This is a genomic window from Halalkalibacter flavus, from assembly GCF_036663575.1.
Classification (GTDB): domain Bacteria; phylum Bacillota; class Bacilli; order Bacillales; family Bacillaceae_D; genus Halalkalibacter; species Halalkalibacter flavus.
The window spans coordinates 1-115,343 of sequence record NZ_JAWRVK010000009.1 but is presented as its reverse complement, the minus strand read 5'-3'; the positions used below and the strand labels follow the sequence as shown (position 1 = coordinate 115,343).

Sequence of the window (115,343 nt, the reverse complement as noted above, 5' to 3'; positions counted from 1 at the left end):
TAGTCGTGAAAACTATTGATCGACATACGCTCACCGCTAGAAAGCCCGTGCCCTGGTAAATCATAAACAATAACTTCATATTGATTCTCAACTAGCTTACGTATAGCCCTATTTAATGATGCGGCATGGTCTAGATACCCATGAATCAATAAGACTGTCTTATTTGAATAATTAGGCTTGAATTGTTGAACAAATAGGTCGTAACCTACAAATGTTATGTATCCGTAAAGATGGTTGCAATCTTCCATTTGCAGGTCATAGTAACTTTTATATTGTTCTATTTGATTAGACTCCACTCCAAATGGCAGGCGTTCCGATCGAATCATTTCAAGCGTTCGCTTAATCATTTTTCTCTCACTAACTCAGTTACACTTTCTACTTGCGCTGTCCATGGAAACATATCAACTGGTTGAATCGATTTGACTTTATATCCTTTTTTACATAAACGGTCAACATCCTTTGCTAATGTTGAAGGATTACAGGATACATAAACCATCCGTTTCGGCTTTACTTCTATAATCGTTTGAAGCAGCTTATCATCACATCCAGTTCTTGGGGGGTCAACGACGACCACATCAGGCTTCCATCCCTCCTTCTGCCAACGAGGAAGCAACGTTTCAGCCTTTCCTACTTCATAGCTTACATGATGGAATCGATGATTTTTTGCATTAACTCTAGCATCTTCAATGGCAGCCTCGATTACATCCATTCCTCTCACCTCAGCAGCATCACTTGCCAGCCATAATCCAATTGTCCCCACACCACAATAAGCGTCAACGACTCTTTCCTTTCCTGTTAAAGAAGCAGCGCGTTTGACTTCATTATAAAGTTTAACTGTTTGAGTGGGATTCAGTTGGAAAAAGGCACGTGCCGACAACGTAAAGGACAAATCCCCCAATTTCTCTTCAATAACTTCCTCTCCAGCTAAATGAACGGTTTTCTCGCCAAAAATAATGGACGTTTTCTGACCGTTTATATTTTGAATAATAGAAGTCACTTCTGGTAGACGCTTTTGGATTTCAGACACAATGGCCTCTTTCCGAGGTAATTCTTCTTCCTTTGTAACTAGAACAACCTGTACTTGACCGGTTTCAAATCCGACCCTAGTAACAATTGTTCGAATCACGCCTTTATGCTTCCGCTCATTATAAATCGATACATTAAAGTCTGCTAAAATTTGTTTTACAACGTCAGTCACTTTATTTGTCGCTTTATGTTGAACCTTACATTGAGTCAGATCGATTAATTTATGGGAATTCATTGCATATAGCCCTGCAATTACTTCTTCACCACGTTTTGCCACTTGCAGCTGACTCTTGTTACGATAATCCCATGGATCCTCCATCCCAATCGTTTCGTGGATTGCTATTTTATTCATATTCAGCTTCGTATGTCGCTCAAAAGCTTGTCTGACAATATCTCGTTTTTCACGGAGTGTAGCACTATAATTCATATGTTGTAATTGACATCCACCACATTGTTCGTATACTGGACAAAGTGGTTCAATCCGTTCTTTTGAACGCTTACGAATTTTGACCACTTTCGCTTCAGCAAACCTCGGATTTACTTTTGTCACTTCTGCAACAACCTCTTCATTAGGAAGGGCTCCGGGGACAAACACAACTTGCTTTTTAAAATACCCTACCCCTTCCCCATTGATGCCAAGCCGTTTAATCGTTAGTGGAAATTGTTGGCCTTTTTTCATGTCAATTGACTTATGTATCGTTTTTTGGTTCATTTCACTCACTCCGTTCTATCATAGCGTCCCCTATTATAGCATGTTCGAACATTTCTTCCTAAACTTACTAGACCGAAAATAAGTGTACATCTGCTAAAATAGACACAGAGATTTGAAAAGAGGAGAGATCATTTTGTCTATACCTACAGATGTAGCATCATTACAAATTATGGCCCACGTCTATAAACGTGAAAGTTTACAGTCTATTTTTAATAAGACCGTAGAAAGCCTTGTAGAACAAGTTCTTTACATTGACTGGGTCGGAATTTATATGTACGAGAACTTGGATCACAAATTGGTTGCAGCCTCTTCTTTTGAAGATGATATTAAATGGGAATGTAACGGAGAATTAAAGTTCCCTATTACAAATTCAATGGAAGAAGAAATTGGAATGATGGTTGTTCGAAGTCGTCAACCAATTGCATTTGATGTAACCGATGTAAGTACACTTGAAACAATAGCATCAGCAATTGGTCAGCAAAGTTTTGCTAATTAATTATTTAGATCAGTCCCTCATAGCATTATGAGAGACTGATCTATTTTTTTGTTTTTAGAATCCTTACCGTTACGTTCCGGGGGCATTGAAAAAGGTGAAAATCGACCTTTTTCAGCGCCCTCTTACGTTCCACTTCAAGCGACCTATATTAAAACAAACTTAGCTTAGAAATGGCCAATCCTCTGTCTGCTTCTGAAACATCAAATCGTCCAGACTCTTAAATTCATAACCTTGCTTTTTCGCCTCATCTATCACACGAGGTAATGCTTCTGCATTATCACTCGAAACAGAGTGAATTAACATAATTGCTCCTGGATGAATTCTTTTCATAATTTGATTATATGCATAATCCCCACCCTTTTGCTTATCTACTTCCCAATCTTTATATGCCATGGACCAAAAGACATTTGTATAGCCTAGCTTTTCTGAAAGGACTAATGAACGTTCACTAAATTGGCCCCTTGGCGGGCGTAGATAATGCATTTCTTTTACACCTGTAAGCTCAGTAAAGCGTTCTTTTACTTTGTTTAACTCATTCATTAATCGACCGTCTCCAACCTCTGGTAAGCTTGGGTGGTGCCATGAGTGGTTACCGACAATATGTCCTTCATCAACCATTCTTTGAATAAGGTCAGGAGCATCATTTAAATAATGCCCTGTTACAAAAAAGGCAGCGGGTACTTCTTTTTCTTTTAAAACGTCAAGAACTTTCTCGGTATATCCATTTTCATAGCCATTATCAAAGGTCAAATAGAGCTCCTTTTTTGACGTATCGCCAATAAAAAAGCCATTCGTTTTTTCTAATAGCTCAAGATATAAAGGCTCAGTTGTAACCGGCTTATTGTCCTTCTGAGGCTTATAGTTCCAATTATGAACTGTATTGCTATAAGCAGCAGCGAATGTAGCGCCGCAGCCAAAGAGTACTGCAAAAATGAGCATAGTTAAAACTGTAGTTTTCTTAAGCATTAAGTATCAGACTCCCTCATTTTTTTGTTAGTTTATCACCGAAGGAAGCCTTTATGTATGATTACAGGTAGAAACAAAAGAAGCGGCCTTCTCCTTTTCTTTTATTATTTAAAGACAGGCTCTTTAAACTGTGCAAGCTTTTCAAGCGAGGATTTGTCAACATCCGCATGTAAACTATTTCCATGAGAATCCATTGTAACAATCGCCGCAAAGCCCTCTACCTCCAAATGCCACATTGCCTCTGGAATACCAAATTCCAAGAGGTCTACTCCTTTTACTTTCTTAATACAGTCTGCGTAGTATTGAGCAGCTCCACCAATTGCATTAAGATATACACCACCATGCTCTCCAAGGGCTTTAAGAGTTTTTGGCCCCATGCCGCCTTTCCCAATCACAGCACGGATTCCAAATTTCTTCATGATATCTCCTTGATATGGCTCTTCACGAATACTTGTCGTAGGACCCGCAGCTTTTACATGCCACTCTCCTTGATCATCTTTCATCATAACAGGACCACAGTGGTAAATGACTTGACCATTTAAATCAATCGGTGCATCATGATCCATTAAGTGATGGTGAATCGCATCACGTCCTGTATGCATCATGCCGTTAATAATAACAACATCTCCCACTTTTAATTCACGGATTTGCTCCTCAGTTATTGGCGCTTCAAGAACGACCTCTCTTACTTCACCTGCACTCTCTTCAGCAGCCGCCACTTCTTGTTCTACCTTATTCAGATCAACCTTTTCGCCATCTTTATAGAGCCACTTTTTAATATCTCCCGTCTCTTGATCTAAAATGACACCTAAACGACGATAAGCCCAACAGTTGTAAGCAACAGAAACGAAGAAACTAGCTGGCAAACGATTCATTGCACCGATTTTACAGCCAAGTAACGTAGCTTCTCCACCAAATCCCATCGTTCCAATCCCAAGTTTATTAGCATTTTCTAACACATAGTCTTCAAGCTTTTGAAGTTCTTCATTCTCATTTACATCATCAACCGTACGGAATAGCTGTTCTTTTGCTAATGAATAACTTGTTGTACGATCTCCTCCAATACCAACACCGATAAAGCCGGCGCTACAGCCTTGTCCTTGTGCTTGATAAACAGAGTGCATAATACATTTACGAATTCCATCTAAATCACGACCAGCACGTCCTAAACCTTCCAATTCAGCTGGCAAGCTGTACTGAATATTTTTATTCTCACAACCTCCACCTTTTAAAATTAAACGTACATCAATAACATCCTTTTCCCACTGTTCAAAATGAATGACAGGAGTCCCTTCTCCAAGGTTATTACCGGAGTTCTTCCCCGTAAGTGAATCAACAGAGTTCGGACGAAGTTTTGTGTCTTTTGTTGCTCTTTCTACTGCAGCATAAATAGCTTTTTTCATTTCAATTTGGTTCACACCAACTGGAACCTTTACTTCAAAGGTCGGCATTCCTGTATCTTGACAAATTGGAGATACATTTTCGTCTGCCATTCCAATATTTTCAGTAATTGTCGATAGTGATAATGCAGCGCGCGTTCCAGCATTCTCTTTTGCTTTTGCCTTTGCAATAGCTCGGCGCACATCATTTGGTAGATTTGTAGATGTTTCAACGATAAGCTGGTACATACTTTCTTCAAATTTCTTCATATCATCCATCTCCCTTTTGGTACAAGCATAAATAATCCCAATACTATTATAATGCTAGTCCAAAAATTCCGAAAGTCCTAAGTGGAAGCGCGTTCAAATATAGATAAAAATTCGTTCTCCTTTTTTGACAGTCAGTAAAAAAGGAGGTGTCTCAAAAGGTCTGTTTTTGACCCTTTTGAGACACCTCTCTAAAGTAACTCCTTTTTCATCTGTCGATCAACTAAAGATTCTAAGTGTGTTGTTTTATTCGTATAATGGATAAGTGGTTTGCTGTTTCTTTTCGACCACTCAATACGGGTAATACCTGTATTATCAATTTGAAATGGTCGGTGAAAAGTATGCCACTTCTCACCTATCAAAAGATACATGAGGAAAATACTAATGAATCCACCATGTGACACGATTCCAACATGGTCCTCTTGATGGGCAAGTAACATTTGTTTTACAATGTGCTGACAACGTCCAGTTAACTCTTGAACAGTTTCAGTTCCTTGAACTCCAGAAGTAAGAATGGATTTCTCTTTAGTTTGTGGAAAACTTGCGTAAATCTCCGAGCGGGTTAAACCTTGAAATGGCCCAAGATACACTTCTCTTACTTTTTCCCACTTGTGAATCGTCCGATTTTTAATTGCACCAATCGCTTTAGCTGTATGATAGGCCCGTGTTAAATCACTACTATAAAGATAATCGAGTTGAATATCTTTGAAATAATTTGCTACGAGACTAACTTGTTGCTGACCAAGATCAGATAGTGGATAATCCTCGCACCCTTGAATCTTGCCACTTACATTGCCTTCTGATTCACCATGTCTGATCAGATATAAATTCATAAATTTAAAACCCCTTATTCTGACCAATCATGACGGAATTGCTGACACTTTGTTTCAATATCGTCAAGCATAGCAAGCAAACGGTCAATATCTTCTACACCGGCCTCTTCAGGGTCTATTGTATCTAGAACCGTCATCACCATATCAAGTCTATTTTGTAAATAAGTCATTTGTTCTTTTTTATCATGTATAGGTCCACCCAATTACGTTCGCTCCTTTTTCATGAAACAGTCTATTTTTAATGTGTAAAGTGTAACAGATTCTTTCCTTCTATACAATGAAGCACCAAACATCAAAAGTTGCCCTTTTGAAACACTTACTTTTACGTTATGATAAATGAAGTAATTCGATAAAGGAGTACGATCTTTGTGATTGATATTTATCCAAAAATAACCCCTTCTCATGATCCATGGGAAGCTTATGAAGATATAGGAGAATTTGGTAAACTGGCACTTACAAATATTGAATTTACAACAACGACTTTATGTAATATGCGCTGTGAGCACTGTGCCGTTGGATACACTTTGACTTCTAAAGACCCTGATCCACTACCTATTAATTTATTAATAAAACGGTTAGATGAGATCCCTACTTTACGAGCATTTAGTATTACAGGTGGAGAACCGATGCTCTCGAAGCAGTCTGTTGAACAGTACGTCGTTCCCCTGTTGAAATATGCTCATGAACGGGGTGTCAGAACACAAATCAATTCAAATTTAACTCTTGATTTAAAACGATATGAACAAATCATCCCTTATTTAGATGTTCTCCATATTTCACACAATTATGGTAGCGTCGAGGATTTTGCAGAAATTGGGTTTGCTGTAATGGACCGAAAACCTAGTTTTGATCAACGAGCAAAGCTGTTTAACCGAATGATTGAAAATGCAAAAGCGCTAACAAGTCAAGGCGTGATTGTCTCTGCTGAAACGATGCTGAATAAGCGAACCCTTCCTCATCTCGAAAAGATCCATGAGCAAATTGTCGAAATGGGCTGCCAGCGTCATGAAGTACACCCTATGTACCCAAGTGACTTTGCTAGCCATTTGGAAGTTGCTTCCCTTGAAGAAATTCGTTCAGGTATTCACCGTCTGTTAGATGTACGTAATCAAGCTGTTTGGATGCTATTTGGTACACTTCCATTTTATCCTTGTAGTGAGGAAACAGACGATTTGCTCTTACAAAAACGACTTTATTCAGCTAAGAATGTAACTGTTCGTAATGATCCGGACGGCCGTTCAAGGCTAAACGTGAATATCTTTGATGGCAATATCATTGTGACTGACTTTGGTGATACTCCTCCGCTAGGAAATATTAAAACGACTACATTACAAGAGGCTTATTCAACTTGGATGGGTTCTGACCTTGCAAAATCACTCAACTGCCACTGCCCATCAGTTAAATGTCTCGGCCCAAATGTTTTGGTTAAAGATGCCTATTACCAAGGCATTGACTTTACGAACAGAAAATCAAACCTTTAATTAAGAAAGAGAGGTAGTCTCCTAAGGAACTGTCCCCATCAAAGAGGTACAATATATGTACACTCATTGTATAGACTACCTACTGTGAGTCTGGGGGGCTTACCTAGTTGAGACAACCTCTCTTTTTTCCCTTTTCCTTGTATTATTTAGGTTGGTTTGCCGCTACAAACGTAAAGGAAAGATGATCCTGAACAGGAATCCAAGCTCCAATTCCTTGCTGAGTAACATTTTTCACTTCTAATTTTCTCTTCCCACCCTTAAATGTTAAATAAACTTCACCATATGTTACTTTCCCTTTTTCGTTAGCTGCAGGGACATAACTATGCAAATACCCTACTTGTTTTGGTGCAACATTATACGTGTTATTCTTTCTCGTCCCTTGACCGATTACCGTTTCAAAAGATAAAGGTAAATTCGTGTGTTCTGTCGCTTTAATCATCATCATTTTTTTTACTGCTTCGCTATTGGGAATCTTCGCCGTTAATCCACCATTAACTTTTTTTTGTTGTTCTTGCAAATAAGTTATTTTTTGTGGGGAACGACCGCCACGATTATCAGCATAATTCGTATTTACTTTTTGATATTCCCAGTTGACTTCCGTACCGTCAGATTCATAAGCAAGCGGCCATTCTCCTAGGTAAATTGAGGCACGGAACCCTAAAGCTAATTTCGAATCATTAATCGTTGATTCATTTAATATCCGAATTAAATCTGGATTTTCGATCGTTACTCCTGCAGAATCCAATAATTCCTTAGCAAGTTCACTTGGCTGCAAATAAGGTAAGTCTTGTGTTGGATTCGTGTAAGTGTTTTCTTTTGAAATTTTAAGAACAGAGTCAGGAATTTTAAACCCTTTTTCTTCTTCTTTCTTCCCTTCACCTTCTGCAAAAACATTTGTTGATGCAGCCAATAAAAAGATCGCAAGAAACGTTATGATTACTCGTTTCATTTTTATACCTCCTCATTTCAATTAGGGACATTGTTTTTTATAGTGTGATCTTTAAGAAATAATATTATCCATTGCTGCCGAAAGCTTTATTTTGATAATGTAAATGCTACTCAAACAGACTTTTTTAAAGGCTGTTTGAGTATACTTTGTTGTTTTTTAATCCGTCTGTGAGGTCTTGGCTTTTCCTCTATTTCCCGCAGGAGTCAAGTGCCTTCCGCTACATTCCACTTTCGTTCTCATCGATTATCAAAAGCAACCTCTTGGTGAAAAGAGCCTTTTTTAAAAAACTCTAAATTCCTGAATCAAGAAAAAGCCTTGGCTCAGTATATAATTACAGGACCTAACCTTGACAACAAAGTTCAAGGTTAGGTCCTGTTATTATCAACCGACTTCCCACTTAAGTCTCTTTTCAAAGCGGGGATAAAACCATTGAATTAATGGACCAATCGAGAAAGTTACAATAAGTGTTCCAATTCCAATTGGTCCTCCTACTAAGAAAGCACCTACTAAAGCAGTTACTTCTGCTATCGTTTTTGCAACCATAATTTTCACACCTAGTACATCCCTTAATGCAAACATAAATCCATCAATTGGAATGAGAGCAAACTTAGCCTGCATATAAATGGATGCTCCGCAAGCAAGAATAACGACTCCCACTAATAATGTCAGCAATTGTATTATAAAATTATCAATTAATGTGTGCGGAAATACAATTAGAAGCCAAAAATCAATGAAATAACCTATTATAAAAATCGTAATAAGTGAAACTAAAATAGGTTGTGACCTCGTTAACACTGAATTAACAACAATAAGTATGATGCCTACAAAAATTACCCAGTTTCCAACTGAAAATGGAGTCTTATGTGCAAGCCCGACGTTTAATGCATCCCACGCACCTGCCCCAAGGCCTGCTAATATTGTTAATGTGACACCAAACGAAACAATCATTAATCCAACTAAATAACTGAAGGATCTAATAAATAATGACTTCATTTCCTTACTCCTCTATTCTACTTTCATCTATGAATCTTCTTTTTTATGTTTATTTTCCGTATTTTCTCCAATATTCTCACTTATCTTTCGCCAATTTCCGAGGAAATAGTAACCAACAGCGATTACACTGCTAATGATAAAGCTAACTCCCATCCCTATGGCAATCCCGCTTTCACCTAACCAAGCCGAAAAGACTGCTGTTAAAGGATAGCGTAAAATCCAAAAAGAAATGATATTTAAAATTAACACAGGAAACATCGCACCAGCTGCTCTTGCTATGCCATTTAATACAAAGTTAACGCCTAAAAAAGGATAAAAAAACGCGACGGTTTTTACATACATCGTTCCAAACTGCACGGTTTCTTCATCTTGAACAAACATGCGGATAAAATATTCTGCTCCCAAAAAAATAATTGTACTTATAATTACTGAAACAAAAACGATTAGAAACAAAGCTTGTTTTGCTATTTCATTTACTCGATCCCATAGTTTCGCACCTATGTTTTGGCCAGCCATACTATTTACGGCTGAACCTAGCGTTAATGCAGGAAGCATAATTAAGCTATCTAACCTCTGTGCAGCTCCAAATCCAGCTACTACTTCCTCACCAAAACTAGTGACTACCGTCATAATAGCCAAAATCCCCCCTGATATGGCCATCATTGATAATCCTGCTGGCAGGCCCATCTTAAATAAAACTAGAAAATATCTCTTTTCGGGCAGAGTAGGAATTTGAAATGGAACATTGGCTCTATTAATCGAGTACCATAACCCATAAACAAATGCAGTACCTTGCGAAATAATCGTTGCATAAGCTGCCCCTTTAATTCCCCACTGAAATACATGGATAAAAAGTGGATCTAGTATCGCATTAAGGATCACTGCAATAATAATAAAGCGTATCGGTGTACGGCTGTCACCTAATGCTCTTAGAACTGTACCGATAAAATTATAACCAAATAAAAATAAGATCCCGATAAAGTTAATTTGTAAATACGACTGCGCCAATGGTGTAATTTCATCAGGTGTTCCCATGACTTGAAGAATTGTCCCTGAAAATAGAAACCCTAACATTCCAAGGAAAATAGCTAACGTCCCCAATACAAATACGAATGCATTTAAAGAATCCTTCAGCCCTTCCTCATCATTCGCTCCTCGTCTTTGACTAATAACTGTCAACGTTGCACTATTAATACCAATAATAAAAGAAAGTGTAGTGAAAACAACTGTTGCGGAGATAGTAATGGCTCCTAATGCACTAGGTCCTAATAAATTCCCTACCCATAAAGAATCAATAAACTGATAGGATGTCTGAAGTAAATTAGTTAGAAAGATTGGCCAAGAAAAAAGAATCATCTTCTTCATAATCTTTCCCTTTGTAAAATCCATCTGCTTTGATTGTGACATGCTTATCCCCTTCTTTATCGAAAAACCAAGAAAGAAAAACACCACTTATTGTATTAAGCATACTGAAAAAAGATGATGGCATTTTTCAGTATGCTTCTTGTAATAGCGGTGTCCTAATAAAAATGTGAGTGATAATTGCTAGTACATTGTTAAATACCCATCTTTTTTGAAAAGCAATTGTATCTTAATTCAAATAAGTTTTCCCTAAAGATGTTATTTTATATTAAAACTAATGGCTTTTTATTTAATTATATACATTCAAATGTCTCAGTAATGCGGATTGAATCTTTTACAGATTGATATATAGGACAATTCTTTCTAGTTAGTTCAAAGATCTTTTCTAACTTCTCTTTCGTAGTATCAACCTCATAAAGCTTAAAATGTAAATGGATGTCTGTTACCTCATTTGCTCCAGCTTCATTTCTTTTTACATCAGCGTTAATACGAATATCGTTATAAGAGATCCGCTTCTTTTCTAATATCTTTCTAAGTACTCCCCCACTGCATACGGCTACAGAGGATACAAGAAGTTGGTATGGCCTAAAACCAAATTCTGAATTTCCAGACACCTCTAACTGACCATATTCAAGATCTGTCACAAAGCTATTTTCCTTCATTTTAAAGTCCATTTAAACAATGCCTCCTTTTCTACACGCTTCTTATTGTAACAGGCTCTTATCATACCGTCATGTTCTATTGAAAAATAACATATGGTCTTCTGCATATAAAGAAGCTAAAATGGATGATGGTACTAAAAAAGGCGTTTTAACCTTTTTAGATCCCTCGAAAAAGTTGAGGTTTTTTGAATGAATCGTTTTCGATTTTGGATATTAGTTAGCATTGTTGCTATTAGTGGCTTTAGTCAAGGAATGCTCCTCCCACTTATTTCTGTTATTTTTGAACAGGATGGTGTATCAGCAACCTTAAACGGACTAAATGCTACCGCTCTTTATATTGGAATACTGATTGTTTCTCCATTTATGGAACCGCCGCTTAGAAAATTTGGTTATAAACCAATCATTATGGCTGGAGGATTACTTGTCATCGCCTCACTAGCTCTCTTTCCTTTATGGAAGTCATTTTGGTTTTGGTTTATCTTAAGACTCTGTATTGGGATAGGAGACAACGCACTTCACTTTGGTACTCAAACATGGATTACATCGGCATCTCCTAAAGAAAAAAGAGGCCGAAACATTAGTATTTATGGCCTTTTCTTTGGAAGTGGCTTTGCTGTCGGCCCACTAATGACTCCATTAATTTTCATTAATGAGGCTTTGCCATTTATCATTCCTGCATGTCTTTGCTTGGTAGCATGGTTATTTTTATTTGCTTTACACAATGATTTCCCTGAAAGGGCAATAGAACTTACCTCTTTTAAAGATACAACAAGCCGCTTTAAGAAAACATTAACGTATTCATGGGTTGCTTTGTTACCCGCATTAGGTTATGGCTTTTTGGAAGCATCGTTAAATGGAAGTTTTCCTGTCTACGGTTTACGTGTTGGACTTGATGTGACACATGTTTCTATTCTATTAGTATCGTTTGCAATAGGAGGAATTGTCTTTCAACTACCTCTTGGGGTATTAAGCGATAAATATGGAAGAAAAAAAATACTAACTTTCATTCTAGCATCCGGTAGTTTTATTTTTTTCATTGCTAGCTTCGTTGAGCAATCCATATTCGGCCTTACAATATGTCTATTTATAGCAGGTATGTTAGTTGGCTCTACCTTTTCTCTCGGTATCAGCTATATGACTGACTTAACACCAAAATCTCTATTGCCAACTGGGAATATTCTGTGCGGGGTTGCCTTCAGCTTTGGAAGTCTCTTGGGCCCTTATGTTGGGGGTATATTTATTCAATCTTTCAGTGGCATTAGCTTCTTTTTCATCATTAGCGCCATGTTATTTATAGTCTTTTTGTTCGTTTTATTACACAAGCAGAAAGTGATAAATTAACGTAAACGGTCAAAGGGGCTATCCCAAAAGTCTTTTATCTTTTGAGATAACCCCTCCTATGTAGTTTATCTTTTTAGACTTTTTAAGTCGTCTGCAGCTTCTCTCGTTGCCTTTACAATTTCTTCGGAGCTTTCTTTTAAATGCGAGGCGGTTTCTCCAATTATTTTAACATCTCTTGAAATGTCTCTTACTACAGACGATACCTCATTAGCAGTTGCTCTAACTTGGTCTACGATCTGTTCACGGTTGTCTCTAACAAATTGAACGGCGTTCCCCGTTTCTTCCTTAAGCTTTCGTAGTTCAACCAACATTTTTGTTCGCCATTCTTTTTTGGCTAAAACAATCGAAATCAAAATCACACCAAAGATCCAAATCAATTTTAAAGAATTGGTTTTTTTCTGCTCCATTTTGCTCCTCCTCATATCTGTCTTATCGTTATTTTACCAAGAAAGATAGGGAAAAGGAAAGATTAGGAATACTTTTTTGTGAATGGCTAATCATTCATTTTTAAAGAAAATTAAATCCCCTTCTTCTTTCACACTAACTTGTTCTAGTTCTAGTAGTAAATCAAGATGCCCAAATGTTTCTGAGAATGTTAAATCTGGTTGCTTTAGATGCTTTTCCTTGAATAATTCAAAGCTAATCTCACTAGCCATCACTTTTTTCGTCGAAATAATCTCTTTTATTATATGAGCCCTTCTCATATGCCCCGCAAGTCTTTGATCGACTAAAGACTTCACATCTTTTATCACTTCTCCATGTCCTGGTAAAAGAAGATTTAAATCTAGTCCCCTTACTAACTTTAATGTGTCTCGATATTGCAGTAACGTTTTTGGTCTTTCTTCCCCGTTCATAGGCGCTTCTAGTAAAGCATTTGACGAAATAGAAGCTAATAGCACATCTGCCCCTATCGCTAGACGATCCTGTTCACGTACAATCATGATATGATTTTGAGCATGACCTGGCACTTCCTTTACTTTCCACCCTGGTAATCCTGGTACCGCATCCCCGTGTTTAACAATAACGTCCAGTTCTGCGGGTTCAATGAAGTTCATATATGATTGACTAGACTTTTCAATTTTTGTGAGTAATTCATTTGGCAGACCATTCTTTACATAGAGATCTTTAAGATATTTTCTACACTTTCTAAAAAAAACTTGATCCTTCTTTAACCAAGGCTGCAAGAAATTATGGCCAATTAGCGTTGAATGTTTAAATAAACTCGCCAATCCAATATGATCTGGGTGATGATGAGTTAAAATAACCTGATCTATATCATCTATTTTATAACCTAGAATATGAAGCTGTTGCATTAACCCCCTTTTTCCTTCTTTTGTAAGAGGCCCTGTATCTACTAGAGTTAGAGACTTTCCACAAATTAAATATACATGTACAGGGCCGACTTGAAACGGGGTTGGAAGCGTTATTTGATGAATCGTTTCTGCACAAACAGTCAATGTATTAACCTCCTTGCTTTTACCATATAATTCCAGTTAGTCACTTCAAAAAAAAAGAGTACGCCTATATTCTATAACAATATAATAGACATTCTCTTATTAATTACTAATTATATGCTTGTGTTAAGAAATCATCTGTTTCTAACTTTTCAAAGCCTTCGTGGCTAGATTTTTTAAGTTCATTTAATTCGTTTGCTAAGCGATCCAACTTCTTCTGCATTTCTTCAATCATTTTTTTCTCTGAAACTGTCATATGACTTCCCTCTCCCTTTTTTGTAGTTAAGTGATTGAGCAGTCGCTCACTTTTCATCTATTAATCAACTGCAACTCTTTTTTAATGTTAAAAATATTCTAACAATATTATTTGCAGTTGTAAATAGCTTTTTTAAATCTTTCAAACTTTTTAATAAACACTAAGTTATACACAGAGTTATCAACAAAACTGTGAATAACTTTATGTACTTTGTGCACAACTTCTTTTTTTCTGTGTATAAACATTTTAGCGAATTTCTGTTTACTTTCTATTTTATTCGACAAACTCTAACAATATTCTTTTAGTCGAAAAATTGTAACAATTCTATCTTTATTTTTGTATATACTTGTTGATATACTTGTAGTAGCAACAAAATAAATTATAGGTGGGGTTATCATGCGAAGACAATCCACATCATTTGAAGAACTTGTATTAGAAAATAAGAAACAATTATTAAATGACCCCGAGGCTTTGGCAGAAATTGAAGATCGGATTGATGAAAGGTCTTCGAATAATCAGGAAAAAGATACAAAATAAAAAGAGCGAGATTACCATATAGGTATCTCGCTCTTCTTTTATGTAATTATATATTGATGTATTGGAAAATTTAACGAATAGAACCAATATAATAACGCACAGTAATAGCATGGAAAAGAAGTATACATATAAAAACGTGTGAAAGGAAGTAAATGATGGATAATGTTATGCTTGCGCGAATGATATTTGGTACTTCTATTGCCTTTCATATTATTTTCGCGACATTAGGTGTAGGAATTACATTAATGATTTTAGTTGCCGAAATTATGAGGATTATCCGGAAAGATGAAGATTATGGAACACTCGCAAAACGCTGGACTAAAGGTGTAGCGATTTTGTTAGGTGTCGCCATACCATCTGGTACAATTGTAGCGGTCATGTTAAGCCTTCTTTGGCCGGGCTTTATGGAAATTGTGGGACAAGTCATTGCACTTCCTTTTCAAGTTGAGATTTTTGCCTTTTTCTTAGAAGCTCTCTTTCTTTCTATATATATATACGCAGCAGATCGCCTTTCACCAACTATGAGAATTGTGAGTGTGTTTTTTGTTGCCCTCGGAGCGACTGCATCGGCTGTCTTAATTACAAATGCACATGCATGGATGAATACTCCTAGAGGGTTCGATTTAGTAAATGGCCAAGTCACTAACGTTAACCCACTCGCAGCTGTAAACAACCCTAGCTTTTATGTTACTTCTTTACATGTCGTCGGAAGTGCATATATGACTGGTGCATTTGTACTTGCTTCTGTTGCAGCCTACAAACTATTTCGTGGTGGCCTCACAGAACGTGAAGTAACTTATCATCGTAAAGGATTAACACTTTCCCTTGCCATTGGTCTTATTATGTCTGTTTATACGATGAACAACGGACACGATACAGCGATTATGCTTCATGAACACATACCTGTAAAACTTGCTGCAGCAGAAGGCTTATTTGAAACGCAAGCAAACGCCCCACTGGCGATCATGGGAACACCCGATCCAGAAGCCGGTCGAGTAATTGGTGGGATTGAAATTCCTGGCATGCTTAGCTGGCTTGCTACAGGATCTACTGATGGAGTCGTAAGAGGATTGTATGACTATCCACAGGATGAGTGGCCTCCTTTATTTGTCCATACATTGTTTAACGTAATGGTTGGAATTGGATCTGCTCTCTTTGGCTTAGCTGTGATCTTTTGGGTGTTGTGGTTTTTTAGAAGAAAAACGAAAAAGCCATACCCTAAATGGCTGCTTGCTGGCTTGGTTGCATCTGGCCCGCTTGCGATGATTGGTATAGAAACAGGGTGGATTTTTAGTTGTACAGGGAGACAACCTTGGACAATTTATGGCATACAAAGAACTTCGGAGGCAGCTACGAATTCTGGTAACTTAGGAATGTTATTCTTTCTTTTTGTTTCTCTTTACCTTGTGCTCCTTGTTTTAACTGGACTAGTTATGCACTACTTCTTTAACCGAAACCCTGTTTCAAAAGAATTACAAACAATGTCTTAATTAAAGAGGGGATTTATTATGCAGGATGTTTATATTGCGATCATCATTTTATGGGCATTCCTTTTCATTTATGCCATTGCTGGTTCAATCGATTTTGGAGCTGGCTTTTGGGCAATGTTTTATAGGAAAAGAACAGACACAAAAGCCGCTTCCATTGCTAATCGATATCTATCACCCTCTTGGGAAGTGACAAATGTATTCCTTGTATTACTAGTTGTCGCCTTAGTAAGCTTTTTCCCTGGTGCTGCTGCTACATTAGGAACATTAATGATTGTCCCTTTTTGTTTGGTACTATTTCTACTCACGATCCGCAGTGCCTTTATGGTTTACTCTTATTCGGTTCAGAAATATACAAATATGCTTGTGATTATATCTGGGGTTACTGGATTACTCATACCAGCCTTACTCATTAGTATTTTGCCAGCTGCAATAGGAGGATTTATCGAGGTGGTAGGCGACAGACAGTACGTGCTTATCGATCAGTTATTTACAAGTCCTACATTCTACACTCACCTTGGATTTGGGCTAAGTACAGAGCTGTTTTTATCAGCTTTGCTATTAAGTGACTATGCAAAAGAAGCAGGTTCAGAAGAAACGTATCACGTCTATAGACGTAATGCGATTATTCTTGGACCGATCACTCTTTCTTTTGCTGTCGGTGCCATTTTAACACTCATCCCTGAAGCTTTTTGGATGTTTGAAAATATGGCGAATGAATGGCTATTGTTTACATTATCTCTATTGGCATTTTCTATTGGATATAGCGCTCTTTGGTGGCCTACAAAAAAGTTTAAGATAGGTAGACCAAGGTTAGCTGTGCTTCTGATTGCCCTACAGTTTGGTCTGGCAAGCTTTGCTTATGGCTCAGCTCATATGCCCTATTTCTTATATCCTGACGTTACCATTTATGATGCCTTCACAAATGAAGTTATGTTTCGCTTACTCTTAATTGGCTATGGTGTTGGAATGGCCATATTAGTTCCTGTATTCATTTGGTTCTGGCGTCTATTTATGAAGGATAAGAGATATTTAAAGCAGGATACAACACATTAAAAGAGGCTGTGTCAAAGGTCCGTTCTTTGACCTTTGACACAGCCTCGAAGCAATGAGCTAAGCCGTCGCAATCTTTTGAAGCCTGTTATGAGAGGGCTTCATAGGTGCAAACTTGCTTTGCGCCGGCAGCCTACTTTAGGATGCTCATCTTTTTCATAACAGGCGCGCGACGAGCTTGCTATTGCAATCCCTTCATAGGTCCATTTTTTGACACAGCCATTTTATTACTTATCCCTCGTTAACTCCATAAATTCATCCACATCGACTAAAATTAAATCAATAGCCTCTTGCCAAAACTCTTTACTCGTTAGGTCGACACCTAAATGCTTCTTCGCTAAATCTTCAACGGTCATACTAGCCGTATCCTGAAGCAAGGCAATATAGTCATCTTCGAAAGATCTCCCCGCTTCACGAGCTTTTTTATAAATGCCCAAGCTAAATAAAAAGCCAAACGTGTAAGGGAAATTATAAAATGGCACCCCAGTAATATGGAAGTGAAGCTTTGATGCCCAGAACGTTGGAGAATACGTAGCTAATTGATTCCCATACGCCTCTTTCTGCGCCTCTTCCATTAATGAATTCAACTCTACAACCGATAATAACTTTTCCTTACGCGCTTCGTAGAATCTTGTTTCAAATAAAAATCTAGCATGAATATTCATAAAGAAAGCAAGCGAACGTGAGACCTTATTTTCGAGTAATGATAACTTCACATCTTCCGCCTGTGCCTCTTTCACTAACGCATCAGCAATAATCGTTTCGGCAAATGTTGATGCTGTTTCTGCAACATTCATCGCATATCGTTGCGCAAGAGGATCCATGTCCTTTAAGCAATGACTGTGGTAAGCATGACCTAACTCATGTGCAAGCGTTGCTACATTTGCAATTGTTCCATCGTACGTCATGAAAATACGTGATTGTTTTGATAGTGGAAATGATGTACAAAAACCACCTGGACGTTTTCCCGCACGATCCTCTGCTTCGATCCAGCCATCGCGAAGGGCACCTTCTGTAAATGAAGCAAGCTTTGGACTAAATGGTTTGAAGTGTCTAATAATTAAATCACATGCTTCTTCATATGAAATCGTCGTATCTCCTTCTACTGAAAGAGGGGCATGAACATCATGCAGAGCTAATTTGTTAACTCCTAGCAACTGTGCCTTTCGTTCCATAAATCTATAAAATTTCGGTTTGTTTTCGGTAATTGATGACCACATCGCATCAAGCGTTTCTTCTTTCATACGGTTTATAGCAAGTGGCTCTTTCAACACGTTGTCCCAGCCGCGTGCTTCGTATAAATTTAAACGGAAACCAGCTAAATGGTTTAACGTTGATGCAAATAAATCAGCTTCTTTTTGCCATGCTTTCTCTGAAGCTTCTGCAGCGCATTCACGTATTGAGCGATCGGAACTATTAAGACGATTTTGTAGTTGTCCTGCTGAAAGCAACTTCTCTTGTCCATCCTCTTCAAAAGGAATTTGCATTCTTCCAACCGCAGCATTATACACATTCCCCCAAGCATGGTATCCGTCAATGGCAAGCTGTGCAGCAAGCTTTTCTTCATTCGGGGATAACTTTTCTTTCACTTGCATGCGGCGTTCTTCAAGATTAAACGTAACCCCTGATAGTGAAGGTCGTGAAATGAAATCATTCCATTGTTCTACAGAAAGTCCTCCTAAAAAGTCTTCAATCATTCCCCAAATGTTTTGTAACTTCGTTGCTTGTTCGGTCATTTTTCCTAGCCAAAGTGTCGCTTCCTTATCTTTGACATCTTGAGCTGTTAAACAGCTAACAAATGCACTTGCTTGCCTTGTTCTTTGCATTTGCAACTGAATACTATGTATAGCATTTTCAAGTTGATCTAGTGTTACCTCATCACCTATTGATTCAGCTAAATCCGCTAGCAAATAATCCGTTTCTCTTACAAACTGTATAAACTCTTCAGACTTGCTCCCACCTTTAAAAATTGAATCCAAATCCCATACCTCTGGATATCTCATCTATCCATCCCCTTTCGATATTTCGAATTCCGTAATAATATCTTATCAGAAAATTAATAAAATTGCATGTTTTATTGTTTCACTATAATGTTTTTTCAACCAGTTGTTTTGAACTATAATAGAAGTAAGATCAATTGATGAAGGTGTTGAAGATATGAAATTAGACACGACTGATAAACGAATTTTAGAACTTTTAACAATAAATGGACGTATGTCTTATGTAGACATCGCTAAAGAACTTGGACTATCTCGGGTAGCCATCCGCGAACGAATAAATCAATTAATCGAGGATGAAGTGATAGAAAAGTTTAGTGTTGTAATTAATTCTGATAAAGTCGGAAAGAAAGTCTCTGCCTTTTTTGAAGTCGACTGTGAACCTACATCGCTTGTTTCTGTCGCAGAAACTTTAGCAGAAAATCCAAAAGTAGCTAGCTGTTACCAGATGACAGGCCCAAGCACATTACATATGCACGTTCTCGTAGAAGATTTTGATCAACTCGAGCACTTTATCAATGAAGAACTCTATGCACTTAAGGGCATTTCGAGAGTGGAGAGTCATATTTTGTTAAGACGATTTAAAAGTCGGAGTGGCATGAAACTATAGTTTTTATTACGTCAAGGTGGGCACTTGGACCACCTTGAATTTTCAAAATAAGAAGCTCGCTCACCAAACTGCTATATGTCCGTCAGTTCTTGATTCTGTACCACCAATTAACACCCCGCTTTTTGGGTCTCGCCAAATAATTTGCCCTCTCCCAAACGGACCTCCTTCTAATTCCACTTTAATGTCATGCCCTCTTCTTGAAAGCTCTTCAGCTATATGCGGAGCTAAATGGCGCTCAATGTGAATCTTTTTTCCTTCAGACCACATCCAACGCGGGGCATCTAGTGCTGCTTGTGGATTTAAACCAAAGTCAATCGTATTTACTACTACTTGAAGGTGACCCTGAGGCTGCATAAAGCCGCCCATAACACCAAACGGACCGACGGCTTGACCTTCTTTCGTTAAAAATCCTGGAATAATTGTATGGTATGTCTTTTTCCCAGGCTTAAGTGCATTATCATGTTTTGGATCAAGCGAGAAGTTGTGCCCTCGATTTTGCATAGCAATTCCCGTTCCAGGAATTACAATTCCAGATCCAAACCCCATATAGTTACTTTGAATAAACGAAACCATATTACCTTCTCCATCAGCAGCTGCTAAGTAAACTGTACCACCCATTGGAGGCTTACCTGGCTCAGGCGTAATCGCTTCTTCACCAATTAACTTACGACGTTCTTTAGCATATTCATCTGATAGCAACTGCTTACAATCTACACTCATAGAAGCAGGATCTGTTATATATTTCATTCCATCAACAAAGGCTAATTTCATCGCTTCAATTTGTTTATGATATGTATCGGTAGAATCCATATGAGTAAAATCATATCCTTTGATAATATTTAATGCTTCAAGTGCAATCAGACCTTGTCCATTAGGAGGAATTTCCCATACATCATACCCACGATAATTCACATTGATCGGTGTAACCCATTCAGGCCTATATGCTTTTAAGTCCTCTTTTCGTAAATAACCACCGTGCTTTTGAAAGAACTTGTCAATCTTATCTGCCAATTCCCCTTCATAAAATGCTTTAGCATTTGTTTCTGCAATTAGGCGTAATGTATACGCATGTCCCGGTGAGGACCACATCTCTCCTACCTTTGGTACTTTTCCTCCAGGAGAAAATGTCTCAAACCAAGGAGCAAATTCATCGCCTTTAAAAAGACGAGAATACGCGTTATACGCACGTTCCCAATACTTAGCTAATGTTGGTGTAAGTGGAAAGCCCTCTTCAGCATATATAATCGCTGGTTCTAGCACTTCTTTGAGAGGTAACTTCCCGAACTTTTCTGAAAGTTTAGCCCAAGCTCCTGGTGTACCAGGTACAGTTACAGGGATCATTCCGAACTTCGGCAACTCAGATTCGTAGCCCGCTTCCTTCACTGCTTCAATGGTTAAATTTTCAGGTGCTTGCCCACTCCCATTTAATCCATGAAGCTTCCCATCTACCCAAACTAAAGCAAAGCAGTCTGAACCGATTCCATTTGAGGTCGGTTCAACTACGGTTAAACACGCTGCTGTAGCAATAGCTGCATCAATTGCATTTCCGCCTTTTTTCAAAATATCCAAACCGGCTTCTGCAGCTAGTGGTTGAGATGTAGCAACCATCCCTTTTCTTCCATATACGACATTTCGTTTTGACGGGTGTGGATATGTATGTGCATCCAAATTCATATGTTTTTCCTCCTCTATTTAATTATTTCGTTTAACTAAACAATATATATAAAGTATAAATGATACGTGCAACCTTCGTCTATGAGCATCTTTAGATCTCTTGTTTATACTATTTCCTTTTTTGTTAGAAGTAAGTGAAACGACAATTCAAAACAATACGTATTATTAATAAGATAACTTAAGGAGGGAATCTAATGGAGAAAAGAGGTTGTATTAAGTGTGGTCATACAGAAGCGAAAACGAAAGAAATTGCTACAACAGGAACAGGACTTTCGAAAATGTTTGATATTCAACATAATAAGTTTCGGGTAGTGTATTGTACAAATTGTGGGTACTCAGAATTTTATAACAGTCAGACATCAACAGCATCCAATGTGATTGACTTTTTCTTTGGAGGGTAAAAAAGGAGCTTATTAACGGCAATGGCTCCATACAAGGCAAGCCTGAAGCCACTGAAAAAGGTAAAAATCGACCTTTTTCAGTGGCTCTTATTGAAGTGGCAATGGCTCCGCACGTTGCACGCTTGGTATGAGAAAACCACTCATACCAAGCTTTTTTTAAAAGATTGCATCGGCCCCTTACAATGCTTCGAGGGCTATTTTTTATTTTAAATGCTCTATATATGGTGTTAAGTCAATGTTCAAGAAGGTGATGAAAAAGGAAAAACCACCCTTTTTCAGCGCCTTCCTTATTTCGCTTCTTGACCTAAGACGCGGTTGACGCGCTTACGTAACATATCCATTCCACTTCCTCCAGCTTGGAAATGTCTAAGCTTGCCTTCAGCATCAAATACATAATATGCAGGTACGTATTTGTTTTCAAAAGCATTGGTTAGCTTATGTTCACTGTCAACAAATGTTGGTTGAATGATATCATGTCCTTGCGCCATAGCTTCTATTACAGACATATCCAAATCCTTTTCAGAACGAGGCATATGTACTGCGATTACATTAAGCTCATCCTCATATTCATCACGAAATTCGTTAATTTCTGGCATAGCTTCTTTACACAAACCACAACTTACAGACCAGAAATGAATCAGTGTTGCTTTCCCGCTCTCAAGCAATTCGTCTTTTGTCACCTCACCATTTAACCATGCTGTAGCACCTGTTAATTCTGGCATTTCTTCACGTAGTTTCATAAATTCCACTCCAATTCATCTGTATTTTATAATCCAAATCTATTAATTATCACTTAATTTTTGTGCGAACATGTTGCGATGACTTCACTCGCCGTGCGCCTTTTAGAAGAAACCCACTTCTTTAAGGCTTAAAACATTACGGCGGCTCCGCTCAATGCTCTAAGTTTTACATAATGGGGCAATCACTCTCCCCTAATTAGTGCGAACATGTTGCGATGGCTTCACTCGCCGTGCGCCTTTTAGAAGAAACCCACTTCTAAAGGGCTTAAAACATTACGGCGGCTCCGCTCATCGCTTAGATCGTATACATAAAGGTAAAAACACACCTTTATGTATACGATCTATAGAGTTTTTTGTCCTGGCTTCCAGTTAGCCGGGCAAAGACCACCCGTTTGCAACGCTTGTAGAACTCTTAATGTCTCATCTACATCGCGACCAATGTTGTTATGGTTAACAACGGAGTACATCAATTCACCTTCTGGACTAATGATAAATAAACCGCGAAGAGCTACTCCTTCTTCTTCAACTAATACACCATACTCACGAGATACAACATGATTTGTATCAGCGGCTAATGGATAAGCTAACTCTCCAAGACCATTCTCATCTCTTGCCGTATTAATCCACGCCTTATGTGTATGAATTGTGTCTGTTGAGACTCCAATAACTTCTGCATCTAAATCCTCAAACTCATCAAAACGATCACTTAAGGAAGTAATTTCAGTCGGACATACAAATGTGAAATCCATTGGGTAAAAGAAAAGTACTGTCCATTTATCATTTTTCATATTTTCTTCTAAACTTACTTTTGAAAATTCTTTATTAGGCATTACTGCATCCATTTCAAACCGAGGTGCTTGTTTAGCCACCATTCTTTTGTCTGTCATCTACAACAACTCCTTTTTATAATAATTATTAACTAATTATGTTTATCATTTTATCCAACCTTTCTTACTATGTCAATAATAAACGATAATTATTTTAAAGAAAGAATAATCATTAACAATGTGAATACAAAGAAAACCCCATAGAACAAGCAGTTCTATAAGGTTTAATTATGTTGATTTCTATTATATTCATCTCTCAATTTAACTTTCCTTATTGAAAATAAATTTAAACAAACGTTTATTTAACGTAATAATCTCCTTAGTAACTTCATTGTTCTTTTATCTTGTTTATACCTGATTGGCAAGTCAAATCGGGTCGATTGCTTCAAGACGCTTTTCTTATTTGTAAAAGCAGAGAAGCTTTCATAACCGTGGTATGCCCCCATTCCACTTTCTCCTTTTCCTCCAAAAGGTAAGTGCGGGGTAGCAAGGTGCATAATCGTATCATTTACACATCCGCCACCATATGAGAGCTGATGAATGAACTTATGCTGCACTCCTTGCTCTTCTGTAAAAATGTAGAGAGCTAATGGTTCGGGCTTATCACGAACGATCGCCATGGCTTCACTATCGTCTTCATATGAAAAAATAGGTAAGATCGGTCCAAAAATCTCCTCCTGCATGACAGGGGTATTCCATTTTACATTGGTTAGCAGCGTTGGTGAAATAGTTAAACGTTCCTCTTCACTGAATCCACCTGCAACTATATCTCCGTCATCCAAAAAGGTAAGCAATCGTTTAAAGTGACGTTCACTTACGATCCTTGGATATGTCCCCTCTTCGTACTTAGTTATATAAACATTCTCAATTTCATTTGTTAAATGAGAGAGAAACTCTTCTTGAATTTCTTTGTGTACAAGCGCATAGTCTGGAGCGACACATGTTTGACCCGCGTTAATAAATTTCCCCCAAGCAATTCGTTTTGCCGCTAATTTCAATTTGGCACTCTTATCAATAATAACTGGACTTTTCCCGCCTAGTTCTAGGGTTACAGGTATTAGGTTTCTTGAAGCTGCTTCCATTACCTTTTTCCCTACACCAACACTCCCTGTAAAAAATATGTAGTCAAATCGCTTTGAAAGTAATGATTGACTGACACTAGCATCGCCTTCTACAACCACAATATATTTCTCCGAAAAATGAGCTTTAACTAATTGTGAAATTAGTCTTGATGTATAAGGTGTTAACTCAGAAGGCTTGATAACCGAACAATTTCCTCCTGCAATAGCACCAATCAAAGGTGCAAACGCTAACTGCAATGGGTAATTCCAAGGTGCGATAATGAGCGCTACTCCATGAGGCTCATGATAAACATATCCCTTAGAACCAACGTGCGAAATAGCAGTCTTTACCCTTTTCGGCTTTGCCCACTTACGAAGGTGTCTCTGCACATAAGCAATTTCTTGATAAAGTGGTCCAAGCTCTGTTAAGAAAGCCTCTTCTTTTGTTTTATTTAAGTCCTTGTTCAAGGCATGAAGAAAATCCTCTTCGTACCGTTGGATCGCTTGCTTTAATATGTTTAATTGTTTCAGACGAAATGATAAATCCCTTGTCTCACCTTTATAAAAATACTCTCGTTGGTTTAACAATAATTGATCGTCCACAGACAAATTCTCCTAAATTAATCTAATATAAAGCTCACTAAAAGTGGGATTAAAAACAGCTCCATTAAACCCCACTTATTTGCGTCCATAATCAGCTTTTATTTCTCCCCATGTTTCCGTATGCCATTTTTTAATTTTGTTAGGATAACTATTGGTTTGCAGCCATCTTTCAGCACGGTCCATTAATGACCAAATATAGTCCGTCTTTTCATTCCGCTCTAATGTTGACTTAGCCTTCTTTTGCTTTACCCATTTAATGGCTGTCATTGAATCGGAATAAATAGTTTTCGAACTTCCTTGTTCTTTTAGGTAAGCTAGTCCGTGGACAATTGCTAAAAATTCTCCCATATTATTCGTGCCAATATGGATTTCATCATGAGCAAATAAGATTTCCCCCGTTTTCGTATCAACACCTTTGTATTCTACAATACCAGGATTGCCTCGACAGCCTACATCAACAGAAATGCTGTCCCATTCAACTTCCTCATTAATCCCCTTATCTACTTTAGCATTTGAACTGCTTTGGCTTCTTGGCCTCAATTCCCCGGATAGAGCAGCTTCTGCTTCTCCTTTAGTTGGAAACGATTTAAACCTTGCCCCTGTAAATCCTTTTACTTGGGCTTCACATTCAGCCCACGTTGTAAAGATTCCTGTTTTTCTTCCTTTCCAAACGACATAAAACTTCTTTTTTGCCAATGTGACACCTACTCTTTGAATAGAATTTTGATCTAAAGAAATAGTAACAGTGAAACCAATTTTAGACAATGACAAGGAGGCTGTGCAAATGGATAAGCGAAACAGACAAAAGGGAAAGGCGTTAACAAATAATCAGACCCCTAAAGAAAACTTATTGAATGAAGATGTTGCAAGTGAAATGATTGATAATGGGACAAACCGTGCAAACAACAAAAAGAAATAAAATTCTTTTTTTATGAATAATTTCATTAAAATTATCCAATAATGGTGCTAAAAAAGAGGTGTGACCTAGCGTGAATGTGACGATTAACCGCAAACGTTCAGTTAACGAGCCTGGGGACCTTATCAGTACAAAAAAAAATAAGCTATACGCCATTATTGAAGACCGTGGTGAAAAATACCCATTCCATCTCCTATGCCTTGAAACGTTTATGATTATAGAAAGCTATGACTCGCTTCCGACTAATCAAGAGATCGAAGAGGATATTGGAGATAAACTTGACGGGATTTATCAGCACACGGACTCACACATTACATTAAATTAAGAAGGGTTATCCCAAAATGGTCACTTCAGACCGAGGATAACCCTTCTTTTTTAGCATTACTTCAAATTAGCATTAGCTAATGTAACAAACTCATATCCTTGTTCACGCAGGTCCATAACAGCCAATTGGACTCCCTTTGCAGTCCCACTTTCAGGTTGGTTCATATGAAGAAGCACAATCGATCCATTTGTAGCCTTCATCATCGCCTCGTGGACCTCACGAGCAGAGAATGTCGCTCCAGCATCACCTAAAATATCAAAATTAACAACTTGCAACCCTAAATCATTTACAATTTCAACGGCTACTTCGTCATAAAATGCAGTACCCGAACGAAACAAAGTTGGAGCTTGTCCTGTTAAAAGACGGATCGTTTCTTGGTTTCCTAATACTTCTTCTCTTACTTCCTTTGGGCTCTCAGTCCCCTTAATTCCCCAGGCTGAATTACCAGTTACTGAAAGAGGCACATGTGACGTTCCATGATTCTCAATTTGAAATAACGGATCATGAGCTAGCTCTAAAAACAATTCCTCATGCTCTACTATCCAACGCTCATTAATAAATAAAGTAGCAGGGATTTTTTCTTCCCTTAAAAAATCAATCAATGATGCATCATACCCATTCCCATAAGGGCCTCCACATGCATCAAACGTCAAAGCAATTACTTTCTCATCTGTATCTATACGAGTTTTCACACCTTCAACATTTTCTCCCCAGTGCAGCGGTTCACGCTCTTCGTATAGGCTCAAGTCTATCTCTGGCATACTCTCCTCTATCGCTAACTCCTTTTCAACTTCTTTTTCCTCTATAATGCTTTTTTCTTTTTCTATTTTTTCACTCGATTCTTCTTTTGGACTCTGAATACCACACGCCTTTAAGCCTATAACAGCTAAAAGCAGTAAAACTTGAAACCACTTCATCACATACTTCCTTTCAAAAAAAAATCCCCTAAGTATTAGCTCTTAGGGGGAAGATTATTATTCATTTTTCGTTGACTCTTTTTCCGGCTTCTCAGATTCTTCATACCAATCATCGAGAACTTTTGCATCTAGTACTCTGCCTTCAATAAAAGAAGATTGTTTATCTAAGAAAAGACTCTTCCATTCCACGTTCATATCTTCGGCAATTTTAACTACCGTTAGTAATTCCTGCCAAGCAACATAACGTTTGTACCAAAAAAACTGCGGTTGCTCCGTCATGTATGGATACAGATCATCAAATTCGGTATGCTTACAATCGACAGTACGTTCAAACTGTGTTTTAGCCTGTATAACTCGTTCTTCAAAATACGCATGAATTTCTTTCTCTTCCACCTGATATCCCTCCCGGTCTACTTTCTATCTAAATGACAGTCATAACATAAAACAACAGCAACAGGTATATTAATTCTAACCTATGCACTTTCCCAAAAATAAAGAATAGAATTTCATAATTATATTTTAATCATACCACGAGTGACGTTTTTACTAAACGAAAAATAGTTAGAAAATTATTGAAACAACAAAAAATATTTTTAATCCCAGTCTACATTTGTTGTTTGTAGTTCTTCTTGAAGCAGTAACGGTAAGTAGTTAACGTCAGCCGCATCATCAGGATAAGAAAATCCTATCTCCTTATCTTCTACCACTTCAAGAATTTCTTGAATAACCTCATCCATTCCTTCAACATAAAATCGATGCAAAAATTCATAACTTATTGGTTCTTTCGGTAAAAGTTCGTTTGCACAAACATCTGCATCTACATAATTGACATATGTTCGACAAGGAATAGGGCGCACTTCATACGCCATACATTTATTCGTTTCCCGATTCAAGAATATACAAGGCAGATGGAACTCTTTATATTTCCTCTTGAAATTTTGATCCTTTTCAAAATCAAGTTTCTTCATATCAGACAGAGTAGCTTCGTGTTGGTGCAAATATTCTTCTACTTGATTTTTTATCACCTGTTTCCTGTCTTTTGGCAACTGATTTATATAAAATAGCATTAACTTCACTTCTAAACGAGTAACTATAATCGGAAAATAACAACAATGAGCACATCCAACCCGACATAAAGAACTCAATTCCATTTCTTTCTCAACTTGCTCTATTTCCGTATTAACTTGAGATAATAATTTTTCAAACGATTCATTTAATACTGTTTGAACATGTTTCCCTTCGCTGTTATCCAATATTTCATCTACAACATTCAAGAAAGGTTCGTCATAATCGTAATTTCTTTGGTTAATCTGCCCAACTATATTCTTCATATCTTCATATGTTAATTGACGCTTCACGGTTAAACAGCTCCTTACGTTAATCACATTTAATACTAGTCCATACTTAGAGAAAAATCGATCGTTTTATGTGAAAAACCTAAAAAAGAAAAATTCATAATGTTAGGGATCATTTCCATTGACGTTCTTTTTTTTTCTCGGTATGATTGATGTGGAAAAGAGTACACAGTTCGACAAAATTCTTGTTTTGATGAAAGGAGGAAAATTAATGTTAACCGTCAAGAAAGTCCTAAATAACAATGTTTTAGTTGCAGAACACCCTAACTATGCAGAAGTTATTCTTATTGGAAAAGGGCTCGGCTTCGGAAAAAAGACAGGTGACCATGTTGCTGATGCACAAGCAGAAAAATTCTTTGTTTTAAAAGAAGAAAAAGAACAAGAGCAATATAAGCAACTGCTTGATTATGTTGATGAAAACTTCATTGGACTAATGAATGATATTATTGAAATTGTCGAAGAAAGGTTTTCTGTTAACTTACATGAACACATTCACATTGCATTAACGGACCACCTTTTTTACGCAATCAAAAGGGTTAAACAAGGCTTAGATGTAAAGAACCCTTTTCTCCCGGAAACCGAACTAGCTTACCCAAAAGAATTCTCCGTAGCCACTGAACTGGTGGATTATTTGAGCAATCAATTAGACCTTGATATCCCTCCTGGAGAAATAGGATTCGTTGCCTTGCATATTCATAGTGCACTAACAAGACGTTCTCTAAAAGAAGTAAATCGTCACACTCAATTAATAAGTGAATTAGTCTCCGTAACTGAAGAAGCGTTAAAATTAAAAATCGATCGCAAAGATGTAAATTACTTAAGACTTGTCAGGCATCTTCACCATGCGATTGAGCGGATAAATAAAGGACAATATTTTGATAATCAAGATTCATTAAAAAATGTGTTGCAAGCTGAATATCCTCTGTGCTACAATTTGTCATGGAAATTGATGAAAATAATGCAACAGACTTTGAAGAAAACGATTCCAGAAGCAGAAGCTGTTTATTTAACATTACACCTTCAAAGACTTTCTAAGCAATAATAATTAATAAATGCTATCATATTTCTTTTTACGTGTTACTGGTTATGCAGGCATGAGTGGAAGGGAAGCGATTACACGAGTATCTAAACGATACGCGTGTAATCCCTTTGCCACTCATGTCTTTTTTGTTGCATAAATTTCAAAATACTATTTCAAACTAACTAAACAAGGAGGAATCATTATGTTTAAAAATTCATTTGGCGTTTTACAACGTGTCGGTAAAGCTCTCATGTTACCAGTTGCTTTATTACCAGCAGCAGGTATTTTGCTTGCTTTTGGTAATGCTCTGCAAAATCCAGATTTAATAGCACGAATTCCTGCTCTTGAAACGGGCTGGGTAGTCATGCTTGCTAGTGTAATGGAAAATGCAGGTGACATTGTTTTTGCTAACCTCGCTCTTTTGTTTGCAGTTGGGGTTGCCATCGGGCTCTCGAATGGAGATGGTGTAGCCGGTCTAGCTGCTTTAATCGGTTACTTAATCATTAACGTTACGATGAGTGTAATTGGAGGTTATGGTGAGTGGTCACCAGAAATGATTGCTGATGATCCTGGTATTTCTAATGTTTTAGGGATTCCAACGCTACAAACTGGGGTGTTTGGTGGGATCATAGCTGGTTTGCTTGCCGCCTATACGTATAAAAAATATTTCAATATTGAACTACCATCTTATTTAGGTTTCTTTGCTGGAAAACGTTTTGTACCTATCGCAACAGCGTTCTTTGGTTTGTTGGTCGGTATTGCTCTATACTTTGTATGGCCGACTATTCAAGTGGGATTAAATAATTTATCTTACCTAATGGTAGAAACGAATCAAACGGTATCAGCCTTTATTTTCGGGGTTATCGAACGTGCGTTAATTCCATTTGGTTTGCACCACATCTTTTACTCTCCATTCTGGTTTGAGTTTGGACAGTACACGAACGCAGCTGGAGATATTGTACGAGGTGACCAACGTATTTTCTTCGCACAACTTCGTGATGGTGCGGAATTAACAGCTGGTACATTTATGACTGGTAAGTTCCCATTTATGATGTTTGGGCTACCTGCTGCTGCATTAGCTATTTATCATTGTGCTCGCCCAGAACAAAAGAAACTTGTTGCAGGTATTATGGGCTCTGCTGCTTTAACTTCATTTTTAACTGGTATCACAGAGCCAATTGAATTCAGTTTCTTATTTGTTGCTCCAGTTTTATTCGCGATACATGCCGTATTTGCCGGTTTTTCTTTCATGATTATGCAAATGCTCGATGTTAAAATCGGTATGACTTTCTCAGGTGGGGTTATTGACTTCTTACTCTTTGGAGTTCTTCCGAATCGAACTGATTGGTGGCTTGTTATTCCAGTCGGTCTAGTATTCGCTGTGATTTACTACTTCGGCTTCCGCTTTGCGATTAAGAAGTTTAATTTAATGACTCCGGGTCGTGAAGAAATGGATGAAGATGATTCACCTTCAACTGGAAGAAATACGTCTGAACTACCATATAATGTGCTAAAAGCTTTAGGTGGGAAAGAAAACTTAACAAATTTAGATGCTTGTATTACTCGCCTTCGCGTTAGCGTAAACGATGTTGACAAAGTCGAAAAAGACACGTTGAAGAAGCTAGGTGCTTCGGGTGTTATGACGATGGGGAACAACATTCAAGCAATCTTTGGTCCACGCTCTGACCAAATTAAATCACAAATGCAAGATATTATTAGCGGTCGCACACCTGCTCCAGTTGAAGAAACAGCACCAGCAACTGAAGCTGTAGCTGGTGACGTATCATTTGTATCACCATTAGCAGGTAAAGTACTACCAATTACAGAAGTTCCGGACCAAGTTTTCTCTGGTAAAATGATGGGTGACGGGTTTGCAATTGAACCAACAGAAGGTGTTGTTAAATCACCAGTAAATGGGAAAATCGTCAACCTCTTCCCTACAAAGCATGCTATCGGTATTTTGTCTGATGAAGGAAAAGAGATTTTAATCCATGTTGGTCTTGATACAGTGAATCTTAAAGGTGAGGGTTTCGAAGCGCTAATTAAGCAAGATGATACTATCGAGCAAGGACAAGAACTCCTTCGCTTTGATCTTGATTTCATTAAAGAAAATGCAACATCTACAATTACACCTATTGTCTTCACAAACTTAGCTGAAGGTGAATATGTGGAAATCAATAAAAAAGAACAAGTATCCTTGAACGAAAAAGATGTTGTTTCCATTAAGCAAAAGTAAATTGGAATGTCATACAAGTTCGATGCATAGGATGAAATAAACAACAAAAACGAGGAAGCCACAAGCTTGCTCGTTTTTGTTTTGACTTTTTTGAAAGGATGGATGTATATGTATATCGGAAGTAAAGGTTGGTATGTGAAGAAATTAAAAGAAAAGGGAATACGCTATATAGAAGGTAGGAAATTGAACGATACAAGGCACATGTATTAGCAACCCTTTTACATGAATCACAGTCTAAGTAACAGTTACATTACGTGTCTGACAAACAAAATGATATCCTCTTTTATCTATATAAAAATCATCTAGGTCAGACACCCCCTCTTTCTTTAGGTCTAGGAATAAAGACTCATTAAACAAATAAGTGGAAATCGTTTCCTGATTTTTGCGTTAAATCCCTCACTACTTCCGTAAACTCTCACATTATTACATAGAAGATGAGCGATTCGACACTATTCTCGATTCCTCATACCTGATAAAATCAAGACTTACTAGAAAAGATCTGATAAAAGTTGGTGAAATGATGTTTTCAAATATTGAAATAGGAATTGACTTAGGTACTGCTAACATCCTTGTATACAGCAAAGATAAAGGCATTATCTTAAATGAACCATCAGTCGTTGCCCTTAACCTTGATACAAATGAAGTTCTAGCTGTTGGAACAGAAGCAAAAAATATGGTAGGTAAAACACCTGCAAATATTGTCGCCATTAGACCGTTGAAGGATGGTGTTATTGCCGATTTTGATATGACAGCAAGCATGCTAAAAGCAATCATGAAGAAAACGAGCAAAGAGCTAGGAGGACTTACTCTTCGTAAACCGAATGTAGTCGTTTGTGCGCCATCTGGATCGACTTCGGTTGAACGTCGTGCCATCCTAGATGCAGTTCGAAGCTTTGGAGCAAAAAATGTCCATCTTATTGAGGAGCCACTAGCTGCCGCAATCGGTTCTGGCCTTCCAGTTGATGAGCCTATTGCAAACGTTGCTGTTGATATTGGAGGAGGAACGACAGAAGTAGCTATTATTTCATTTGGTGGTGTTGTTACATGTCACTCAGCACGAATTGGCGGAGATAAATTTGATGAAGCGATTATCCAGCATGTACGTAAGAAATATAATATCTTAATTGGTGAGCGAACAGCTGAGCAAATTAAGATGGAAATTGGCTATGCTCCTATTGCTCATGAAGAAATGACAATGGAAGTACGCGGACGCGATCTCGTACACGGTTTACCTAAAACAGTCACTTTAAACTCTACGGAAATTCAGCAAGCCCTTAATGAGTTGCTCCTACAATTGCTTGAATCGGTAAAAGCAACTCTCGAGGATTGTCCTCCTGAATTGAGTGGAGATATAGTTGATCAAGGGGTTATGCTCACAGGTGGCGGTGCCCTATTAAATGGTTTACAAGAATGGCTCGCTACTGAGATTTCTGTTCCCGTTCATGTAGCCCCGAATCCACTTGAATCGGTAGCAATTGGGACAGGCCGTTCGCTAAAATTTATTGATAAACTACAAAAGATTTCAGTGTAACCAAAGAGGGCACTGAAGCATCAGCAATGTAGATTTTTCTCTAAAGAGAGAGGAGCAGGGCACTTTAATCCCTTCTCCTCTTATTTTTCATGTTTACGGGAATTATTCCACTACTTTGATTCCCATTCCTTCTTGTTTTTCATACTCAATCAAGCGTTATTTCGCGTCACGTATAGCTTAGGAACTCTGCTCGAAAATACAGGTACATCTTTGCGAATACGACTAACTTCGTCCAGTTTCAAACTAATACTTATTGTCTCTTCACTCGTTGACGAAGCTTTGTGAACAATATCCCCCCAAGGATTAATAACCATTGAACTTCCTGCGAATTCAACCTCATCATATGTACCCACTCGATTACAACTTACAACAAACAACTGATTTTCAATCGCTCTTGCTTGTTGGAGAACTTCCCAATGATTAGCTCTTGCCATAGGCCACTCCGCAACGACAAATACCACTTCCGCCCCTTGTAGCGCTAGTGAACGGACGAGCTCAGGAAAACGTAAGTCATAACAAATAATAATCCCCATCTTACGTCCGTCTAGCTCAAATACTTGTACTGAACTTCTCCCTCCTTTTAAGTAAAGATGTTCATCTAACATCGGAACAAGATGGATCTTATCATATGTATAAATAATTTCGCCGTTTCGATTGAGTATATACGACCTATTGTAAATACCGCCATCCTCCTCCACCGCAATAGAGCCAGCAACAATATTTACATTTAACTTCCTAGCTAGTTCCTCTAGGAATAACTCTGTTACATCCTTATCTGGTTTAATTGTCACTTCCAATGTAGGTAGCGTATAAGCTGTCGTCCACATTTCAGGTAGGACAAGGATATCAGGCTGTTGTTCCTTACAAATCTGCTCTGCCCACATTTTTATCTTTTCCCGGTTTTTAGCAGGATTGCCAGGGACAATATCCATTTGATATGAAGCTATTTTCATATTACTTCTCCTCCCATTACGTTGTATGTATCTTTCCATTATATCATTGGTTAAAAGAGAAACCGAAATAAGAATGGTTATTCCTTATCGAGGTTTTCATTCTAAAGGCTGTTTTCGTAACGATTGATGCTGTGAAGAAACGTTTTTCTCGTAGTGAAATACAGTGGAAGTCACTCGACTCCTGCGGGATGAAGAGGGAGGCCACTGAAAAAGGTACGGTTTTGACCTTTTTCAGTGACCTTTAAGCAATGAGCGGAACCGTTGCTTCCTCGAATCCGCTAAAAAGGACTTTTTCAGTGCCCTCATGAAGAGGTAGGGGCAGTACACACCCGCAAGGAGGCTCGACACCTCCTTGCGGGTGCGAGTGGCTGGAGCGCAATGTAACGAACATGAGGAGAACACGTATCCCCAAAAACAACAATGTATGCGAAAACATCCTTCTAAAAAAACAACAAAACCTTACCAATGGTTTTGTTGTTTATCTATTTAATTTCTCATAATAATATATATTAAATATATTATATAAAATATCGTTAAAGCCATCCCCTCGTATTTTTTCACTTTATAGTGTGTACGAGAGAAGATAAACAAGATAATCGTTAGCACAAGTAGCACAAAAATATCAAAAAATAATTTATCATTCACCGGTAAAGGAGAGATTATAGATGCAACCCCAAGGACAAATAACACATTAAAGATGGAGCTTCCAACAATATTCCCTAAGGCTATCTCACTTTGTTGTTTCATTGCAGCAGTGATTGATGTAATTAGCTCAGGTAAAGAAGATCCTATAGCAACTATTGTTAGTCCTACTAACGTCTCACTCATCCCAAAGCGTAAAGCAATATCCGTACTACTTTCTACAACCAAATATCCGCCTAATACAATAGCCGCCAACCCTCCAATAGTAATAAGAATGCTCTTACCCCATCCTCCAGTTTGGTCAATGTTTTTGCCTTCACCAATTTCATCTTCACGGCTATTCCTAGCAGCTTCAATTACATAATACAAAAATATAGCAAAAAATAACAAGAAGATAATTCCATCACTTCGAGTAATAAAATTTTCATTTGTAAATTGGAGAGTCCTATCACTCATAACTACGAGTAATGCAACCGTAGCTAGAAAGGCAAATGGAATTTCTTTTTTTATTGTTGGCCTTTCGACAGCTAAAGGGAAAATAGCTGCCGTCACCCCAACAACTAAAGACATATTTAATAAATTACTACCAACAATGTTACCGATTGTGACATCCGCATTCCCTTCTAAAGCAGCAATGATACTAACTGTTGCTTCAGGGGCCCCTGTACCAAAAGCTACAATTGTTAACCCTACAATAAGAGGTGGAACACGAAACAATGCAGCAATATTAGACGAACCATCAATAAAGTAATCCGCCCCTTTAATTAATAACCCAAAACCTATTAAGAGTAAAAGATATACCATCTTATTATCACCCGTCCATTTTGTAATCTTTTTTACTTTACACAAATTGAAGGGATTTTAACCTTTTTCCGCCAACAAAAAAAAAACGACTCACATGGAGTGCACTGAAACTCTCAGCTTTTCAGTGTACTCGTCACATAGAGTCATTTTTACCTAATCCTATTATGCTGCATCTGAAACTTTTCTCTGGCGTTTTGCCAAGAAGAACTGAGGATACTTTTTTGAAAGTAAAATTAATACAACAAGCGTCAGCAACATCTCAGGTATTAAATAAGAGATATTATAATAAAAAGAATATAGGCTAGCATTCATTCCATCTGGAGCATATTCTCCAAACCATACTACACCTGATGTAAAGTGACTAAAAAAGCGTAGTGTCGTAGCAAATAAAAGCCCTGTAACAATATGCGTCGTGCTAGGAACCAAGTCTTTTTTCAACATAAAAATGCTCGCGAATCCCACTACAAGATACGCTAATGGATAATCTAGAATTAACTGTACCGGGTGTACAACATATCCCCCAAGCAGCAGATTTAATAATCCGACTAATAACCCTGTTACTACACCCATTTTCCAACCTCGTCGAAAGGCAATAATAAAAATAGGAACCATAATCAGCGAAATCGAACCACCCATTGCCCAAAGAGCCCCAAACTTTACATTACTTAAGACAATCGCTAAACCTGTCATCACTGCCACTTCAATCATTGTTAATAAACGATCTCGAAACATGAAAAAACCTCCTTTTGTTTTTATCCACAAGAGGAGGAAAAGTGTCAAAATAAAATGAGCACAAATAAGCACAAATTATTAACAGCCACTTCCCTACGCTAGTTTAAACTAGATCAGGTTCTAAGAGTTGAGGGTTACCCTCTCTCAGTCACTTGACACCCCTAGTGGATATTGCTTGAAACTGTCCATTATATTATATCATATTCTACTAAAAGGTTGGATTTCTTCTTATATTTCCCAACTTTTCAAACGCAGCTGCAACTTCAATTAACTTATTTTCTGTAAATGCTTTTCCTGTGAACGTAATCCCAACCGGTTCTCCTTCTTCTGTATAACCTGCCGGAACTGTAATAGATGGATAACCTGCCTTAGCTGGAATCACTGCTCCAAGATTATTTGGAAAAACAATGATGTCAAGATCATCCTTGAGCAGCGCCGCGTCAATACCAATTTCAGTGGAATGATATTGATCAAATAAAAGCGCATCTAAATAGTCAACCTCAGTTAATGTTCCGCTAGTCCTATCTGATTTTGTAAGCAAAGACTGGCCGTATTTCAGCCTCCTCTCTGCATCTTCTTGGTTAAAACGAATGACGTCAGTAAGATTATGTACTGGTAGTTGCGAGCTAACTTCTTGTAAATAAGCATTTAAGTTAGCCTTAAATTCATGCACCAACACGTCTATCGTCCAATTCTCTTGTGCTGATGGGATAACGATTTCATCAACCACTTCTGCTCCCCCACTTTTCAACGTTCCTATAGCTTGATTAAGGATCGCTTTTTTTTCGTCACTCAATTGATTAAAAAAGGGATCTCTCGCCACACCAATCCTTTTTCCTATAAGTGTAGGCGAACGAAGAGCATTTAATAAAGAGTCGGCAGAAAGTGAGCTCCTTTTTGTTACAACATCCTTCTCATCTTCTCCCATCATCGCTACTAAAACATAAACAGCATCCTTTGACGAGCCATTGGACCTGCTGTATCTTGAGTATGAGAAATAGGAATTATCCCATGTCTACTAATAAGGCCCACCGTTGGTTTAATGCCAACAAGACTATTTTGACTCGATGGACTTAAGATGGATCCTGATGTCTCCGTACCAATTGCAACAGTTGCCAGATTTGCTGCAATAGCAGCACCAGAACCTGAGCTTGAACCACCAATATCAAACTTTCCGGGCCCATACGGGTTTAACACTTGCCCTCCTCGTGAGCTATAACCACTTGGCATATTTTCAGTTGACATAAAATATGCCCATTCCGACATGTTCGTTTTCCCTAAAATAATAGCTCCTGCTTCACGGAGCTTTTTCACTAAGAATGCATCTTCATTTGCATAGTGCTCCGCTAGTGCCAATGAACCAGCACTCGTATGAAGCTTGTCTTTTGAATCTATATTATCTTTTAACAACACAGGAATTCCATGAAGTGGTCCTCTCGTCTTTCCATTTGCACGTTCTAGATCTAATACGTCTGCTATATGAAGAGCATCTGGATTCACTTCAATAACTGAATTTAAAGTAGGACCGGAACAATCAATGCGAGAAATTCGATTTAAATAAAATGAAAACTAGTTCTTTTGCCGAAACCTCTTTACTCTCCATTTTTTTTTGTATTTCTTCAATGGTTGCATCTAATAACCAACTCTTTTCAATCTCTTTTAGTTTTGGGTTGATCATCTCAAGACCTACTTTCATTGACATGATATTATTCCATTATACTGAGTGTTTTGTGAGTAAACTAGTAAGAAGCATGAGGAGTACAAAGAAAAACAGGCAGTCTCAAAGGTCATTTTGACCATTTGAGACTGCCTATTATCTTCCTGTTTATACGGTCTTCTTCTTCCAAACTCCTAAAACTAATGCTGTCACAATAGCACCAACAACAATAGCGAATAAATACATAAACCAACCACCAGACACAAGCCCGATAACAAAAATCCCACCATGTGGAGCTGGCAAGCCAATTCCAAATAATGCTGTAAGCCCACCTGCTACTGCTGCCCCAGCCACACAAGCCGGAATAACTCGACCCGGATCAGCTGCAGCAAAAGGAATGGCACCTTCCGTAATAAAGGACGCACCTAAAATATAATTTGTCTTACCTGCTTCTTGCTCTTGCTTCGTAAACTTACGTTTAAAGAATGTTGTTGCTAATGCAATTCCAAGTGGTGGAACCATACCACCAGCCATTACAGCCGCATGAGGACCAAAGTTGCCCGCATCAATCATCGCGATACCAAAAGTAAAGGCAGCTTTGTTAATTGGACCACCCATATCGATTGCCATCATACCGCCAAGAATGATTCCTAGGAGTACCATATTTGTAGTACCCATACCACCTAACCAGCCTTCAAGTCCGCGGTTAATCGCACTTAGTGGTGTAACAAGAAGTAACATGATCATACCCGTTAAGAAAATATTGAATACAGGATAGAACAAAATCGTCGTAATCCCGCTCAGTTGTTGTGGTAAACCAGCTAATAGCTTCTTTACAAGAAGGGCAATGTAACCACCTAAGAAACCTGCAATTAATCCACCTAAGAAACCTGCATCTCCATTTACAGCAATTAAACCACCAACCATACCAGCAGCAAAACCTGGACGATCAGCAATACTCATCGCAATAAAGGCAGCAAGAACCGGAATCATTAGTGCAAAGGCTGTGCCTCCACCAATGTCCATTAACATTTGGGCAAACTCATTATTTAAGTCAATATCAATTAAGAAGGAAAGCGCGATTAAAATACCTCCACCGACAACAAATGGGAGCATATTCGAAACACCATTCATAAGGTGTTTATAAAATCCACCGCCAGATTTTCCTTTTTCTTGATTTCCATCATTTCCACCAGAACCGCCAGACCCTGTATAAACTGGAACATTCCCAGATTTAGCTTGATCAACAAGTTCTTTTGTACGACGGATTCCATCTGTTACTGGCACTTCAATAACCTTTTTACCAGCGAAGCGATCCATTTCCACTTTTGTACTCGCTGCAACGATAATTGCTTGAGCATTTTCAATTTCCTCTGGCGTTAGTTGATCTTTCACTCCACCAGAACCATTTGTTTCAACTTTAATAGTTAATCCTTGTTTTTTCGCTTCATCTTTTAGAGCATCCGCCGCCATAAAAGTATGAGCAATTCCTGTTGGACAACCTGTAACAGCTAACAGATCATACCCATCTTTTGCTGGCGTTTTTTCTTCTTCTTCTTTCTCCAATTGCTCTTGTTCTTTTTTATCAATAGCAGCGACAACGTCAGCCTCTGTGTTTGCTTCTAATAAAGCCGTACGGAAAGCCTCATCCATTAAAAACGTAGACAACCGTGATAATGTTGCTAAATGCTCTTCATTTGCTCCAGCTGAAGCAGCAATCATAAAGAATAAGTGAGTAGGCTGGCCATCAAGCGCTTCATAATCTAATCCGCTATCTGAGCGACCAAAAGCAATCGACGGAGTTTTAACAGCTTCACTTTTTGCATGAGGGATTGCGATTCCATCGCCAAGACCCGTTGTACTTTGCTCCTCCCTTGCAAGTATTGCTTTTTTATACTCAGATGCACTATTTAATCTGCCAGCGTCATCTAGCTTTTTGACTAATTCATCTATCGCTGATGCTTTGTCGCTAGCTTTCATATTGAGAACGATTGTATCTCTTTTTAATAAATCTGAAATTCTCATCCTATTCATCCCTTTCTATTCTAATTCTTTGATATTAATTTCCATCATTAATGCCTCTACTTTTTCCCTTTCTGCAAATCCTTTAGAAAAAGCGGTCGCACTCCCTGTTGCAACTGCAAATTTAAATGAATCTTCTAGTGACATATTTTCTGTTTTAGCCGCTAAGAAACCAGCAACAACGGAATCCCCCGCTCCAACAGAGTTCTTCACTTCCCCTTTAGGAGTATTAGCGAAAAGGATTTGATCCTTTGTTCCTAACACTGCTCCATCGCCTGCAAACGAAACCAAAACATATTCGATTCCTTTTCCAAGAAGTTCTCGGACATAAGGAATGGCTTCTTGTGGTTCATGTAGTGTTACCGAAAACAACTCTCCTAGCTCATGGTGATTCGGTTTAATAAACGTTGGCTGAGCTTCAAGTACTTTTGTCATGGCTTCACCGCTTGAATCAATAAAAACCTCAGCGTTTCTCTCAATTGCACTTCTACATAACACTTCGTAAATTTCACTAGGAATCATCGCCGGTACACTTCCTGCTAGAACGAGCGCATCGCCTTCATTTAAAACCGACAATTGTGTTTGCAATTGCTCAAGATGTTCACTAGTAATTTCAGGTGATACACCGTTAATTTCTGATTCCTGTTCACTTTTGATCTTTATGTTAATCCTTGTATCACCAGTAACTTGAATAAAGTTTGTCTGTATGTCTTCCTTTTCAACGACATCTTTTATATATGCACCTGTAAATCCACCTATAAATCCAAGTGCTTCACTTTGATGTCCAAGTCTTTTTAATACTCTTGAAACATTAATCCCTTTTCCCCCCGGGGCTTTATAGTCATAATTAGAACGGTTCACTGCACCAAGATTAACTTGTTCAAGTTCAACAAAATAATCAAGAGCAGGATTTAAAGTAACGGTATAAATCATAGGCTAACCACCTTTAACGTTGTCATTTTTCGTAAGTTTCGTAAATATTCTTCATCGACTTTTGTACTAGTAACTACTATCGCCTCTTCAACGTTACTAAATTTACTAAATGAAATTTCACCAAATTTTGAATGATCTGCCAGAATAAAACTTTGACGTGATCGTTTTATTGCACTCTCTTTAATGAACGCTTCTTCAGGGTCAGGCGTTGTATAACCATCTGGAATGGCTACTCCGTTTACCCCAATAAAAGCTTTATCAAATCTAAATGACTCCAAGGTTCGAATTGCACTTCTACCAATAAAGGCCCTTGTCCCTGACTTCACATAACCACCAACAACATGTGTTTCTATGTTTAGATCAATTAACAATGGTATATTTGACAATCCATTAGTAACAACGACAACTTCCTTTCCTTCTAAAAAAGGAATCATTTCAACTGTACTTGTACCAGCATCAAGGAAGATGCAGTCTCCTTCGTCGACTAAAGAAGCAGCCTTTTCGGCAATCTTTTTCTTCTCTTGACTGTTTTTGATCGTTTTCTCTGCAACTGTCGGTTCTTCTAATTTCTTTTGAAGAAGTGTCGCCCCGCCGTGAATACGCTTTAATTTATTTGCTTTTTCAAGGTCGGTTAAATCCCTTCTAATTGTTGATTCTGATGCATTCGTCTCATCAACTAATTCTTGCATTTTTACTGTAACTCTTTCTTTTAATAAAGAAAGGATTATTTCATGTCGTTCAATTGTGAGCAAAACCCATCACCTCACCTTACCTACAAACATAGTATACACCCAAAAGCGATCACATTCAATCACTTTCGATCATTATTACACAAAAAAAGAAAGCGCTAACCATTTTTTAGGTTACCACTTTTGTTATTTTTTATTGAAGTTGAAATGAATTTGTCAGAATGAAAATGGACTTCTTCCAAAGAGACGACTGAAAAAGGTACAGTTTCCACCTTTTTCAGTCGTCTTCTTATCCTTTTTTTAGGTTATCTTCAATTTCTTCAACTAACAAAGATAACTCTGTCCACCGCTCAATTGTTTCTTCCAACTCTTTTTCTAACGATTCTTTTTCCTTCATTTTTTCTGAAATAGCTCCATAATCACTACCTGCTTCAGTAATTGCATTTTCTATATTTTCAAGGTTCTCTTCAATTCCTGTAATTTTGTCTTCAATTTGATTCCATTCTTGCTGATCTTTATAAGATAACTTTTTTCTTGGTTCCTTTTTAGAGTTATCTAGATTACGACTCTTTTCTTTTTCACTAGGCCTTACTTCTTCTAATTTGCTCTGCTTATCTGCTAAGTAATCAGTGTAATGACCTTGAAACCGTGAAACAACACCATTCCCTTCAAATACGAGTAAGTGATCTACAACACGATCGAGAAAATAGCGGTCGTGAGAAACAGTGATGACAACACCTGGAAATTGATCTAAATAATCTTCAAGTACCGAGAGTGTTTCCGTATCTAAATCATTTGTTGGTTCATCCAAAAACAATACATTTGGTTCCTTCATTAAAACTCTTAATAAATAAAGACGTCTTCGCTCCCCACCAGACAAACGGCGGATATACGTATATTGCATGGACCTTGGAAATAGGAAACGTTCTAACATTTGTTCTGCCGTAATACTTGATCCATCAACAGTATAGACGACCTCTGCCACTTCTTTAATATAATCTACGACACGTAAAGATCCATCGATTTCTTCATCCTCTTGTGTGTAATAGCCTATTTTAACCGTTTCACCAGTAGTAATTGTTCCTTTATCTGGGAGAATGCGACCAGCTATCATATTCAATAATGTTGTTTTTCCACTTCCATTCGGACCTACAATCCCTAGCCGCTCTCCTTTAACAATTAAATAATTAAGAGAATCGATCAGCACTCTTTGATCGTATGTTTTTGAGACATCTTCAAGCTCAATAACTTGCTTTCCTAGTCTATGTGAACCAATGGCAAAATCAAATTCACCTCGTCCGGAGAAGCCTTCCTCCTCTTGCAACAGTTCCACTCGTTGAATTCGAGCTTTTTGCTTTGTTGTTCTAGCCTTTGCACCACGCTTTAGCCATGCTAGCTCTCGCCTTAATATATTTGCTCTCTTTTGATCCCTTTGCGCTTCCTGTTGCTCTCTTTCAGCTTTCTTCTCTAGAAATGTTTCGTAATTTCCAACATATTTAAATAAGCGCCCTTGGTCAAGTTCATACATATGATTTGTCACTCGATTTAAAAAATAGCGATCATGTGTAATAAGTATAATTGAACCTTTGTAAGTCGACAGAAATGTTTCTAACCACTCAATCGTTTCATGATCAAGGTGGTTGGTTGGTTCATCTAAAAGTAACAAGTCAGCTGGTTGAATAAGAGCCTTCGCAATCGCAACACGTTTTTTTTGTCCACCTGATAGCTGATCGACCTTTGCTTGATAATCGTTAATGCCAAGCTTAGAAAGGACTGTTTTCGCGATTGTATTTGCCTCCCAAGCATCAAGTTCATCCATTGTTTGCTGCCATTTCATAAATTTCTGCTGATAATGTTGACTTTCTGGATTTTTCTCAAATAACAACAAGCTTTGTTCGTATGCACGCATTGTTGACATAATTTTTGAATCTCCAAAATAAATCTGTTCCATAACCGTAAGATCACCCTGTAACTCGGGCTGTTGCGGCAAATATTCAATTTGAAAATCATTCGCATGAATTTGTTCACCTTTATCCGCCGATTCAACGCCAGCGATGATCTTTAAAAGAGTTGATTTTCCCGTTCCATTTACACCAATTAATCCAATTCGTTCTTTATCTCCAATTGTAAATGAAAGATGATCAAATAGCGTTTTATCACCGTATGTTTTTGTTAACCCCTCAACCTGTAACATGCTCATTATTTCCCGTCCTTTATCCCTATACTTATGAACTCTATTTTAACGCAACTTCCCCCAATTTTGCATCTTCTTGTAACAGACTCAAAAAAAGGTGGTGCCTCAGAAGGCCGAAACAGAGGCAGGGGTGTCTCAAAAGGTCAAAAACAGACCTTTTGAGACACCACCTAATACTTTTTGTCTTGATAAAAATAGTTCGGCTTAACCACTTCATCGTGATAATCTTTATGAAAAATATGCGTTGCAGCTGGAGATACAGGCGGGATAAGCCACGACCATGTTCCAGTTACCTTTCTATGTTTATCCGCTTCTCTATCTTCAAACTGCTTAAATTGTTTTGCAGCTGTGTGATGGTCAACAATACTGACTCCTGCTTGCTTAAACGAGTATAGAACAGCTTCATTAAGTTCAATAAGTGCACGGTCTTTCCATAACGTTGAGTCTCGAGTTGTTTCGAGCCCCATCAGTTCAGCAACTCCCGGCAAAACATTATAACGCTTTTGATCAGCTAAATCTCTTGCCCCGATCTCTGTTCCCATATACCATCCATTAAAAGGAGCTGCTTCATATATAATTCCTCCAACTTCAAGCTTCATATCCGAAATAAAAGGGACAGCGTACCACTGTAATTGAAGATCTGTAAAGTTTTCAATCGTGGGATGTTGGATTGGCACATTAAGGATACATTCGTTTGGAATGGAAAAGATTTTAGGTTGTTTATTTCCAACCTGAATAACTAATGGCAAAATATCATATGGCGTTTGATCCCCTTCCCACCCTAGCGACTCACAATATTTTGTGAAATTTATAGAGTCTGGGTCTCCAGTTATGCCATCCTTCGTCTCATATCCAGCATAACGAATTAATTGGTGATTCCAAATACGAACATGCCCTGGCTTAAATACTGTTATAGTCGGAATCACTTTTCCCTGATTAGTCCCGTATTGAAGGTGAAAAAAAAGTGCATTGGCTATTTCCTCTGCAGTTTCAAGATTCCGCTCATCTAGTACATGCATGGATTCCCAGAACAAACGGCCAATACAACGATTGCTGTTTCTCCATGCCATTCTCGCCCCATGAGCTAGCTCTTCATAAGTGTGGGTATATGTTCCGAATTCATCAATCTCCTTAAAGATAGATGCCATTCTTTCATTGTATTCGCGTTCATCTTTACTTAACTCTTGATAACACGTCTTGATAAATATTTTTGCTTCTTCTTGTAACATACCGACCACCTCATTTAGCGTCCGCTCTTCTTATTGTAGGCGAGAATTTCATTTTTACACAATTTACCTTACTGCAAAGAGAGCTAATTATCCGAGAAACAATTGATTATAACATGAACATTTCAAAAAAAGACATGCCATTGTTACAACGACATGTCTGCTTTATAAGTCTAATAATTTCCGGATATCTTCTTCAATTTTTTCCGGGACAACCGCTGGACCATAACGTTCAACCACAGCACCATTTTTATCCACTAGGAATTTAGTGAAATTCCACTTAATTTCCGAGTTCCATAAACCCTTTTTTTCGGTTTTTAAAAATTTATAGAGCGGATGAGCTGTATTGCCTTTGACATTAATTTTCGCAAATAAAGGGAACGTGACTCCAAAGTTTAACTCGCAAGCTTCTTCCATTTGTTCATCACTAACAGGTTCTTGATTTAAGAACTGATTTGATGGGAATCCTAACACAGCTAACCCTTGATTTTTGTACTTTTGATGTAACTTTTCTAGTCCTCGAAATTGAGGAGCAAGTCCACATTTTGTAGCTGTATTAACAATTAACAAAATCTCTCCCTTATAAGATCCGAGACTTACCTCTTCTCCATTAGACTTCAATACCGAAAAGTCATGAACACTCATCAAACCCCTCCTCACTTACGATCATTATACCGTAAATGAAAATAACAAACGAAGACTCTGCTCTTATTATCGTGTTCTTCTGGCAAAATCAACAAATCGAAATTTATCCGGGCGGTGCCGTGATTCCGTATATTGAAACATCGTTGCATCATCAAGGTAAACATGACTCTTAACCACAACAATCGTATCATACTCTTTCAAATCAAGAAGTTCCTTGTCTTCTTCTGTAGGCCTTTCAACCGTTATCTCTTTTTTAGCAAAACTTATCGTTAGACCGAGCACCTGTTCAATATATGCATATAATGATCTTGCGCATATATCTACTGTCAGACCTGGAACAAGGGATGTAAGGAGATAATCATTATCTAAAATAATTCGTTCTCTATCAATTTCCCGAACACGTTTCACACTCCAGACGTTAGTCGCTTCCTTCATCTGAAATTGCTCTTGCATATCCGGAGTCATCAATTGTTCTTCTAAGCCTACAACATCCGTTTTAGCGCGTTTGCCCATTTTATCAGCAAGTTCTCGAAAACTCACAAGCCCTGAGATCGGAAAGTTAATTTTCGTTACATCTAAAACAACTGAGCCCTTCCCTTGCATCTTCTGAATATACCCATGTTCAGACAACAACTTTAATGCCTTTCGAATTGTTTCTCGTGAGGCTTTGAAACTTTCAGCTAACTCATTTTCCGACGGAAGAAGTTCGTTTGCTTTTAAATCTCCATTTTCGATATGTCCTACTAACTCATCATAGATCATTTGAAATTTACTTTTAGTCATCTATACCACCTGTGTATAGTGTATCATGTTTACTTTGTGTAATAAACGAGTGACTCATAAGGTTTTAGTTGTAGTCTAGGTTTTAGTTGTTGCTTTTCTTCATAATTTGAAAGAAGAAGCTCACAGCTTGAAATCGAGTCAACCCACTCTTCAGGTACTTCAAACGTACCTTCCTTCCCGTAAAAGTTATTAACAACTAAAACTTTTTCATTTTCATATACACGCTCATAAACGAATAGTTGAGGATCTTCCTCTAATAATAATCGGTAGTTACCAACTGTTAAGATATCAAAGTCTTTACGTAATTGAATCAGTTTTTTGTAATGATAGAAGATCGATGATTCATCTGCTACAGCACGTTCGGCGTTAATTTCTTTATAATTTTCCGCTACTGGAATCCACGGCGTTCCCGTCGTGAACCCTGCATTTTCTTCATCATTCCATTGTACAGGTGTTCTAGAATTGTCACGGGACTTGCGTTTAATAATCTCCATGATTTCTTCTTCGTTTAACCCTTTTTCTTTCATAATGCGGTAATAGTTTAATGTTTCAACATCACGGTAATCCTCTATTGACTCAAAACCAGGGTCTGTCATACCAAACTCTTCACCTTGATAAATATATGGCGTACCTTGCATAAGATGGATCGTTGTAGCTAACATTTTCGCTGATTCATTGTGATACGTTGTGTCATTTCCATAACGTGTCACCACTCTTGGCTGATCATGATTGCACCAAAATAGTGCATTCCAGCCTCCACCCTTGTTCATTTCAACTTGCCATTTCGTTAAGATTTGTTTTAAAGCAAGAAAATCAAAATCTGCTATCGCCCATTTTTCACCGTTCGGATAATCTACTTTTAGATGGTGAAAATTAAAGGTCATGCTTAATTCTTTGCGCGCAGGATTTGAGTACTTTATACAATGTTCAATAGATGTCGATGACATTTCTCCAACTGTCATACTATCGTACTTTGATAGCACTTCTTTGTTCATTTCTTGGAGATACTCATGAACTCTTGGACCATCTGTATAAAATTTACGTCCATCCCCTGGGGCTACACTTCCATCATCATTTGGGAATGTTTGATCTTTAGATATTAAATTAATAACATCAAGACGGAAGCCATCGATTCCTTTTTCAAACCAAAAATGCATCATGTCATATACGTGCTTACGTAATGTTTCATTTTCCCAATTAAGATCTGCTTGCGTAACATCAAATAGGTGCAAGTAATATTGGCCTGTCTTCTCATCATACTCCCAAGCATTCCCGCCAAATTTCGATTGCCAATTCGAAGGCTCTGCACCTTCTACGGGGTCCTTCCATATATAAAAATCACGATATGGATTGTCTTTTGACTTCTGTGACTCCTTAAACCAGTTATGTTCGGTAGATGTATGGTTAACAACAAGATCCATGATTAACTTCATTCCACGTTGGTGTGTTTCCTTTAGAAGTCGATCAAAATCGTCCATATTTCCATATTCCTCATGGATAGAATAATAATCAGCTATATCATATCCGTTATCCTTCTGAGGAGAGGCATAGACAGGTGTAAGCCATAATACATCTACCCCTAGATTTCTTAAATAATCTAGCTTTTCAATAATTCCTTGTAAATCACCAACACCATTCCCGGTCGTATCGTTAAAACTTTTCGGATAAATTTGATATACAACTGACTTTCTCCACCATTCGTTCATACTAGTTCACCTTCCTAATTCCTGTAATAAACTCTTGCTTCATACGGTTGTAAAGTTATACGATTGCTTGGTTGTTTAGCAGCTTTAATAATACTTGAAAGATCACCTATTCCATCTCCATTGCTATCCATAAAACTTCTCGGGTAAATTTGATAAACTACACTTTCCTTCCACCAAGGTCTTTCCACTTAGAAAACCACCTTCCCTACTTGTATATACAAGAAAAGTCTAATTGTTATTCTAAGAAAAAACAAGGGAGCGATCAATATAAGTTGCACGCTGCCTCCCTTATACTGATCGTTCCCCTTTTTCACTTAATCACGTAAACAAACGTTTAATTAATTTCTTTCTTTCGTGTCTTTGCAAAAATAAATGTTAGAACCAATGGTACGACTACAGCAATAACCATACCAATTGCAAATGCAAGCCACTGTCCCGCTTGAATCGAGAAGATACCTGGCAAGCCACCAACCCCTATGGAAGGCGCTAAAACAGAGTTAAACGTAATCCACATGGCTGCAATTGCCGAACCGATAATAGCGCAAATAAATGGGAAACGGTATCGTAAGTTCACACCAAACATTGCTGGCTCTGTAATTCCTAGGTAAGCTGAGATTGAAGATGTTAATGAAAGACCTTTTACCTTTTCATCTTTTAATACAAAGTACATAGCAAGTGCCGCTGATCCTTGTGCAATGTTAGAAAGAGCTACAATAGGCCACAAGAACGTTGCACCAATACTCCCAATCAACTGAAGATCAACTGCTAAGAATGTATGGTGCATACCAGTAATAACAAGTGGAGCATAAATCCCACCGTACAAAAGACCACCTAATACTGCGAAATTATCAAAAATCCCTACAAATAATGCGGTTATTCCATTTCCAATTGCAAATGTAACAGGACCAATTGCAATAAATGCGATAAACCCCGTGACTAGTAAAGCAACCGGAGCTACTACTAGCAGTTGAAAACCGTCTGGAATTCGCTTTCTAAGTGCAATTTCTATTTTAGCTAGAACGAATGCTGCCACCAGAATTGGTAGAACTTGACCTTGATAACCGACTTTAGCTACATCTAATCCAAATAAGTTCCAGTATGGGATTTCACCAGCTTCTTGTGCCGCCCCATACCCCCAAGCATTAAGGAGGTCAGGATGCACAAGCATTAAACCTAATACAATACCGAGTAATTCATTACCACCAAATCGTTTCACCGCCGACCAACCAATTAAACCTGGTAAAAACACAAAAGCAGTATTAGCAATTAAGTGAATAATGTCAGCAACATCAGCCCACTGCGGAAACATAGCAACAACGGATTGTTCTGCAAATATCCCTTCAGCAGTTAAAATATTATTAATACCCATTAACAAACCGGCAGTAACAATAGCAGGTAAGATTGGAATAAAAATATCAGCAAGCGTTTTCACTGCACGTTGCAATGGATTTAAGTTCTTCTCCGCAGCCTTCTTCGTTTCTTCTTTTGAAGCCTCAGTAATTTCTGCAAGAGATACAAGCTCTTTATAAACTTTATCAACTGTCCCTTGCCCAATTACCACTTGGAATTGACCACTCGTAGAAAATGACCCTCTTACTACATCAATGTTCTCTAAAGCTTTTTTATCTACCTTTTCTTCATCTACTAAAGCAAGGCGTAAACGTGTAACACAATGGGTTGCCGACGCTATATTATCCTTACCACCTAGAGCAGCGAGTATTTGTTTCGCTGATTCTCTAAACTCACTCATCTTTTATTTCCCCTTCCCTCGAAAGCGTTTTCTCGGATTCTACATGTCCAAACTGACCGACCTTGTATATACAAGCCCTGATCACGTTTTCATTCTAACTTGTATATACATATTAGTCAATTGTTTCATTTATATTTTTGTAAGATTTCCTTATGAGAATGATTTATTCGTGATAAAACAAGGAGAAGCGACGCCCACTCCTTGTGGACATCGCCCCTTCATTTCATATTTTTTTTAAGAATATATTTACCTCAATCTTTTTGCATATTGTTAAGTAATGCAAGAAGGTGAGTAAAATTGCTCCCATATTCATTCCTAAAATAATTCCATCCATTTGAAAGCTTGGAGTAGAGCCTAAAACATACATCATGACAAAAGAAAATACCGTCGAGTAGAGCGCATGAACAAAAGCATCCTTCACTAGTCCAAGACCGATTAAATAGGCTTGCATAGGAATAACAAAGAAATGAAATAAAAAATATGGAACTAATAATTGTAAATAACGGATTGCTGGTGAATTCTCAAAAAAGAGACTAGTTAACGGTTCAGCAAAAAAGTAGAAAACAGCCACAGCAGGTATCCCATATATTGCCGTTAGTAACATTACCTTCCTTAATAGCGATCTCAGCCTTGCCGTATCTCCTCTTGAGTACGCCTCAGATACAGTTGGTATTAAAACAATCAACAACGAATGAGCAATAAAAGCCGGAAAAAAGCCAATCGTAAAAGCTACCCCCGCCATCTTCCCATACTGTACCATTGCAAGTGAATCAACCATTCCCGCTCTTACTAATGTTTCTTTAATAAAAAAAGGTTTCACTGCAAAAGTGGCCGCATGGAAAATACGTAGTCCAGTTGTCGGTATTGACACTTCCAGCAAACTTTTCCGTACTTTACTGCCTGAGAGGTTCGCCCTCGGTTCTCGTTTTAATACTCTCATTTGGATTAGAAAGGCAATAAATAAAAAGCTAAGTACAAGAAACTCACTGGCAATTAACGTACATAACGCTACTAATAAAGCTACTTCCGATTCAAATGAGGTGAACATAAATAGGATCATTAATAAAATGAGTTGTCCCGCACGCCTAAGAAAGTTGGCAAATGCGATCTTCCCCATCTTTTGTGCTCCCATGAAGTATCCTCTTGCTACAGAGGAAAACGCAATGATCGGAATCAGGCAGAGAAACAACCAAGGAACAAGCGGATGATACCTTTCAAACACAGGAATAATCGGTAGGATCCATAACGCCAGTAATGAAAACACAACCGTACACACTGTTGCAAATTTTAACGCATGCATCAACATGCTACGATGAAAAATAACATTTTGCTCCGCAACAAACTTAGAAATAGAAATTGGCAGTTCAAGACTTGCTATAACTACAATAAACAGCACCGTTGGCAAGATTGACATGTATAATCCTAGGCCTTCCTCTCCTAATTCCCTTGCCAACACCATATTAATCAAAAACTCTATACATTCACCTAGAAAAGCAGCAACAATTAACAATAACGCACTTTTGAAAAAGATATTCATTGTTTCTCTCCCCCACATCCTGTCCATAAATTTATATGAGACAAGTCACTAAAATATGGTTGAGAAAAGCAAGATTCATCGGAATAAAATAAAAAAACCAAGCTTGTAAATTAAGCCCGGCTAGAAAGTACTAATTATTTTTCATAACAAATTGAATCTCAAACTAATCATTTTTTATCGATAACGCTGCGACTTCTAAGGACGACTTCGTACTTTGATTCATCGGCATTACGATTGTCACTTTCGTTCCAACATTAACACAGCTTTCGTATCTTAGCGTCCCCCCCATCTCTTCAATAATTCTAAATGAAACCATTGTCCCAAGCCCTGTCCCCTTTTCTTTCGTTGAATAAAAGAGAGTACCAATTTTAGCCAGTTGCTCTTGACTCATTCCTTTTCCGTTATCTGCAATAGTAATTCTTACAACGGTTTGGTCCTCTTCGACCTTTACAGTAACTTGCCCTTTTTCAGGCGTTGCTTCAATTGCATTTTTAATTAAATTAATTAATACTTGTTTAAATTGGTTTTTATCACTGCTAATTAAAGTGTTCTTTGTGCCATCAATATTCAACTCTACGTTCTCTTTAAGAGAATAAGGGGTTAAAAAACTAATAATTTCATGTAAAATCTGATTCACTTCAATCACTTGAATAGTTTTAAATTGTGGTTTTGCAAAATTTAAATAATCGCTAATAATTTGCTCTGCTCGATTCATTTCATGCAATGCAATATTAAAGTATTCTTTTTTCTTTCCTTTTTCATCTTTTTGCATTAATTGGAGAAAACCTTTCACTACCGTCAGGGGATTACGAACTTCGTGTGCGATTGAAGCAGCCAACTCACTAATAGCATTTAATTTTACAGCTCTTTGCATCTCTTCTTGTATCCGCTTTCTTTCCATTAGTTGTTCCAATAATAAGGTTGCAAACCCCACTGAAATAACGAGTGCACCAATAAAGACAAGTATGTAATAAATAAAGTGACCTAATTGTCTATTCAAATCTCCACTTAACTCTAAATAAATACCCAAAAGCGTTAATTGAGTAAGCGCAGGCCAAAAAATTAACATAATAGAAAATCTGACTCTTTCCCACTTGTGCACAATTTGTTGATAGCGATTGGCGAATAAATGAAACATAAGAGAAGAAACAATAATGACGCCAAGGCCAATAAAAAGATGCTCTCCACCAACAATTGTCCTTGTTAAGAGTGTCACTCCACAAATAGCCCAACCTGCTTTTGGCCCCCCATATAAAAAAGCAAGCATTAATAAAACATAACGTAAGTCCCAATGTAATCCTTGTTCTTTAAACGAGAAAACGATACACAAAATAGCTGCTACCCCTAATAAAACAACTAAGACGAATTTTGACTGTTTATCTTTTCTGTTATTTAAAAAAAGAGTAACAACCAAGATTGGCATCAAAACGATCAAGAGGTGTAACAGGAGTTTTTCTGCAATCATGTAAAGGCTCCCACCTTTTTGTCAACCCACAGTGGATTCAATAATGTTACATCAATATTCGACATTCTCTCTGTTAATCCTTCAAAAAATTAGAAATTTTGTCAGTACATAATCTGACATTCTCTTAATTTTAAAAAGAAGTCTTACAAACATCCGATAAAAATAAACAATAAAAAAAGCCCTACTGTAATAATTCTAGCAGGGCTCCCTCCAATTAACTTTAAATATATCTATGCTCCATTTACAAATTAAGCTTTACTGACTCTACAATTGTCTTAACAAGTAGCTTAACTTCTTCTTCGTTAATGATGAGAGGCGGAGCAATTGTTAGTACATTATTATATCCGGCAACTGTAGCACCATTTTTCCCAATAATAACACCATTCTCTTTACAACTAGCAATGACTTTATTTACAAGTTGAACATCAATTGGTTCTTTAGTCTCTTTATCATTTACTAACTCAATTCCAATAAGCAATCCTTTGCCTCGAACGTCACCTACATTCGGGTGTGGTAATAACTCTTTTTTTAGTTCTTCTAACATTTCTGCACCAACGGCTTTTGCTCTTGTATACAACCCTTCTTTTTCCATAATTCCCAAATTCTTTAACGCTAGTGCACATGCTGCAGGATTCCCTCCAAATGTGTTGACATGTCTAAAATAGTCATAATCTTCGGATCCTTTAAACGCATCGTAGACTTCTTTTTTAACAGCCGTAACGGATAATGGTAAATATGCACTTGTTATCCCTTTTGCCATTGTAATAATATCTGGTTTTACACCATAGTTCATAAACCCAAATGGCTCCCCTGTACGCCCAAAGCCGCAGATGACTTCATCGACAATTAATAAGGCCCCTTTTTCCTGGCACACTTCCTGTACGGACGTCAGGTAATCTTCAGGTGGGAGAAGGATACCTCCTCCAGTAATAATTGGTTCCATAATAACAGCAGCAACTGTTTCTGCTAGCTCCCAAACCATCATTCGCTCAATTGCTTTTACTTCTTCTCGTTCTCTCCCTGTCTTAGTCAAATCAACTGGAGATCGATACGTATCAGGAGGCGCAACGTGAAGAAAGCCTGTAGTCATCGGTTCATATTTATACTTCCTTTGCGCTTGGCCAGTAGCAGCCATTGCCCCCATCGTGTTTCCATGATAGGAACGATACCTAGAAATGATTTTATAACGGTTAGAGTCGCCTTTTTGCTGGTGATATTGCCGGGCAATTTTAAAGGCAACTTCATTCGCCTCTGACCCGCTATTGGAATAAAAGATAACATACTCTCCACCAAGCAATTCATTTAACTTCTCTGCCAACTGAATAGCAGGGCCATGACTATGTGTTAGCGGGAAATAAGAAAGTTGCTTCATTTGTTCATAGGCCGCCTCTGCTAACTCTTCTCTTCCATAACCAACATTTACACACCATAGTCCAGACATCGCATCCAAGAAGCGTTTCCCTTCTTCATCTGTTACCCATACTCCTTTTGCCTCTTTTGCAATTAGTGTATTAGTGGGGTTATATGGCTTCATGGCATGCCAAACATACGCTTCATCCTTCTGCTGATACTTAGTTAACTCTGATTTTGACATAATACCTCCTCCTAACCTCTTCTACATTTTTATTTAGTCGTCCGAGATTTTAGACACAAATTTTGATATGTTAAATGCTTATGGCTTTACTGATTCATAATGAAAAGGGTTATCCATAAAGGTCAAAAAACGAACTTTATGGATAACCCCATCAAACATTAGACTAACATTAATCTATTTTGCTGTAGCGACTTTTGACAAGCCTCAAGAACTTTCATATTAGCGATTGTTTGTTCAATGCTATAGAATGGTTTACTCCCTGACCAAACACACTCTGAGAAATGTTCAATTTGAAGAGCATATTGATCACCTTTTACCCATTCTTCACGTGTTTCACCGTTCTGATCTGTAATCAATATTTGACCATTCCCTTCTTGTTTATCAGGTCTAAAAGCCGCCGGTACGTCTATTTTCCCCTTCGTACCAATCACTGTATATTGATTTTCATCAGGTTGCTGAAAACTGCAAGAAAAACTAGCTGTAATCCCTTCTTCAAAAGTTAATAAACCTGCTGTTGTAAGATCAACACCCACGTTAGCTGGAATATCGCCAGAAGCAAACACTTGCTTCGGCTCTTTATCTAGAATGAACCGACTGGCATGTATACAATAGCAACCAACATCGTAAAGACTCCCTCCACCTAATTCTGGGTTTAAACGTATATTCTGTGCTTCACTTTCTAAATTCATAGAATAAGAAAATGCTGACCGCATAAGATTAACGTCACCAATAACCCCACTCTCAATCAACTCCTTTACACGCTGGTGTTGAGGGTGGAATTGATACATGAACGCTTCCATGAATAAAACATTGTTCCTCTTACAAGCTTCAACCATATACTTAACCTCTTCAACTGTTATCGCTGCCGGCTTTTCACAAAGTATATGCTTCCCTTTCTCAGCCGCTTTCGTAACCCACGTTACATGAAGGTTGTTTGGCAAAGGGATATAAACAGCCTCAATTTCTTCATCGTCTAATAACTCATCATAGCTTCCATACTTCTTAGGAATGTCAAACAACGCCCCGAATTCCTCTGCCTTTTTTATATCACTGCTAGAAGCAACTGCAATGACTTTTGCATTATTCGCTCTTTCTATAGCTGGGATAATGGCTTTCTTCGCAATTCCTGCAGTGCCTAAAATACCCCATTTTACAGTTTGACTCATTTGTTTATCCACCTTTTCACTAATATCTTATCTTTATATTCATTCAAGATAACAAGAAAAAAACCCTTCTTTATCTCAGAAACAACAGAGGACATTGAAAAAGGTTGATCTTTACCTTTTTCAATGTCCTCTAAGCAATTAAAAACTTAAAAAGATCGCTCCATATCCTAAGCCACCAACGATGACAAAAGCAGGGTGAACTTTCCACTTCTCTAGTAATAAGAAGCTAGCAATTATTAAGAAGAGGGTATGCCATATTCCTGCTCCAACGTAAGAGCTTTCTAAGAAACGATATGTCAAAACTCCTAATAAAATGGCTATTGTCGGACGCACCAGCGCTGTCATATTTTTAACTTTTGGAGAGTCTTTAAATTTATACAAAAGCCCTAAAAGAGCAATCATTAAAATTAGTGAAGGCGCAACCGTTGCAAAGACCCCAACAACAGCTCCAAACACACCGCCAACCTCATACCCAATATAGCCAGCCATTTTTGTAGCGATTGGCCCTGGCAACGCATTACCTAATGCCAGTACTTCACTAAATTCCTCAACGGTCATCCATTGATATTTCGCAACTACTTCATATTCAACTAACGGAATGGATGCTGGGCCACCACCATAACCGAGTATTCCCGGAATAAAAAAAGCTAGAAACAGTTCCCAATATATCATTTAATTCGTCCCTTTCTGCCTTTCTATTTCTTCATTTTTCTGCTTATTAGGCTTTAACAATGCATAAGCGAGTAAAAGGGCAATAACGATTCCTGGATGAATATGTACTAATTCGATTAATAAAAAACTAACCAAAAGAAGAGTAACGCTAATTTTCCAACCGAGACCCTGATTTGACTTTTTAAAGAAGTCCCAAGTGAGAACCGCCATCATTACTACAACAATTGGGATCACACCCCTAGTCATTCCAACAACCCATGGTTGATCTTTAAATGTGGTCAACGTCGTTAATAATACGATCATCATTAAAATGGATGGCACGATTGATGAAAGCACTGCATTAATCATTCCTAATACTCCAGCAACGTGATAACCAATATACCCAGCCATTTTCGTGTTAATTGGACCTGGTAACGTATTCCCTAAAGCTAAAACATCACTAAATTCATCATCGTTCATCCACTTAAACGTTGTGACCACTTCTTTATGTACAAGCGGAATCGCAGATGGACCACCACCAAATCCTAAAATACCTGATCTAAAAAATGCAATAAAAAGATTTATATGAGTTTTCAAATGACTCCCACCTTAAACAAAAAATGTTCTATCCTATTCCCGAGATTGACTTTAATAACCAAGAGCCAAACCGTCTCCCCTTGGGTCTGCTCCACCTCGTTTTACGTTATGATCATCTATAAGGATAGCTCCTGCATGCCCCATAACATCAGTAAATTCCTCCACTACTTCTATATCATGCCCAACACCTTCAAGAGCTTGAATGATTTCATTTGGGACTCTCGATTCGACTTTTAAATTATTCGAACTAGCTCCCCATGTTCGACCATATAACCATCTCGGCGCTTCAATCGCTGCTTGAACATCAAATTGATAATCAACAATTCTTGTGACCAATGCAGCTTGTGTTTGTGGCTGTCCCTCGCCTCCCATCGTTCCATAAACAAGATAAGAAGAGTTCTCTTTAAGAAGCATGGCTGGATTTAACGTATGGAATGTTCTTTTGTTAGGCTCTAATGAGTTCACATTGTTTTCATCTAAAGAGAAGAAGCTTCCTCTATTTTGCAGAAGTATACCTGTTTGTTTTGGAATAATTCCAGAACCAAAATCATGATAGATACTTTGAATAAATGAAACAGCATTTCCCTCTTTGTCGACCACTCCAAACCAAACTGTGTCTCCTTTTGGGTCTAACTTTTTTTCCATCTCCTTGGAGAAGTTGCTATTAATTTGGTGAGCAAGCTCCATCCCATGTGATTTTGATAACAAATCATCTAGAGGAATATCAACAAAATCAGGATCTGTCAACCATTGATCTCGATCTTTGAATGCTAGTTTCGTAGCTTCAATTAACAAATGATAATATTCTTTAGAACCTTCTTCAATTGTGGAGAAGTCAAAGTTATTTAATATATTCAAAATCGATAATGATGCCATCCCTTGTGTATTTGGAGGCAAATTATACGCCGTATATCCTTTATAATCGACACTAATCGGATCGACCCAATTGGAACGGTGATTTTTAAAATCATTAACGGTTAACAAACCACCATTAGCTTGGAGGTCCTCAACAATCTTCCTTGCAATCTCTCCCTCGTAAAACACTTTGCTCCCTTCAGAAGCAATCAATTCAAGTGTATTGGCCAAGTCTGGTTGTTTCATCACTTCCCCTCTTTTATATAAAGAACCATCAGGCTTGAGGAATGTCCTCTTAAACTCATTAAATCGATGTAAGTATCTAAACTCACTATCTTCTTCGTTAATGTTTACATTCGTCCAGTGCTCTTGACTAGGAGTGACTGCAAATCCATTTTGTGCATAAGAAATCGCCGCTTGTAGTAAGTCTTCCCAGGAATATGTACAACTGAAGTGATCTTTAGCATAACGATAGGCTTCATCCCATCCAGCAACAGCACCTGGCACTGTATTTGCGGACAAATAACCACGAGAAGGTATTTTATTATATCCTTTTTCTTTATAACAAGAGATTGAAGCATTTTCTCCTGAACGACCACTGCTATTAAGAGCTTCTACTTTGTTTGTTTTCGCATTGTAAATCAACCAAAAATTATCACCGCCAATGCTATTCATATGTGGATAAACGACGGAAATAGTTGATGCAGCTGCAATGGCTGCTTCAATTGCGTTTCCTCCATTTTGCAGGACGTTCATTCCCGCTTGGGATGCTAAGTAGTGAGGGGTTGTAATCATTCCATTTGGCCCCATTGTCGTTGCTCGATAAGCTTGATCATTCTTGCTCATAATTTACCACCCTTCCTCTCCATTACCATTATAATATCTTTTGTAAATTATTTTAAGAACTTTTTCAAACAAAAAGAAATTATTTTTTAACTTTTTAAAACAAAAAGGTTATTTTACTCAATTTTCAATTCCGTTAGTTATCAAAAAAGGGGTTGTTCCACTGGAACAACCCTTTTATTTTGAATCGTTTTCTTTGACTTCAGTTACGAGGACCTCTCCCTTTATGAGCGACTATACATATCATAATAATATCCCCTTTCAGAGAGTAATTGGTCATGTGATCCCTGTTCAAAGAGTTTTCCTTCTTTTAAAACAATAATCTGATTCGCTTCTTTAATCGTATTCAACCGGTGAGCAATCACAAAACTCGTTCGACCTTTCATTAACCTTCGAAGTGCTTCTTGTATTTTAATTTCAGTAATGGTATCTATGCTACTAGTCGCTTCATCTAAAATTAACATCGATGGATTGGCAAGCATGACTCTCGCAATCGATAAAAGCTGTTTTTGTCCTTGACTAATTCCACTGCCATCTTGATCTAATACCGTTTCGTATCCGTTTGATAAGGACGTAATAAATGAATGAGCATTTGCCTGCTTCGCTGCTTCTTCTACTTCCTCATCACTTGCATCAAGTCTACCATAACGAACGTTTTCTCTAATTGACCCTTGAAACAAGTGCGTATCTTGAAGAACAAAGCCAAGATGCTTCCGTAAACTCCCAAATTTCACTTCAGTAATATCATACCCATCGACTGTAATCGCTCCACTTACTGGTTCATAAAATTTGGAAAGTAAATTAATGATTGTCGTTTTACCCGCTCCCGTAGGACCGACTACGGCAACGGTTTCACCCTCATTCACCTTAAAGCTGACATTAGAAATGGTGTTTTGATCGTCCTCATATGAAAAAGATACATTCTCAAACGAGACATTTCCTTTTATTTCAGACAATTCACGGGCATTGACTTTGTCTCTTTCTTCTTCCTCATCAATGACTTCAAACACTCTTTCTGCACCTGCTACGGCAGATAATAATGTATTAAACTGATTAGCAAGATCATTTAGTGGACGCGTGAATTGCCTGGAATACTCAGCGAAAATCACAATGACCCCAATTGTAATTAAATTATTAAATGCTAGGATCCCGCCTATTCCGGCAATAAAAGCAAAGCTCATATTATTTAAAACATTCATTAACTTTGGAATAAAGCCGGAATACGTTTGAGCCCAAAACCCCGCTCCCCTCAAGCGTTCACTTTTCCCTTTGAAAGCATCTACTACATATTCTTCCTTAGAAAAAGCTTTAACAATTCTCTGACCAGAGATGGTTTCTTCAATATATCCATTAACTTCTCCTAAGTGCTTTTGCTGCTCTTTGAAAAATAGACTTGTTCTTCGCGTTATCCACTTCATCCCAAATACCATTAGAGGAACAACAACCAATGTAATGACTGTTAAAATAGGACTTAACCAAACCATCACAACAATAATCCCTACAAAGGTCAAAATACTTGAGAAGATTTGGATGACAGAACTATTTAACGTTGTACTGACATTTTCCATATCATTTGTCAGCCTACTCATGAGTTCACCATGTTGGCGTTTATCTAAATAGGAAATTGGCAGCTTTTGAAGACGAGTAAATAATTTCAACCTCATTGCATAAATCGTCTTTTGAGCTACTCCTATCATCCAAAAATTTTGTAGCCATATACTAATTGAATAGAAAACATAAATAAAAAATAAGAAGATTAATAGTTGGTACAACCCATTCACATCATGACTTACTAAAAAGTCATCAATAGCCATCCCAACGAGGAAAGGTCCTAATAAACTTAATGCTGAACTGAGAACAATCATTAATATGACAAGAACGATGTATTTTTTATGAACAGCAAGATAATTCCAAATTCGTTTAATTGTACTTTTCCAATTTTTCGGTTTTGTTTTTACTATTGTTTCTTCCGTTTTTCTATCAGAATCGGGTAAGGGAATCCTATTATACCGGAAAGGTCTCGTCAGTTGATTAGACATTTAGCTCCTCCTCTCTCATCTGAGATTGAAGTATTCCCCTATAAAGCTCTGATTCTTTCTGTAATTGTTCATGATCTCCTTCGGCTATCAATTGACCTTCTTGTAGTAAAATAATATTATCAGCCTTCATGGCAGAGCTTATTTTTTGTGTAATCATTAACGTAGTGCATGAGTAGTTTTTCAAAGCTTCTAGAAAACTAGCCTCCGTTTTCACATCTAAGGCACTCGTACAATCATCTAATAGTAATATTTTAGGCCTACGCACTAGCGCTCTAGCAATAGACAACCTCTGCTTCTGACCACCAGATAAATTCACACCTTTTTGTCCTATTTTCGTCTCATATTGGTATGGTAGTTTTTCAATCACATTATGAATTTGAGCGTGTTTACAAGCTTCGACTATTTCTTCTAATGTTGCCTCTTCGTTCCCCCATTGAATGTTCTCCCGTACCGTACCCGAAAATAAAAATACGTCTTGAGGAACATAGCCAATTTGACGGCGCAACTGTTCAGGATTGATATTCTTTATATCCAACTCATCTATAAAAATTCTACCTTCACTTGCTTCATACAACTTCGGAATGAGTTGAAATAACGTTGTTTTTCCAGAACCCGTTGCCCCTAAAATTGCTAACATTTCACCTGCATTTGCTTGAAAAGAGAGATCGTGTAATACCTTCCCTCGTGTAGTAGGATACGAAAAACCAACATGTTCAAATTCTATTGAACCATTTATTCGTTTCTCAGAATACTCACCTGCGTTTCCTCGCTGTTCTTCTCCATGTTCTAACACTTTAGTAATCCGCTCAGCTGATGCACGCGCTCTCGAAAAGACAATAATAATCATTGAAAATACGGTTAAAGCTGAAGTGATACGAGTTGCATAGTTTACAATCGCAACAACTTCCCCTACTTGAGCTCCTCCTGAATTAACCTCAAATGTTCCAAACCATAGAATGGCCATAATGCCAACATTCATAAGAAACAACAATACTGGCATCGCAATTTCCATTAGCCTGAGTGCCGACATTGTTTTTTCCATCAATGCTTCATTGCTCTTTTTGAACCGATTATTCTCATGATTATGACGGACAAACACCTTTACTAGCCTCATTGCAGTGAGGTTTTCCCGCAGGACATGGTTCACAGCATCTAATTTCGCTTGGACGAGCTTGAAAAGGGCCTCTCCTTTTTTCATCATCCAAATTAAAAACATCACAATAACCGGAATTGCCACAGCTAGAATAAGAGCTAGCTTAACATTAATGAAAAATGCCATAATGGTACCACCAATGATTAACAAAGGAGCTCGCATCATGATCCGTAAACTCATGAATATCGTATTTTGAATTTGTGTTACATCATTCGTCAGTCTTGTTATTAATGATGATGTCTCAAACCTTTGCAACTGAGAAAAGGTAAACTTTTGAATCTTACTATAAAGCCCTGAACGCAAATCAAACCCTGTACTTTGACTTACATGAGCCGCATAAAAGGAGTTAATAACTCCCGCTACAAAAGCAAGAAAAGACAAAGCCACCATAATGCTGCCCCAGCGTATTATTACAGCAAAGTCCTCTTGTAATATTCCATCGTCGATTATTTTAGCTAACAATAATGGGTGAAGCAGCTCCACAAAAAGTTCAATTAGCATTAAGAACAACGCTATGCTAATCGGAAGTTTATACGGTCTTAAAAAACCAAATACGTTGGACACACAAACATCCCCCATGTATCTATTAATTTTCGCAATTCGAAATAATATAGTTAATTATAGCTTATTTTGTACTATTCAACTAATATTTAGTTAGAATTATTAGACGATTCAAAATAACATATTGCACAAATAAATCGATAGCCAAAAAAATGCTAATTTTGGGTCGCCTTTATGTGACTACAGGTAGGTAAGCTTATTTGAACTGTGGTTCCCTTTCCTTCTTCGCTTTCAAGACTTAAGCTACCGCCATGCTCTTCAATAATATGATTGCTTATCATTAATCCAAGTCCTGTTCCATTTTCCTTTGTTGTATAAAAATGTTTTCCAATGTTGTCTAACTTCTCTTTTGCAATTCCTTTTCCTTGATCAATAATAGCAACTTCAATGAAATCATGTTTTCTTGAAACATTAATAGTAATGATTCCTTCATACTTCATTGCTTCTATTGCATTTCTTAATATTTGATAAAGACTTGCTTTAATTTACTCTCGTCACACTGTACCATTTCCTTCTTTAGGGCCGTTTCCATTTGAAGTTCGATATCAATATTGTAAATGATTGCTTGCGTTTTTGTTAAAGTAACGACCATCTCAATTATTTTAAAGAGGTTATGTTTTTTTATCGATAATTCCTTTGGTTTTCCTAAAAACAGTAACTCACTCACAATCATATTAATACGCTCGATCTCAGATAGCATTATTTTCGTATACGGAGTAGATTTCGTATCGGTACTATCTATCAACTGTAAAAATCCTTTTAAACTTGTAATTGGGTTTCGTATTTCATGGGCAATCCCTGCAGCAAGTTCACCTAATAACGATAATTGTTCAAAATGCTGTAATTTTGATTGATTTTCCTTTTGTTCACTTATGTCTCTAACTAGTAAGAAATAAGTATCACCTAACAGAGTGGGTAACGGCTTTCGAAAGACTTCTACATCAATTGTTTTTCCCTTTACTATAAGTTTCCCTATCTTGCTCTGACTTCCATCAGCATTCTCTCCCTCCTCGCTCTCGCTATTAATAACAACATAGTTTGAAATGAATTTTCCATTTAATCGAACCTCTGTTGCTTCAAACATAGACAATCCAGCTCTATTTACATATTGGATTTTATCGTTTTCAACAAGAATAATCGGTATTGGAAGAAGCTCAATTATCAACTCTTCGTTCTTATTGCTAATACTCTTTATTTTGATTATCTTTTGTACACAAAAAACAGCGATCAACAGAACAATACTCATAATCACTACTTGCATAAAAGGACTTTTAATTACCTGTAATAAACATTAATAAAGTACTAACAACCAGTGTGATGACTACCAAAATAAAAACAAAAAAAGACCTAACCTTCACCAAGAGTGAAAAGTTAGGCCATGAATAAGACTTCTATACTATGTATATATTCTTTCATTTACCATTCAATATTCATTATGTATTCTAAACTAAGTAATTAACCATTATTCATTTCGGTGAACGCTGACAGCTAGACAGCAATCATCTAGAATACTAGCATACTCTTAAGAATAATTCAATCAGTTACCTTTACTTCCTAACTTTTCACAACTTACTATACCCCTTTATTCTTTTCACAAAACACTCTTCCCCTTTTCTTCTAAAAAAAAAGAAGGCTGACTCAAACCTTCTCTCCCTTATTACACTTGTACCACTTTATTACTTAAAGACTCAAAACCTGAAATCTTGCATTCAACGACATCCCCTTGACGAATCACCGCAGCTCCAGGTGTACCAGTCATAATGATATCTCCTGGTAACAGAGTTGTCACTTGTGACAAAAAGGAAACAATGTAAGCTGGTGAGCAAATCATATTTTTCACTTTGTTTTCGTGTACGGTGCTACCATTTAGCATTGTTGCAACTTGTAACGACTCTATGTTTTCCACTTCGTCCTTTGTTCGCAGCACTGGACCAAATCCAAAAAATGTATCAAAGCTTTTTGCCCTTTGGATAAATCGAGGGTTTTCCGCGTGTATGTCTGCAGCAGTTACATCTACTGCTGTTGTATAACCAACAATGACATCTTGAACCTCTTCTTCAGGTACGTTTTTACATTTCTTTCCGATAATAATAGCTAGTTCCGCTTCTGCAGTTGTCCTTTTTGATTGAAAAGGGATTTCAATTGCATCGTTGTCACCAATAATACTAGTATCAGGCTTCATAAAAAAGACAGGATCTGACGTTTCCAATCCACCTAGCTCCGACCTTACCGTTACATAATTCATTCCTATTCCCCAAATTTTATGAGGACAACGGTATAAGGGAGCATATGTAACTTCCTTTTTAGAGAGGAAGAGTTCTTTCTTTATCCGTTTTGGTCCTCCATTACGATACCACTCTCTCACTTCGCCAAGTTCACCTAACTCAATAAGCTTGAAAATAGAAGAAGCCCAGCTTTTCTGTTCTTGTTCATTAATATCCTCTATTAAAACGATTCCCTTATCAGTCACAATTCCAGCAACTTCTTTGCTGTCTTTTTTTACTGTGGCGAGTCTCATGATCATCACCTATCTATCAATTATTTATATGCTGATGCAAAAAGGCTTATATTCTTATAAACCCATTGCAATAAGCGTCTATCCTGATTTGGGCCAGCAATGATTGAAAGGGCAATGGGCATTCCTTCTTTCCCCTCAATTGGAATGGTCACTTGTGGAAAACCGGCAAGCCCAGCAATACAAGACAGCTGCATTGTTTGTGAACGGCGCTTTTCGATCTCTTCACCTGACAAATTACAAAGAGGAGCTTCCCCAGGTGTTGTTGGGATGATAAGTAATTGGTCGTCTCCTAACACTTCTAACAGCTTTGTAGAAATAGTTTCTTTTAATCTTAGATTTTCTGGCTTATCTTCTTCTCTTAATGTACTTGCCCAGTCAAATCTAGCAGCAATATCCGGTCCAAAGCTTGGATTCACTTCATTTATCCATTCACCATGGTTTTTCCATATCTCTAATCCTTGAAGTGTTCTAAAGCAGCTTGCCCACCTTTGTAAACCCTCTTCTGCAATCGTAAGCCATTCTGATTTGAATAATTTTTTCAGTTTTTCTTTATACGTTACTAGAACTTGCTTACTTCTCTCATCAGCCAAATCCCAAGCATCAGTACCAAATAAGAGCTTCGTAAAAGGTTTATCTTCTTTAAAAGACCTGTCCTCTTTGATTAGGACACACCCTACTTCTACTAATAATTGGGGATCAGCTGTCATCCATCCAACTGTGTCAAAACTCTCAGCAAGTGGAATAACACCATCAATTGACACGAGCCCATGAGTTGGCCGAAATCCGTAAATCCCACAATATGCTGCTGGGATGCGAACGGAACCACCAGTATCTGTCCCTAATGCAAAATCTACGACTCCTGATGAAGCCGCAACCGCTGATCCACTTGAAGAACCTCCAGGAATATGCTCTGGTGCTTTCGGGTTTATCGGTGTCCCGTAGTGAAAATTCTCTCCGTTTAAACTATACATCAACTCATCGGTAATCGTCGTACCTTGTAACGTAGCACCTTCTTGTAACAACTGGTCTATAGAGGAAGCGTTCTTTTTTGCCGGGGAATGTGTGCGTAGCCAATCTGGATTTCCAACACTTGAAGTTACTCCCTCAATATCAAATACATCCTTTACAGCAAAGGTACGCCCTGAGAGGTTTCCTGTTTTCACTGGTGTTGCAATGACATTCTCATCAATAAACGCATTAAAACGATCCTTCACGATACCCTCTCCTTCGATTACACATTCTTGATTCGTTCTTTGTTTTGGTAAACATCTAGCGCAGCTTGAACGCCTTCCCCAACATTCAGTTTCACTTTATGACGCAACAACACTGCTTCTAGTGAGGCTAGTGTTAGTAAAACATTTCGCTGCTGGCAACTGTAACCCATCGTCCCAATTCTCCAAATTTTTCCGTGAAGGGGACCGAAAGAACTTGCAATCTCAATGCCAAATTCTCCCAACAACATGGATCTAACTGAATCGCCATCAACACCTTCTGGAATGTTAACACATGTAACAGTCGGTAATTTATGATTATTGTCTCCAAAGAGAGAAAGCCCCATCGCTTCAATTCCTCTGACCAATGCTCTTTCATTTAGACGGTGTCGCTTGAAACGTTCCTCTAACCCTTCTTCAAGAATTAAACGTAATCCTTCATATAATCCATATAACATCGTCGTAGCTTCTGTATGATGGTTTAGTCTTGCAGGACTCCAATAGTCTTGTAATTGACTTAGGTCTAAGTAGTTGCTACGGATCTTTCTATGATTGTTGGAAGCTTGTTGGTTCGTTACAAGTCCTTTTTCAATAGACTTTCTCTCTAATAAGATGGCTTCAATTCGATCATTGTATGTTAATGGTGCCATCCCTGCAGGTACAGATAAGCATTTCTGTGTACCTGTGATCAATCCATCAATTTTCCATTCATCTGTTTTCACTTCTGTCCCTGCCACTGTTGCAACAGCATCAACAATAAGTAAAACATCCAATTCGCGACAAGCAAGGCCTATTTCCTCTAAAGGCTGCATTCTTCCCGTAGATGTGTCGCCATGAACCATTGCTACCACTTTTGGACGTACCTTTTTAATCTCAAAGATAACCTCCTCTGGGTCAAACACACTTCCCCAGTCACAATGAATAGCATGAATCTCCGCCCCGCAGCGTTCTGCAATTTCAGTTAACAAACCACCAAATCTTCCAAAAGAAGGGATGAGAACTTTATCTCCTTCTTCTAGGACACTGCAAAGCATTGCTTCAATCCCTGCTCGTGATGTACCATCCACCGGAAATGCCCAATGATTTTCGGTTTGCAATACTTTTCGTAATTGAATCATTGTTTCATTCATTAAAGATGTAAAACTTGGATCAAATTGCCCTAAAATAGATGAGGACATTGCTTGCAATACCTTTGGATCGACCTCTACCGGTCCAGGTGTCATAATTGTTCTAGCCGGAACTTGTAATCTATTAGATAGTTGCATATTCTCTTCCCCCCATTATGTTCAACTATTATTTTGCTAATTTTATTAATGCCTGTAACAAGACTTGTGTACCAATGACACAATCTTCTTCATCTGTCCATTCCTTTGGATTATGACTAATTCCATCTTTCGAACGAACAAAAATCATGCCCATTTCGGTCACTTTTGTCATCATTAGTGAATCATGGCCCGCTCCACATGGTAGTTTCATAGTCGAAATATTTAACTCAGCACATGAGTCTTCAAGCATACCAACAATTGATTCGGAGCAAGTGGCTGGATCAACTGCTTTTTTCATATCAATCTCTGCAATTATGTCTCTTCTCTCGCAAATTTCATTAATCGCCTTTGTTACTTCATCAACCATTTTCGAACGTAACTCTTTGTCACCATGTCTTAAATCAATTGAAAATACGGCTCTTCCCGGAATAATATTCACTCCACCAGGCTCGACATGTGTTTTTCCCACCGTACCGACCCCTTCGTAATTGGTTGAAATTCGTTCCACTTCAAGCATCACTTCCGCCATTGCGAGCGAGGCATCTTTTCTCATATTCATCGGAGTAGCACCTGCATGATCTGGGTGACCATTTAGGGTAACCTCTAACCAAACAGGTCCTTGAATAGTTGTAACAACACCAACTGCTAATTCGTGTTCTTCAAGTACTTTCCCTTGTTCAATATGCATTTCTAAGTATGCTTTTATTTCTTCAGGTTTTCGAATCGCTAATTTATACTGCGTAGCATCAAAGCCAGCTTGCCTAAGTGCCTCAGAATAAGTTATTCCATTTGCATCTTTTAAATTGAGTGTAGCTTCGTCTAAATAACCAGTCATTGCCTTACTGCCGATATATCCAGTTCCAAACCGAGCCCCTTCTTCATCTGTAAAAGATACGACCTCAATAGAATGGGTGAGTTCAATTCCTAATTCCTTTATGGAGCGAACAGCTTCAATTCCTCCTAAAACCCCTAGAGCTCCATCAAACAAACCACCTTGATAAACAGTATCCACATGAGACCCAGTCATCACTACTGGCGCGTTCTTGTCCTTCCCTTCTAACTTCCCAATAATATTTCCAACAGAGTCCACCCGAACGTCTAAGCCTGACTCCTCCATTAATTGGATTACATATTTTCTTGCCTCTAAATCTTCTAAGCTAAGAGCCAGTCTTGTCACACCTTCTTCAGTGACATTTGAACCAGCACCGATCTTACCTAGTTCCTGAATCGTCTTCCATAACCGTTGTTGATTTATTGGATTTATAATAATCATCTAGAATCAATCCCTCCTTGTAAAATCCCAGTTCTAATTGTTTTCATTGTAGATAATGGAAGAGGGTTAGTCATTGTTCAAAATATCTAATAATAAACTAGTTTATTATTCATATTAACCAACCATTTGATGCATTTCCTCATATGACAACAAGATGAATTGGTATATGTACCATTTGGTATGTAAGATCTTCTACCCTTGCATTTTAAAACAGCTTTAAATAAAAAAGGGTTCAAGAAGGTAACTCGACCTCCTTGAACCCCTTCAAACTTTATAATTAGTTAGACGGCAGATATTCAATTGTATAGATTTCATTTGCATCAAACTGCTTTTCTAATAAACCTAATTCAAATAGTTGATCAATTAGTAATTGCCAACGTTCCTCAGACATGTAACCAAAACCGTGTTCTTCGGCATCGCCACCATAAACAAAATCCTTTTGTGAATCCGTCTCAAATTCTAAATCTTCAAAAGCAAGATCAGGATTCACTTCATGAATAACTTCATTGACTTCATAAGGGGATTCTTTATATATATTCCACCCTTCCACAAAAGATGTAACAAAGTTTTGAACGGTTTCTTCATTATTCTCAATATAATCCTTCGAAGCAAATAACACGACATTATATGGATCAAAGCCCGATTCAGACACTAGTATCGTTTCAGTCTTAATTCCTTCCTTATCTAAGAAAAACGGTTCTGAAGTGACAAAAGCCTGACTGACAGACTCAAGGTCCTCAATGAAATTCACGTGTTGTCCGGTATAACTCATTTCAGTAACTCCACTTAAATCATATTTATTCATTAAAAAATCCCAATATGGAATACCTGGTTGAATGTAAGCAGTTCTCCCATTCATATCTTCAAATTCAGTAATATCTTCACCTTCGTGGAACATTAAAGCAGCCGGACTATTTTGCATAGCTGTCGCTAATGTAACAAGTTCAATTCCTTCATTCCTAGCAATCACTATTTGATCTGCATGAGCTAAGCCAAATTGTGCATTCCCTGATGCCACAATTTGAATTGAAGAAACTTGGGGACCGCCTGCTTCAATCTCAACATTTAAGTTATGTTCAGCAAATATTCCTTCTTCTTGTGCAGCAAATACACCACCATGTTGACTTTTCGGAAACCAGTTTAATACTAGTTTTACTGATTCAGCTGAGTCAGAATCTTCTCCATCCGTGCTTCCTCCGCCTGATTCTTGCCCACCACAAGCCACAAGCAATAAGAGAATGAGTGTAGTAACTATTACCAACTTTGCTTTGTACGCTCTCTTCAGAATCATCATAATTTAACCCCTCTCAAATAATATCTTTTTTATAAAAAACCTTTTCATAGTAGAAGCTACTAGCTACCTCTATATGTACTATATCCACCTGGTGCGATCAGTAATGGAACGTGGTAATGTTCATTTTCTTTTGTAATAACAAACTGAATCGGCACAATTTCTAAGAAATAAGGCTCTTTCTCTAGCTTGGAACGATAATAATCACCAACATTAAACCGGATCTGGTAGGTTCCCTTTTTCATCTCATTTGCTTCTAAGAGCGGCTCAGGTACTCTACCATCTGAGTTTGTACGAGATTGTCCGATTTTCACAAAGTGATTGTCATTATTCCTTTTCCAAAGCTCAATTACAACATTTTGAGCAGGCTTTCCAGTACTTATATCCAAGACATGTGTCGTAAGCTTGCCCAACTCCTTTTCTAAAATTAAATCCCACAATCTAAATCTAGCGATCTTACTTACTTGTTGAAGAGCTGTTTCAAATTCCTCTTCATAGCTATTATGAATTCGAGCTTTCATATTGCTTTTTATCGCTTTCTTACTTTGACCCTTTACCGCCATAATAAAAGGGAATCCAAATTTATTAATGTAATCTTTATTTAACATAGAAAACTCTTCAAATTCTTGTTCTGATAACTGACTGAGTCCGGCGTTTTTTTGTTCATCTCTAGAGGATTCAGAAACCTCTAATCTCGTACCTAAATCTGGATGGGCTCTTAAAAGAGACAGTTTCAAAGCAGTAGTAGCGCCATGCATTTCCTCAATCATATGATTGTACATTTGCTCGAGATTAACAAACGGATGGGCATTCCACGACTTTTCAGCAACCCAAGGTGAATGTTCAAACACAGCACCTACAATGTTAATAAATTGTGATTGATCCATTTTATTAACCTTTTCCATTGAGATTTTAATCTTCAACACCCGCTTTCCTATTTGTAACCTAATTATGACACCACTTTGTTGTAGCCATATCATAAACCGTTAAAGCTTCTTAGTCATCGTTTACCTTAACCTAAAACATACAGTAACTTTGTTCAAATAGCCTAATCAAAACGAAAAAAACGACAATAATTTCAAACAAAATTAATCACTACTTAGTAATGAAAAATTATAAAAAACCTGTATTTCGCCACTTTCTCAATATGACTGCCCTGCACTTTCATAACTTCCCTCAGTCCATTCAGCATGTTAGAAAAAATGACTGTTAAAATCACTAATATCAAATAACTTTATATCTTATTTACCTTACTTTCCAGTTAGGTGATTATTCACCCAGCACTAATGTAACTCCCACCTATTTTGTATGAAATAACTAACTAAAAGATTATTTCCGTTAGAAAACCTAACGAAGAAGTTTCGGAACTACTGATTTTCTTGTACATTGTTCACAATGAAAGTTTTTTATGCGAGGAGGAACTACAATGAGGTTATTAGACATATTAAACTTACCAACTTTTAAAGAAGCTACGGTTGTAGCCGGAGAAAAAGGTTTAACAAAAAACGTTCAATCCGTCAACCTTATGGATGCTCCTGATATTATTGATTATTTAAACGATGAACAGCTACTATTGACAACCGCCTACTCAATAAAGAATAACCCTAATGCACTAGTAGAGTTAGTAACGCAAATGGCTAATCAAGGTTGCGCAGGACTCGGACTAAAGACAAAACGCTTCATTGATGAAATTCCTACTGAAGTAATTGATCAAGCCAATGCATTGGATTTCCCCATTATTGAAATTCCTCTTAATTACTCACTGGGTGAAATGTTAAATGAGGCATTAGGATGCATATTAAAAGAGCGAACACATGAATTAAATTACGCACTCACTATCCATCGAGAGTTTACCGATATCGTTGTGTCAGGGGGGGGGTTTTCAAATATCATCGAAAGTTTAGCAACAATTTTAAGCTTACCTGTTATTCTACTGAATTACAGACTAGATATTATGGCCTATTCACACGATATTGATAAGGAAGTCTTCTTTGATATTTATTGGCACATTCACGAAAAGATCCATCATGAGAGTTTAGATACGTACAAAGTATTAACCATCCCAAACGAAGAGGGAAATAACGAATTTACAGAAGTTTCAATTTATCCAATTAATACAACCAATCAACAAAAAGGGTATATTATAATTTTTGGTACAACGTTATCAAGTGAATCTTTTTTTACACTCGCTGTTGAACAAGCAGCCAATGTCATTTCCTTTGAATTTATGAAACTACATGCACTCGAACAACATTCGCGCAGGTTAAAAAATGATTTTTTTGCCGACTTAGTCGATGGCGCTATCCCAAATGAAGAGGAAATTATTAATCGAGGAAAAACCTATCAATTAAATAAATCTTTCCAGTACATTTGTATTACTTGTAAGATGGATGACGCTTCAGAACTCTATCAAAATTCTCACCCTTTACAAACAGAAAAAGAGATTAGCTTACGTAGAGATCGCATTTACGAGCTTTTTGAATCAGTATTAACGAATAAATTTGAAAACTGTATTGTTTTTACAAAAGGAGATTTATTTACAACATTATTAGGCTTTGAATTCTATAATGACGATAGCGAAAAAAATGTATTAGAATCGATCACTGACTTACAATCTGATTTATACCAGGCGATCGACTCGTCTATGTCATTTGGAATTAGTAATTACACAGAAAATATTTCTGATATCCCCACGGCTTTTCAAGAAGCAGTCGATGCACTACGAGCAGGTTACCGCGAAAACAAAAAAAGGTTTATTAAAACGTATCGTATTAAAGAGCTAGCAGAAATTTTTAAAACAATACCCTCTCAAAAGTTAAAGGAGTTTTATCGATCGACTTTACGAGAATTAGCTTATCCGAAAGATAAAGAAAAAGAAGATCTAGTCCAAACCCTTGCCGTCTTCTTAAATCACAATTGCCAAATTTCTGAGACAGCTAAGATTATGTATATTCATCGGAACACAGTCATTTATCGAATTAAAAAGTGTGAAGAAATACTAGGTCTTGAGATAAAAGGGTCTGATGAAACCCTCACTTTAAGAACTGCCTTATTTATTCGCTCCTTTTTCAATAATAAAATTGAGAAACAAGTACTATAATGGGTGTCTCAAAAGGTCAAAAATAAACCTTTTGAGACACCCATTGTAATGCTCTTTGATAATCTTCTAAAGTGTCAATATCAAAGAGGATACCTCTATCCTTTACAACGAAATTTACTTTTTCAACAAATTGTAACAACCCTCTCCCTCCTGTATCACCTGTCAGTGTGGAAAAATCAATTTTCTTGAAGTTCCCCCAATAAATAGGGTGACCTGGCTTCTCGTCATAGATAGGCCGGATGACAAAAGGAGCAGATCCCTCTCGTACTCGGCTCCTCCCCTCCTCTAAAACGGTAGAAACCGTTTCACTCTCAATAAAAGGCTGGTCACCTAAAAAAAACATGACTGATTGAAACGGAGAATCAATATGGTCGATTGCTGTTACAAAAGATGTACTTTGGCCAAGTCTATAGTCAGGATTATAGACCCAACATACTCGTGTTGACGCACAGTCAATACCCTCTTTGATTTCTTTAGCCTTATGCCCTAAAACAACAATGACCTTTTCAAACGAATGCTCTAAAACAAGTTCAAGGACGTACTCCAACAATTTTTTATCCTTGATTCTTAATAGTTGTTTCGCAGCTCCCATCCGAGAAGAAGTTCCTGCCGCTAAAATAACAGCACATACTTTATGGTCAACCACACCAATCGCCCCTGATCTCTAATGAATAGTCTCTTTAAAACTTGGTTTTATTAGCTTTCAGCTTACGATGTTTATTCAACACCCGCTTTTTGTTTCTCACTTTAATTAACTCACCGACTATACTAAGACTAATTTCTTCTGCGCCCTCTGCGTCAATATCTATTCCAATAGGTGAGTGAATCCATTCTGGCACTTGCATTGGATGCAGGAGTCGCTCCGTCCGTCTTCTAGGCCCTAAAATCCCTACATACTTTGGATGATGTCTGCTAAAGAACGAGAGGATTGCTTTATCTCTAGCGAAGCTGTGAGTCATAATTAATACATAGCTATTTAATAGGAATGAATGGCTCGCCAAAAAGTGTTCAGGGTGTGCTTGAATGCATTGGGCCGCGTCAGGGAAAAATTCAGACCGACATCTACTTTCCCTTGGGTCTATAACAATTGGTAAGAAATCAAATTCAGCCGCTCTTTTCACAACGGGTTCAACATCAGGTCCTGCACCAAAAATATAAATCATATCCTTTGACTCGTGTAATTCAAATAAAAATTGTGTATTTAACTCAAGGTTCATCTGATAGTCAAAAATACGCTCCTCTTGATAAAAACGAATAGCATCTCTACATAATAAACGTTCCATTTCTAAAGGAGTTTGACCTAATATCTTTCCTTCCTTAGTAAAAAAAAGCCGACTTCCTATTTTTTCTCCAGTAAACTCACGTATAGAAATGACATCTTCACCCATTTTAAAAGCTTCAAAAACAGCCCCCCAAGAGCTTTCTCCATTTGTTCCTGTTCCTTTCCAATCGATAGGCTCTAATAACACCTTTATCTTACCGTTACATCCAGCCCCTTGTCCCCATCCTAAATCATCCTCCGATTGTAGATCATACGTAATTGTTTCTGGTTTCTTCTTGGAAATTACGCCATTAGCACGAATCCGTAAGTCTTCTTCAAGACAACCACCACTAATCAGACCATATTGTATCCCATTTTCTAAAAAAAGCATTTTTGCTCCTTCATGACGATAGCTAGAACCCTCGACTTGGATAACAGTTGCTAATGCACAAGTTTGATTAGGATGTTGTTTTATAATTGTTAAATACTCATATAGTCCCTTCATTACAAACATCCTTTCAATTTGGCACTAAAAACGTGAAAATCGCCTTTTTCAGTGCCCCCTCAATTACTTGTTTGATTATTTATCTGTTAATCTTCGTAACACTCTATAAATACCTCCGTACCCTGTACATCGACAAAGGTTTCCTGATAATCCTTCTTTTAAATCTTCCATTGTCGCTTTCGGATTCTCCTTTAATAAAGCTTTCAATGAAACTATCATTCCTGGAGTACAATAGCCACATTGAAATCCACCTTCTTCTAAAAAGGCTTGTTGAACAGGGTCAATTCTATCTGTGCTAATACCTTCAATTGTCTGTATCTTCTTGCCATCACACTGGTAAGCCATCGTTAAACATGAATTTTGTTGCTTTCCATTAACAAGAACCATACACGCACCACATCTACCAATCTCACACGAAATCTTTGTCCCTGTTAAATCTAGATCTGTCCTGATAATATCTACCAAGCGACGAGAGGGATCAACCGGTATTTCTACTGACTCTCCATTTAATTCAAAAGATAGTAAATACTCCGTTTCTTTCTCAACTCTAATCCGGTTCCCCTTTTGACTCATTTTGTTCCCTCCTCTACTCCCTCTCCCCACAGGGTTAGAAAAGGTGTTTTTTGTAGCAGCTCCCGATTAACTGGTAGTTTTGTTACCCAAATGCCTGTTGCCTCTTTTATTGCTGAAACAATAGCAGGAGCTAGAGCAACTGAACCAACCTCACCTACACCTCGAGGGCCAAAAGAATCACCATCCGGTAACTCTTCAATTGCATGAACATACTGTTCTTCTGGTACATCAAAAATAGTTGGAACTAAATACGTATCTAAGTTCTGCGTCACGTATTTACCATCATTCATCATAGCGTCCTCCGATAGAGTAAACCCAAGCGCCATGACGCTACCGCCTTCAATCTGTCCTACATACCCCATAGGATTAATTACTGGTCCAGCCGCAACAGCGTGATCCATCCTAATTACTTTAACCGTTCCCGTTAGTAGATTTACTTCAACCTCCGCAATAACAGACGTACTCGTATAAAGATAGTGCCCACCCGTGAATGGATCCGGTGTAACAGGAAAGTGAAAATCAGTTGAACATTCTAGTTCAGCGACTCCATTTTTACCTAGTTCACTATAAGTAATGACTAGCTCCTCTTCTTCATTAACGTCTGCCCAAATGCCCCCTGGACCTGTTTTCAATGTTTCCACCGGGCACCCTGTTAATTCGTTCACTTTTGTAAACAAAGCTTCTAAAAAAGGGCCTTTTAGACGGTTCAAAGCTTGCCAAACCACATTGGTTGTTCTCGAAGCTGTCGATGACCCACTTGGTGGAACAAGATCGGTGTCTCCAATCACAATACTGAGATCATCCTTATCGCAACAAAAATGATCTTGTAACAAAATTTCCAATGTTCCTAATAAACCTTGCCCAAACTCCTCGTGACCGAAAGCAACCTCAATTTTTCCTTCCTTATTCAATCGGATAAGTCCGCCTGCGTGATCAGGAATACCGTATCCTAACCCTGAACCATGCATAGCTAGTGCCGCTCCTATGCCGCGTTTTATCCAAGGCTTCGAAAAATTCGATTGTGTCTTCTTTTTTTCCCAAAGAGGTGAGTGTTTAACAGCTTCCCATACTTGCTCTGGTCCATTTGTCGGTACAACCCGCTGTCCCATTGGCCCAAGATCATTCAGCTTTCTTAAGTTCTTTTTTCGCAATTCCCAAGGGTCTATCTTCAATTTCTCTGCCAATCGATCAAGCTGACCTTCTAGAGCAAAAATAACTTGATTTCCACCAAACCCACGAAACTCTCCCGATATTCCGTTATTTGTATAAACAGCCTTACCCTTTACATCTACATGAGGAATTTGATAAGGACCTACTGCATGTTCAGTAGCAAAGTTCAGAACAGGACCTCCTAATGTAGAGTAAGCCCCCGTGTCAGAGAGAATTTGAACTTGATGGGCAATTATTTCGCCATCTGCGTTCACTCCCGTTTTCATAGTGATTTCCATAGGGTGCCGTTTTAACCCAGCTTTTACAGATTCCCATCTTGAATAATGCATCTTCACTGGCTGATGACAATAAAGAGCGAGCAATGCCCCATACGGTTGTACATTCAATTCATCTTTTCCTCCAAATGATCCTCCTATCGGGCTTGAAATCACACGAATCTGCTCTTCCTCACAAGCTAATATTCTCGCGAGCTGCATTCTGTCTTTGTACCCATGTTGTGTCGGAGCGTAAACTGTTAATCTTCCCTCCTGACTTGGAACAAAAATCCCCCCCTCTGTTTCTAAGTACGTATGCATTTGCCTTGGAGTTATATAGGTCTCTTCAATCACATAAGTACATTGCTTAAACCCTTCATTTATATCGCCTCTCTGATAGTCCGTTTGATGTAGAATATTGCCGTCTTTGTGCAATTTGGGAGCTGTAGGTTGAAGTGCAAGTTCTGGAGTGTCTAATGTTTGAAGTGGTTCATAATCAACTTTAATAAGGGATAAAGCCTTTTCTGCAATTTCTTCTGTCATTGCTGCAACAGCTGCGATGGCGTCTCCCTCAAAACGAACAAGGGCATCACAAAATACTGGCTGATCTGGGATACTGATTCCAAATCCATTTAAACCTGGAATATCACGGTGAGTTAATACAGCAATAACACCAGGATATTCAAGAGCGACAGATGTATCGATCGAAAGAATTCGTGCATGCGGAACTGTACTTCTTAACACTCTTCCATAGAGCATATCCGGAAACGTCATATCGGTTAAATACCGCAGTTTGCCTGTAACTTTCTCTTCTCCATCTGGTCTTACTTTCCACTTTTCACCGCTCGAACTACGATCCAGCCACATTCGAAACACCTCCATTTCCATCCCATTGTTCAAACAATTCGCTAATAATGAGATTTGCAACCGTTGTTTTTTTGTAATTACTCGTTGCAAAAGGATCTGATGTTGCATTAAATTCTTTCGTAATCATTGGAAAGATCGTTTCAAATAAATCCTCAGATCCCTCTGTATTCTGAAGCTCGCTCTCCGTATGTGAGAGCCTTAATGGAATAGGCCCCCCACCAGCTGCTAATGAAACCTCTTGAAATGTCCCTTCCTTGTTGATCTTTCCTTTACCGGCAACTGTGACAAGCGAAGCCGTAAACGTTTCTCGTCTACCTACTTTTTGAAAAAAAGAAAAATCATCGTTGGATCGTTCATCAATCTCTACGGAAATATCAATTAGAATACGTTGGTCTCTTCTCCATTCGTTTGCCTGTAACCCAATCAACCACTCTTCCATTAACTCAGTCTCCATCTGTTTCCCATTAAACCAGTGCATCCTTGCATTGTGGATTAAAAATGCAGGTATGGTATCACCTGAAGCCGTATAGATATTTCCACCAATGGTTGCTACATTTCGAATAGACGGAGCCGCAATTTGTCGGCAAGCCTCCACAAGAGGGGAAAGATATTCACTAAGAAGAGGGTGTTTGATACAGTTCGCTAACGTAACTTGTGAACCAACTGAAATCTCTCTTCGTCCGAAAGAAAGGCTCTCCTTTACTTCTTTCATTTCATGTATTTGCTCTAAGCTGATCAAATTCGAAGGCATTTCCTTAAGGTCTGCTTCCCACTGCGTCCTAAGCCACGTTCCTCCAGACACAAAACAATACTCACTTGGTTTTAGATTAGTTTGAATCTCCCATGCGTCTTTCACATTGTTTGGTCTCCAGATTTTTTTAGGTTCAATCATGTCTAGACACCTCTTTCTGTAATTAACAGGTAGCATATAGTTGTGTATTTATTTTGTATGATATTTCCATTGTAAACAGCTAATTGGTTAGATTATTTCACGAGAAAAATTGAAAGATCCCCCCTGAAACCGAGGGCACTGAAAAAGGTTGATTGATACCTTTTTCAGTGCCCTCCCTAAAACCACATTTAGTTTTCACTATTTACAAAGTTAAAATATTTTGAAATGGAAATCACGGAAGAAGAATCAAAAAATGGAGAGAATCGTCTAATAAACCTAGAAGAGATTATGATGAATACACAAGCTAATATGAAAAAGATTTCGGTTGAAATGAAACAACTAATCAATACCTCTAAGAAAATTGAGCACATATTGCAGATTGTTACCTCAATCGCTGACCAAACAAATTTACTTGCTTAAATCCGACTATTTATCATGTAAAACAAAAACATGCTGGGTCTAATAGTACCTGAGCATGTTTTTCTTGATTCAACTTTGACACCGGTCACAATAAAACGTTTTACGGGAGGAAATCTCATCTTTTATAATTGTCTTTCCACAGCGTTTGCATGGCTTCCCTTCAAGGTCGTACACATAACAATGCTGATTATAGCCCCCAGTCAATTGGTCTTCCTTATATACAGGGACGTCCATATACCCACCTAATTGAATCCCTCTCTTTAATACAGCTTGGATACTTTGATAAAGCTTACTTTTATCCTGATCGGTTAAATCATGTTAACGGTCTTTTCCCTATTCACTTCAACAGCTGTAATTTTTTGTCCCATTACTTTATTACTAAGGAGACGGCGGTACGTTTCCATCTCTGGTAACTCCGGCACACAGGCTCCCCCTTTCTACTTTTGATCATTCTGATAGTATTTGTGTTCGTGAAATAAAAACATGCTTAAGTAACTTAATATAAAAACATTGCAACCCAATAAAAATAAGGTATCCCGAAAACCAAATTAAACGGCAATGTTAAACCAAGTGCTGACCCTAAATAAATTCCTGAATTGGCCTCTGGAATCGCTTGTGCTATCGCAGCTGGTGCCGCGATATAGGAGGCGCTTCCTGTTAAGACAGCTAATATGAAAGCTCCTCCCATTGATAGTCCAATCACTTGTCCTGTCAGGATCCCTATCGTCCCTCCAATAACCGGTAAAATAAATGCAAACAAAAAAGAAACGATTCTTATATTTTTCATTTGCTTAATACTTTGTGTAGCAATCATCCCCATATGTAATAAGAAAATACAAAGAATACCATAAAATAGATCTCCAAATAGTGGTTTGATTAGCAGGAGACCATCTTCATGAGCGACAAAACCAATAAAAATACCACCCAGCAGCAAGAAAATACTTTTTCCAAAGAAAGCTTCTTTTACGACATGTTTGATACTCGCATTCGGATTCGATTCCTCAGTGCCTTGTCTTTGCAAATAGAGCTTGTACATTATAATAGCCAAAATAATGGCTGGTCCTTCCATAATCACTAAAATAGCTGACATATATGCCTCATAAAAGATCCCCATCTTATCTAAAAAAGCTAATCCAGCTATAAATGTAACCGCACTAACCGATCCGTAATGAGCTGATACGGCCCATGAATCTAATACAGAGTATGAAAATAATCTATGAACTAGAAAATACGTAATATATAGCATCAAAATACTTAAGAACACTGCTGCAATTATGGTTGGGATCATCTCTACTAAGGAGACATACCTAAGCTCAGCTCCTCCTTTAATCCCAATCGTAAATAAAATAATCATAGTATACCCCGTATAAAACGCTGTTGGAACTTTTAAATCAGAGTTAACAACAACAGCAATAATTCCAATTAGAAAAAATAAGATCATCGGTGATAATAGATTGGAATACGCTATATCAATCATTTGATTCATGACAACACCTCCATACATGTTAATTAAACGTTTAATTGAAACCTAAAACTAGATATCTTTTCTTTTCTCATCAAGCATACGCGGTTCTGACGGACGGTTTTTCATAAGGACAAGCGGCGCTCGAATCATAAGATCTAACCATTCACCAAATTTATATGGTGCAAATGGTGTCGTGTAGTAACTACCAAAGCTTCTTAAGCCGACTAAATGAATATTAACTAAAATATAAACAATAACAATGCCGAATAATCCAAATATAGCGGATGCAATCATCACTCCAAAACGTAACAACCGAAACGTAATACTTACGTTGTAAGCAGGAATGGAAAAAGAAGCGATGGCTGTAATGGCAACAACAATGACCATAACGGGACTTACAATCCCGGCTCGGACTGCAGCATCACCAATAACAAGGCCTCCAACAATACCAATCGTTTGACCAATTGGACGAGGCAGACGAATTCCCGCTTCCCTTAACAATTCAAATGTAAGTTCCATTAGGAATGCCTCGATAAAACCAGGAAACGGTACACCTTCACGAGTTCCGGCAATGGACAGAGCAAAAACAGTAGGGATCATGCCTTGATGATATGAGACCATGGCAATATATAGCCCTGGCAAAAAAACAGCCATAAAAGCAGCAAAATAACGAAGCAACCGAATAAAACTGCTAATCTGCCATCGATCGTAATTATCTTCGGTTGACTTCATTAAATCACTGAAAGTGACAGGCGTCATTAACACAAAAGGAGTTCCATCAACTACAATGATTACTTTTCCACTTGTTAGAGCGTCAATCGTTTTATCCGGTCTTTCTGTTCGTAATACTTGTGGAAAGGGGGACAAAACGTTTTCTTCTATATACTGCTCTATCACCCCTGTCTCCGAAAGAAGATCTAAATCAATACAGGAAAGACGATAACGAACTTCTTCAACAAGGTCCTGATTCGTAATTCCCTTCAAATAAACAATCGCAAAATCGGTTTTTGACCTTCTGCCAAGCTGGCCAAATTGCACAGTCAAATTTGGATCGCGTAACCTCCTGCGTATTAACATCACATTTGTATGAAGAACTTCGTTAAAACCATCACGGGGCCCTCGAACGATGACCTCACTTTGGGGTTCCTCAATGCCACGATGTTCAAATTGCCTTGTGTCAAACAAAATTAATTTATCAATACCATCTATAACAAGAAGCGTTTCACCTGACATAAGTCCTAGGATCGCTTCATCAAACGTAGAAGCTTCCTTAACTTCAATAAACGTCACGACTTCGGTTAAGATATACTCTACCATTTGTTTCGGTGTATACCCTTCTTCTATCTTAGCAAAGTAAATGAGTGGTCTAATAATCCGATCTTCAATCCCAGAATCAAAGGCCAGACCATCAACAAAAAACAAACTCGCTTTTAACCGTGAATTAATCTTAAAGTCTCTTTGAACTATATCATCGCTTTCTCCAACGGTATTATTAATCGTTTCAACCATCGATCCAAGATCCTTCGATAGTTTAATCTTATATTCATCATTTTTTCGTACTTTCTGTTCATTTAACCTTCGTAAAAGCCTTCTATACATAAATTCACCTCAATTCTGTTCTAACTCTTTTTGCGTCATATGGTGACGTATTTTGACTTTTGCTTCTACTTGTATCTTAGCATCTCGAAACACACCTTCTGCTCCGTCCCAATTATCTTTCACCTTTTCCCAATATGGAAAGTTATTAATTCGAACGTTTTCATGCAGTCCAAAAATATCTGTATAAAATTCTGTCTGCATTTTTTCAATGATTTTCGTGGCCTGCCGCTCTATCTCGGCAGCCACCTCTTCCTCAAGTTTTAACAATGTATCAACCGAGGATAACTCAATCCCATTAATCCAGTTTTCAACAAAAAAACCTTCTGCTTTGATTGTGATGCGAAAAATATCTTTCCCATTATCATGTTGATATTCTACTTCTGTATCTGCATCATCGTTCTCATATACAAACGGAATTTGATCAGGTCCGTAAAATGCTTCTATTGTTTCATTTTCTATATTGCCGCTCACCCAGTCATATCCAAGTACATCATACGATCCGAGCCAGCCAATCATTTTATTATCTGTTCCACGAAACACAGCTGCACCCTCTACTTTAAATTCATTTTTCGTCTTAATAATTCTTGGAACAATGTAGCTGGTATGATTGATCACCCTATTTATTAAATCCCCTACTTCTAATGGAGTTGGAATAGAGTGGCTTCTATTAGCATTCTCACTGATCATGTCAATCGATAGTGCCGGCATCATCTCTAAAGGTAATTTCTCTTCCAAAATTTCATAGCCTTTGCCTTCTGCAATTAACACAAATTTATCTCTTCTCATTACATGGTCCCGGGCAAAAAAATCGATTAGATGCTTAATAATTCCATCACGGGCTAACTCCTCATTAATAATAAGCACTTTCAAATGTTCTAAGTTCATCGTTCTACTTCTTCTCGTTGAGAAACTTCGATTTATCATAAAGTTTGTCATCCCAACAGAGCGGATATTAAAAAAAGGGCCTTCAGCTTGCCCACCTGCCTCTTCTCCCCCTGCTTCGATTTGACCCGGTATGACAACATGATAGGTCATTTGAAACATTTCCTTAGGCAAAGTCCTGCCTGTCTCTTTCAGATACGTTTCTTTTATTTCATCATCATCTACTGGATCCAAGGCAACAGCGAGAACGAAGCCTAGCTCTTCAATTTCTTGTAAATCCCAACAACCTGTTAGGAGGCTTAAACAAATAAAAAGGACTATTGCTCTCTTTGCCTTCATTTCGATATCCCCTTACCATGCTGTTGATTCCTTTTCCTAAATTTCCTGATTCCAACTTTCATGTATCCGATCACAAGAGAAAGTAAAATAAGCGCTGCACCCGCATAACTTACTAAATCGCCCATTGTAAACACTTCTTGAATGGAGTTTGGAATAAAAGCAATTAGATAAGCAAGAAATGTCACAATACCTGATACCCATGTACTTTTTTTTACTTGGAAGAGATCTTTTTTGATGATTTGAACAGCCAAAAGCTGAATAATCGCCATCGTATTAAAAATAGCCATGATCCAAATGACAATCATAACAGGTTCAAAACGCTCAATTAGTCCCTCTACAATTTCAACTTCTTTCGCTAACGCAACAGTAGGAAATACTGTAGCTATTGAACCAGTAACAGATAAGGTCATATAAGAAACAATCACAATTAGTGTGTACAAAATAGTGACAAAAAGGATTCCCACATTTAATGGCCACGCACGCAAATTACTCACTTTCATATAGGCAAGCCAAAAAAACAGTAACTCTATTCCTAGAAAAGCGAACATCGTCGGTTCTAAAGCTGATAGTACTGGCATAATTCCTTTTGGCAGGACTGGTAGAATTTCGTTAAATGTCATATTCTCTATGTTAAAAATCATTAAAACAAAGTACACAACAAGAATAAAAGGGACAAACATTAAGTTTAAATGGATTATGCCTTGTACTCCCTTTGAAACCGCATATGTGGTTGTTAGCAATATAATAGCTTGTGTGATCTCTGGTGGTGTTCGGTCAAGTAAAAACATTCTCACAATAATAGTCAGTACACGAGCTTCATAAGCTAAGTAAGGAATAAAATAGAGAACAAATAGGACTGCTAACAGTTTTGCAATCCATTTCCCTATTCCCTTTTCACCGATAAACTCTAATAGATTTTGACCAGGAAACTGTTTCTGAAGCTGGACAATGAGATAAACGATCCCCATAACAATCCCACCACTAATCAAAACGGAAATCCATCCATCTGCTGTATCAAGAATCTCAGCTAATGTGCGTGGTAACGTTAGCACTCCTATTGCTAATAACATAGCAATCAACGTGACTGCCATCTCTACTGGAGAAATACGGTAATGATCTTGATTTATCACTTCCAATCCCCCTCCTTAGCTCTGATTTTCACTCTTCGTTTTCTGCAGGATCTGTTTTCTTTGCTTCTGATTCTCTTCTTTCATCCAAGGAAGCTTTAATAGTTCATTGATCTTTGTAATTCCATATTGAAAAGCATAAATAATCACCATCGTTCCTATTGCTGTCACAAGTACTCCTTTTTCAGGCATAAAACCAAAAATTCTATCTATAATTTCTTCCATTTCATCACCCATATTTTAGTTGAGTTGGTTTTTTTAGCTTTCGCGTTCTTTATGTAAAATATGTTTCATTTTTACATAAACAAAAAGAGAAGCAGAAATCTGTAACCAATTCTGCTTCTCTTTATCTTTACTGCAACACGCTATTTTCAATTTGCTTTAGTTGATAGAAATATCCTTTAGATTCCATAAGCTTAGAAAAGCTCCCAACTTCAACGACCTTCCCTTGATCCATCACAATGATCTGATCCATCTTCTCTAGGCCAGCTAGCCGGTGACTAACAAGGATTACTGTATCTTTTTTCGCTTGAGTAAAAAGACGTTCATACAGACGTTGTTCCGTCCATGAGTCTAAGGAAGAAGTTGGCTCGTCAAGAAGCCATAAGTTTCCTTTCTTTGCAACGGCACGGGCCATCGCAAGCCTCTGCTTTTCACCACCAGATAAGTTTTGTCCTTTTTCCAACACCATATCATCCAAATTCATATAAGGTAATTGAACATCAACTAATAGTTGGCTCAGATCTTCGGCTGTCAAAGTCTGATCAGATAACAATAAATTGTCTTTAACCGTACCGTAAAAGAAATGACTTTCCTGAAGGATCACATTCGCTTTTTCCCAAATTATTTCTTGCTCAAACTGATTTATAGGTACTCCATCAATCAATATTTCTCCCTCTGCATCAAATTGCTTTAGGATCAACTTCAATAATGTTGACTTTCCCGACCCACTTGGGCCAACAATAGCTGTCTTTGATCCAGAAGGAAAACTTACTGTAACGTCTGTTAAGGTGTTACGCTGATCTTTCGAAAATGAAAAACTTACCTTTTTAAATTGAATGGCAGGTGAAGCGTACAAGCATTGATCTCCTTCAATAGAGTGTGAACTTTTTTGCTCAGTCTGATCAGCAACCGAATACAATCTGTTAGCCGCCCTCTCACTTTCCTCATAATGAATGGGAAACAACGCCATTGGTACCGATTGTTCAAACACAATGAAACTAATCATAACAAGCATCGCTAAAAAAAGACCATCTAATTCTCCACCAGCAACTAAAAGTGCACCAATAGCTAGTACTGACCAAGAGACAAGTAACGAAACTGCCATATTCAATGATTGATAGGAAATAGATTGGATACCAGCTTGTTCTTGCTCTTTAATATAACGATTCGAAGACGCAACAAGATGTTGTTCTTTTTCTTCGAGTTTTTGGTGAATCGTTAACTCTCGGAATCCATAAAACCATTCAGCGACATCCGTTGATAACTTTGATCGTTCCTCTAGAATTCGACTGCTCACTTTTTTTTGTTTCTGAGCAAACCAAGCAGGAATAATAATCGCGGTCAATATAAGACCAACAAGTAAACAAATGACAACTTGAAGCGAATAAAAAGAAACGAATACAATTGTACTTAAAAATACTAACACCATCACAATTGGCGGATATAGGACACGAAGAAAGAAGTTCTGAAGACTTTCAACATCCCCTACAACTCGTGATAGCAAGTCACCACTACGATATTTTTGGAACAAAGATGTTCCTATTCGCTCTAATTTTTCATAGAAGTAAACACGCAAATCACTCAACATCGTAAACGTGGCCCTATGTGAATAATATCGTTCAGCATATCGACTAAGAGCACGTATAAAACTTCCAATTTTCACTACAGCCACCATCGCAATCAATACATACATTGGGGGCTCTAGAGCAGCTTGTGAGATTAAATACCCATTTGCCGCAAATAACCCAACTGCAGTAATACCTGCTAAAAATCCAAACAAAACAGATAATACAACGTCTTTCTTATCCTGAATCATATTTTTTACGATATGGGTAAGCTCACTCATCCCTGCTCCTCCTTCCCTTGCACACTAAACAATTGACGATAATACTCAGATGTTGCCATGAGTTGGTCATGTGTCCCTTCTGCTAACAGCTCTCCTTTATCAAGCAACAAGATTTGATCAGCAAGCTTGATTGTCTGCACACGGTGTGCAACTGTTATAATTAGGGACGTCTTAGTCAATCTCTGAATCGATTCATGAAGATATCGTTCTGTCTGTAAGTCTAGACCTGTCGTCGGTTCATCAAATAGAACAACTGATGGATTCTTTAAAAAGGCGCGAGCAAGAGCAATTCGCTGCTTCTCTCCCCCTGAAAGGCCTCTTCCACCTTCACCTATTACCGTATCATATCCATCATGCATGGACTGAATAAACTCTCTCAACCCTGCTTGAACGGATGCTCTTTCGATTTCCTCCTTCGTTGCCTGAACTCCTAGAGAAATGTTTTCTGAAATCGTTCCTGCAAACAAGTATGGATGTTGTGTAATATAACTAATATGCGAGAACCATTCCTGCCTTTTGTACTCAAACAAGTGATGCTCGTTCAATACCACACCACCACTTTGTGGAGGCAGCAGTCCAGCAACCACATTTAATAACGTCGTCTTTCCCGACCCGCTTTTCCCAACGATTGCTACTTGGCCAGTTGAAGGGAAATCACTCCTTATTCCTTTTAATCCAAAATCACTTGATTCATAGTCATACGTTAAATTGTTCAACTTGATTGAAAGTGGTTTCTCTACTGAACGCGTCCCCCACTCTGCTATGCTTTCTTTATTCTCCAATTCCTTTTCTATCTTTTCCGCAGCTCCTGTACTACTTCGCCCCGAATGAAAGGCACTTCCTAGTTCCTTAAGCGAATTAAAGAATTCAGGAACTAACAACAAAATGAAAAAAGCTGTAAAAAAGCTAATCTGATTAAAAACAACGAGACGTAAACCAAGCTCTAGCGCAACAAGTCCAATGCTTAACATTGAAATAAACTCAAGCATTAAAGACGACGTAAATGCTACTTTTAAAATTTCCATCGTCGTGTCACGAAAATCGAGACTGCTTTTACGAATGACTTCTTTGTAGTATTTGGAACGCCCATATAATTTTAAGCTTTCAAGGCCTTGTACCGTATCAAGAAAACGCCCAGAAAAAGCTTTTAGGCTATCTAACTTCTCCTCCGACTTTCGTTGCGTCATGCCTCCAACTATAGCCATAAACAACGGAATAAACGGTGCTGTCACCAAAATAATCAAACCTGAGTAAACATGTTGGCTAAACACCACTATTAAAATCATAAGCGGAACAATCGTTGTGATTATCCGTTGTGGAATATATTTGCTAAAAAAACTGTCTAATTCATCAACCGCATCCAACATCACACTCATTTTTGAGCCCGACTGTCCTTTTGTCGAAGCCATAACCGTACGGCTTCCATATGAATGCAACAGCCGCTCTCGGTATTTTTTCTTTACTCTCGCAGCCATTTCCACACCGATCTTGCCGCTTAAATAAGATAAAGATGCCCTAACAAGCAGGACACCTAATAAAACAAATAGCAACGGTAGAATTTGATCAAACGTTTGTTTATTTAGAAATAGGTCATCAACAATAGAGACGATCAAGTACGCTTGTGATATTACAACGATACCAAGAGCTATCGCTATGACATACAATGCGTAATAGCGCCCTTTCTCAGCTAATGCTAGCTTTTGAAGTGACTTCATCAGTTAGTCCTCGTACTTCGTGCTTTTATTTGCTACGAAAAAGGAAATAACCATGGCCAGCACAGCTACAAGAAGCGGTGCGTAAAACAACAAAAAGTTGTGCATTTTTACTTCCTCCTTATTTGCCACTTTGAATATATGGCTTATTCATAATAAACAATTTAAACACTAAATAGAGCGACGGAATTAAAAGCATCAAACCTAAAATAAACACTGTGATGAGTGCATAAGCCATCGTTTCGTTTGTAAAGCTATCATAGATCGTTAAGTGTGGATACAGTAAATACGGATACCTTGATACGCCATAAGCATAAAATGCTAACGCAAACTGAAGCACCACGAAAATAAATGACCAGCCGTAGTTTCTCGTTTTTAAGAGCCATAAACTGAGCAAGAAACAAATAAACGACAAGGCAAAAAGCCACCAAAGTGATACGAGTCCTTCAAAGTGAGCTGGGTTATGCCATCTCATCTCAACAATAATCCCTAAAGCAGTCACAATCGTCGGGAAGCTCCAAATCCATGTGTACTTCTTAAATAGCTTCAAAGCCTTTTTATCCTGAGCAACAGACGAATAGTAAGCTAAGAAACTTGCTGAAATAAATAGAACACTTACTAGACTGAGGACAACAATTGACCAAGCAAACGGGCTTGTAAATAATGCCACATAATTAAGTTCAATACGTCCAGAAGCTGTTTCACGGATGAATCCACCTTGTGAAACAATTAATGCTGTTGTGAGCGATGCCGGGATGAGGACACCGGTCACTCCGTACATAAGTGTGTAACCGACATGTCCTTTTGTCCCATATGTTCCAAATGCATAGTAACTTCCGCGAAGGGCAAGCAAAATAATCGAAATGCTTATCGGAATTAATAGCACTGTACCGAAGTAATAAGCTGTCTGTGGGAAAAATCCTATCATCCCAACAAAGAAAAATACTAGAAATACATTCGTGATTTCCCAAACAGGCGATAAATATCGCTGGATGACAGTATTAACAATATGATGCTTCTTGGTAACGATTGTCGACGCATTAAAGAATCCAGCACCGAAATCAATCGATGCTACAATGACATAGCCAAATAGGAACAACCATAATACCGATATTCCTATCACCTCAATTGTCATTTCGCAACACTCCTTTGTTCATCTGCAAGCTTTTCTAATTCTCGCTCCACTGGATTCTTTTTAAACATCCGTGTTAACACAACAGCTGTACCAATCATTAGAATTATATAAAGAATCGCAAACGCAATAAACATTACCCATACATACGGTGAATCAGTTGCTCCTTCTGCCGTAGTCATAAATCCACGCATAATCCAAGGCTGACGCCCGACTTCTGTAAACCACCAGCCCGCCTCAATCGCAATCATCGCTAACGGACCAGATGCAACAAGAAGGATGCGGAATAAACGCGTCTTAATGACAGCCCATCCACGCCATAGAGCAAACCAATAAAACAGTGACAACACAGTTAACCAAATTCCTATCGTCACCATAATGTCAAAGAAATAGTGGACAACAAGTGGTGGATGATACTCTTCGGGAATATCATTTAACCCTGTTACGACTCCAAATGGGTTACTGTGGACAAGCATACTAAGAGCATATGGAATTCGAATCGCATATTTCACTTCATTTGTTTCTGTTAAGACACCATATAAAACAAGTGGAGCCTCTCCCTCTGTTTCAAAATGCCATTCAGCAGCAGCTAGTTTTTCTGGTTGATATTCAGCTAAAAATTTCCCTGATAAATCACCAACAAGCGCTGTGGCAATTGAGAAAATAAGAGCAATTTTCATCGTTAGCGCAAGGGCTTTACGATGATATTCATGACGGTTTCCTTTCAACAAGTGATAAGCCGCAATGGACGCCAAGACAAACGCTGTTGTCATATAAGCAGATGTCAACACATGAGCCACTTTCGTTGGCATGGCTGGATTAAACATCGCAACAAGCGGTTGGATATTCGTTAATTGACCATCAACTAACGTGAACCCTTGTGGTGTATTCATAAAAGCATTTACTGACGTAATGAATAGTGCCGACATAGCCGACCCTAATACAACTGGAGCTAGTAAATAAAAATGACGCTTCGGGTTTTTGAATCGGTCCCATGTATACAAATAAATCCCAAGAAAAATCGCTTCAAAGAAAAACGCGAACGTCTCCATAAATAGCGGAAGAGCGACAAGTTGTCCCGCAAACTCCATAAACCGCGGCCATAAGAGAGCTAATTGCAAGGCAATCGCTGTCCCTGTTACGACACCAACAGCAACAGTAATGACATAACCACGTGCCCAACGTTTCGCTAATAAAAGATAATGCTCATCCTGATTTTTTAATCCAAGCCAATGAGCAATTGTTATCATAATCGGAACACCGACACCGAGTGTGGCAAAAATAACATGCACAGACAATGTCAGCATCGTTAAATATCGACTAAATTCAACTGAATCCATTTCTCTCCTCCTCTTCTCTAATGTGAAGATATTGTTATTGTATAAGCAAAATGTATGTGAATTACATCACAAATTGAACGATTTCGTTACAGAAGAGTGATGAATTTTTGACAATTACGCCCCGAAGAACAGAAAACAACCTTAAGACCTGGATCTTAAGGTTGTTCTTACGGACTTTAACTAGCTAGCTTGCCGAATACTCTTCTTTTCTTTTTTTATTCCGTATACTAATAGAATGATTCCACTAACAACTAAAATCGGTTCAATAATGTCAGCTTCTGGACCATGCGTCAATCGATGGAGTTCAAAAATCCAATGAATAACGACGATATCAAAACTAGCAAAAAATCCTGAAGCAGCTATTACACCATGAAAGAAAGAGGACGAAAATAATTTTGCACACACAATATAAAATACGATTGTTGCTATCCCAGCAAATAGCAAGGCACCGATGCGTTCTCCAATTGTCGTAGCCGCAAAGCCAAAAGCATTCACATTGTCTGTATGAAAGAGCCAGTCTGTATATAATACGCCGATTAGAAAGTCTATTAACCTACTCATCTATGCTCTCCTTTACGTTTTTCTACTACTAATATGGACGTAATTAATTTGTTTAATACTTCTCGTCAGAACTATGCTATTTTGAGAGATTTCTAAGACTGTCTACAAAAGAAAAACGGTGCGAAGCTAAAATCCTCCGCACCGTTTTTGCTTTATTACTCTTTTTACATGCATGTAATCAAAACCCAATATTCTCCAAATACAATCCATTTGCATCAGCAAAGCCAGCTAAGCTCCGATCATTCGACTCTAACATCGTTTTTATCTCTTCAGGCTGCACTTCACCTAATCCAACATGAATCAACGTTCCTACCATTTTTCTAACCATATTATACAAAAAGCCGTTTCCTCGAATTCTTATATTAATGAATCCAGCGTCTTCCTCAATCACAATAGAATAAATATGTCGTACCATCGATTTTTTCTTCGACTTTGCATTAGAAAAAGCAGTGAAATCATGCTCACCAACAAAATATTGAGCTGCTTCCCTCACTTTTACTACATCTAGCTTCTTTTCAACATGCAGACTATGTTTTCGCATAAAAGGATTCGGATAGCTCTCATTCCAAATTTTATACAAATACGTTTTATCCTTTGCATTGTATCTAGCGTGAAAGCGGTCATGAACCGAAGAAACGTCTGTAACACTAATATCCTGTGGTAAATAACGATTCAAATAATTTTGGATTTCAGATTCTGCCATCTTTTCAATTAACTTAACATTTGCTACTTGAGCGAGTGCATGTACACCTGCATCTGTTCTACTAGAACCAATAATTTCGATATTTCTCCCTACCATTTCAGATAAGACATTTTCGATTTTCCCTTGTATCGTATTTTCCGTATTCCCAAGACGCTGCCAACCTTTATACCTGGAACCATCATATTGGATGGTTAACTTGTAATTATTCATTTGCTTTCTCCTTCATTTACCCGTAACGTTCCTATTCTAGTATCTCCCTTTTTCAAGCATCTATATTCACGCTTTACTCCCTCGAGCCCATTTAATGTTTTCATTATGTTTTAAAAGCATAAACAAGACAATGAGAAAAGCTGAGACAACTGCCATTTTTTCCTCGTAGCCTATATATTGGTACGGAACAACTAGAATCGCAGCAACTCCCGTCAATAAGATGTACTTTTTAAAAGCTAATCCTAGTAACCACAACACACCAATAATGAGTAAAGCAACCGGTTCTGTTGCTAAAAAGATCCCTAAGCTAGTAGCAATGCCCTTTCCACCCGTGAAATTTAAAAAGATAGATTTCAAATTTCCAATAATGACACACAATGCAATGACCATCGTTTGACCACCACTAAAAAATTGTGCAGCAAACGCAACCATCACGAACGCTTTACTCACGTCACCAATTAAGACTAAGAAAGCCATTTTCTTGCCTAAGTTTAAATAAACATTGCTTGCACCTATATTTTTTGTACCTACTGCTTGAATGTCTATGCCTTTAAGTTTAGCTATTATTTTACCAGTCGGAATTGAACCAACAACGTAAGCGATCACACAGAACATTAGAAACAACATCATCCAAATACCTCTTTTCCAATATTCATTTCTACTATTCTAGTATAAACGATGTCGACGTTATCGGATATAACCTTTATAAAAGATGAAAGACTTGCCAATTAGCGTTATCAGTTCGTGAAGGTCTCTTTAACTCTGTTTATGTGCTGTTCCCCTTGGTTCAGGACATAAAGGCCACTGAAAAAGGTCAAAACCGTACCTTTTTCAGTGACCTCTCTAATAAACGATCGTTTGTTCAAACAATGACTTGTGATACAATATTGTCTATTACATGTGTATTATGGAAAAAATATAATACACAATACATATAAGAAAGGGTGAAATATATGGAACATAATTCCTCTAATTTTATTAGAAATATTATAAAAGAAGACTTAGAGTCAGGTAAGCGAAATCATGTAATCACTCGTTTCCCACCAGAACCTAATGGATACTTACATATCGGTCATGCCAAATCGATTGTCATCAACTTTGATTTAGCAGATGAATTTAACGGAAAGACGAACTTACGCTTTGATGATACCAACCCGTTAAAGGAAGACTCAGAGTATGTTCATGCAATTAAAGAGGATGTCCAATGGCTTGGTTATGATTGGGATGGGCTATTTTTTGCTTCGGATTACTTTCAAGAAATGTACGAAAGAGCCGTCCTACTTATTAAGAAGGGAAAAGCCTATGTCGACGATTTATCCCCAGAGGAAATCCGAGAATACCGTGGCACGTTAACAGAGCCTGGTAAGGATAGCCCTTATCGCGATCGTTCGATTGAGGAAAACTTAGACTTATTCGAACGTATGCGTAAAGGTGAATTTGAAAACGGTAAGAAAGTATTACGAGCAAAAATTGATATGAGTTCTCCTAATATTAACCTGCGCGATCCTGTTATTTACCGCATTTCTCACGCAGAACATCATAACACAGGAGATCAATGGTGCATTTATCCAATGTATGCATTTGCACATCCATTAGAGGATGCCATTGAGGATGTCACACATTCAATTTGTACAACGGAATTTGAAGATCAACGTCCACTTTATAATTGGGTTGTAGAAGAATGTGAAATGGAGAGCACACCCCAACAAATTGAGTTCGGTCGTTTAAACATTACAAATGCTGTTATGAGTAAACGTAAGTTAAAACAGCTAGTCGATGAAGGGTTTGTTGATGGATGGGATGATCCGCGCATGCCAACGATCTCAGGTTTACGAAGAAGAGGATACACACCAGAGGCCATCCGTACGTTTGTACGTGAAACAGGTGTTTCTAAAGGGTCTGGTCATGTTGACTCTCAAATGCTGGACTACTTTGTACGAGAAGATTTAAAAATGAAAGCACCTCGTACAATGGGAATCCTTCGTCCATTAAAAGTCGTGATTACAAACTATCCAGAGGGACAAGTCGAAATGCTTGATGCTGAAATCAACCCTGAGAATCCAGAAATGGGGACAAGACAAATTCCATTCTCAAGAGAGATTTATATTGAACAAGAAGATTTCATGGAAAATCCACCAAAGAAATACTTCCGTCTCTTCCCTGGGAACGAGGTTCGCCTAAAACATGCTTACTTCATCAAGTGTGAAGATGTCATTAAAGATGAAGACGGCAATGTCGTAGAAATCCATTGTACGTATGATCCAGAAACGAAGAGCGGTTCAGGATTCACTGGTCGTAAAGTAAAAGGAACCTTACACTGGGTGGAAGCAACACAAGCGGTGCCAGCTGAGTTCCGTTTATATGAACCATTGCTTTCCACTGATGACCCAGAAGAGTTAGAAGAGGAAACAGAAAAAACATTCTTAGATCAAGTTAATCCTAACTCTCTACAAGTACTAAAAGGCTTTGTTGAACCAAACATGAATGATGTCTCTGCACAAGATAAGTTTCAATTTTTTAGACATGGTTACTTTAATGTCGATCCAAAAGATACAGCAAAAGATAACTTAGTGTTTAATTTAATTGTTTCGTTAAAAAGTTCGTTCAAACTATAGAAACTAAGGGGGTGTCAAAGGTCAAAAACAGACCTTTGACACCCCCTTCTTCTAAATAAGTGTTACAAACAGAGTAATCAACCGCAACTACTACTTTCACCCTCCTTTAAATAAAAAAACTACCTGTCTTAATTAATACATAGCCAGGTAGTAACACTTCCCTTATTTAAGCCTCGCTCTTACTTCGCCAAGCGGATCACATTCCATGAAAGCTTCGGTAGATTGGCTTCTAATTTACCACCATCGACTTTCGCATCTCCATTATTATGCGGAACAACATTTGTGCGATTATGCTGATTTGTCGCCTTAACCTCATCATGCTCAAGAATAATATGTTCAACCACTCGGTATCCTTCAAAACTTCTAACATCAGCATCAAGTGATAATACATCGGTTTGGTGTTTATTCACTGCAAAAATGGTGACAGTTTCACTTTCTTCATTATAAACAGATACTGTATCTAGATAAGGGACATCGGTAAAATCTTCACTATCATACTTAGGTGAAGAAACCATTGCATGTAATGCAACCCCTCTACCAAATACAGATGCGTGCATGTATGGATAGAAAATCGTTTGTGTCCAAGCCTCTCCACCATTTTCCGTCATGATCGGAGCGATGACATTAACAAGCTGAGCCAAACACGCAATTTTTACACGGTCAGCACGTTTGAGTAAGGAGATTAACATACTTCCAACTAGAAGTGCATCTTCAAACGTATAAATATCTTCAAGTTGCGGAGGAGCAACCGACCATGGCTCAATTTTCTTATCCGCTTCATTTGAATGGAACCAAACATTCCACTCATCGAATGATAGATTAATAGTTTTCTTACTTCGCTTTTTCGCTTTAATATAATCGGCAATTGAAATCACCGAATAAATAAACTGATCCATATCAAGAGATTGCGCTAGATAGTTTGCTAAATCTTCATCACGGTTCCCATAATACGTGTGCAATGAGATAAATTCAACGTGATCATACGTATGCTCAAGAACAGTCGCTTCCCATTCAGCAAATGTTGGCATTAGACGATTCGAGCTTCCGCAAGCGACCAATTCAATGGAAGAGTCAACCCATTTCATCGCTTTTGCCGTTTCGGCGGCAATACGACCATACTCATCAGCCGTGCGGTGACCAATCTGCCAAGGACCATCCATTTCATTTCCTAAGCACCAGGTTTTAATTTTATGCGGCTCCTTATAACCATGCTTAATACGAAGGTCACTCCAGTATGAGCCGGACGTATGATTGCAATATTCAACTAAGTTACGCGCAGCATCAATCCCTCTTGTTCCAAGGTTTACGGCCATATTTACTTCGGCATTGACCTTTTTTGCCCAATCCATAAATTCATTTGTTCCAATTTCATTGGTCTCTGTGGTTCTCCAAGCTAAATCTAAACGACGGGGCCGTTCTGCTACAGGACCTACTCCATCTTCCCAATTATACCCAGAGACAAAGTTTCCACCTGGGTAACGAACAAGCGGTACCTTTAATTGTTTTACAAGTTCGATTACATCTTGACGAAACCCTTGCTCATCCGCTTCTGGATGGTCTGGTTCATAAATCCCCCCGTACACGGCTCTCCCTAAATGTTCAATAAAAGATCCATATATTCGATCATCAATTTCACCAATTTTAAACTCTTTATCAATAGTCATAGTCGCTTTCATTATTGTAATCTCTCCCTTCCTTTAAAAAGCTTCATTTACCCTTACTTTTACCATTTAGCCGCACCAGGCATAGGGCAGCTTTTATTTTTTCGTTTGGCTTTATAGCTGATGAGCACCCCTGAATACTTACAAGTCGAACCATATTGCAAAGAGGTGCAATCGAGACATAACTGAACTCGCTTACTATACAAATCTTCATGAACAAACTCATCATCATCATGATCTTCAATACTCGAATCGGAATAATAGATAAGAGGTTCATCTGTAACGCTGACATTCCTTTGACATCCCTTGCAATCATTACTGTATTTCATCATCAACTGGTCTCCTTAATTCAATGCTAAGACAACTACAGACATCGGAGGCAGCGTGATGTCTAGTCCTTTACCGTCCAACGAAAATCCAGTAAATTCAACAGGTTTCACATTTTCACCATCTTCAAATGAATTATGAGCATCCATCTTATCAGCTGTTAAAATTCTACCGTTAACATTGGATATTTCTAGACCACGAATGTCAATGGTCACTTCTGCATCGTGTTTATGGTCGATATTACAAATACTTACATGCACAGTCCCTTCATCATTTTTTGAAGCGGTAAGACTGACTTGCGGAATGGTTTCGCCATCAAATTCATAATTGTTTGCCTTCATATCAATCGCTACCTTTGTTGCATCATGGTGTACCTTATACATTTCAAATACATGATAAGTAGGGGTGAAAATCATTTTCTCTCCCTCAGTTAACATCATAGATTGAAGAACATTCACTGTTTGAGCAATATTCGTCATTTGAACACGGTCACAGTGATCATGGAAAATATGAAAATGGAGACCGGCAACAAGTGCATCTCGAATGGTATTTTGTTGATACAAGAATCCAGGATTGGTACCAGGCTCTACCTCAAACCATGTCCCCCACTCATCAATAATCATGCCAATCCGCTTTGTTGGATCATATTTATCCATAATAGTTCCATGCTTACGAATTAACGTATCCATATGTAACGCTTTTTTCATCGTTACAAACCACTCACCTTCAGGGAATCCTGTTGCAGCCCCTTTCCCTGCCCAAAAATCACCAGGTACCGTATAATAATGAAGGCTTAATCCATCCATATAGCGCGCAGACTCTCGCATTAACACTTCTGTCCAATTATAATCATCAACATTAGCGCCACCGGCAATCTTGTAAATCTTGTTTCCATCATAGTCGCGAACGTACGTCTGATATCGACGATAGAGATCTGAATAGTATTCAGGACGCATATTCCCTCCACATCCCCAATTCTCATTCCCAACACCAAAATAGGTTAATTTCCATGGCTCTTCTTGACCATTCTCTCTTCGCCAATTTGCCATCGGTGACTCACCTTTGAATGTCATGTACTCTACCCATTCCGACATCTCTTGGACAGTCCCGCTTCCAACGTTTCCACAAATATACGGCTCACATTCAAGCATTTCACAAAGCATCATAAATTCATGTGTACCAAAATGATTGTTTTCAACTACACCACCCCAATGAGTGTTTACCATCCGTTTCCGATTTTCTCTTGGACCGACTCCATCTTTCCAATGATACTCATCAGCAAAGCATCCACCTGGCCAACGAAGAACTGGGATGTTAATGTTTTTTAATGCTTCCACCACATCGTTTCGAATTCCATTTGTATTAGGAATCTGCGAATCTTCGCCTACCCATATACCTTCATAAATACATCTGCCTAAATGTTCAGCAAAGTGCCCATATATATTTTTATTAATAATTCCCTGTTCTACATCTACATTTAAAATGGCCTGTTGCTTCATGTTACATTCACCTCTTAGTTTTTGGTTTTTCTTCTTATTTCAAATTACGTTTACGTACACGATAATAAATAAAAAAATAGTTCTGCGACTATATAAACGCATTTTCGCTACATTTAAATATATCGTGTACATAAACGTCTAAGAAATTTGTTATCTAGGGACTACATAGATCTTCCGCATCTCCCTTTATTATCACCACTCCTCATTTATCATTTTGTTAAACGAGGAGTGATGAAATTTCACTCGCAACTTTGAGCAAAAGTTATTATCCGCATAAATGACTATTCTTGCATATTTGCTTCAATTGTCTCTTGAGCATTTCTCAATGCCTCTTCTGCAGTTTTCGTTTGTTGTCTTAGTACATCATTAAAAATATTTGTACCAAACTCACTAGCTACACTAGGCGTGGATGGTGTAATATTTACTGAATTAATTTCATCACGAACATCTAATAATACATCAAAAATATTATCACCAAAGAATTGATAGAAGCTATTATCCTCCTTAAATACGTCATTATCCCATACATCCCAACGAGGAGGGTCAAATCCAAGGACAGTCCAAAGCTTTTCGTTTGCCTTTTCACTGAGCTTTGCATATGCTAAGAAATCTTTAGCAAGTTCTTCATCATCTGTTTGGTTTGTAACAACGGTACCCGTTCCCCCCATGCCAGCTGAACGGAATCCACCTTCTTCCCATGCAGGCAATGGATTTATAACCATTTTCCCTTTTAGGTCAGGCATGTTATCAAGGAAACGTCCCATATACCAAATTGGCATTGCTAAAGAAGCTACATTGCCTTCATTCATATGTGCATAAAATTCTTCTGCATGTGGTTCTCCACCTGGCGTAAGCTCAGCAATTTCATGGACATAAATTAGATCATGTAAAAACTGTAACACTTCAATATTTTCTGGAGCGTCTAAAGTTAAATTCCCATTTTCATCAAACCAATCTGAACCACGTTGGCTGACCATTTGATACATAGGTAAGTAATCATCAGTATGAACGGTTGTCATTACTTTACCTGTATTTTCTACCACTTGTTTACCAGCTTCAACATAGTCATCCCATGTTTGGATCGATTCGATGTCTACTCCTGCTTCATCCATAATTTCTTTATTATAGTACATTACAGATGCACCAACATGAGTAGGCATTCCGTAATATTGGCCATCTTTAGCATAGATATCGAAACGAGCTTCAATGAATTTATCTAGAATTGGTTCCACATGGTCATTCATTGGTAATAGTTGTGGTACCCCTTGGAGGTAGTTAGGGAAACGAGAAATTTCAACATCTGCTATATCAGGTGCTCCTGAACCTGATTGCAATGCTAGTAATAGATTGTTGTGCATTTGATCAAATGGATAGGTTTCTGCAACAAGTTTAAGTGGTCTATCAGGGAATTCTTCATTCCACTCAATGGCTGCCTCCTCAAATAAATCCACATGTTGACTAGCAAATGTCCAAAATGTGAGTTCTGTAGCACCTTCAATATCATTACCAACAATAGACGTTTCATCCGCATCACCTGAAGAGGAAGAACTACCACCACAAGCTACTAACACAAGCGTCATAACAACCCCAATAACTGTAAATAACAAACTATTCTTCGTCACCACAATCCCCCCTAATTTTTAATGAAATAGTATAATTATGAAAGCACCAAGAAAATACTATGAATATATCACCTCCCCCAAATACCTAACTGCTTCAGAAATGTTTCGTCATCCCTTTCATTAGCTAGTTTAAGAGGTTTGCTCATCTATTTTGACAAAAGTTTGCATAGAGAGCCACATGCATCCTATTGTAGCGAAGCTAACTGAAAAAAACGGGATCAATCCTGGAAAATCGAGTGACACATATATGACTGTAAAAACCATTACACCACTTGCCAGCGTATAGTGAATCTTCGTCAATCCAATAATGACTGCATTGCGAATATACGAAAACCATGTTGTTTGATAGTGTGCCAATAGCGGGAAAACCCATATAACAACGATGATATAGAAAAATAATATAAAGTAGAAAGCAAACGGAATAACAAATAACAGCTCTTCTCTTGAACGTTCTATTGCTAGATAATTTAGATAAAGAATTCCCCCAATTACGGTTAAACACCACCCTATCAAATTAGACCGTATGAACTCTTCTTTGTAGATTTGCTTAAAGGTTTTCCAAAGTTTTATATCCTTGTTTCCCATGATCAATTTTCTAGATAACCCTAATGCTGCTAATGTTGCTGGAAAGACTCCTCCTACAAATAAACCTAAGAGCGTGTAATAAAACCATAAGATATTAATTACAGCTAGTTGCACGATCCACCGAAGGATTCGATCAAGTGATGATACAATTTGAGCTCCATTCATATGCTGCCCACCTCTTTATTTACAATAATCCTTTTCCTTAACATCTCATAAGTGATTAGCCTTTTACTCCCCCAACTGTGAGACCAGCTACAAAATAACGTTGGAAGAAAATAAACAAAATAACTATTGGAACAATCGTCATGACAGAACCAGCAAGTAAAATATCATAATTGTTACCATATGGCGTTAATAGTGTCGCTAAACCAATTGGTAGTGTAAACATATCATTAGACCGTAACACGACTAATGGCCACAAGAAGTTATTCCAACTGTTTAGCCCTTGTAAAATAGCCATCGCTGCTAATGAAGGTCCCATAAGCGGAAGCATGATCCTAAAAAATATTCCATATTCAGTACAACCATCAATCCTTGCAGCATCCATTAATTCTTTAGGAAGTCCTAATGCATATTGTCTAAAGAAAAAGACAGCAACTGGTGCAACTATCGCCGGTAGTATAACGGCTGTATAGGTATTTACCAAATTTAGCTTAATCATTAATTGAAAAAGAGGTAACATTAATATTTCAAACGGAATCATCAAAATGATTAAGACTAGTAAAAAGAAAAAGTTTCGACCTTTGAAGTCATATACCGCTAACGCATAACCTACCATAGAAGAAAATAGTAGAGATAAGACAACAATGACTAACGATATCCAAACACTATTCCCAAACCATCTCCAATAGATTTCAGCTTCAGTAAAAATAAAGATGAAATTATCCAGCGTTAACGTACTAGGATCAAAGATTAAGCTTATCCCATTTCTCATTAAGTCCGTTGATGGTCGAAAAGAAGCAAGTGTTAAATTTAAAAGCGGAAATAAGGCAATAAATGCTACAACGGCAAATCCAATAGTAAGCAGCCATGTTAATAAAGGATTATTCTTTTGCTTCATTACTCATCCCCCCTTTTAAAAGCTCCAGTTAGAAACAGTTGAGTCAAGCTAATGACAAAGATGATTAACATTAAGACAACACCAATCGCTGCACCAAATCCCATATCATTCTTTTGAATACCTTCCTGATATAGATAACCAACTATCGTTAAACCAATATTCCCTGGTGAACCGGACGTCCAGAATACGAAGCTTTCTTCAAACATTCTAAATCCACCAATAATCGAAATGGTAGCAACGAAAATAGTAACCGGTTTTAAAAATGGCAACGTAACATAAAAGAATTTCTGTAGGGCACGGGCACCATCAATTTCTGCAGCTTCGTATAACTCTTTCGGTACATTTTGTAACGCTGCTAAAAAGTACAAGATATTGATTCCCATCCAGCGCCAAGATGCAAGAACAACCATTAGAAACATCCCCGACCAAGCGTTGTATCTCCAATCAACTGATTCAAGTCCAATCCAATTTAAAATTTGATTGGCTACCGCAGTATCACTTTCAGCAAACATTAAACGGAAAACCATACCTGCAACAATGACTGACGTTAAAGCTGGTAGAAATAAAGCCGTCCTAAAAAATATTCTGAATTTCACTACCTTCGAATTTAACAAGACAGCTAACAACATCGGCAATGAGACTAAAATAACAACTGTTAAAATCATATATATCGTAGTATTTTGTAATGCAGTGAAAAACGTTGGATTAATAATTCTCGTATAGTTTCTTAACCCAATAAATGTAACTTCACCAGGTAACACTCTTTGAAAACTCATAATAATTGCTTGAATAGCTGGGTATAACGACAATACTAAAAACGAGAGAACAAATGGTGAAATCAAGACATACGGCACGACTTTTTGAGAGTTTAAGAATGTAAGTAAACCTCCATTCCTCCTGTTTTTCACTTGGACGACTTCTGTTTTGCTATTCTTTCCAGTTTGTAACATAGGAACCCCCTCTATCTTTTTTATTTTCTGTTCAATACAAACACTAATGTACGTATTTGAACAATGGTGAATCCGCTTACAAAATTAGGTTTGACATCAACTCCAAGAAATATGGTGAAGCTTGTTTCAAATTCGTGTACGTACACGATACAAACGATAGGAAGTTCTTAATGGCGGGGCATCGTGTACGTACACGAAATAATTATCATGCATTAGAAAATGCCTACACATTTTCTAATGCATCAACTTCCGTGTACGTACACGAAATTATGTAACAGTAATCTTATTTTTTCTTCGTACATAAAAAGGGAAGAAACAAATGATTCCTTAGTACTGAAATTATCGTAACACCCTTTTTAACGACCGTCAACTACATTTAAAAATTTTCTGAAAAAGCATTAAATAGACTCACCTTTAATAATTTCATAATCTAGTAAAGGAGTAGAAACAAAATCCCCATGCTCAATTTTGTTTACGATGCTTTCTATCGCCCTTCTGCCGATTTCTTCAATTGGGTATTTAACGGTCGTTAGTCGTGGCGTGACATACTCTAATATATCAATATCATCAAAACCCATTACCCCCACTTGCTCAGGAATATTGACACCTTGTTTCTTAAGATAATGCATTACCTTTAACGCATAGAGGTCAGTCGAACACACAACAGCTACTTTTTCATTTTTGCTAAACGTTATGTTTTCTAACTCTTCAATATACTCAATATTCTTTATAATAAGTGGTTTAGATTGAATTCCATTTATTTCTAATCCTTCATAAAATCCATTCAGCCTCTCTTCCTGCGTGTAAATATTTGATTTCCCTATATATGCAAGAGGGGGGCTAATATAAATAAACTTTTGGTATCCTTTACCTACTATATAATCAATGGCATCCTTCATAGCTTGACGTTCTCGAATTCCTATATATTCCCATTTTTCGGAAACATAATTGAAAATTGTAATAATAGGAATATCAAATTTGCTTAAATAAGATTCGAATTGCTCTCCCTTATTCACTGAAAACAGGATAACCCCATCAACTTTTCCCTTTAAATAATTAATACAATCGATTTCACTTTCCGGCTTTTTGTCTGATAAAGTAATATTAACAAAATAGCCTAATTCTCTAGCTTTCACCTCAATCGCATTTAATAATTGAGCAAAAGATCGATTATATAAATCAAACAAGATGACCCCGATCGTCATTGTTTTTCCCATTACAAGACTTCTTGCCGTATAATCAGGTTGGTAGTTCATCTCTTTTGCTACTTCTAGTATCTTTTTTTTCGTTTTCTCACTAATTCCTGTTCGGTTATTAAGTGCACGATCGACCGTTCCAGCTGACACTCCGCAGATTGTAGCAATATCTTTGATGGTTACCTTCAATTTCTCTCCCTCCTAGTATTTAATAGATATGATTACTTCAATATTGTATATCTCACCTTTCGTTTGCACTCCTGTATTACATCTATTATTTAAAAATATACAACATTTCATAAAATAAAAAAACAATTAGCTTAGAAAGATAAACTTTACATTGTAAATTATCAATTTTCATACTTCTCACTTTTTGATCTATACAGGATTCAGTGCACAGCCAGAGGGACAGGTCCACTGATCCATGTGACGGTGAAGTATTTGAAGGACGCGATCGCAACAGGTGAAGTCGTGGAACCTTAACATTTATAATAGAAGTATCAAAAAGATGCAGACAAGTACCCTTGTCTACACCTTCATTATATAATGCTATTGCTTATACTGCTTTGTTGTCTGATTGCTTTTCTACTGCCGTTAAATTAGACTTTTTTTCTTCTTTTTCTTCATCACCGCTAGAAACAAGCTCTCTCGTTGCGCTCTTAAACTCAGTCAAGGTACGACCAAATGCACGACCGATCTCTGGCAGCTTGGATGGTCCGAATATGATCAGGGCAATGATAAGGACTAAAATTAAACCAGGAATTCCAATATTAGATAGCATAGTTGATGTTACCTCCTATTTATTTGCCTTTATTTCCATTAGACTTATTTCCTTTATCAAGGTTGTTCCCTTTAAATCCTTTAATTGCTACAACTGCCGGAAGCGGATCGACATCACCTTTACGTCTCGGCCAGTTTGTAGTCGGGTGCTGAACAGCTAAGAATAGTGCTTTTTCATCCGCAGTAAACCAAGGACCTGTCAATTCACAACCTTGAGGTCCAGAAGCGAATTGGAATGCCTCTCCTTCATTCTGACCATGAGTTGGAAGGACGAATAATCCGTTATTTCCATGCCATTCATAAACGCCTTTTCCAATATTGCTCTCAGACATATCTGTTACAACCCAAAGGTTCGCATTACTGTCAAACGTTAAATTATCTGGAGCAGAGAATCCGCTTTGGCGTCCACCTGCAGCGAAGATTTCAAACATAAACTCCATTGATTCGAAATCATCTTCTTTTTCAAAAATGCGTGTAATATGTCCATGAATGTTCCCGTGTACTGCGTTATTCGTATGAGCAATAAAAATTGAATTATCAAAAGGATTAATTTCTAAATCTTCTGGACGATCTGTTGGTGTACCGCCAAGGATAATCGCAGCTTCATGGGTGTTTACCATCACATGGGCTTGTGTAGCATTAGCAGGGAACATTTCGCTTAAGCTCTGAACAGTTTGGTCTCTCATTTTTAAAACACTTGGTACAGAGAAATTACTAGCATGTACTCTTTTTGCTACTTCAGCAGCATCTAATTTTACCCATCTACCTGCTCCTAAATTAGCTACATAAAGTGTGCCGTCTTCGAGTAATTTAGAGTTCGCTTGCCCTTTTGCAGGATCGAATTTGCCATTACTGATATATTTATAGACGCAAGCGTTTTGTTTATCATCGCCCATATATACCGCAATACGGCCACTCTTAGTAATGCCCATACATGTATTTTCATGATTAAAGCGTCCAAGCGCAGTATGTTTTCGTGGCTTGAAGTTTTTATCTTCTTCATCAAACGGATCCACTTCAATTACCCAGCCATAATGTTCAGACGGTAAGTTGGATCGTCTTGCTTGTGTTTCAAAGTTCTCTTCACAAGATAATAATGTATTCCATAACGTCATCCCACCAGAGCAGTTCGCCCAAGTACCAATTGCTGTTGTTGCACCACCAACCGAAGAGGTACCCTCAGCAGGTCCAGTTAACTCAAATGGTGTAAATCCAGTGATACGTCTTGCATATTTAGAGGTTGTATCCATCTTCCAAATCCCTTTATTATCCTTGTAAACCTCAATAATTGCTCCACCTTGGTGGTAACGTCTTTTTGTATCAATAGGAGTATTTTGCATGAAAGCAGGCATATATTGCTCTTTCATATACGTATCATTGATATACTCCAAGTTCACCCATAGTAAACCTCTTTCGTTTGATCCGTTAATTGGGAAGAATACTGTAAAGTCACAGTTAAATCCAAAAGTATCTCCTTTTTCGTTAATGACATCCCCATATGCTGCTAATACATCATATGAGAAGCCTTCTGGAAGAACTAACTCATCCTCCATCGTAGGCATAATCGGTTTAAAGAAGGCATGTGGTTTTGCTTGTGGACTTAATTTAATATCATCGAACCCAATAAGGTGGTCAGCCGTATGAGCAGCTTGTGCTACGGGTGCTAAAGTACCTAACCCAGCTGATGCAGCAGCTAAAGCAGCTGTCCCAGTTCCTAAATAACCTAAAAATTTACGACGATTCATGTTCATATTTGTATTTTCCATTTTTAATTCCCTCTCTACTTTTTTTAGTATTTATGTAATTGCTCGTACAATTTGTATTTTAATAGTGAATTATTAATTACCCGTGAAGCATTTTTAAATTATGCATTAACATTTTGTTAATAATGTAAAAATTTAGGCGAGATTGTAAAAAAAGGTAAACTGGTAAAATTTACATTTTCATAACAGTCTATACATAAACCATTAACAATTCTCTGTTAAATTTTTATAGAGTATTGGTAGTTTTAGGAATTAACTTTCAGGGTCTCTGATTAAGGGATCAGTAAAGTATTAATAGAATGGAGGTATTTAATATGTTAGCCAATATAGGAGTTCCTGGTTTAATTCTCGTAGTAATTATTGCTCTCATTATTTTTGGCCCTTCAAAGCTCTCTGAAATCGGAAAAGCCTTTGGAATTACCCTAAAAGAATTTAAGAATGCATCCTCTATTATGATGAAAGAAGGATTCTAAATGGAGAAAGAAGAATTGCATCTCATTGACCATTTAACAGAGTTAAGAAGTCGAATTATCGTAACGTTAGTCATTTTCCTTATGGCACTTATCTGTTCTTTTATTTTTGTAAAAGATATTTATCAATATCTAGTAAAAGATTTAGATGGAAAACTAGCTTTATTAGGCCCTGGTGATATTTTATGGATTTATATGATGTTAGCTGCTGTAGTTGCTATTGCAGTTACCATTCCAGTAGCCGCCTACCAGATTTGGAAATTTATTAAACCAGCTTTAAAAAAGGAGGAACAACGAGCAACTGTAGTGTTTATTCCTGGTCTTTTCTTCTTATTTATTGGTGGAATTTCGTTTGGGTACTTTGTCCTTTTCCCACTCGTCCTATCCTTCCTAATCAATATTGCAGGTGATCAATTTCAAACATTTTTTACGGCAGAACGATACTTTCAATTCATGCTTCACTTAACTCTGCCATTTGGCTTTTTGTTTGAAATGCCTGCTGTAGTGATGTTTCTTACTAAACTAGGAATTGTTAACCCGCAAAAGCTTGTAAAAGGAAGAAAAATTGCCTATTTCATACTCATCGTCGTTTCTGTTTTGATCACACCTCCTGATTTTATATCAGATGTTCTAGTAATTATTCCTTTATTAGTTTTATATGAAATTAGTGTTACTTTAAGTAAAATTGTTCACCGAAAAAGTAATAGTGTATCGGTCGAAGCGTCTTCAGCTTCAAGTTAGAAGGAGGGTTAAAAATGCTTTCAGTTTGTCCTAAACACGTAAAGAATGGGTTAGACGTTCTTGATGTTCCACATGTTTATAAGTTGGAACCAAGTGAAGATCAGAAAAAAACTTGTAAATGCCAATTTTGTCGTCTAAAAGCCCATTATAAACTAGATAGCTATTCAAATTATCCCAAAAAACAACAAGATAAACATTAGATAAATTCAATAATTAAAAGGCTGTTCCCCGGTTATATTCAATCCATCGGAACAGCCCTTTTCTTTATTAGTACCCGCTTAACAAACAGCATTCAACATGTGTTAAATGGTGTTTGTAGATAGAAGGATTTAGGGTGCTTACCAACTTATTCAATTTCGCTACTCAATTTAAGTAATTCTTATTTACGAAGATATTAGAGAGAAATGAAAAAAATGAGTTGCAACGGCAACTCATTTTTTTCATACAAATTCAACTGTTTATTAGTAATCAACCTACATTCCTAACTTTTACATCTTCATCTTCCACCATAACTTCTTTCGGTACTGCAAATAAATAAGTAATGATAAATGCAGCAGCAAAAATAATTACGGATACAACAAGGTAAGCAAGTAGCTGACTCCAATCATAAATGTACATTAAAGGCGAAAGAACGACTGCTAAACCATATGAATTCGCTTGAACATTCAATAAAGAGAGAATGGCACCTCCTACAGCGGAACAAGCAATCATAACATAAAGCGGTTTCGTACTATACCTCATTACTACCCCAAACAAGGCCGGTTCACTAACACCAAGTAATTGAGTCGCCGTCGCACTCGCTCCTGTAACCTTCACTGTGCTTTTCTTCGCTTTCACAGTAATTCCTAAACAAGTACCAGCATTCGCAAAACCATACATTGCACAAAGAGTAATTAAAGGGTTAAATCCAGTATTAGCAAGCATGGTAGTTTCAATCATAATAAATAAATGGTGCATTCCCGTCATAACCGCTAAAGGGTAAATAAAACCAATCATTAATCCGCCAATACCAAGAGGAATATCGATCAGTTGCGTTACAACTGTTACTAATCCCGCTTCTACAAAATGTAATAATGGTCCTAAAATAAGTAACCCTGTAATCATCATAGATAGCAAAACAAAGAATGGTGTAAAGATTAAATCTAATGCATTCGGCATAACAGCACGTAACTTCCTCTCAAGTTTCGCTCCAAGAAACCCTACAACTAAAGCTGTTAACACACTACCTTGATAACCAACAATCGGGATGAAACCAAAAGCGATTATAGGTTCTACCCCACTATTAATGTCTGCGACTGCATATGCATTTGGCAGAGCAGGAGAAACTAGCATTAACCCCAGTACAAAACCAATGATAGGCATACCACCAAATTTCCTAAAGGCAGACCAACATATTAAAGCAGGTAAAAAAGCAAATGCCGTATCTGTTAGGACTGCTGTTAGCGTTAAAAGGTACTCAGGAATATCATCAATACTCATGCCGATTAACCCTAAGAACGCATCACTTGTCAAAACACCTCTTAGACCAAGGAATAAACCCGTTGCTGCAATAATTGGGATAATCGGAATAAAGATATCAGCTAGCGTTCGAACAGCCCTCCTGATTCCCTTTTCCTTATTATGAGATGAGGATTCCTCTTTTGCTTGGTCATCCTCTTCATCAGGCCTGCCTCCTCTTAAAGCAGAATAGACTTTATTGACTGTTCCAGTACCTAAAATGACCTGATATTGACCTGCATTATAAAATACACCTTTTACTTCATCAATTTTTTCAATGGCCTCATCATCAATCTTTTCCCGATCTTTAACGGAGAAGCGTAATCTTGTTGCACAATGAACATACGATTCGATATTATCTTCACCGATGACTTCAATCAATTCTTTTCCTATACGTTCGTATTTACTTTCACTCATCATAACCCGCTCCCTTCTCTTGGAGTATTAGTGCTTGAAAAGGTTTTAATGAACATATTTGTTCAGATATGGTCGCTTTCTCTACATCGTAATTGTTTAATAGAACAACATAATTGCTATGCTCTAATTCAACTTTTTGATCGTCAGACGAAAAGTTGAAATAGCAAACAACTTCTTCAGTTCCAGACTTTCTTTTATAGGCCACAATCGTTGGATGATCCTCTAAAATAGGTTCAATCTCTCCATAAATTAAACACTCACTCGCCTCGCTCGACTGTCTAACTTGAATCATTTCTTTATAAAACTGCAAAATCGAATTGGGATCCTGCTCTTGTTGCTCGACATTAATCGTTTGGTAATTCTCGTTCATTCCTAACCAAGGCTTAACTTCTGAAAATCCACCATATTCCTTATTGCTCCAGTGAAATGGCGTTCTTGAATTGTCACGGCTTCGTAAATTAATAAAATGAAGTGCTTCTTCTTCACTATAGCCTTCTTCCATAGAACGATAATATTGATCGATGCTCGAGATATCATCAAACTCTTCAATACTTTTACGTTCAAAGTTCGTCATACCAATTTCTTGACCTTGGTAGATAAATGGAGTCCCGCGAAGATAGAAAAACATAGCTCCTAGCATAGTCGCTGAATAGAAGTTTCGGTTCTCTTCTTCTTTTATATACTTGCTAATCGATCTGTTCTGATCATGATTTTCTAAAAAGTTCGCTCCCCAACCAGCTTTTTGGATTTCCTTTTGACTCGTAAAAATTAATTTCTTTAAATCTAGGACATTCCAATCAATTCTTCTAAACCACTCACTTCCAGAAGCAACATCTAGGTCTGCATATCTAAAATCAAAAATCATTGAGAAGTAGCCATTGTCGCCAATGTAATCCCCGTATTGCTCATAAGGTACTCCAGGAGCTTCGCCAATCGTTACACAGTTATATTGGGAAAATGTCTCGTCATTTAACTCATGTAAAAATTCTTCAATTCCCGGCTGATTACGGGCCTTTTTTGTACATTTGACAAGTCCATCGACTCCATCAGCAGGAAGGTTATCATAGTTTTGATCTTTCTTAATAAACGTTATTGCATCTACTCTAAATCCAGCAATGCCTTTATCAAGCCAGTAATTCACCATTTTATATAGCTCTTCTCTGACTTCTTTGTTCTCCCAATTTAAATCAGGTTGCTTTACATCAAATGAATGGAAATAGTACTCATCTGTATTTTGCAAAGGCTCCCATACGCTTCCACCAAAAACAGAGCGCCAGTTAGTAGGAGGTTGACCATTTTCTCCTGATTTCAAAATATAATAATCTCTATACTTACTTGTCTTTGGATTCTGAAGTAAATCTTGAAACCATGGATGTTCATCCGATGTATGATTGATAACAAGATCAAGAACAACCTTTATCCCTTTTTCTTTCGCCTTATCAATTAACTCATCCAAATCTTTCATTTCTCCAAACTCTGGATTTAATTGATAATAATCTGAGATATCGTAACCGTTATCAGCCATAGGTGATTTGTAAATTGGACAAATCCATACCATCGTAATTCCCAAGGACTGTAAATAATCTAGTTTTTGCGTAATGCCTTTAATATCCCCTATCCCATCATTATTTGAGTCATAAAAACTTTTCGGATAAATTTGATAGATTACTTCTTTTTGCCACCATTTCTTTTCCATGTTGTTTCCTCCATTAGCTAAAGTCTAGTTGTGGTATCGGTTCCACATAACTTCAAAAAAAAGGTGAAGTTATAAATCTGTTAATTAATCCAATATTATTTAATTACATCCATACAAACAGGACAGCTACAACCACTGATAATTGCATGGTATCGGTTCCATATATAAGCAAAAATTTTTGTCTTGTTCCGTCTATTAACTTCACTATAAAAAATCCGTTTTGGTTATGGAACCGATTTCTGCTTTTATTATACTTTTGATTTTCAAACTCTGTCAACGCTTTCTTTTAAAATTACCGTATTCCAAAATTATACATACCATACAAGCACTACTCTGTAATACACTTATCTCAAGCTTCCCTTGTAAAAAAATACAAAGTGAAACAATTAAAAAGTTTCACTTTGTTGTTCTTTATTTAGGATTAACTTACACATTATGTCGATTGTCGTACAATTAACTCTATTGGAAGCTCGTAATTTCTTATCTCCATTTCTGGATTCTCTAGCATTTCAATCATCACTTCTATTGATTTCTCCCCCATCAGATCAACAGGTTGGCGAATGGTCGTTAGTTTTGGATCTAGTATTTCCGCAATCGGCTGATCATCAAATCCAATAACAGCAAGATCTTTAGGAATTATTAGGCCTTTCTCTTTTGCTGCAATGACAATTCCACCTGCCACTTCATCACTCCCGGTAAAAATAGCAGTCGGCCGGTCTTCCATCTCTAAAATTTGCCTTAGCACGTGTTTACCATCTTCAATCGTATGTTGATCAATGAAAATCCATTTTGGATTAATCTTAATTCCTACCTCACTTAGTGCTTTTTGAAACCCCTGATTACGATCTTTCCCTTTTCCCTGCTCATCAAACAAGCCGCCTGTACAGTATGCAATCTTTCGATGACCACGTTCTATTAAATGATTCGCACCTATATACGCCCCTTTAGTTTGGTTCAATCGAATCATAGGAGCTACCTTTTGGTTAACATAATCATTACATAACATAATTGGACCATATTCGTTATATGACTCAATAACGTTCCAATCATTTTCAGTCGAAGTCATGATAATTCCATCAACTTGCTTTGTTTTTAATAAATTTAAAAAGGCTACTTCCTTTTCTTTATCTTCATAACTTTGGCCAATCAACACTTGATATCCCTTTTCGGACGCAGCTTGTTCAATAGAATTTATTAAATGCGCAAAAAACGGATTCACAATTCTAGGTACAATCACACCTATCGTTGTAGTTAACTGCCCCCTTAACCTTCTAGCGGAAGGGTTTGGTATATAACCAAGCTCTTTCATCGCCTTTAGTACTTGCTCTCTCTTTTTGTCCGAAACGTACGGATGGTTATTTATCACACGTGAAACCGTCGTTTTTGATAATCCTGATAATTTTGCAACATCTGATATAGTAGCCACTTGTCGATCACTCCACTGTTTTTAGAACATGAAATCATTTTCATATAATTATTTTACTTTAATATAGAAATAGATTGCAATGGATAGTAGCTGTCATTATACACTGCCCCTCCTAAAACTCCTATCATTTTTTCTCTTTAAGCATTGAATACATCTTTAAAAATAACGATATTGATATAAACGAGATAATTGAAAAGCTAAAAAAAATGAGCAAAAACCTTAGTTGATTTACACTAACAAACAAGACGATAGCCGTTGTCATAATAATAATGAAACTTATTAACGGTTTAGCCACTGTAAAAAAGAGCGCTTTTTTTAGTACATCCGATACCCTTATGTCATAATGCACCATAACAGAAAAGGAATGGATCGTTACAACAAACAAGATCAATCCAATCCCAACAAAAACATACGTGACAAAGGGGGTAATATCACTAAAATAAAATATATCCCCGACTGTAACCACCCATGCCACCGTCAGGACAATTCCTATTTTTAAACTACTTTTATAATTTTCTTTGTAATAGTTCCAATAGCTTCTTATTACAGTATCCTGTTCTTTTTCCATCGCCCAATCACGACTCACTGCAAATAGAGCAGAAGTCGCAGGGAATACAACTAGAGGAGCAGTTACGGTTACGTATAAAACGATCAGTTTCGAGAAATCATAGGATTCGCGCATAATCGTATTAAGCACAACAATCCAGGCCGGAAACGTGAATGCGAGCCAGAATAAATTCGCAACGGCAAATCGAGAGATCCACTCACCGACCAGGAAGAAACCACTTATCCACTTTCCCATCACTTACTCCTCCTTGTTACTCCATTACTTTACTGCTCCTTCAGAAACACCTTTGATAATTTGTTTTTGCGCAAAGAAATAAAAGATAATGACAGGTATGATCGCGATTGTCAAACCTGCTAATGCTAAGTGCCACTGACGTGTATATTGGCCAAAAAACATAAACATTCTAAGCGGAATGGTCGATTCGGCATCACTTAAAATAAGAGACGGAAGTAAGAAGTCATTCCAAATCCAAATCACATTCAAAATCCCTACCGTAACAGATATAGGCTTGAGTAACGGAAAAATAACATGCCAGAATGTTTGAAACTTTGTAGCACCATCAATCGTCGCTGCCTCATCCAACGATTTAGAAATTCCAGTCATAGCACCGTGATAAAGGAAAATAGCAAGACTTGAACCAAACCCTAAATACATAAAAATCAATCCAAAACGATTGAGCATATCCACCTGACCAAATAATGAAATCAAAGGAATCATAACAGCTTGGAAAGGAATAAGCATAGCCGCTACAAACACGAGTAGAATAACCCCACTTGTTTTACTCTTATTTCGAGATAAGGCGTATCCAGCCATAGATGAAAAGAAGACAATAACAGCAATACTAATAACCGTTATAAGTAGTGAGTTAAAGAAAGATTGAACAAATCTTAAATCAATAAAAGCTTGAACAAAGTTATCGAATACCAACTCTGACGGTATTCCTAATACATCAGCAAACATATCACGTTTTGATTTAAATGCGTTTACAACCATTAAATAGAAAGGAGAAAGCCAAAGTAAACCTAATAAAAGACCCACAATTTGAAGCCAAAATAAATTTCCTTTTTTCCTCTTCATTATAAGTCCACCTCTCGTTTCTTATTGTAGTAGACTTGCGTGACAGCAATTGCCGCTACAATGATAAAAAAGATGATAGCCTTTGCTTGTCCATATGCCATTTGATTGCTGGTAAATGCTGTATTTACGATATTCATTGCTACCATTTCTGTTGAGTTAAATGGACCTCCATTAGTTAAAGATAAATTTTGGTCATAAATTTTAAAGGAGGTAGAAAGGGTTAGGAACATACTTATAGTAAAAGCTGGTGCCACTAAAGGAAACGTGACGTTACGAAAACGTTGGAACGCGTTCGCACCATCCACCTCAGCAGCCTCAAGTAACTCATTCGGTATGCTTTGTAAATAAGCAATATAAATGATCATGATATACCCACCCATTTGCCAACAAGTCAAAATAACAAGACCCCAGAAACCGGTACCCGGTGTTGATAACCAACCAGTTAACCCTGGTATACCAAGAGAATGACCAATGTCTGCAAATACACTAATAAAAATAAACTGCCAAATGAAACCTAAGATTAACCCACCAATTAAGTTGGGCATAAAAAAGATCGTACGAAGAAGATTACTCGACTTAAATTTTCTAGTCACAAGTAAAGCTAACCCTAACCCAATCACATTAAGCATGATAACCGTTACAATTGAAAAACGAAATGTAAACCAAATAGAACTAGTAAAACGGGCATCTTGAAACAATCTTAAATAATGATCTAAGCCAACAAAATGGTTATAGGTGAGCCCATTCCAATCTGTGAAGGAATAATACAATCCAATGAGCAAAGGAATGATTACGACAAGGCTTAAACTTAAAATAACAGGCGTTAAAAATAGCCAAAAAGATACATCACGGTTCCTCATTTTGTTACCTCCTCTAATATCAATGGGACATCACTGCCCTTTGATGAACGGGGGTGGGGGAAAAAGTGAGGTGTTTTTATTTTTATTAAAACCCCCAACAAAAAAAACAGGAGCTAAAACAAATTAAAAA

At 37.7% G+C, this 115,343-nt stretch carries 108 protein-coding genes, 1 pseudogene and 1 riboswitch (1 of these 110 running past the window's edge); of the genes and pseudogenes, 19 read left to right on the top strand and 90 right to left on the bottom strand.

The annotated features are described in order from the left end of the window. A protein-coding gene (locus tag SAY88_RS08395) for an alpha/beta hydrolase (RefSeq protein WP_332630927.1) crosses the window boundary here: on the bottom strand, positions 1-347 show its beginning. 559 nt of this gene lie to the left of the window's left edge; only the first 347 of its 906 coding nucleotides appear in the window; the start codon lies at positions 345-347; its stop codon lies off the left edge, out of view. Then, a complete protein-coding gene (rlmD, locus tag SAY88_RS08390) occupies positions 344-1,738 on the bottom strand; it encodes a 23S rRNA (uracil(1939)-C(5))-methyltransferase RlmD (protein ID WP_332630924.1) in 1,395 nt (464 codons plus the stop codon). Before rlmD ends, SAY88_RS08395 begins: the two co-directional genes overlap by 4 nt. A 133-nt stretch (positions 1,739-1,871) precedes the next feature. Between rlmD and SAY88_RS08385 the strand changes: the two genes are divergently transcribed. Continuing rightward, positions 1,872-2,234: a GAF domain-containing protein gene (locus tag SAY88_RS08385; protein ID WP_250098201.1), complete on the top strand. Its 363-nt coding sequence runs from the start codon at positions 1,872-1,874 to the stop codon at positions 2,232-2,234. Positions 2,235-2,393: 159 nt separating this feature from the next. Here SAY88_RS08385 and pdaA read toward each other — a convergent pair whose 3' ends face one another. From pdaA to SAY88_RS08365, 4 genes are all read right to left on the bottom strand, one after another. Beyond that, positions 2,394-3,200, bottom strand: a complete 807-nt coding sequence (gene pdaA / locus SAY88_RS08380; protein ID WP_332630922.1) for a delta-lactam-biosynthetic de-N-acetylase — start codon at positions 3,198-3,200, stop codon at positions 2,394-2,396. 104 nt (positions 3,201-3,304) lie between these two features. Then, on the bottom strand, positions 3,305-4,849 hold the full coding sequence (locus SAY88_RS08375) for a fumarate hydratase (protein ID WP_332630920.1): 1,545 nt from the start codon (positions 4,847-4,849) through the stop codon (positions 3,305-3,307). A 188-nt stretch (positions 4,850-5,037) separates the two neighbouring features. Further along, entirely contained in the window at positions 5,038-5,679 is a 642-nt protein-coding gene (locus SAY88_RS08370; RefSeq protein WP_332630918.1) for a histidine phosphatase family protein, read from the bottom strand. Between the two features lie 14 nt (positions 5,680-5,693). Next, positions 5,694-5,882 (bottom strand): SE1561 family protein, encoded by a 189-nt coding sequence (locus SAY88_RS08365; protein WP_250098205.1) that lies wholly within the window; start codon positions 5,880-5,882, stop codon positions 5,694-5,696. Between the two features lie 159 nt (positions 5,883-6,041). Here SAY88_RS08365 and yfkAB point away from each other — a divergent pair, with 159 nt between their 5' ends. Further along, the gene (gene yfkAB / locus SAY88_RS08360; RefSeq protein WP_431308850.1) at positions 6,042-7,160 is read left to right on the top strand and encodes a radical SAM/CxCxxxxC motif protein YfkAB; all 1,119 of its coding nucleotides are present in this window, start codon (positions 6,042-6,044) and stop codon (positions 7,158-7,160) included. 142 nt (positions 7,161-7,302) lie between these two features. Here yfkAB and SAY88_RS08355 read toward each other — a convergent pair whose 3' ends face one another. The 4 genes from SAY88_RS08355 to SAY88_RS08340 all read right to left on the bottom strand — a co-directional run bounded on the left by SAY88_RS08355 (position 7,303) and on the right by SAY88_RS08340 (position 11,138). Further along, positions 7,303-8,109, bottom strand: coding sequence for a YfkD famly protein (locus SAY88_RS08355; RefSeq protein WP_332630913.1), 807 nt, complete (start codon positions 8,107-8,109; stop codon positions 7,303-7,305). A 381-nt stretch (positions 8,110-8,490) separates the two neighbouring features. Continuing rightward, on the bottom strand, positions 8,491-9,102 hold the full coding sequence (locus tag SAY88_RS08350; protein WP_332630911.1) for a YczE/YyaS/YitT family protein: 612 nt from the start codon (positions 9,100-9,102) through the stop codon (positions 8,491-8,493). Positions 9,103-9,129: 27 nt separating this feature from the next. After that, positions 9,130-10,509 (bottom strand): MATE family efflux transporter, encoded by a 1,380-nt coding sequence (locus tag SAY88_RS08345; protein WP_332630908.1) that lies wholly within the window; start codon positions 10,507-10,509, stop codon positions 9,130-9,132. 248 nt (positions 10,510-10,757) lie between these two features. Next, positions 10,758-11,138: an OsmC family protein gene (locus tag SAY88_RS08340; protein WP_332630905.1), complete on the bottom strand. Its 381-nt coding sequence runs from the start codon at positions 11,136-11,138 to the stop codon at positions 10,758-10,760. Positions 11,139-11,315: 177 nt separating this feature from the next. On the opposite strand from SAY88_RS08340, the gene SAY88_RS08335 reads away from it, so the two are divergent. Beyond that, a complete protein-coding gene (locus SAY88_RS08335) occupies positions 11,316-12,467 on the top strand; it encodes an MFS transporter (protein WP_332630903.1) in 1,152 nt (383 codons plus the stop codon). A gap of 65 nt (positions 12,468-12,532) precedes the next feature. Here SAY88_RS08335 and SAY88_RS08330 read toward each other — a convergent pair whose 3' ends face one another. From SAY88_RS08330 to SAY88_RS08320, 3 genes are all read right to left on the bottom strand, one after another. Next, on the bottom strand, positions 12,533-12,874 hold the full coding sequence (locus tag SAY88_RS08330) for a hypothetical protein (RefSeq protein WP_332630901.1): 342 nt from the start codon (positions 12,872-12,874) through the stop codon (positions 12,533-12,535). A 90-nt stretch (positions 12,875-12,964) separates the two neighbouring features. Further along, entirely contained in the window at positions 12,965-13,924 is a 960-nt protein-coding gene (locus tag SAY88_RS08325; protein WP_332630899.1) for an MBL fold metallo-hydrolase, read from the bottom strand. Between the two features lie 106 nt (positions 13,925-14,030). Continuing rightward, the gene (locus SAY88_RS08320) at positions 14,031-14,177 is read right to left on the bottom strand and encodes a hypothetical protein (protein ID WP_332630897.1); all 147 of its coding nucleotides are present in this window, start codon (positions 14,175-14,177) and stop codon (positions 14,031-14,033) included. 396 nt (positions 14,178-14,573) lie between these two features. Here SAY88_RS08320 and SAY88_RS08315 point away from each other — a divergent pair, with 396 nt between their 5' ends. The 3 genes from SAY88_RS08315 to SAY88_RS08305 all read left to right on the top strand — a co-directional run bounded on the left by SAY88_RS08315 (position 14,574) and on the right by SAY88_RS08305 (position 17,257). Next, positions 14,574-14,714 carry an FbpB family small basic protein gene (locus tag SAY88_RS08315; protein ID WP_250098214.1) on the top strand — a complete coding sequence of 47 codons (141 nt, stop codon included), beginning with the start codon at positions 14,574-14,576 and terminating at the stop codon, positions 14,712-14,714. Between the two features lie 155 nt (positions 14,715-14,869). Next, positions 14,870-16,204 carry a cytochrome ubiquinol oxidase subunit I gene (locus tag SAY88_RS08310; RefSeq protein ID WP_332631002.1) on the top strand — a complete coding sequence of 445 codons (1,335 nt, stop codon included), beginning with the start codon at positions 14,870-14,872 and terminating at the stop codon, positions 16,202-16,204. An 18-nt stretch (positions 16,205-16,222) separates the two neighbouring features. Next, complete coding sequence (locus tag SAY88_RS08305) at positions 16,223-17,257, top strand: cytochrome d ubiquinol oxidase subunit II (protein WP_332630894.1); 1,035 nt, start codon at positions 16,223-16,225, stop codon at positions 17,255-17,257. A 224-nt stretch (positions 17,258-17,481) separates the two neighbouring features. On the opposite strand, the gene SAY88_RS08300 is transcribed toward SAY88_RS08305, so the two are convergent. Continuing rightward, a complete protein-coding gene (locus SAY88_RS08300) occupies positions 17,482-19,257 on the bottom strand; it encodes a M3 family oligoendopeptidase (RefSeq protein WP_332630891.1) in 1,776 nt (591 codons plus the stop codon). A gap of 154 nt (positions 19,258-19,411) precedes the next feature. Here SAY88_RS08300 and SAY88_RS08295 point away from each other — a divergent pair, with 154 nt between their 5' ends. After that, a complete protein-coding gene (locus SAY88_RS08295; RefSeq protein WP_332630889.1) occupies positions 19,412-19,861 on the top strand; it encodes an Lrp/AsnC family transcriptional regulator in 450 nt (149 codons plus the stop codon). Between the two features lie 60 nt (positions 19,862-19,921). Here SAY88_RS08295 and ggt (SAY88_RS08290) read toward each other — a convergent pair whose 3' ends face one another. Next, positions 19,922-21,535 carry a gamma-glutamyltransferase gene (ggt, locus tag SAY88_RS08290; protein WP_332630886.1) on the bottom strand — a complete coding sequence of 538 codons (1,614 nt, stop codon included), beginning with the start codon at positions 21,533-21,535 and terminating at the stop codon, positions 19,922-19,924. 194 nt (positions 21,536-21,729) lie between these two features. Between ggt (SAY88_RS08290) and SAY88_RS08285 the strand changes: the two genes are divergently transcribed. Continuing rightward, on the top strand, positions 21,730-21,936 hold the full coding sequence (locus tag SAY88_RS08285; protein ID WP_332630883.1) for a zinc ribbon domain-containing protein: 207 nt from the start codon (positions 21,730-21,732) through the stop codon (positions 21,934-21,936). Between the two features lie 287 nt (positions 21,937-22,223). On the opposite strand, the gene SAY88_RS08280 is transcribed toward SAY88_RS08285, so the two are convergent. The 4 genes from SAY88_RS08280 to rnhA form a co-directional block, all read right to left on the bottom strand. After that, entirely contained in the window at positions 22,224-22,676 is a 453-nt protein-coding gene (locus SAY88_RS08280) for a TlpA family protein disulfide reductase (RefSeq protein WP_332630882.1), read from the bottom strand. Positions 22,677-23,017: 341 nt separating this feature from the next. Next, complete coding sequence (locus SAY88_RS08275) at positions 23,018-23,563, bottom strand: peroxiredoxin (protein ID WP_332630879.1); 546 nt, start codon at positions 23,561-23,563, stop codon at positions 23,018-23,020. Positions 23,564-23,805: 242 nt separating this feature from the next. Continuing rightward, positions 23,806-25,167, bottom strand: coding sequence for an aldehyde dehydrogenase (locus tag SAY88_RS08270; protein WP_332630877.1), 1,362 nt, complete (start codon positions 25,165-25,167; stop codon positions 23,806-23,808). A 75-nt stretch (positions 25,168-25,242) separates the two neighbouring features. Then, entirely contained in the window at positions 25,243-25,863 is a 621-nt protein-coding gene (gene rnhA, locus SAY88_RS08265) for a ribonuclease H (RefSeq protein ID WP_332630875.1), read from the bottom strand. Between the two features lie 88 nt (positions 25,864-25,951). Here rnhA and SAY88_RS08260 point away from each other — a divergent pair, with 88 nt between their 5' ends. Both SAY88_RS08260 and SAY88_RS08255 read left to right on the top strand, forming a co-directional pair. Beyond that, positions 25,952-26,086 (top strand): hypothetical protein, encoded by a 135-nt coding sequence (locus SAY88_RS08260; protein WP_275980291.1) that lies wholly within the window; start codon positions 25,952-25,954, stop codon positions 26,084-26,086. Between the two features lie 70 nt (positions 26,087-26,156). Continuing rightward, positions 26,157-26,408, top strand: a complete 252-nt coding sequence (locus SAY88_RS08255; protein WP_332630871.1) for a hypothetical protein — start codon at positions 26,157-26,159, stop codon at positions 26,406-26,408. Between the two features lie 56 nt (positions 26,409-26,464). Here the strand turns inward: SAY88_RS08255 and SAY88_RS08250 are convergent, their stop codons facing one another. The 3 genes from SAY88_RS08250 to SAY88_RS08240 all read right to left on the bottom strand — a co-directional run bounded on the left by SAY88_RS08250 (position 26,465) and on the right by SAY88_RS08240 (position 28,683). Then, a complete protein-coding gene (locus SAY88_RS08250; RefSeq protein WP_332630870.1) occupies positions 26,465-27,325 on the bottom strand; it encodes a polysaccharide deacetylase family protein in 861 nt (286 codons plus the stop codon). Between the two features lie 57 nt (positions 27,326-27,382). Next, complete coding sequence (locus SAY88_RS08245; protein WP_332630869.1) at positions 27,383-27,718, bottom strand: hypothetical protein; 336 nt, start codon at positions 27,716-27,718, stop codon at positions 27,383-27,385. Positions 27,719-27,918: 200 nt separating this feature from the next. Next, entirely contained in the window at positions 27,919-28,683 is a 765-nt protein-coding gene (locus SAY88_RS08240) for a YkgJ family cysteine cluster protein (protein ID WP_332630868.1), read from the bottom strand. Between the two features lie 208 nt (positions 28,684-28,891). Between SAY88_RS08240 and glcT the strand changes: the two genes are divergently transcribed. From glcT to mreBH, 4 genes are all read left to right on the top strand, one after another. Next, complete coding sequence (glcT, locus tag SAY88_RS08235) at positions 28,892-29,722, top strand: glucose PTS transporter transcription antiterminator GlcT (RefSeq protein ID WP_332630867.1); 831 nt, start codon at positions 28,892-28,894, stop codon at positions 29,720-29,722. 181 nt (positions 29,723-29,903) lie between these two features. Next, entirely contained in the window at positions 29,904-31,937 is a 2,034-nt protein-coding gene (gene ptsG / locus SAY88_RS08230) for a glucose-specific PTS transporter subunit IIBC (RefSeq protein ID WP_332630866.1), read from the top strand. Between the two features lie 102 nt (positions 31,938-32,039). Then, complete coding sequence (locus tag SAY88_RS08225) at positions 32,040-32,147, top strand: DUF2639 domain-containing protein (protein ID WP_332631000.1); 108 nt, start codon at positions 32,040-32,042, stop codon at positions 32,145-32,147. Between the two features lie 310 nt (positions 32,148-32,457). After that, positions 32,458-33,468 (top strand): rod-share determining protein MreBH, encoded by a 1,011-nt coding sequence (mreBH, locus tag SAY88_RS08220; protein ID WP_332630999.1) that lies wholly within the window; start codon positions 32,458-32,460, stop codon positions 33,466-33,468. A gap of 149 nt (positions 33,469-33,617) precedes the next feature. On the opposite strand, the gene SAY88_RS08215 is transcribed toward mreBH, so the two are convergent. From SAY88_RS08215 to uraD, 32 genes and pseudogenes are all read right to left on the bottom strand, one after another. After that, complete coding sequence (locus SAY88_RS08215; RefSeq protein WP_332630864.1) at positions 33,618-34,421, bottom strand: carbon-nitrogen family hydrolase; 804 nt, start codon at positions 34,419-34,421, stop codon at positions 33,618-33,620. A 486-nt stretch (positions 34,422-34,907) separates the two neighbouring features. After that, positions 34,908-35,867 (bottom strand): calcium/sodium antiporter, encoded by a 960-nt coding sequence (locus tag SAY88_RS08210; protein ID WP_332630862.1) that lies wholly within the window; start codon positions 35,865-35,867, stop codon positions 34,908-34,910. A gap of 162 nt (positions 35,868-36,029) precedes the next feature. Beyond that, a complete protein-coding gene (thiT, locus tag SAY88_RS08205) occupies positions 36,030-36,599 on the bottom strand; it encodes an energy-coupled thiamine transporter ThiT (protein WP_332630860.1) in 570 nt (189 codons plus the stop codon). Positions 36,600-36,672: 73 nt separating this feature from the next. Further along, positions 36,673-36,772, bottom strand: a riboswitch (TPP riboswitch). 35 nt (positions 36,773-36,807) lie between these two features. After that, positions 36,808-38,099: pseudogene (locus SAY88_RS08200) on the bottom strand (amidase family protein). A gap of 34 nt (positions 38,100-38,133) precedes the next feature. Further along, positions 38,134-38,301, bottom strand: a complete 168-nt coding sequence (locus SAY88_RS08195) for a hypothetical protein (protein WP_332630857.1) — start codon at positions 38,299-38,301, stop codon at positions 38,134-38,136. A gap of 123 nt (positions 38,302-38,424) precedes the next feature. Beyond that, positions 38,425-40,281: a PTS fructose transporter subunit IIABC gene (locus SAY88_RS08190; RefSeq protein WP_332630855.1), complete on the bottom strand. Its 1,857-nt coding sequence runs from the start codon at positions 40,279-40,281 to the stop codon at positions 38,425-38,427. Positions 40,282-40,296: 15 nt separating this feature from the next. Continuing rightward, positions 40,297-41,211: a 1-phosphofructokinase gene (pfkB, locus tag SAY88_RS08185; RefSeq protein ID WP_332630854.1), complete on the bottom strand. Its 915-nt coding sequence runs from the start codon at positions 41,209-41,211 to the stop codon at positions 40,297-40,299. Next, complete coding sequence (locus tag SAY88_RS08180) at positions 41,208-41,963, bottom strand: DeoR/GlpR family DNA-binding transcription regulator (protein ID WP_332630852.1); 756 nt, start codon at positions 41,961-41,963, stop codon at positions 41,208-41,210. The genes pfkB and SAY88_RS08180 overlap by 4 nt, the downstream gene beginning before the upstream one ends. A 226-nt stretch (positions 41,964-42,189) precedes the next feature. Continuing rightward, positions 42,190-44,100 carry an ABC-F family ATP-binding cassette domain-containing protein gene (locus SAY88_RS08175; protein ID WP_332630850.1) on the bottom strand — a complete coding sequence of 637 codons (1,911 nt, stop codon included), beginning with the start codon at positions 44,098-44,100 and terminating at the stop codon, positions 42,190-42,192. Positions 44,101-44,264: 164 nt separating this feature from the next. Continuing rightward, a complete protein-coding gene (locus SAY88_RS08170; RefSeq protein WP_332630848.1) occupies positions 44,265-45,323 on the bottom strand; it encodes a nitric oxide synthase oxygenase in 1,059 nt (352 codons plus the stop codon). 162 nt (positions 45,324-45,485) lie between these two features. Further along, positions 45,486-45,965, bottom strand: a complete 480-nt coding sequence (locus SAY88_RS08165; RefSeq protein WP_332630845.1) for a glutathione peroxidase — start codon at positions 45,963-45,965, stop codon at positions 45,486-45,488. A gap of 66 nt (positions 45,966-46,031) precedes the next feature. Then, on the bottom strand, positions 46,032-46,748 hold the full coding sequence (gene treR, locus SAY88_RS08160; protein WP_332630843.1) for a trehalose operon repressor: 717 nt from the start codon (positions 46,746-46,748) through the stop codon (positions 46,032-46,034). A 29-nt stretch (positions 46,749-46,777) separates the two neighbouring features. Further along, a complete protein-coding gene (gene treC / locus SAY88_RS08155) occupies positions 46,778-48,454 on the bottom strand; it encodes an alpha,alpha-phosphotrehalase (RefSeq protein WP_332630841.1) in 1,677 nt (558 codons plus the stop codon). 14 nt (positions 48,455-48,468) lie between these two features. Next, positions 48,469-48,642, bottom strand: coding sequence for an alpha-amylase family glycosyl hydrolase (locus SAY88_RS08150; RefSeq protein WP_332630839.1), 174 nt, complete (start codon positions 48,640-48,642; stop codon positions 48,469-48,471). 146 nt (positions 48,643-48,788) lie between these two features. Further along, positions 48,789-50,204 (bottom strand): PTS system trehalose-specific EIIBC component, encoded by a 1,416-nt coding sequence (gene treP, locus SAY88_RS08145; protein WP_332630838.1) that lies wholly within the window; start codon positions 50,202-50,204, stop codon positions 48,789-48,791. A 223-nt stretch (positions 50,205-50,427) separates the two neighbouring features. Beyond that, on the bottom strand, positions 50,428-51,741 hold the full coding sequence (locus SAY88_RS08140; protein WP_332630835.1) for a polysaccharide biosynthesis protein: 1,314 nt from the start codon (positions 51,739-51,741) through the stop codon (positions 50,428-50,430). Positions 51,742-51,904: 163 nt separating this feature from the next. After that, positions 51,905-53,206, bottom strand: coding sequence for an ATP-binding protein (locus SAY88_RS08135; protein ID WP_332630833.1), 1,302 nt, complete (start codon positions 53,204-53,206; stop codon positions 51,905-51,907). Positions 53,207-53,447: 241 nt separating this feature from the next. Then, positions 53,448-54,800 (bottom strand): aspartate aminotransferase family protein, encoded by a 1,353-nt coding sequence (locus SAY88_RS08130; protein WP_332630831.1) that lies wholly within the window; start codon positions 54,798-54,800, stop codon positions 53,448-53,450. Positions 54,801-54,958: 158 nt separating this feature from the next. Further along, the gene (locus tag SAY88_RS08125) at positions 54,959-55,966 is read right to left on the bottom strand and encodes a Gfo/Idh/MocA family protein (protein WP_332630830.1); all 1,008 of its coding nucleotides are present in this window, start codon (positions 55,964-55,966) and stop codon (positions 54,959-54,961) included. A 138-nt stretch (positions 55,967-56,104) separates the two neighbouring features. Next, a complete protein-coding gene (locus tag SAY88_RS08120) occupies positions 56,105-56,638 on the bottom strand; it encodes a chromate transporter (protein WP_332630829.1) in 534 nt (177 codons plus the stop codon). Then, entirely contained in the window at positions 56,639-57,214 is a 576-nt protein-coding gene (locus SAY88_RS08115; protein ID WP_332630828.1) for a chromate transporter, read from the bottom strand. It abuts the gene before it with no gap. Positions 57,215-57,265: 51 nt separating this feature from the next. Then, entirely contained in the window at positions 57,266-58,915 is a 1,650-nt protein-coding gene (gene ggt / locus SAY88_RS08110) for a gamma-glutamyltransferase (RefSeq protein WP_332630827.1), read from the bottom strand. A gap of 221 nt (positions 58,916-59,136) precedes the next feature. Next, positions 59,137-60,951 carry an ABC transporter ATP-binding protein gene (locus SAY88_RS08105; protein ID WP_332630826.1) on the bottom strand — a complete coding sequence of 605 codons (1,815 nt, stop codon included), beginning with the start codon at positions 60,949-60,951 and terminating at the stop codon, positions 59,137-59,139. Next, a complete protein-coding gene (locus SAY88_RS08100; protein WP_332630824.1) occupies positions 60,944-62,668 on the bottom strand; it encodes an ABC transporter ATP-binding protein in 1,725 nt (574 codons plus the stop codon). The genes SAY88_RS08105 and SAY88_RS08100 overlap by 8 nt, the downstream gene beginning before the upstream one ends. A 152-nt stretch (positions 62,669-62,820) precedes the next feature. Beyond that, positions 62,821-63,105 (bottom strand): HAMP domain-containing sensor histidine kinase, encoded by a 285-nt coding sequence (locus SAY88_RS08095; RefSeq protein ID WP_332630821.1) that lies wholly within the window; start codon positions 63,103-63,105, stop codon positions 62,821-62,823. Positions 63,106-63,122: 17 nt separating this feature from the next. Further along, on the bottom strand, positions 63,123-63,926 hold the full coding sequence (locus SAY88_RS08090) for a histidine kinase dimerization/phospho-acceptor domain-containing protein (protein WP_332630818.1): 804 nt from the start codon (positions 63,924-63,926) through the stop codon (positions 63,123-63,125). Positions 63,927-64,322: 396 nt separating this feature from the next. After that, positions 64,323-65,183, bottom strand: a complete 861-nt coding sequence (locus SAY88_RS08085) for a fumarylacetoacetate hydrolase family protein (protein WP_332630815.1) — start codon at positions 65,181-65,183, stop codon at positions 64,323-64,325. A 20-nt stretch (positions 65,184-65,203) separates the two neighbouring features. Next, the gene (locus SAY88_RS08080; protein WP_332630814.1) at positions 65,204-66,397 is read right to left on the bottom strand and encodes an amidase; all 1,194 of its coding nucleotides are present in this window, start codon (positions 66,395-66,397) and stop codon (positions 65,204-65,206) included. Positions 66,398-66,414: 17 nt separating this feature from the next. Next, positions 66,415-67,659, bottom strand: a complete 1,245-nt coding sequence (locus SAY88_RS08075) for a pyridoxal-phosphate-dependent aminotransferase family protein (protein ID WP_332630813.1) — start codon at positions 67,657-67,659, stop codon at positions 66,415-66,417. Between the two features lie 28 nt (positions 67,660-67,687). Further along, a complete protein-coding gene (locus tag SAY88_RS08070; protein ID WP_332630811.1) occupies positions 67,688-68,932 on the bottom strand; it encodes a Zn-dependent hydrolase in 1,245 nt (414 codons plus the stop codon). A 277-nt stretch (positions 68,933-69,209) separates the two neighbouring features. After that, positions 69,210-70,226: an ABC transporter substrate-binding protein gene (locus SAY88_RS08065; protein WP_332630810.1), complete on the bottom strand. Its 1,017-nt coding sequence runs from the start codon at positions 70,224-70,226 to the stop codon at positions 69,210-69,212. 59 nt (positions 70,227-70,285) lie between these two features. Further along, on the bottom strand, positions 70,286-71,146 hold the full coding sequence (gene uraD, locus SAY88_RS25945; RefSeq protein WP_332630808.1) for a 2-oxo-4-hydroxy-4-carboxy-5-ureidoimidazoline decarboxylase: 861 nt from the start codon (positions 71,144-71,146) through the stop codon (positions 70,286-70,288). A gap of 503 nt (positions 71,147-71,649) precedes the next feature. Here uraD and SAY88_RS08055 point away from each other — a divergent pair. After that, the gene (locus tag SAY88_RS08055) at positions 71,650-73,323 is read left to right on the top strand and encodes a PucR family transcriptional regulator (protein WP_332630807.1); all 1,674 of its coding nucleotides are present in this window, start codon (positions 71,650-71,652) and stop codon (positions 73,321-73,323) included. 16 nt (positions 73,324-73,339) lie between these two features. Here the strand turns inward: SAY88_RS08055 and SAY88_RS08050 are convergent, their stop codons facing one another. From SAY88_RS08050 to SAY88_RS08030, 5 genes are all read right to left on the bottom strand, one after another. Further along, complete coding sequence (locus tag SAY88_RS08050; protein WP_332630805.1) at positions 73,340-73,969, bottom strand: nucleotidyltransferase family protein; 630 nt, start codon at positions 73,967-73,969, stop codon at positions 73,340-73,342. A 34-nt stretch (positions 73,970-74,003) separates the two neighbouring features. Beyond that, positions 74,004-75,089, bottom strand: a complete 1,086-nt coding sequence (locus SAY88_RS08045; protein WP_332630803.1) for an XdhC family protein — start codon at positions 75,087-75,089, stop codon at positions 74,004-74,006. A 75-nt stretch (positions 75,090-75,164) separates the two neighbouring features. After that, positions 75,165-75,662 (bottom strand): (2Fe-2S)-binding protein, encoded by a 498-nt coding sequence (locus tag SAY88_RS08040; RefSeq protein WP_332630801.1) that lies wholly within the window; start codon positions 75,660-75,662, stop codon positions 75,165-75,167. Continuing rightward, a complete protein-coding gene (pucD, locus tag SAY88_RS08035) occupies positions 75,659-77,953 on the bottom strand; it encodes a xanthine dehydrogenase subunit D (protein ID WP_332630800.1) in 2,295 nt (764 codons plus the stop codon). The genes SAY88_RS08040 and pucD overlap by 4 nt, the downstream gene beginning before the upstream one ends. Further along, positions 77,937-78,845: an FAD binding domain-containing protein gene (locus SAY88_RS08030; protein WP_332630798.1), complete on the bottom strand. Its 909-nt coding sequence runs from the start codon at positions 78,843-78,845 to the stop codon at positions 77,937-77,939. The genes pucD and SAY88_RS08030 overlap by 17 nt, the downstream gene beginning before the upstream one ends. Positions 78,846-79,070: 225 nt before the next feature. Here SAY88_RS08030 and SAY88_RS08025 point away from each other — a divergent pair, with 225 nt between their 5' ends. Next, complete coding sequence (locus SAY88_RS08025; protein ID WP_332630796.1) at positions 79,071-79,265, top strand: hypothetical protein; 195 nt, start codon at positions 79,071-79,073, stop codon at positions 79,263-79,265. A 69-nt stretch (positions 79,266-79,334) separates the two neighbouring features. Here SAY88_RS08025 and SAY88_RS25940 read toward each other — a convergent pair whose 3' ends face one another. The 15 genes from SAY88_RS25940 to SAY88_RS07960 all read right to left on the bottom strand — a co-directional run bounded on the left by SAY88_RS25940 (position 79,335) and on the right by SAY88_RS07960 (position 93,033). Next, positions 79,335-79,499, bottom strand: coding sequence for a zinc finger domain-containing protein (locus tag SAY88_RS25940; protein ID WP_431308849.1), 165 nt, complete (start codon positions 79,497-79,499; stop codon positions 79,335-79,337). Positions 79,500-79,573: 74 nt separating this feature from the next. Next, on the bottom strand, positions 79,574-79,687 hold the full coding sequence (locus SAY88_RS08020; protein ID WP_332630795.1) for a DNA-formamidopyrimidine glycosylase family protein: 114 nt from the start codon (positions 79,685-79,687) through the stop codon (positions 79,574-79,576). Positions 79,688-79,761: 74 nt separating this feature from the next. Next, positions 79,762-80,751: a sodium-dependent bicarbonate transport family permease gene (locus tag SAY88_RS08015; protein WP_332630794.1), complete on the bottom strand. Its 990-nt coding sequence runs from the start codon at positions 80,749-80,751 to the stop codon at positions 79,762-79,764. Positions 80,752-80,799: 48 nt separating this feature from the next. Further along, complete coding sequence (locus tag SAY88_RS08010) at positions 80,800-82,329, bottom strand: spore germination protein (protein WP_332630792.1); 1,530 nt, start codon at positions 82,327-82,329, stop codon at positions 80,800-80,802. Positions 82,330-82,338: 9 nt separating this feature from the next. Next, positions 82,339-83,550 (bottom strand): Ger(x)C family spore germination protein, encoded by a 1,212-nt coding sequence (locus SAY88_RS08005; RefSeq protein WP_332630790.1) that lies wholly within the window; start codon positions 83,548-83,550, stop codon positions 82,339-82,341. After that, positions 83,547-84,680 carry a GerAB/ArcD/ProY family transporter gene (locus SAY88_RS08000; RefSeq protein WP_332630788.1) on the bottom strand — a complete coding sequence of 378 codons (1,134 nt, stop codon included), beginning with the start codon at positions 84,678-84,680 and terminating at the stop codon, positions 83,547-83,549. Before SAY88_RS08000 ends, SAY88_RS08005 begins: the two co-directional genes overlap by 4 nt. Positions 84,681-84,695: 15 nt before the next feature. Next, positions 84,696-84,902, bottom strand: coding sequence for a hypothetical protein (locus SAY88_RS07995; protein WP_332630786.1), 207 nt, complete (start codon positions 84,900-84,902; stop codon positions 84,696-84,698). Between the two features lie 127 nt (positions 84,903-85,029). Continuing rightward, on the bottom strand, positions 85,030-86,745 hold the full coding sequence (gene cydC / locus SAY88_RS07990; protein ID WP_332630784.1) for a thiol reductant ABC exporter subunit CydC: 1,716 nt from the start codon (positions 86,743-86,745) through the stop codon (positions 85,030-85,032). Next, the gene (gene cydD / locus SAY88_RS07985; RefSeq protein ID WP_332630782.1) at positions 86,742-88,460 is read right to left on the bottom strand and encodes a thiol reductant ABC exporter subunit CydD; all 1,719 of its coding nucleotides are present in this window, start codon (positions 88,458-88,460) and stop codon (positions 86,742-86,744) included. Before cydD ends, cydC begins: the two co-directional genes overlap by 4 nt. Before the next feature lie 3 nt (positions 88,461-88,463). Beyond that, on the bottom strand, positions 88,464-88,565 hold the full coding sequence (gene cydS, locus SAY88_RS25935; RefSeq protein ID WP_420842499.1) for a cytochrome bd oxidase small subunit CydS family protein: 102 nt from the start codon (positions 88,563-88,565) through the stop codon (positions 88,464-88,466). 13 nt (positions 88,566-88,578) lie between these two features. Further along, positions 88,579-89,592 carry a cytochrome d ubiquinol oxidase subunit II gene (locus tag SAY88_RS07980; RefSeq protein ID WP_332630780.1) on the bottom strand — a complete coding sequence of 338 codons (1,014 nt, stop codon included), beginning with the start codon at positions 89,590-89,592 and terminating at the stop codon, positions 88,579-88,581. Continuing rightward, positions 89,589-90,929, bottom strand: a complete 1,341-nt coding sequence (locus SAY88_RS07975) for a cytochrome ubiquinol oxidase subunit I (protein ID WP_332630778.1) — start codon at positions 90,927-90,929, stop codon at positions 89,589-89,591. Before SAY88_RS07975 ends, SAY88_RS07980 begins: the two co-directional genes overlap by 4 nt. A 180-nt stretch (positions 90,930-91,109) precedes the next feature. Next, positions 91,110-91,490, bottom strand: coding sequence for a hypothetical protein (locus tag SAY88_RS07970; RefSeq protein ID WP_332630776.1), 381 nt, complete (start codon positions 91,488-91,490; stop codon positions 91,110-91,112). Positions 91,491-91,668: 178 nt separating this feature from the next. After that, the gene (gene truA, locus SAY88_RS07965; protein WP_332630774.1) at positions 91,669-92,403 is read right to left on the bottom strand and encodes a tRNA pseudouridine(38-40) synthase TruA; all 735 of its coding nucleotides are present in this window, start codon (positions 92,401-92,403) and stop codon (positions 91,669-91,671) included. A 66-nt stretch (positions 92,404-92,469) separates the two neighbouring features. Beyond that, positions 92,470-93,033, bottom strand: a complete 564-nt coding sequence (locus SAY88_RS07960) for a glycerol-3-phosphate acyltransferase (RefSeq protein ID WP_332630773.1) — start codon at positions 93,031-93,033, stop codon at positions 92,470-92,472. A gap of 323 nt (positions 93,034-93,356) precedes the next feature. Here SAY88_RS07960 and SAY88_RS07955 point away from each other — a divergent pair, with 323 nt between their 5' ends. Then, on the top strand, positions 93,357-95,018 hold the full coding sequence (locus SAY88_RS07955; protein ID WP_332630772.1) for a glutamine--tRNA ligase/YqeY domain fusion protein: 1,662 nt from the start codon (positions 93,357-93,359) through the stop codon (positions 95,016-95,018). Positions 95,019-95,197: 179 nt separating this feature from the next. On the opposite strand, the gene arfA is transcribed toward SAY88_RS07955, so the two are convergent. From arfA to SAY88_RS07905, 10 genes are all read right to left on the bottom strand, one after another. Further along, entirely contained in the window at positions 95,198-96,694 is a 1,497-nt protein-coding gene (arfA, locus tag SAY88_RS07950; protein WP_431308848.1) for an arabinosylfuranosidase ArfA, read from the bottom strand. Between the two features lie 47 nt (positions 96,695-96,741). Then, on the bottom strand, positions 96,742-97,011 hold the full coding sequence (locus SAY88_RS07945) for a hypothetical protein (protein WP_332630771.1): 270 nt from the start codon (positions 97,009-97,011) through the stop codon (positions 96,742-96,744). A gap of 12 nt (positions 97,012-97,023) precedes the next feature. Beyond that, complete coding sequence (locus SAY88_RS07940) at positions 97,024-98,505, bottom strand: alpha-N-arabinofuranosidase (protein ID WP_332630769.1); 1,482 nt, start codon at positions 98,503-98,505, stop codon at positions 97,024-97,026. Positions 98,506-98,786: 281 nt separating this feature from the next. After that, complete coding sequence (locus SAY88_RS07935; protein WP_332630767.1) at positions 98,787-100,127, bottom strand: ABC transporter substrate-binding protein; 1,341 nt, start codon at positions 100,125-100,127, stop codon at positions 98,787-98,789. A 129-nt stretch (positions 100,128-100,256) separates the two neighbouring features. Then, a complete protein-coding gene (locus SAY88_RS07930; protein WP_332630766.1) occupies positions 100,257-100,877 on the bottom strand; it encodes a YesL family protein in 621 nt (206 codons plus the stop codon). Positions 100,878-100,932: 55 nt separating this feature from the next. After that, positions 100,933-101,772 carry a carbohydrate ABC transporter permease gene (locus tag SAY88_RS07925; protein ID WP_332630764.1) on the bottom strand — a complete coding sequence of 280 codons (840 nt, stop codon included), beginning with the start codon at positions 101,770-101,772 and terminating at the stop codon, positions 100,933-100,935. Next, complete coding sequence (locus SAY88_RS07920; RefSeq protein WP_332630763.1) at positions 101,772-102,722, bottom strand: carbohydrate ABC transporter permease; 951 nt, start codon at positions 102,720-102,722, stop codon at positions 101,772-101,774. Before SAY88_RS07920 ends, SAY88_RS07925 begins: the two co-directional genes overlap by 1 nt. A 398-nt stretch (positions 102,723-103,120) precedes the next feature. Continuing rightward, a complete protein-coding gene (locus tag SAY88_RS07915) occupies positions 103,121-104,107 on the bottom strand; it encodes a LacI family DNA-binding transcriptional regulator (RefSeq protein WP_332630761.1) in 987 nt (328 codons plus the stop codon). Positions 104,108-104,474: 367 nt separating this feature from the next. Beyond that, positions 104,475-104,699: a twin-arginine translocase TatA/TatE family subunit gene (locus tag SAY88_RS07910; RefSeq protein ID WP_250096581.1), complete on the bottom strand. Its 225-nt coding sequence runs from the start codon at positions 104,697-104,699 to the stop codon at positions 104,475-104,477. 19 nt (positions 104,700-104,718) lie between these two features. After that, positions 104,719-106,464, bottom strand: a complete 1,746-nt coding sequence (locus tag SAY88_RS07905; protein WP_431308847.1) for a PhoX family protein — start codon at positions 106,462-106,464, stop codon at positions 104,719-104,721. 311 nt (positions 106,465-106,775) lie between these two features. Here SAY88_RS07905 and SAY88_RS07900 point away from each other — a divergent pair, with 311 nt between their 5' ends. After that, a complete protein-coding gene (locus SAY88_RS07900) occupies positions 106,776-106,934 on the top strand; it encodes a twin-arginine translocase TatA/TatE family subunit (RefSeq protein WP_332630758.1) in 159 nt (52 codons plus the stop codon). Further along, positions 106,935-107,672 (top strand): twin-arginine translocase subunit TatC, encoded by a 738-nt coding sequence (gene tatC / locus SAY88_RS07895; RefSeq protein WP_332630756.1) that lies wholly within the window; start codon positions 106,935-106,937, stop codon positions 107,670-107,672. It begins immediately after the preceding gene. Between the two features lie 468 nt (positions 107,673-108,140). Here tatC and SAY88_RS07890 read toward each other — a convergent pair whose 3' ends face one another. The 6 genes from SAY88_RS07890 to SAY88_RS07865 all read right to left on the bottom strand — a co-directional run bounded on the left by SAY88_RS07890 (position 108,141) and on the right by SAY88_RS07865 (position 115,213). After that, a complete protein-coding gene (locus tag SAY88_RS07890; RefSeq protein WP_332630755.1) occupies positions 108,141-109,589 on the bottom strand; it encodes a PTS transporter subunit EIIC in 1,449 nt (482 codons plus the stop codon). Continuing rightward, positions 109,579-111,282 carry a glycoside hydrolase family 13 protein gene (locus SAY88_RS07885; RefSeq protein ID WP_332630753.1) on the bottom strand — a complete coding sequence of 568 codons (1,704 nt, stop codon included), beginning with the start codon at positions 111,280-111,282 and terminating at the stop codon, positions 109,579-109,581. Before SAY88_RS07885 ends, SAY88_RS07890 begins: the two co-directional genes overlap by 11 nt. A gap of 433 nt (positions 111,283-111,715) precedes the next feature. Further along, entirely contained in the window at positions 111,716-112,708 is a 993-nt protein-coding gene (locus SAY88_RS07880) for a LacI family DNA-binding transcriptional regulator (RefSeq protein ID WP_332630752.1), read from the bottom strand. Positions 112,709-112,832: 124 nt separating this feature from the next. Then, a complete protein-coding gene (locus tag SAY88_RS07875) occupies positions 112,833-113,510 on the bottom strand; it encodes a YesL family protein (RefSeq protein WP_332630751.1) in 678 nt (225 codons plus the stop codon). A 24-nt stretch (positions 113,511-113,534) separates the two neighbouring features. Further along, complete coding sequence (locus SAY88_RS07870; RefSeq protein WP_332630749.1) at positions 113,535-114,353, bottom strand: carbohydrate ABC transporter permease; 819 nt, start codon at positions 114,351-114,353, stop codon at positions 113,535-113,537. Further along, entirely contained in the window at positions 114,353-115,213 is an 861-nt protein-coding gene (locus tag SAY88_RS07865; protein WP_332630748.1) for a carbohydrate ABC transporter permease, read from the bottom strand. Before SAY88_RS07865 ends, SAY88_RS07870 begins: the two co-directional genes overlap by 1 nt. Positions 115,214-115,343 lie beyond the last annotated feature (130 nt).

Coding starts and splice junctions, on each gene's coding strand:
- SAY88_RS07885 (WP_332630753.1), bottom strand. CDS start 111,282: ATGGAAAAGAAATGGTGGCAAAAAGAAGTAATCTATCAAATTTATCCG.
- treP (WP_332630838.1), bottom strand. CDS start 50,204: ATGAGTGAGTTTAGAGAATCAGCGAAACAAATACTCGCTGCTCTAGGT.
- cydD (WP_332630782.1), bottom strand. CDS start 88,460: ATGAAGTCACTTCAAAAGCTAGCATTAGCTGAGAAAGGGCGCTATTAC.
- arfA (WP_431308848.1), bottom strand. CDS start 96,694: ATGAAAGCGACTATGACTATTGATAAAGAGTTTAAAATTGGTGAAATT.
- tatC (WP_332630756.1), top strand. CDS start 106,935: ATGGAGAAAGAAGAATTGCATCTCATTGACCATTTAACAGAGTTAAGA.
- SAY88_RS08130 (WP_332630831.1), bottom strand. CDS start 54,800: ATGTCAAAATCAGAGTTAACTAAGTATCAGCAGAAGGATGAAGCGTAT.
- SAY88_RS08310 (WP_332631002.1), top strand. CDS start 14,870: ATGGATAATGTTATGCTTGCGCGAATGATATTTGGTACTTCTATTGCC.
- SAY88_RS08075 (WP_332630813.1), bottom strand. CDS start 67,659: ATGCAACTATCTAATAGATTACAAGTTCCGGCTAGAACAATTATGACA.
- SAY88_RS08335 (WP_332630903.1), top strand. CDS start 11,316: ATGAATCGTTTTCGATTTTGGATATTAGTTAGCATTGTTGCTATTAGT.
- SAY88_RS08295 (WP_332630889.1), top strand. CDS start 19,412: ATGAAATTAGACACGACTGATAAACGAATTTTAGAACTTTTAACAATA.
- SAY88_RS08315 (WP_250098214.1), top strand. CDS start 14,574: ATGCGAAGACAATCCACATCATTTGAAGAACTTGTATTAGAAAATAAG.
- SAY88_RS08350 (WP_332630911.1), bottom strand. CDS start 9,102: ATGAAGTCATTATTTATTAGATCCTTCAGTTATTTAGTTGGATTAATG.
- pdaA (WP_332630922.1), bottom strand. CDS start 3,200: ATGCTTAAGAAAACTACAGTTTTAACTATGCTCATTTTTGCAGTACTC.
- SAY88_RS08275 (WP_332630879.1), bottom strand. CDS start 23,563: ATGACAGACAAAAGAATGGTGGCTAAACAAGCACCTCGGTTTGAAATG.
- SAY88_RS07960 (WP_332630773.1), bottom strand. CDS start 93,033: ATGATGTTGTTTCTAATGTTCTGTGTGATCGCTTACGTTGTTGGTTCA.
- ptsG (WP_332630866.1), top strand. CDS start 29,904: ATGTTTAAAAATTCATTTGGCGTTTTACAACGTGTCGGTAAAGCTCTC.
- SAY88_RS08345 (WP_332630908.1), bottom strand. CDS start 10,509: ATGTCACAATCAAAGCAGATGGATTTTACAAAGGGAAAGATTATGAAG.
- SAY88_RS08065 (WP_332630810.1), bottom strand. CDS start 70,226: ATGATGATTCTGAAGAGAGCGTACAAAGCAAAGTTGGTAATAGTTACT.
- SAY88_RS08135 (WP_332630833.1), bottom strand. CDS start 53,206: ATGATTGCAGAAAAACTCCTGTTACACCTCTTGATCGTTTTGATGCCA.
- SAY88_RS07870 (WP_332630749.1), bottom strand. CDS start 114,353: ATGAAGAGGAAAAAAGGAAATTTATTTTGGCTTCAAATTGTGGGTCTT.
- SAY88_RS08025 (WP_332630796.1), top strand. CDS start 79,071: ATGGAAATCACGGAAGAAGAATCAAAAAATGGAGAGAATCGTCTAATA.
- SAY88_RS08125 (WP_332630830.1), bottom strand. CDS start 55,966: ATGAGTCAAACTGTAAAATGGGGTATTTTAGGCACTGCAGGAATTGCG.
- SAY88_RS08085 (WP_332630815.1), bottom strand. CDS start 65,183: ATGAGACTCGCCACAGTAAAAAAAGACAGCAAAGAAGTTGCTGGAATT.
- SAY88_RS08330 (WP_332630901.1), bottom strand. CDS start 12,874: ATGGAGCAGAAAAAAACCAATTCTTTAAAATTGATTTGGATCTTTGGT.
- SAY88_RS08340 (WP_332630905.1), bottom strand. CDS start 11,138: ATGGACTTTAAAATGAAGGAAAATAGCTTTGTGACAGATCTTGAATAT.
- SAY88_RS08055 (WP_332630807.1), top strand. CDS start 71,650: ATGAGGTTATTAGACATATTAAACTTACCAACTTTTAAAGAAGCTACG.
- SAY88_RS25940 (WP_431308849.1), bottom strand. CDS start 79,499: ATGGACGTCCCTGTATATAAGGAAGACCAATTGACTGGGGGCTATAAT.
- SAY88_RS07890 (WP_332630755.1), bottom strand. CDS start 109,589: ATGATGAGTGAAAGTAAATACGAACGTATAGGAAAAGAATTGATTGAA.
- SAY88_RS08320 (WP_332630897.1), bottom strand. CDS start 14,177: ATGACAGTTTCAGAGAAAAAAATGATTGAAGAAATGCAGAAGAAGTTG.
- SAY88_RS08285 (WP_332630883.1), top strand. CDS start 21,730: ATGGAGAAAAGAGGTTGTATTAAGTGTGGTCATACAGAAGCGAAAACG.
- treC (WP_332630841.1), bottom strand. CDS start 48,454: ATGAACGAATGGTGGAGAAAGTCAGTTGTATATCAAATTTATCCGAAA.
- SAY88_RS08015 (WP_332630794.1), bottom strand. CDS start 80,751: ATGAATCAAATGATTGATATAGCGTATTCCAATCTATTATCACCGATG.
- SAY88_RS08215 (WP_332630864.1), bottom strand. CDS start 34,421: ATGAAAATAGCTTCATATCAAATGGATATTGTCCCTGGCAATCCTGCT.
- SAY88_RS07970 (WP_332630776.1), bottom strand. CDS start 91,490: ATGAGTAGGTTAATAGACTTTCTAATCGGCGTATTATATACAGACTGG.
- SAY88_RS08105 (WP_332630826.1), bottom strand. CDS start 60,951: ATGTCTAATCAACTGACGAGACCTTTCCGGTATAATAGGATTCCCTTA.
- SAY88_RS08090 (WP_332630818.1), bottom strand. CDS start 63,926: ATGCAAGTAGTGATTATGAGTATTGTTCTGTTGATCGCTGTTTTTTGT.
- SAY88_RS08195 (WP_332630857.1), bottom strand. CDS start 38,301: ATGTCAATGAAAGTAGGTCTTGAGATGATCAACCCAAAACTAAAAGAG.
- ggt (WP_332630827.1), bottom strand. CDS start 58,915: ATGAGCAAGAATGATCAAGCTTATCGAGCAACGACAATGGGGCCAAAT.
- cydS (WP_420842499.1), bottom strand. CDS start 88,565: ATGCACAACTTTTTGTTGTTTTACGCACCGCTTCTTGTAGCTGTGCTG.
- pucD (WP_332630800.1), bottom strand. CDS start 77,953: ATGTGGCTGGATCGTAGTTCGAGCGGTGAAAAGTGGAAAGTAAGACCA.
- SAY88_RS08280 (WP_332630882.1), bottom strand. CDS start 22,676: ATGAAACTACGTGAAGAAATGCCAGAATTAACAGGTGCTACAGCATGG.
- SAY88_RS08225 (WP_332631000.1), top strand. CDS start 32,040: ATGTATATGTATATCGGAAGTAAAGGTTGGTATGTGAAGAAATTAAAA.
- SAY88_RS07975 (WP_332630778.1), bottom strand. CDS start 90,929: ATGGATTCAGTTGAATTTAGTCGATATTTAACGATGCTGACATTGTCT.
- SAY88_RS07875 (WP_332630751.1), bottom strand. CDS start 113,510: ATGGGAAAGTGGATAAGTGGTTTCTTCCTGGTCGGTGAGTGGATCTCT.
- SAY88_RS07905 (WP_431308847.1), bottom strand. CDS start 106,464: ATGGAAAATACAAATATGAACATGAATCGTCGTAAATTTTTAGGTTAT.
- SAY88_RS07945 (WP_332630771.1), bottom strand. CDS start 97,011: ATGATGAAATACAGTAATGATTGCAAGGGATGTCAAAGGAATGTCAGC.
- glcT (WP_332630867.1), top strand. CDS start 28,892: ATGTTAACCGTCAAGAAAGTCCTAAATAACAATGTTTTAGTTGCAGAA.
- SAY88_RS08190 (WP_332630855.1), bottom strand. CDS start 40,281: ATGAGAATTTCAGATTTATTAAAAAGAGATACAATCGTTCTCAATATG.
- ggt (WP_332630886.1), bottom strand. CDS start 21,535: ATGAATTTGGATGCACATACATATCCACACCCGTCAAAACGAAATGTC.
- SAY88_RS08300 (WP_332630891.1), bottom strand. CDS start 19,257: ATGAGATATCCAGAGGTATGGGATTTGGATTCAATTTTTAAAGGTGGG.
- SAY88_RS07925 (WP_332630764.1), bottom strand. CDS start 101,772: ATGAAGCAAAAGAATAATCCTTTATTAACATGGCTGCTTACTATTGGA.
- SAY88_RS08005 (WP_332630790.1), bottom strand. CDS start 83,550: ATGAAGGCAAAGAGAGCAATAGTCCTTTTTATTTGTTTAAGCCTCCTA.
- SAY88_RS08170 (WP_332630848.1), bottom strand. CDS start 45,323: ATGTTACAAGAAGAAGCAAAAATATTTATCAAGACGTGTTATCAAGAG.
- SAY88_RS07865 (WP_332630748.1), bottom strand. CDS start 115,213: ATGAGGAACCGTGATGTATCTTTTTGGCTATTTTTAACGCCTGTTATT.
- SAY88_RS07955 (WP_332630772.1), top strand. CDS start 93,357: ATGGAACATAATTCCTCTAATTTTATTAGAAATATTATAAAAGAAGAC.
- SAY88_RS08355 (WP_332630913.1), bottom strand. CDS start 8,109: ATGAAACGAGTAATCATAACGTTTCTTGCGATCTTTTTATTGGCTGCA.
- SAY88_RS07930 (WP_332630766.1), bottom strand. CDS start 100,877: ATGAATGGAGCTCAAATTGTATCATCACTTGATCGAATCCTTCGGTGG.
- SAY88_RS07910 (WP_250096581.1), bottom strand. CDS start 104,699: ATGCTATCTAATATTGGAATTCCTGGTTTAATTTTAGTCCTTATCATT.
- SAY88_RS08070 (WP_332630811.1), bottom strand. CDS start 68,932: ATGATTATTATAAATCCAATAAATCAACAACGGTTATGGAAGACGATT.
- cydC (WP_332630784.1), bottom strand. CDS start 86,745: ATGAGTGAGCTTACCCATATCGTAAAAAATATGATTCAGGATAAGAAA.
- SAY88_RS08165 (WP_332630845.1), bottom strand. CDS start 45,965: ATGAGTGTTCATGACTTTTCGGTATTGAAGTCTAATGGAGAAGAGGTA.
- SAY88_RS08030 (WP_332630798.1), bottom strand. CDS start 78,845: ATGATTGAACCTAAAAAAATCTGGAGACCAAACAATGTGAAAGACGCA.
- SAY88_RS07900 (WP_332630758.1), top strand. CDS start 106,776: ATGTTAGCCAATATAGGAGTTCCTGGTTTAATTCTCGTAGTAATTATT.
- rlmD (WP_332630924.1), bottom strand. CDS start 1,738: ATGAACCAAAAAACGATACATAAGTCAATTGACATGAAAAAAGGCCAA.
- SAY88_RS07940 (WP_332630769.1), bottom strand. CDS start 98,505: ATGAAGCAACAGGCCATTTTAAATGTAGATGTAGAACAGGGAATTATT.
- SAY88_RS08010 (WP_332630792.1), bottom strand. CDS start 82,329: ATGTATAGAAGGCTTTTACGAAGGTTAAATGAACAGAAAGTACGAAAA.
- SAY88_RS08260 (WP_275980291.1), top strand. CDS start 25,952: ATGGATAAGCGAAACAGACAAAAGGGAAAGGCGTTAACAAATAATCAG.
- SAY88_RS08250 (WP_332630870.1), bottom strand. CDS start 27,325: ATGAAGTGGTTTCAAGTTTTACTGCTTTTAGCTGTTATAGGCTTAAAG.
- SAY88_RS07980 (WP_332630780.1), bottom strand. CDS start 89,592: ATGACAATTGAGGTGATAGGAATATCGGTATTATGGTTGTTCCTATTT.
- SAY88_RS08095 (WP_332630821.1), bottom strand. CDS start 63,105: ATGAAGTATGAAGGAATCATTACTATTAATGTTTCAAGAAAACATGAT.
- SAY88_RS08210 (WP_332630862.1), bottom strand. CDS start 35,867: ATGGTATATCTTTTACTCTTAATAGGTTTTGGGTTATTAATTAAAGGG.
- mreBH (WP_332630999.1), top strand. CDS start 32,458: ATGTTTTCAAATATTGAAATAGGAATTGACTTAGGTACTGCTAACATC.
- SAY88_RS08375 (WP_332630920.1), bottom strand. CDS start 4,849: ATGAAGAAATTTGAAGAAAGTATGTACCAGCTTATCGTTGAAACATCT.
- SAY88_RS07920 (WP_332630763.1), bottom strand. CDS start 102,722: ATGTTACAAACTGGAAAGAATAGCAAAACAGAAGTCGTCCAAGTGAAA.
- SAY88_RS08370 (WP_332630918.1), bottom strand. CDS start 5,679: ATGAATTTATATCTGATCAGACATGGTGAATCAGAAGGCAATGTAAGT.
- SAY88_RS08140 (WP_332630835.1), bottom strand. CDS start 51,741: ATGAATATCTTTTTCAAAAGTGCGTTATTGTTAATTGTTGCTGCTTTT.
- truA (WP_332630774.1), bottom strand. CDS start 92,403: ATGAATAATTACAAGTTAACCATCCAATATGATGGTTCCAGGTATAAA.
- thiT (WP_332630860.1), bottom strand. CDS start 36,599: ATGTTTCGAGATCGTTTATTAACAATGATTGAAGTGGCAGTGATGACA.
- pfkB (WP_332630854.1), bottom strand. CDS start 41,211: ATGATTTATACCGTTACTTTAAATCCTGCTCTTGATTATTTTGTTGAA.
- SAY88_RS08305 (WP_332630894.1), top strand. CDS start 16,223: ATGCAGGATGTTTATATTGCGATCATCATTTTATGGGCATTCCTTTTC.
- SAY88_RS07995 (WP_332630786.1), bottom strand. CDS start 84,902: ATGGAAGAAATTATAGATAGAATTTTTGGTTTTATGCCTGAAAAAGGA.
- SAY88_RS08120 (WP_332630829.1), bottom strand. CDS start 56,638: ATGATATATTGGGAACTGTTTCTAGCTTTTTTTATTCCGGGAATACTC.
- SAY88_RS08045 (WP_332630803.1), bottom strand. CDS start 75,089: ATGAAGGGACTATATGAGTATTTAACAATTATAAAACAACATCCTAAT.
- SAY88_RS08040 (WP_332630801.1), bottom strand. CDS start 75,662: ATGAGTCAAAAGGGGAACCGGATTAGAGTTGAGAAAGAAACGGAGTAT.
- SAY88_RS08175 (WP_332630850.1), bottom strand. CDS start 44,100: ATGAGCATGTTACAGGTTGAGGGGTTAACAAAAACATACGGTGATAAA.
- treR (WP_332630843.1), bottom strand. CDS start 46,748: ATGACTAAAAGTAAATTTCAAATGATCTATGATGAGTTAGTAGGACAT.